The following is a 113,747-nucleotide window of genomic DNA, read 5'->3' as shown; positions in this document are numbered from 1 at the left end:
GGAACGAGCGTCCACCGATCGAGACGGGACCCGCGCCGGATGCCGCGCGCGGCACGCCGTCGGCGTAACCGATCGAGATGAGCGCGAGCGTCGACTCGCGCTCGGTGCGGTGAAGGTAGCCGTACGAGACGCCCTGGCCCGCGGGCACCCGGCGGACGGCGGCGACGGACGCGCGGAGGGTCATGGCGGGGCGGAGACCGAGGTCGGCCGACGACCGGTCCTCGAACGGTGACAGCCCGTAGATCGCGACCCCCAGGCGGACGCAGCCCAGCCGCGCTTCGGGCAGGCCGATGGCGGCGTGCGAGGCGGCGATGTGGCGCAGCCGCGGCCGGAGACCGGCGGACTCGGCGGCGGCCTGGGCGACGGTGAAGCGCGAGAGCGCCGTGCGGTCGTCGTCGGACGACGTGTTGGAGAGGTGGCTGAAGATGCCGAGCACCTGGATGACGCCCTGACGCTCGTATTCCGCCGCTTCGGCGAAGACTGCGCCGTAGTCGGCGGGGGCGATGCCGTTGCGGCCGAGGCCCGTCTCGACCTTGAGCTGCACGGTCACCGGACGATCGGTCGACCCGGCGCGCGCGGCGGCGCGGAGCTGCTCGAGACTCGAGACGCCGAGCTCGATGTGCGCGGCGGCGGCGGCGGCGAAATCGGTGCCCGGCGCGTGCAGCCACGCGAGCACGGGCGCGTCGATCCCGGCATCCCGCAACTGGAGAGCCTCGGGGATGTCGGCGACCGCGAGACGCGCCGCTCCCCCGGCCAGCGCCGCACGACCGGAGCGCTCCGCGCCGTGACCGTACCCGTCGGCCTTGACCACGGCGATGACCTCGGACTCGGTGAGCCCTGCAAGGTGGCGGACGTTGTGTTCGATCGCGCCGACGTCGATCACCGCTTCGCGGGCGACGCCCTCCGGCATCCGGTGAGGGACGGGCATCCTGGTCATGCGCCGGACTCCGCGATCACGTACGCCGTCGCGAGTCCCGCGTCGTGCGAGAGCGACAGGTGGACCGTGGCGATGCCGCGGCTCGCGACCGTGGCTGCGGTCTCGCCGGACAGGGCGAAGACGGGGCGGCCCGAAGGCTCGGAGGCCACCTCGATGTCGGTCCAGTGCACGCCCTCGGATCCGCCGAGCGCCTTGATGAGCGCCTCCTTCGCGGCATAGCGAGCCGCGAGCGAGTGGGGCTTGAGGGTCTGCTCGGATGCCGTGAACAGCCGCGTCATGAGCTTCGGCGTGCGCTCGATCGAGCGCTCGAACCGCGGGATGTCGACGAGGTCGACACCGATTCCGATGATCATCCCGCCTCCTGTCGCCGCGCGCTGCGGCATCAGATCAGGATATCGGGCGCGGCTCAGCCGACGGCGAGCCGCACGACGCGTTCGACGGCGTCGAGGCCGGGCGAGAGCTGCGCGTCCGAGCGGGCGTACGTCTCGCGGGAGCGGCCGTACGGGTCGACGACGTCGTCGTCGGTCGGGTCGACGGGCGGGAGGACGAGACCCCGCTGCCCGGCGAGGACGGCGAGCGCGCCGCGCAGCCGGTCGCGAGGGTCGTCGCCGGTTGCGCCGGCCCGGATCGCGTCGTCGGACGTCGCGGCGGCGAGGCGCTCGAACTCGCGGATCGTAAAGGCGGTCCGCAGCTTCGCCGGGGCGAGCTCGACGATCGCGCGGCGGTGGTCGCGATCCATCGCGAGGACGAGGTCGGGCTCGCGCAGCAGCGCCTCGGTGAGGTAGCGCGATCCGTGCCCCGCGATCTGCTCGGTGGGCACCCCGTGGGCGACGGCGAGCTCGACGGCCTCGCGCGGCATCCGATCGCCCTGTCGGGCGCGCACACCGGCGCTCGTCGCGGCGACGCCGAGATCCCCGAGGCGGTGCTGCAGGACGAGAGCGGCGAGCGGCGACCGGCAGATGTTGCCCGTGCAGACGGTGAGGATCTGGATCACGCGGAGCCCTTCGAGACGGATGCCGCGGCTCATCCCGCGCCCTCTGCGTGGCGGAACGGGGTCCCGCGACGGGACGCGGACGGGCACCCGATACGGTAGGCCCGTGCAGGATCAGCTTAGCGACGGCGACCCGTCCCCCCTCGCGGACGCCGAGGCGCCCGATCCCGCGCTCGAAGCGGACTCGGGTGGGAAGCCGCACCGCCGCCGCGGCCGGCGCCGCCGCACCGACTGGCGGCTGGGGGGAACGGCCGTCCGCACGTGGAACGGCGGGCTGCTGATCGTCGCGCTCGTCAGTCTCGGCGCCGCCATCTTCGCGGGATCGCTCGTCACCCTCCTGTGGCGCTCCCCGTGGGCGCCGCTGGCGTCGACCGCGATCCTCTGGGTCGGGATGGTCGCGCCGGTCGTGGTCGCGTTCCGCCGGGGACGTCCGGCCGGGCTGCTGCGGTTCCGACCGGCCGACCTCGTCTACGCGCTCACGCTCGGGCTCGCACTGCGCGTGCTCGACGGCTGGGTGACGGATGCCGCGTCGCAGCCGTTCCCCCGCGCGACGCTCACGCCGTACTGGCTGTGGACCGATGCGGTCCCGGCGGGGCTCGTCGGGCCCGTCGTGGAGGAGTTCTTCTTCCGCACCGTCATCCTCGTCGCGGTCTATTCGCTGCTGCGCCGCCCCGTCGGCCGCGCGTCAGCGGCGATCGCCGCGGTCCTGGTCTCGACGGCGAGCTTCATCCTCATCCACGTCGTCGACGGGTCGCTTCCGCTCAGCGAGTCCATCTCGGTGGGCGCGGTCGGCCTCGTGTGCGCGACTCTCGTCATCTTGACGGGACGCATCTGGGGTGCCGTGCTCGTGCACCTCGTCTACAACGTGACGATGCTGCTGCTGATCGCTGCCGGATCGGTCGTCGCGACCGGCCAGTGACGCCACCCGCCCGCGACCGGACCGCCTGTCAGGGGCGACCCATTCCGTAGTAGGTCCATCCGGCGGCGCGCCAGGCGGCCGGGTCGAAGGCGTTCCGACCATCCACGACGACGCGCCCTGCGGCGAGGCTCGCGGCGTGCTCGGGCGTGAGGTCACGGCGGTACTCATCCCACTCGGTGACGAGGACCACGGCGTCGGCTCCGGTGAGAGCCTCGTCGCGATCGGCGACGTAGGTGAGCTGCGGGTGCTGACGACGGGCGTTGTCGATCGCCTCGGGATCGGTGAGCGAGACGACCGCACCCAGGCCGTGCAGACGGACGGCGACGTCGAGACCCGGCGAATCACGGGTGTCGTCGGAGTAGGGCTTGAACGCGGCGCCGAGGACGGTGACCTTCTTGCCGTGGACGCTGCCGCCGAGGCCCTGAACGACGAGTTCGACGGCGCGCTCGCGGCGGCGCATGTTGATGTCGTCGACCTCGCGCAGGAACGCGACCGATTCACCGCGGCCGAGCTCTTCGGCACGAGCGGAGAACGCGCGGATGTCCTTGGGGAGGCATCCGCCGCCGAAACCGATGCCGGCGCCCAGGAAGCGGCGGCCGATGCGCACGTCGTGCCCGATGGCGTCGGCGAGCATCGTGACGTCGGCCCCGGCGACCTCGGCGATCTCGGCCATCGCGTTGATGAAGCTGATCTTCGTGGCGAGGAAGGCGTTCGCCGACACCTTGACGAGTTCGGCGGTCGCGTAGTCCGTCACGATGAAGGGCGTGCCCTTCGCGATCGACGGGTGATACACCTCGCGCAGGATGCCGGTCGCCCGCTCGCCGTCGGGCCCCGCCGGCACTCCGGCCACGAGGCGGTCCGGGTCGACCGTGTCCTGCACCGCGAACCCCTCGCGCAGGAACTCGGGGTTCCAGACGAGGGTCGCGCCGGCGGCGGTGATGCGAGGCGCGAGGGATGCCGCCGTGCCCACCGGTACGGTCGATTTCCCGGCGACGATGTCCCCCTCGGAGAGGTGGGGCAGGAGCGCGTCGACGGCTGCGTTCACGTAGGTGAGGTCAGCGGCGTACCCGCCCTTGACCTGCGGGGTGCCGACACCGACGAAGTGGACGGCAGCACCGGCGGCGGCGGCGAAGTCGGTCGTGAACGTCAGTCGCCCCGAGGCGATCCCGTCCGCGAGGATCTCGGACAGTCCGGGCTCGAAGAACGGCGCCTCGCCGGCAGCGAGAGTGGCGATCTTCCGCTCGTCGATGTCGATGCCGACGACCTCGTGGCCGATCGATGCCATGGCGGCCGCGTGCACGGCGCCCAGATAACCGCATCCGATGACAGACAGTCGCATGAAGAGTCCCCCTCGTCGAAGCGCCGGATGGAAGGCGCCTCGATCTGTGTACCAGATCGGTGTGTCCGACGCTTATCGCGCCTGTGTCGCTCAGACTCCCGGAACCATCGACGCCGCGCCGGAATCACCCTCGACGCGCCGGGGCGGGATGGATATCGTGGGCGGACAGCCGCGTCGCGACTTCCGAGTTCTGACATCACCTCACCCGAAGAGGACGTCACAGTGAGCACCTCCGCAGAAGGGCTTCCGGAGGGCGGATCCGTCCAGCCCTCTCCCGCACCCGCGCCCAGATACACCCCGGACGACCGGGTGGCACCCGAGGACGCGTCGCTGCTCTGGCCCGAAGCCCACCTCCTGGCCGAAGCACCACCCGGATATCGACCTCTCGAGATGCCCGCGCCCTGGGATCCCGAGACCAGGGAACCCGAGATCAGGGAACCGGAACCGGCCGCGCGGGCCTCGGCACCACCGCCGGCCCCCGAACCGTGGCCGTACGCGCCCTACGCCCCTACCGCGCAGCAACCGCCGGCCCCCGAACCGCCGGCGCCGCGCGCACCGGCCCCGGGCTACGTGATCTCGGCGCCCTACGAGGGCGCCCCGGCGGCCTCACCCGAGCGGACGGGACGTCCGGTCGCTCCTGGTCAGCCCCCGGTGCTGCGCAGCTTCCGCGACCTGCGCACCGGTCCGCTGGAGAGACGGGAGTTCTCGTCCATGAAGGACTTCGCCGTCGCCGCCGTCCTCGAAGCGGGCCATGCCGAGGCCGACGTGGCCCGGCTGTTCCGTTTCGCGCCGTGGCAGCTGCGCGCGTGGGTCGACGAGGCGCGCGGCGCGTCGTTCGGTCCCGGCAGAGGCCATGGTCCCGGCAGAGGCCAGGACCCGGCCTGACTCACTCGACGGTGACGGACTTCGCGAGGTTGCGGGGCTGATCCACGTCGAGACCCTTCGCCGTGGCGAGGCCCATCGCGAAGATGTGCAGCGGCACGACCGCCAGCAGCGGCTCGAACAGCGGACCCGCGAGCGGGATGCGCAGGACCTCGTCCGCGAACGGGAGGACGGCGGCATCCCCCTCTTCGGCGACGGCGATGACGCGGGCACCGCGGGCGCGGATCTCCTGGATGTTCGACACGACCTTCTTGTGCAGCTCACTCGAGGCGCGGGGCGACGGGACGATAACGAAGACCGCCTGGCCGGGCTCGATGAGCGCGATGGGGCCGTGCTTGAGCTCGCCGGCAGCGAAGCCCTCGGCGTGGATGTAGGCGAGTTCCTTGAGCTTGAGCGCACCTTCGAGGGCGATCGGGTAGCCGACGTGACGACCCAGGAACAGCACCGACTGGGTGTCGCCCATCCAGCGGGCGAACTGCTCGATGTGCTCCTGCTCGGTCTCGAGGACACGCGAGATGCCGGCGGGAATCGCCTCGAGCTGGGCGACCGCGTCACGGGAGACGTCCGCCGAGAGCGAGCCGCGCACGCGACCGATGTGGAGGGCCAGCAGGTACAGCGCCGTGATCTGGGCGACGAACGCCTTCGTCGAGGCGACGGCGACCTCGGGGCCGGCGTGGGTGTAGACGATCGCGTCGGACTCGCGCGGGATCGTCGCTCCCTGGGTGTTGCAGATCGACAGCGTCTTGGCGCCCTGCTCGCGGGCGTACTTGACGGCCATGAGCGTGTCCATCGTCTCGCCCGACTGCGAGATCGAGACGACGAGGGTGTCGGGGCCGATCACCGGGTCGCGGTAGCGGAACTCGTGGGCGAGCTCGACGTCGACGGGGACGCGCGTCCACTGCTCGAGCGCGTACTTGCCGACCATGCCCGCGTACGCGGCCGTGCCGCAGGCGATGACGATCACACGGTGGATGCCGGCGAACAGGTCGTCGAGCCCGTCGAGCTCGGGGATGACGACGGCGCCGTCGTGGAGGCGCCCGCGCAGCGTGTTGGCGACGGCCTCCGGCTCTTCCGAGACCTCCTTGGCCATGAAGGAGGACCAGCCGCCCTTCTCGGCGGCGGAGGCATCCCACACGACCTCGAACGGTTCGACCTCGACGGCGCCACCGGCGAAGTCGGTGACCTCGACGCCCTGGGGCGTGATCGCGACGATCTGGTCCTGACCGATGGCCAGCGCGTTGCGGGTGTGCTCGACGAAGGCGGCGACGTCGGAGCCGAGGAAGTTCTCGCCCTCGCCGAGCCCGATCACGAGCGGCGAGTTGCGGCGAGCGCCGACGACGAGGCCGGGCTGGTCCTGGTGCATCGCGAGCAGCGTGAACGCGCCCTCGAGGCGGGCGACGACGGCGCGGAAGGCGGCCACGAGGTCGTGGGATGCCGCGAACTCGCGCCCGAGCAGGACGGCGGCGACCTCGGTGTCGGTCTCGCTCACGAAGGTGTAGCCCTCCGCGAGGAGCTCGTCCTTCAGCTCGGCGAAGTTCTCGATGATGCCGTTGTGGATGACGGCGAGCTTGCCGTCGTCGGCGAGGTGCGGGTGCGCGTTGACGTCGGTCGGTCCACCGTGCGTGGCCCAGCGGGTGTGACCGATGCCGGTCGTCCCGTCCACCATCGGGTGGGCGCTGAGGTCGTCGCGCAGCACCTGGAGCTTGCCGGCGCGCTTGCGCATCTCGAGGTCGCCGTCCGCGTCGATCACGGCGATACCGGCGGAGTCGTAACCGCGGTACTCGAGGCGGGCAAGACCCGAGAGGAGGATGGCCTGACTGTCACGAGGCCCCACGTATCCGACGATTCCACACATGGGCTCCATGCTAGGCGCGGGCGACTGGGACTCCGCCGCGCGGCGCCGCACCGGGCGCGTCGCCGGGCGCAAGGACTTGGCGGGCGCGGCATCCTTTGGTACCCATGAGGCACCGTGTCCCCCGCACGGTCGTGCCCCCCAACACGATGGAGTCCCCCATGCCCGCATCCCCCCGCGTCCGACGACGGTCGGCGCTCGCCCTCACGGCCGCCCTCGCCCTCGGCTTCGCCGTCGTGCCCGCCGGGGCCGCCTCGGCGGCGGTGTCGACCTCGTGCACCGGGACAACCCAGGCCGCCGTGCAGAAGCGCATCCTCACCGACGTGAACGCCGCACGGAAGGCAGGCGGCAAGAAGGCGCTGACTCTGAGCTCCGCCATGTCGAAGGTGGCCGTCACCTGGTCGGGCAAGCAGGCCGCCGCCAACAGGATGAGCCACAACCCGAAGTACTCGTCGCAGATCCCGTCGGGCTGGACGAGGGCGGGCGAGAACGTCGCCTTCGGGTACGCGCCGTCGAAGGTCACGCCCGCGTGGATGAAATCCACCGGACACCGCGCGAACATCCTCGGGTCGTACAACCGCATCGGGATCGGCGTGGCGTGCTCGTCGAAGGGCCTCCCCTTCTACACGCAGGTCTTCGGGTATTACCCCTCCTGACTCGGCGGTGATGCGGCGTCCGCTCGCGCCGTAGACTCGTCGACCACCGCAGCGTCGCGTCCTGTCCCGTGAGGAGGACCGATGCCCGACGCCGTCCCGCCGCCGCAGATTCCGCCGAAGCCGCCGCTGCCGCCGAAGCACCGGCGGGCGTCGACCACCGCCCCGGTCCTCGTGCTGGCCGGGTACGTGCTGGTGCTGGCGGTCATCGCGTTCTGGCCGACGCCCGTCGACGCCGGCGTGGCTCCCGTGATCGACGCGCTGTCGCGCCGACTGCCGGCGATCACGCGCCCCCGGGTGGAGTTCGCGGCGAACGTGGCCCTGTTCGTCCCGTTCGGGGTGCTGCTGCCGCTGATCCTCCGCGGCGCGAAGGAACTCGTGCTGCCGATCGCCCTCGTGGCGACGGTGACGATCGAGTGCACGCAGGCGCTCGTCCTGCAGGCCCGGGTGCCGAGCGTGCTCGACATCGTCGCGAACGTGACCGGCGCCAGTGTCGGGATGCTGGGCCTCGCCGTGTGGCAGCGGGTCAGACGCCGCTGAGCCACCGGCCGGGCGCGGTCAGAGCTTGCGGAGCCGGACCGTCTCGACCGTGTGGTTCGCGCCCTTCTGGAGGACCAGCTTCGCGCGGTGCCGCGTGGGCTCGACGTTCTCGCGCAGGTTCGGCAGGTTGATGTCGTTCCAGAAACCGAGGGCGAGCGAGACGGCCTCGTCGTCGGAGATGTCGGCGAAGACCTTGAAGAACGAGTTCGGGTTCGAGAAGGCGGCTTCGCGGAGGGCGAGGAACCGCTCGACGTACCACTGCTCGATGTGCGTCACGTCGGCGTCGACGTAGATGGAGAAGTCGAACAGCTCGCTGACGGCGATGTCGTGCGGGTTCGGAGCCGACGCGAGCACGTTCAGGCCCTCGACGATGATCACGTCGGGGCGGCGGACCGTCACCTGCGCATCGGGGATGATGTCGTACCGCATGTGCGAGTAGTAGGGCGCCCGAACCTCGGGCTCGCCCGACTTCACGGCGACGAGGAACTCCACGAGCGCGCGGCGGTCATAGGACTCGGGGAAACCCTTGCGGTCCATGATCCCCCGCCGTTCGAGCTCGGCGTTGGGGTAGAGGAACCCGTCGGTCGTGACGAGTTCGACACGGGGCGTGCCGGGCCACCGGCTCATCAGTTCGCGCAGCAGACGGGCTGCCGTGGATTTCCCGACGGCCACGGATCCGGCCACGGCGACGATGAACGGTGTCGTCGCATCCTCCTCACCGACGAAGCCGGCGGTGTCGGCGCCGAGTCGCTTGGTGGCTGAGGCGTACAGGGACAGCAGCCGACTGAGGGGAAGGTAGACCTCCCGCACCTCGGTGATGTCGAGGCGGTCGCCGATGCCGCGCAGCTGCACGACCTCGGTCTCGGTGAGGGGCTGCTCCATGCCGGCGGCCATGCGCGCCCATTCGGCACGGGGGATCTCGCGGTACAGCGAGTCGATGGTCGTCGGCGTCTCATCGGGGGACATTGCCGCAACTCTAGTCCGCCCCGGCGGGTGCCCCCGCGTGCGGAGGCGGGCCAGCGTCGCGGGCGCGCGTACCGTACGCTGAGCATCGATGTCCACCCGCGGCCGTTCAGCCGCTCTCACCAGAGGTTTTCGATGCTGCGACGTGTCCTGGCGGTCCTTGCCGCAGTGGTGCTGACGGCATCCCTCACCGTGCCCGCGGCGCCCGCCGACGCGGCGACCGCCCAGTGGCTGCGCACGAGCGGCGCGAAGATCCAGGTCGCCGCCACGGGTGCGACCTTCACCGTCAAGGCGACGTCCTGGTTCGGCATGGAGACCGACACCTGCGCGCCGCACGGACTGTGGTCGATTTCGCTGAAGCAGGGCATGGCGCAGATCGCGGGGATGGGCTTCAACACGATCCGGCTGCCCTTCGCCAACGAGTGCCTCACCCGCAAGACGGCCAACTCGGTGAGCCAGGCACTGAATCCGACGCTCGCGACGGCCTCGCCGCTGAAGATCATGGATGCCGTCGTCGCGACGGCGCGTGCCTACGGCATCCGGGTCATCCTCGACCGTCACCGCCCGGGGACCGATGCGCAGTCCGAGCTCTGGTACACCCCGCAGTACTCCGAGAAGCGGTGGATCTCCGACTGGAAGATGCTCGCGCAGCGGTACCGGAACAACTCCACCGTGATCGGCGTCGACCTGCACAACGAGCCCCGGGGCGCGGCGTGCTGGGGGTGCGGTGACCGCTCGCGCGACTGGCAGGCGGCCGCCGTCCGTGCTGGCAACGCCGTGCTCGATGTGAACCCGCATCTGCTCGTCATCGTCGAGGGCGTCCAGAACGGTCCCGACGGCAGCGCCACGTGGTGGGGCGGGAACCTCCGCGGCGTCGCGAAGAAGCCGGTCACCCTGAAGGTGAAGAACCGGGTCGTGTACTCCCCTCACGAGTACCCCTCGTCGATCTCGGACCAGCCGTGGTTCCACAACGCCGACTACCCCGCCAACCTCCCCGGCGTGTGGGAGAGCAACTGGGGCTACATCGCGTCGAAGAAGATCGCCCCCGTCCTGATCGGGGAGTTCGGCACGAAACTGCAGACGTCGTCCGACAAGAAGTGGCTCGCGAAGCTCGTCGGCTACATCAAGGACCGCGGTCTCGGCTGGGCGTACTGGTCGTTCAACCCGAACAGCGGCGACACGGGCGGTCTGCTCAAGGACGACTGGGTCACCCGCGACAAGGACAAGCTCGCCGCGCTGAAGCCGATCCTGACGCCGAAGAAGGTCGCCTACCCGGCCGCTCCCGCACCGGCACCGGCGCCGCTGCCTCCGCAGCCGTCGCCGCAGCCGTCGCAGCCGGGGAACACCCCGCCGCCGACGGTCGGGCAGTCGTCGAGCGCCTCGTCCAACGGCGTCTCGGCGACGCTCACAGTGTCGAGCGCGTGGCCCGGCAAGTACCAGGTCGCCCTCGCCCTCACCGCGTCCTCGAGCGCGAAGGTGAAGGCCTGGACCGCCTCCTGGGCCTCCCCCGGCGCGACGGGAGCCGACAGCGCGTGGGGCATGGCCTGCCGCGTCACGAAGCCCGGCACCGCGAGTGCTCGAGTTGCCTGCTCGGGCACCGAGTGGGGCGTGGCGAACCTCTCGCAGGGCGCCCGGGTCGAGGTCGGGGCGATCCTGAACGCCTCGAAGCCGCCGGCCAAGCCCGTGCTGTCGCTCTCGGTCACCCGCTAGCGCCCGAGCGCGCGGCCGGACTGACGGTCAGGGCGTGACCATGCCGCCGTTGACGTTGAGGGTCTCGCCCGAGACGTAGCTCGATTCGGCCGACGCGAGGAACACGAACGCGGGAGCGATCTCGGCGGGCTGGCCGGCCCGCTTGTACTCGTTCTCCTCGTCGAACGCGCGCATCTGCTCGTCCGAGACGCCGTCGCTCACCTGCAGCGCCGACCAGACCGGGCCCGGCGCGACGACGTTGACGCGGATGCCGCGGGGCGCCAGCTGCTGCGCGAGACCCTTCGACAGGTTGTTGACCGCCGCCTTGGTCGCGGCGTAGTCGAGGCGGTCGGGTGCGGGCTTGTAGGCCTCGAGCGACGCCGTGCTGATGATGGATGCACCGGCGGGCATATGGACGAGGGCGGCCTTCACGATCCAGAAGAAGGCGAACACGTTCGTCTCGAACGTTTCGCTGAACTGCTCGTCGGAGAGGTCTTCGATGCGCTCGACGGCGACCTGCTTGCCGGCGTTGCTGACGAGGATGTCGATGCCGCCGAGGAACTCCGCCGCCTCGGCGACGAGTTCGCGGCACTGCGCGCGGTCGGTGAGGTCGGCCGCGATCGAGTGCCCGCGCACGCCGGCGTCGGCGATGATCTGCAGGACGTGGTCGGCGTCCTCCTGCTCGTCGGGGAGGTGGACGATGACGACGTCAGCACCTTCGCGGGCGAACGCGATCGCTGCCGCCGCTCCGATGCCCGAGTCGCCCCCGGTGACCAGTGCCTTGCGTCCCTGCAGACGTCCCGTGCCGCGGTAGGTGCTCTCGCCCAGGTCGGGGACCGGGGTCATCCGCGCCTGGATGCCGGGCTCGGGCTGGTGCTGCACCGGCGGCTCCACGCGTGCGTAGCGCGTGACGGGGTTGTCGAACGTGTACTGGTCGGTCATCCCGCCACGGTAGGTCGGGAGGCGGCATCCCTTCACCCCCTTGCGGGAGCAGCGTCGGCAGTGCAGTGCAGTGCCGGGGCAGTGGAGCGCGCGATCATCGCATCTCCTCGACCGGTGCGCAAGCAGTCGGTCCCGACGATCCGCGTTCCTAGGGTTGACGCGTGCCGAGCGCTGCGAACCCCCCTCACGAGTGCACCGTCTTCTTCCTTCCGGGACTGGGACTGGATGCCGCCTCTGCCGGCGCCATCGCGGCGGCAGCCGATCCGCGGCTGCGCGTCGTGGGGATCGACCTGCTCGACCGGGGGCGCGCGGCATCCGTCGACGACCTCGCCGACACGGCGCTCGAGCGGATCGCGGCCGAGGCCGACGGCGGCCCGTTCCTCGTGTGCGGGCACAGCCTCGGCGGCAAGGTCGCCGCCCGTGTCATGACGCGCGTTCTCGCCGGCACCGAGCCGGTGTTCGGGCTGATGGGCGCGGTCCTGCTGGCCCCCTCTCCCCCGACTCCCGAGCCGATGCCCGACGACAAGCGCGCCGACATGCTCGCGACCGCGCAGGGCGAGCACCTGTCGCGAGCGGATGCCGAGGCTTTCGTCGCCGCGAACGTCGCCGCCCCGCTCGCCGCCGATCTGCACGACGCGGCGATCGATGCCGTCGTGCGCCAGCCGGCATCCGCCTGGCGTGACTGGCTGACCGCGGGCAGCCTCGAGGACGCGACGCGCCTCGTGGGCGTGCTCGACCTGCCCGTCGTGGTGCTCGCGGGCGAGGACGACGAGGCGCTCGGCGCCGACGCGCAGCCCGATCTCGTGACCGATGTGTACCCGCGTGCCCGCGTCGAGCGGATGCCGGGTGTCGGCCATCTGCTGCCGTACGAGGCTCCGGAGCGGGTCGCGGCGGTGCTCGCCGAGACGTGGCAGGCGATCCGCGCCGCGGCTCCCGTGGTGCCGCCGGAGTGGGGACGCGTCATCGCGTCGTCGCGCGTCGACGTCGCGGTGCGACGGACGCTCGCGCAGCGGGCTCTCGTGGACGACCGCGACCGCGCCCCCCGCACACTGAACCGTGCGCAGGTCGAGACGTTGCGTGCGCTCGCGGCGCTCCTCGTGCCGCAGGGCGAGGGCGGGACGATCGACCTCGCCGTCCGCATCGACGACATGCTCGCCGAGGGCGGCACCGACGGCTGGCGCCCGGTGGGCTCCCCCGCCGACCCGGTCGCCTACGGCCTGGGGCTCGACGCGATCGCCGCCGTATGGCCGAGCGAGGTGACCGCGCAGCGGAGCCTGATCGTGCGGCTGATCACCGACGGCATCGACGCGGCGGGCCTCGGGACCGACGGCATCCGCTCGTGGTTCGAGGATGCGCGCAACGACCTGCTGCGCATGTGGCTGGCGCACCCCGCGTCGCTGGCGCGCATCGGGTTCGACGGCTTCGCGGTCGGTGGGACCGGCCCGCGTCCGGCGGGATGGGCGACCATCGCGACGGGCGAACGAGAGACATGGGAGCCGAGCGAGCTCGGCCAGACAGTGGTGGAGGATGCCGCGTGACCGGCGATCATCGCCGGGTGACAGATCACCCGGGCATGCAGAGGTTCGATCTGGACGAGGTCGTCGACGTCGTCGTGGTGGGGACGGGTGCCGGTGGCGCTCCCCTGCTCGCGCGTCTCGCCGAGGCGGGGATGCGGGTCGTGGCCCTCGAGGCCGGTCCGGACTTCTCGCCGAGCGAGTTCACGCCGGACGAGCTCGAGTCCACGAAGATCAACTGGATGTCCGAGCGCTTGAGCGGCGGCGACGACCCGACGGCGTTCGGACCCAACAACAGCGGGTTCGGCGTGGGCGGCAGCACGCTGCACTGGGGAGCGTTCACGCCGCGTCCCGACGCCCGCGACCTGCGCCTACGCACCGACACGGGTCAGGGACGCGACTGGCCGATCGATCACGCCGAGCTGATCCGCTACATCGAACGGGTCGAATCCGACATCGGTGTGAGTGGCCCTGCGCACTACCCTTGGGACCCGGCTCGCTCGTACGCGTACCCGCCCGTGCGGCGGAACGGCTCGTCCGACGTGATGATCCGCGGCTGCGAGGCGCTCGGCATCACCGCGACCGACGGCCCGGCGGCGATCCTCACCCGCGACCGCGACCAGCCGCACCATGGCCTCCGCTCAACGACGCTCGACAACGGTGACATCCACCAGGGCGACCGCTTCGGCGCGAAGGCGACGACGGCGAACACCTACCTGCCGGCTGCTGTGGCCGCCGGAGCCGAGGTGCGCGCCGACGCGTTCGTCCACGGCATCGAACGGGATGCCTCGGGCAAGGTCACGGCCGTTGTCTACCGCTCCGGCGGCACCGACCACCGGCAGCGGTGTGCGGCCCTCGTGCTCGCAGCGGGCGGCGTCGAGACGCCTCGCCTGCTGCTGCACACGGGCGTCGGCAACGCGAACGGCGTCGTGGGTCGCGGGTTCATGGCGCACGGCGGCGTACAGGTGTGGGGCAGGTTCGACGAGCCGATCCGCGGCTACCGCGGGTACCCGTCGTCGATCATCAGCGAGGACTTCGTGCGTCCCGAGAATGCCGAATTCGTCGGCGGCTACCTGCTGCAGAGCCTCGGCGTCATGCCGCTCAACTTCGGCACGCAGCTCGTCCGTGGGGCGGGTCTGTGGGGCGACGACCTCATGTCGGCCATGAGCGAGTACCCCTTCAGCGCGGGCATCGGCATGAACGGCGAGTGTCTGCCCGACGACCGCAACGCCCTGACCCTCAGCGATGAGCTCGCCGAGGACGGAATGCCGCGGGCCGAGGTCTCGTTCTCGCAGGGCGACAACGAGCGGGCCATCGACCGGCACGGCATCGACGTGATGGAGCGGATCCTGCGGGCGGCCGGCGCACGCAGCACGCGCGTCACCCAGCGGACAGCCCACACCCTGGGCGCCGCGCGCATGGGCGACGATCCCGAGGACAGCGTCGTGGACGCATCCGGTCGGTCCCACGAAGTCGACAACCTCTGGATCTGCGACAACTCGACGTTCCCGAGCGCGCTCACGGCGAACCCGGCGTTGACCCAGATGGCGCTCGCGCTGCGGACCGCCGACCTCATGCTCGCCGCCCGCTGACGCGGGGTCGGCGGGCGGTCAGCGGATCGGTTCGTCCATCCACACCATCCGCTCGACCGCACTGGTGCCCGTCCCCCATGCGACGACCTCGAGGGTGACCGACGATCCGCGGTGCGCGGCGGTGAGCTTCAGGGTCCGCCCGGTCGCGGTGTCGACGCGATCGCCGCCGACCCACCACCGGTACAGGAAGTGCGTCCCCTTCGGCCACGACGCCGTCGCCGCCCTCAAGGTTGACCCCACGCGCGGTGCGCCCGAGAGGACGAGCGTCCCGGAGTCGAGCCCGCGCGGCAGCGTGGCGTTGTGGCCGGGCATCGCGACGGCCTTCGTCACCGTGATCGTCCGGGCGGTCTCGGCGGTCGGCTTTCCGCCCCACCAGACGACCCGCGAGTCGGTGCCGTCCTCGTACGTGAACTTCACCGCGTACGTGCCGGCGGCCAACCCCGGCAGCGTGTAGGAGCCGGCCGTGTCGGTGCTCGCCTCGGCCACCCGCTCCCCGTCGCCGTCACCCTGTCGATAGGCCTCGACGTACGCGCCGGCGAGCGGTGTGCCCGACGCGGCGCGGAGCGTGCCCGTGATCTTCGCGCCCGGCACCAGGGCGACGTCGATGTCACGAATCTCGTTCGCTTTCGCGATCTTCAGCGTGGTGGGCTTCGCGCCGGGAGCTTTCGCCTTCCACCAGCGCTCGGCCAAGTCGGATCCGGGGGCGGGGCGGACGCGAAGCGTGTAAGTCGCGTCTTCGAGTCCCGTGACCGCGTATGAGCCGCCGGCATCCGTCTGGGCCCAAGCGATGATCTCCCCGCCGCGGGACACGGCGATCTCGGCATCGGCAACCGGTGCACCGCCGGGTCCCGTCACGACGCCCCTGATCGTGCCGCCGCGGGCGAGCCGGGCGTCGAGTCCACGCACCGTCTTGCCGTCCGCCACAGTCACGGTGGCCGCGGCGTCGATCGTCGTCGCGCCCTTCCACCACTGGCCGACCGCGTTGACACCGTAGGGTGCGAGGTACTGCACCCGGTAGGTACCCGCGGGCAGCGAGCGGATGGTCCACGTCCCGTTCCGCGATGTCGAGGCATCCGACCAGCGGCGCGTGTCGAGGTCGACGACGAAGACGACGGCCTCTGCCAGCGGCTTGCCGTCGGCATCGGTGACCCGACCCGAGAGTGCACCGCCTGCGGCGAGGGATGCATCGATCCCCTTCACGGTGGATTTCGTCCCGACCACGACCGCGGTCGCCGCGCTGCGATCGATCGCGTCGCGCCACCACTCGCCGACGAGGTTCACGTCATCCGCCGGGCGGAACTCGACGTCGTACGAGCCGGCGCGCAGACCGTCGATCCGATAGGTTCCGTCGGGCCTGGTCTCGACCTCGTTCTCGTTCGCCGGCTGGCTCGAGGGGCGCGAGGTGTAGACGACGCGCACCGAGCTGACTCCTGCACCCTTGGCGTCCGTGACCTTGCCGATGATCGTGCTGCCGGCATCCAGTGAGGCGTTGAAGGTGAGGGTGCGCGAGGCTGCCTTCACCTGGATCGGCGTCGACGCGGCCTCGGTCGCGGCGTTCTTCCACCACTCCGATACGAGGTTCTTGCCCTCGGGACGTTCGAAGAAGAGCGTGTAGGTGCCGGCGTCGAGCTGGGAGATCCGCCAAGCACCCTTCTTGTCGGTATGCGCCCACCGCCGGCTGTTGCCGACTCCGACGCTGACACTGACGTCGGCAACAGGGGTGCCCTGCGCATTCGTGACCGTACCTCCGACGGTCGCGCCGGTGACCAGACGCGCATCGATTCCGGTGATCTTCGCTCCGTAGGCGACCTCGAAGGTGGTCGCCTCGGCGTGACGCCAGGCGCCCTTCCACCACTGGGCGCCGAGTTCACTGTCGTTGTCCGGCGCGAACTCAACCGTGTACCGCCCACCGGGCAGTCCCACGAGGACGTACCGGCCGGCACGGTCGGTCGTGGTTTCGGTGGCCGACGACCACCCGCCGTCGACCCACTGGAGCGCGCGCACCGTCACCCCCGCGACCGCGCGATCGCCGGGACCGGTGACGGCGCCCGAGATCGTCCCGCCGAGACGCAGCTCGACGTCGAGGTCGGTGCGGGACTGACCGCTCGAGAGCTTCACCCCGCTCGCGTCCTCCCACTCCAGTGCGCCTCGCCAGTACTGCGGCACCAGGCCGCTGCCCTCGGGAGCCTGCATGTGCAGGGTGTAGGTGCCGGCGCGCAACCCGCCCACCCGCCAACGTCCGTCGCCGTCTGTCGTCGCCTGAGTGAGGAATTCGCGGTCCGTTCCGACGAAGACGTCCACGGTGGCGGATGCCACGGGGTCCCCGCTCTCATCGGTCACCGCACCGCCCAGCACGGCAGCGCGCGCCAGGGTGACGACGAGTCCGGTGACGCTCTTCTTCGTCCCGAGCGTGATCGTCTTCGCCGTGTATTCGGAGCCGCGGTCGTCCCACCATTCGGTCGCGTAGGTGCCCTTCTCGACCGAGGTCCGGAGCGTGTACGTGCCTGCCGCGAGGCCTCCGAACGAGAACGTTCCATTGGCCCGGGTCACGACCGAGGCGATCTCCTGGCGGACGGTGCCCTCTTCGGCGGATCGTTCCACGCTGTAGAGCGCGACGTTCGCTGCCACAGCCTTGCCGCCGTCGCCGCGGACGACGCCCTCGATCTTCGAGCCGAGGCTGAGCGTGGCGTCGAACTCGGTCCGCGCGCCGCTCTTCGCGATGTCGACGCGGGTCGCCGTCTCGGCGCTGGCGGCATCCTTCCACCACTCGCCCATCAGGTTGGTTCCGGTGGGCGGCTCGTAGTGGAGCGTGTACGTGCCGGCTCGGATGCCGACGAGCCGGTACCGACCGTCGGCCCCGGTGGTCGTCTCGGCCACCCATTCGGAGTCGTCGGCGCTGGTCTTCGACGCCGAGTAGAGCGCCACAGTGGCGCCGGCGAGGGCTTTGCCACCGCCGGTCACCGTGCCCGAGAGCGTTGCTCCCCAGGTGAGGACGAGGTTCAGGCCCTTCTTGGCAGCGCCGTCGGCCAGCGTGATGACTTTGGCGTCCTTCTCGCGGTGCCCTCCTCCCCACCACGTGACGGTCAGACCGGATGACGGGTCGGGCTCGACCGAGAACGTGTAGTCGCCGGCGCTGAGCCCGCTGGCGCGGAAGGTACCGTCGTCGGCGACCCACGGCGAGTCGACGTACTCCCACTGTCCGTTGACGCGCTGGTAGATCGTGATGGACGCCGAGACCGCAGCGCCCGTGCTGGTCGTGACGCGTCCTGCCAGCGAGGCACCGAGCGCCAGGGTGGTGCGCAGCCCGGTGATGGACTTTCCGGCGCTGACGGCGATCCGGGTCGCCGCCTTCTGCGAGGTCGCGTCGTTCCACCATTCCGATTGCAGGTCGGAGCCGAATGCGCTCTGCACGTACAGGGTGTACTTCCCCGCGCGGAGGCCGGTGAGCCGATAGGCGCCGTGGGAGTCGGTGGACGTCCCACCGACATCCTCCCAATCCGCCCACTCCGCGTTCCACATGAAGAGCTGGACGAACGCATCCGCGACGGCGACGTTGTCGGGACCGCGCACCGATCCGGCGATGCTGCTGCCGAGCGCGAGCCGCGCGTTCTTTCCGGTGACTTTCGCACCGGGCGCGACGGCGAACCAGACCGGCTCTCCCCACAGGCTCTCGGCGCCACCGAACCACTGACCGACGTGCTTGCCGGCCTCATCGGTGAAGCGCAGCGTGAACCGCCCGGCGGGCAGCTTCGCGAACGTGAAGGCACCGGCGGCATTCGTCGTGGTGTCGCCCGCGGGGCTCGATCCGTCGTCCCCGAAGTCCTGGTACAGCGTGACGGTGATCCCCTTGAGGGGGGCCTTCGCTGTGTCGGTGACCGTTCCCGAGATGGATGCCGTGCCCGAGGTCGCCAGCTTGTTCTCGGCGCGGAGGCTCGCCGCGCTCTTCTTCGCGTCGCCGGGACGGGCGCGGTCGTCGCGCCTCGGGTCAGCGGGGGCACCGGCATCCGTCGTCGGCGCGGCGTCATCAGCGGAGGCAACGACCGTGCCGGACGGGTCGACCACGACGGTGCGCTCGGCGGTGGCGGATGCCGCGGGCTCGGCCGCGATGGCAGCGGGAGCGGACGCAAGCCCGCCCACCAGGATCGCCCAGACGGCCAGGACGGCCGATCCGCGCGCGAAAAGACGGCGCCGACTGCGCATGCGTGTACTCCCCCTCGAGCACCCCAGCGCCCGACTTCCCCGGGACCCCGCCGTCGGGCTCCTCGCGCTCAGCATGACAGAAGCGGCAGACACCCGCCAACACCGCGTCATCCCGCCGATACACGCATCCACTACGGTGGGCCGCAGGTCCTCGTCAACGGCGCCGAACGGAAGGCCTGAGCGCCCTCGCGCTGTCGCCCTGGGGAGGAAACCGATGTCGGGTCGTTCGTCGCACCGCCGTTCACGTCAGCGCTCCGCCCCGAAACCTCCCGGGCTGCGGTGGTGGGCGTATGCCGCTCTCATCGTGGTCGCCCTGGGGGCGATCATCCTCGTCATCACCGCGCTGCTCGAGTACTGACGCCAGCCGGCGCGCGACACGTCAGCCGACGCGCGACGCGCGCGGGGCGCGACGCGCCCACCACGCGCGGCGGGGCAGCGCGATGATCGGCGCGGGGCTGGCCTCGCGCTCGGGGCGGAGCGGCACGGGCACTTCGAGGACGACGGCGTCGCCACGCTGGTAGATGCGCGCGCCGACACCGAGCACGCTGATGCCGCGCAGCTCGGGTCCGACGGCGGGCGTGCGGTCGAGCACCCCCGTCGACCACGTGCGGACGATGAGCGTGTCGCCGTCGACGTCGATCTCTACCCACACCTTCTTGGCGGTGGAGTGCTTGATCGCGTTGACGAAGCCTTCGTTGACGATGGTCGCGACGCGACGCGACAGCGCCGGGTCGTCGAGCGCGGCCGCGGCGGCGGGCGAGATCTCGCTCGAGACGTCGAGGACCGACCGCCAGGTCGCCACGAGCTCGAACAGGTCTTCGTGGGCGCTCTGGACCGAACCTTCGAGGGCGGCGGAGTCGACTTCGGCGACGAAGGCGAGGACGGAGTCGAAGGCGGCATCCGTCTCTCGACGGAACGATTGCACGACCTCGGGCGTCGCCTCGTCTTCGTCGGCGGCGGCGGCCAGCAGGACGCAGCGGCCCTGGATGCGGCCGTGGAGGACGTGCGCGGCGTTCCGCAGGGGCCGGCGAGCCGACGCGGTCTTGGCGGTGAGGGTGCGGGCGACCATCGCGAGCACCGCTTCGAGGCGGTGCGCGGTGTCGGCGGCTCGCGCGATCGCGTCGGTGCACGCGGCGAGCGCCAACGCAACGAGGGGCAGCGACGCGACAGGGACGAGCAGGGTGGGCTCGTTGGTGCCGATGAGCAGGCGCGCGACGACCGTCATGACGATCCCGGTCACGAACCAGACCGCGACGAGGATCCACCCGCGTCGGGCGCTCGTCCTCCCCCGGGCGAGCACCCGGACGGCGAGGTCGGCGCCCAGGGTCACGGGGATGCCGACGAGGATCGCCGCCAACGCGACCCAGGGTCCCGCGACGAGGTGCGTGTACGGGATCGCACCGAGCAGGAACACGAAGCCGGTGACGAAGTACGGCGCGGGTCGCAGCATCGTGAGGGCCGACCGCGGGGGCTGGACGGTCTCGTGGTCATCGTCGGTCGGGATGACTCGCAAATCGAGCCCGGCGCGCTCCTCGAACCGGTGGCTGGCCGTACGGACCTCGTCGGCGTAGTCGCGGACGGCCGTGAAGTCGATGTCGCCGGCGAGCATCTCGTCGCGACGATGGCGGAGGTCGGAGATGACGGGGCCGAGCAGTTCGCGATTCTCGGATTCGAACCGCGCGAGCCGGCGGCGGCCGGCGGTGAGCGCGGCGATGGCGGCCGTGACACGCCGGCGACTGCCGCGCGTCAGCTCGATCGATCGGACCGTCATCGCGATGATCGAGAGGCCGGCGAGCCAGACGGCGACGTTCGAGACGATCCGCGCCGTCATGCCGGTCAGGTCGAAGACGCCGCCGTACACGAGGACGTACACGCCCTCGTTGACGAAGGGCCGGGCGGCCGCGATGAGGACGACGGCGGTGAGGACGAGGATGCCGCGGTGCGTCGCGCGCGGCAGGTGGCGCTCGACGAGGGCCACCGGGATGAGCACGGCGGCGAGCAGCGCCCAGGCGATCCCCGCCACGACCACGACCCCGACGTACCCCGAGGGCGCCGAGATGTATTGGAACGGCGCCATCACGGTGAGGCAGACGATGAGGCTGATCCAGAGCGTGGGGCGCATGAAGAAGGCGCGACTGGTGACGGCATCCCACCACACGTGGACGCCGAGACCGACTCGTCGATGCACAGCGAGCTCGGGTACCCGCCCAGCCTTCATGCTTCTCTCCCCAGAGGGGCCTGACGGCCCGGCGACAGTCTAGCGGCGGGTCAGGCCTGGTGCGCTTGGATGTCGGGGGCGATCGGGGCGTGCGGCTGCGGGCGCTTCTTGGTGCGGGAGCGGACGAAGTCGCCGACTCGGCGCGAGAGCTTGTGACTGGGGATCTCGACGACCTTGAAGAAGACCCACGAGAGCGAGATCGATATGACGACGCTGACGAGGCCGGCGATGCGCAGGTTCTGGTCGCCGAACAGGTGGGCCATCGAAATGACGACGGGCTCGTGGACGAGGTAGAGGCTGAAGGAGATGAGCCCGAACCACTGCATGACGCGGCTTTCGAGGAAGCGTCGGAAGATCGGAACGACGATCGCGGCGATGACGGCGATGGTGGCTCCGATGGTCGTCACCGCGTCGAACGGCTTCACGAGGGGGCGGAGCGTCTCGAACGGGCGGATGAGCCACGGGAAGATGAGCAGGATCGGCGCGCTGAGCAGCAGGAGCGCCTGGGTGCCTCGGCTGGGCTGCCACTTCCGGATGGTGGGCAGCCACGTGGCGATGACGACGCCGATGAGGAACATGGGCAGGTAGACGAGGGCACGGTTGCCGAGGCTGCTCGAGACGGCGATCCCGATGACGGCCGCGACGGCGAGGATCCAGTTGTAGCGGGCGAACCGCACCCCGAGGAAGACGAAGACGGGCAGCAGGAACGAGAAGGCGATCTCCCACTGCAGCGACCACAGCGGGCTGACGAGGTCGCCGGTGCCGAACAGCAGGGTCGCGTCGCCCCACAGGGCTTCGGGGCTGACGGCTTTGTCGGTGATGCCCAGCCAGGCGCTCTCCATCGCGGTGGTGCGCGGGATGATCAGCACCCAGCCGAGGTAGAGGATGATCGCGCCCCACACCGGCAGGTAGAGGCGCAGCAGGCGCTGCGGGTAGTACCCGACCCACGAGAAGTCGCGGCCCTGCTTGAGCACGGGAAGGGTGAGCACGACGCCGCTGAGGACGAAGAAGATGACGACGGCGCCCTGGCCGTCCCACAGAGTGTGCAGGGGGGTGTACGACAGGAGCTCGGGAAGTCCGTTCGCCGCTCGTCCCTCGAGGTAGGGCTCGGCGAACAGCGGGAACGTCAGCATGATGTGGTGCACCAGCACGATGAGCGCGGCCAGACCGCGCAGACCGTCGAGCGATGTCAGCCGTTTCATGGGTCTCCTGGGGCGTCCGTCGACGGCCGTGCACGACGAGAAGAGCAGGCGTCGACGTCGGGGGAACGTCGAGTGAAGTGTACGTGAACGCCCTTCGCGCCCCCTGGTGACACGACGAACGCCCGGGTCCACGAGGGGCCCGGGCGTTCGGTGTGATGGCTTACTTGAACGCGTCCTTGACGTTCTCGCCGGCCTGCTTGAGGTTGGCAGAAGCCTGGTCCTTGTGGCCTTCGGCTTCGAGGTTCTCGTTGTCGGTCGCCTTGCCGGCGCCCTCCTTGCCCTTGCCGGTGAGGTCCTGGGCGGCGTTCTTGATCTTGTCGTCGAGTCCCATGATCTGGTCCTTCCGTCGATCGTTCCCGGGATCGGTGCGCCCCGGGTTCCCCGAGGCTACGTCTGGTGTGGTCGACAGGTGAGGGGGTGGTGCTTTCGCATGCGATGGGTTAGTCGCGTGGAGTTTCGGCACGATGCCTGGCTTGTCAACCGCCCGGGGTGCGCGCCCGGTGCCGACCTAGGGTGGCGGGGTGGGAGAAACAGTCGAGTCGCAGGAGATCACCGGGGCCGATCGCACCCGTCATCGCGAGAAGATCCGTCAAAACCTCGACGTGTTCGAACGGATGCTGAGTGAGTCGAAGTTCGAGGCGGATGACCCGATGACGGGTCTCGAGCTCGAACTGAACCTCGTCGACGAGGTCGGTGATCCGGCGATGCGCAACGAGCAGGTGCTGAACGCGATCCCGGACCCGGCGTTCGTGAGCGAGCTCGGCCGGTTCAACGTGGAGATCAACGTTCCGCCCGCTCGGTTGCGCAGCGGAGGCCTCACGACGTTCGAGAGCGGGATGCGGCAGCAGCTGAACGACGCCGAGGAGCGCGCGTCTGAGCAGGGCGCACATCTGATGATGATCGGCATCCTGCCGACCCTGGCGGATCGCCACCTGAGTCGCAGTGCGCTGAGCGCCGACCCGCGGTACAGCATGCTGAACGATCAGGTGCTCGACGCGCGTGGTGAGGACATCGTCATCTCGATCGCGGGGCAGGAGCAGCTGGACACGACGGCGGATTCGATCGTCCCCGAGGCGGCGTGCACGAGTACGCAGTTCCACGTGCAGACGGCGCCCGCGGAGTTCGCCGCGTATTGGAATGCGTCGCAGGCTATCGCCGGCGCGCAGCTCGCGCTGGCGGCGAACTCGCCGTACCTGCTCGGGCGGGAGTTGTGGCGCGAGACGCGCATCGCTCTGTTCGAGCAGGCGACGGACACCCGCAGCGAGGAGCTGAAGGCGCAGGGCGTGCGGCCGCGGGTGTGGTTCGGCGAGCGGTGGATCACGTCGGTGTTCGACCTCTTCGAAGAGAACGTGCGCTACTTTCCGGCGCTGCTGCCGATCATCGACGATGAGGATCCGCTCGAGGTGCTCGAGTCGGGCGGGGTGCCGTCGTTGGCTGAGCTGAAGCTGCATAACGGCACGGTGTACCGCTGGAACCGTCCCGTGTACGACGTCGCAGACGGCGTGCCGCACCTGCGCGTGGAGAACCGCATCCTCGCCGCCGGTCCAACGGTGGCCGACACCGTGGCGAACGCCGCCTTCTACTTCGGTCTCGTGCGTGCGCTGGCCGAGAGCGAGCGACCGGTGTGGTCGCAGATGTCGTTCGGTACCGCGCGGGAGAACTTCCAGTCGGCCGCGCGCCTGGGCATCGACGCTCGACTGTCGTGGCCGGGCGTCGGCCGGGTGCCGGCGACCGAGCTGGTGCGGGACACCCTGCTGCCCCTCGCACACGAGGGTCTCGCCGCGTGGGGTGTCTCTGATGAGGAACGCGAACGCTACCTCGGCATCATCGAGCAGCGGTGCGTGTCGAAGACGAACGGCGCGGAGTGGTTCGCCCGCAAGATGCACGCCCGCGAGGGCATGGACCGCTTCGACGCGCTGCGCGCCACCCTGCTCGAGTACCAGCAGGCGATGCACACGAACGAGCCGGTGCACACCTGGAACTAGCCGGGTACGGCGGGCTATACCCGTGCCCGGTCGGCGGCGAACGACGTCTTCGGGACCTGAGCCACCGCGGCACGCGCGCGGTCTCCCGCTGCGAGAGCGGCGGCAGCCACGAGGAACACGCTGACCACGCCCAAGGCGAGCGCAGGGCCCGCTGCAGGCTGACCTGCGAAGGTGATGTCCGTGAGGAACGCGTAGTAGATGATCAAGGCGATCGCCATTCCGATCGCCGACCCCACCCGCTGCGCGAATTGGATGAGCGACCCGGCGGCGCTCGATCGATGGTCGGGAGCGTAGAGAAGCGTCCGAGCCTGATTGGCGGGGGCCGACAGCCCCGCGCCGAACGCACTCAGGCACAGAAGCGCTGCGACGACACCCGGCAGCAGTTCAGGTCCGGCGACGGCGAAGGCCACACCGGTCGCGGCGACCGCGATGGCGCCGGCCGCTCCGCCGAGTACGACGACCTTGCCGTCCACCGGGTCGATTCGGCTGGCGAACCATGAGCCGAGCAGGCTCGCCGCGGCCGCGGGCAGCATCCACAACGCGGTGTCGAGCGGCGTCAGACGGCCGATCTGCTGCAGCCCGATGGTGACGATCAGTGTCCCCGCGGTCGCCGCCGCGTGCATGCACCCCGAGATCAGCACGCCGGCCGACAAGTGCGGAAGTCGGAAGAGGGTCGGGTCGATGAGCGCTTCTCGCCGTCGACGCACTGTCCGCCGCTCGTGGAAGACGAAGACCAGGATCAGCATCACTCCCCCGCCCGTGACGATCAGCATCCACGGGGCGAACGGGAGCGATTGGGAGGTCGCGCTGAGCGGGCCGATGACAAGCACGACGCCGACCGCGAGCAGCGCCGCCCCGACGCCGTCGAACCCGCGTCGGCGCTCGGCCGGTGGTTCGCGCACGACGATGGCTGCCGCAGGGATGAGGATCGCGCCCGCGATCACGGTGACGAAGAACAGGACCCGCCAGCCGATGCGGTCGCCGAACGCATCGAGGATGACGCCGGCGAGCACGGGCGCCGCCAGTGAGGTGAGGGAGGTGACGGCGGCGAGCGCAGCGAGGGGCTTGGCGCGTTCGCCGGCGGGGAAGATGCGCTGGATGAATCCGAGCACCTGCGGCATGAGCAAGCCAGCCCCGACTCCTTCGATGACGCGAGCGAGGACGAGTATCTCGACGGTGGGGGCGAGAGCGCACACGACGCTTGCCGCCGTGAACACGGTGAGTCCGACGAGGAAGACTGCTCGACGGGGAAGCACATCGCCGATGCGCCCGGCGGGCAGCAGAGTCGCGGCGTACGCGAGGGTGTAGCCCACGAGCATCAGCTGGACCGTCACGGGATCGCCGCCCATGTCGGCCTGGATCGCGGGGAGCGCGACACCCAACTTCGACACATCGAGGATCGTGAGGGCGGCTGCGCCGACCAGCACAACGAAGATCTTCCACTGCGAACGCGAGCGCCCCCCGGTCGTCGGACTGACCTTCGGACGTGCTCGACCCACGATGACCCTCTCGTCAGGAAATACTGTCGTAACCTCAAAAACTATATAACAGTATTGGACTACCGAAACACACTACGAGATTGGGTAACTCATGAGCGAACGCACGGCCCTGATCATGATCGATATGCAGAACATGTACCTGCAGCAGGAGCGCCGGAGCGCGCTGGGATGGCCGCCGATCTTCGAGTTCGACAGGGTCGTCGCCGAATGTGCCGCCCTGCTCGCCGCAGCCCGCGAGAAAGGGATGCCGGTGATCTACACCCGGCAGACCTCGCGCGCCGACGGGGCCGACACGACGCCGAGCATGCGCCGCCTGCTCATCGACGCGCCCGAGCCCTCGCCGATCGGAGCGGAGGCCGACTGGGGATCGGAGATCCTCGACGCCGTCGCGCCGCAACCCGGCGACATCGTGATCGAGAAGCACCGCTGGGATGCGTTCTTCAACACGGACCTCGACACGATCCTGCGCAACCTCGACGTGAACAGACTGGTCGTCGCCGGCCTGCAGACCAACGTCTGCATCGAGACGACCTCCCGGACGGGGATGATGAAGAACTTCGACGTCGCCGTCCCGGCGGATGCAGTGTCGACCGACGGCGAGGCCCTGCACGTCAACGCGCTCGACTCGATGCGCGTGCTCTACATCGAGGTCGCCCCGTGGCGCGAACTACTCGCCGACGACGCCGCGTGGGATCGCCGATTCACGACACCCGGTTATGGGCGCACGCCTGCCGATATGAGCACCATCCTGGCGTAGCGAACCGGTGCCGCACGCCCCGTTCGGCGATCAGCCCTGCTCGACAGCGACGGCGTGCGGCATCAGGTCGGCAACGGGCGTCGCCGGGTCGGCGAGAACAGCCCGCAACTCGTCGAGCCACTCCAGCGTGAGTGTCGTCTGACGCAGCCACAGCGTGTACAGCGCCCGACGGTTGCGCCAGACCGGACTGTCGTGATCGTCGCGCTCGAGCTCCCAGTTGTCGAGCAGGTGCGTGAGGCTGAATTGGCGCTGACGCTGGAAGGCCACCTCGCTGTCGAGCAGGTATGCGGCCTCGGTCGGTTCGAGGACCCACAGGTTCAGCAGACGCAGCGTCGCGTCATCTCGCACCCCGTGGTCGGGCTGCTCGTGGAGCAGCCAGCGTCGCAGCTCTTCATACCCGGCCTCACTGATGACGTAGCTCGTCCGTCCGCGCTCATTGCGCTCGCTGATAGCGATCAGGCCGCGGTCCTCCATCTTGGTGAGCTCGGAGTAGACCTGCGAGGGACTCGCGTGCCAGGCCCGGTCGTTCACGTCATTGAAGCTCGCGTTGAGGTCGTACCCGGTGCGGGGCTTACCTCGCGACAGGGCGGCGAGGATCGCGTGGCGCAGTGCCATGGGGAGTCCTTTCTCCGACGATCGACGTCTTCATTCCCGCCTGAATACAGCGATTTCGACCGGCGGGATGCCGCATTCGCGGCACGTGGCGAGAAGTGTCACCGTCTGGAAACAGTACCGAAACAGTACCTCAGTGCATAATTCCAATTATGGACTACAAAGCCATCACACAGAACCGGTTCTTCCGGTTGGTGAGCGGTCGCGCGGTCATGACGGTCGTCACGGCGCTGTTCATCGCGATCGTCGTGTTCTTCGCGATCCGAGCGATCCCCGGGGATCCCGCATTGACGATCCTCGGCACTGACAGCAGCCCGGCCGAGCGCGATCAGCTCCGTGAGGTGATGGGGCTCGACCAACCGATCTTCTCTCAGTTCACGCTCTGGCTGGGACAGATGCTCGGTGGCAACCTCGGCTATTCCTACAGCCAGGGGCGCCCCGTCACCGACATCATCGGCCCGGCGTTCGCGAACACGATGATGCTCGGAGGCCTCGCCAGCGTCATGGCGATCATCTTCGCCGTCGTCATGGGCAACCTGGCGACCACGCGATGGCGGCCGATTCGCAGAGCGACGGACGCCGCGGAGTCGTTCTTCTTGTCGGCGCCGCAGTACACGGTGGCCTTGGTCCTCCTGATCGTCTTCGCGGTGGTCCTGCCGGTCTTCCCTGCCGGAGGCGTGTCGACGCGGGGCGACGGGGGCACCCTCGACATCCTGGCGCACCTGTTCCTTCCGGCCCTCGCCCTCGCCCTCGCGCCCGGCGCTCAGATGGCGCGCTCCCTCAAGACCTCCATCGCGACGCTCCAGTCGACCGATCTTCTTCCCACACTCCGGGCCCGCGGCCTCTCGCCCTGGCGGCTGAGCGTGCACGCGCATCACAACGCCCTGCCCCCGATGATCACGGTCCTCGGCATCCAGGTGGGGACGATGCTCGGCGGCGCGCTGTTCGTGGAACAGATCTTCAGCATCCCCGGCCTCGGCGCGTTGATCGTGCAGTCGGTGACGCTGCGCGACTACACGCTCGTGCAGGCTGTGGCGCTCATCATCGCGATGGTGTTCGTGGTCGTGCTGCTCGTCGCCGATGTCGTCAACGCTCTGCTCGACCCCCGCATCCGAAAGGGACGCGCATGACCCTTCTCACCGGCGCTCCGCTGGTCCGACCGACCACGCCCACGGCGGCGCCACGGTTCCAGCGTCGCTCGCTCCTCCGGCGCATGCCGGCGCGATCCAAGGTCGCCGTCGCGATCATCGCCGTCATCGCCGCCACCGTGCTCGCCGCGCCCCTCCTGCCGCTCGCCGACCCCCTGACCGGCAATCTGTCGGACCGGCTTCTCCCCTTCTTGAGCGAAGGCCACCTGCTCGGCACCGACACGCAGGGTCGCGACATGCTGAGCCGGCTGATCTACGGCACCCGGACGTCGTTGATCGTCGGGGTCGTCCCGATCGTCATCGCGACGCTGATCGGGTTGGCGATCGGCACGGTCGCAGGATTTTCAGGGCGGGTGGTCAACACGCTGCTCATGCGCGCGGTCGACCTGTTGTTCGCCTTCCCGGGGGTGCTTCTCTCGCTCCTGCTGGCGATCTCGCTCGGCGTCGGGCTCGGCACGCTCGTGCTGGCCCTGACGTTGGTGTGGATTGCGCCAGTGGCTCGCATCGCCGAGACCGAGGTTTCCCGCATCCGCGAACTCGATTTCGTGACCGCGGCCCGCTCGAGCGGAGCGACGGCACCGGCGATTCTGATCAACCAGATCATCCCGGTGACGCTGCCCGCGGTGCTCGCCTACTCGACGTCGCTCGTCGGGGCGAACGTCGCGATCTCGGGCGGGCTCGGCTTCATCGGATTGGGCGTTCCCTCTCCGCAGCCCGAGCTGGGGTCGATCCTCTACGAGATGCAGGCGGCCGTCTACACCGACCCGAGCCTGGCGCTCGCCCCCGTGGTCATGATCCTTCTGCTGTCCATGCTGTTCCCCCTCGTCGGTGACGGCGTGCGGGACGCGATCTCAGGAAAGGGGCAGGAATCGTGAGCGATCTGCTCTCCGCCGCCCCCGCCGGGGGCCTCGACCCGGATGTGCCCCTCGTTCTCGATGCGACGGCGATCTCGGTCGCCTTCCCATCTCCCGGACGCGACACCCGCACGGTCATCGACAACCTGGGTCTGGGCCTCGAGCGCAGCCAGGTGACCGTTCTCCTCGGCGAATCGGGCAGCGGCAAGTCCGTGTTCGCCCGGTCGATCACCGGCCTGTCGGCGCCGACCGCGACCGTGACGGGCGAGTCGGTCTTCGACGGCATCGACCTCGTGCACGCGTCCCCGCGTGACCTGCGGCGGTTGCACGGCGACCGCATCGGGATGGTCCCGCAGGACCCGAACTCGTCGCTCGACCCGATGCGCCGCATCGGCGCGCAGATCGCCGAGACGCTCTTGCAGCATCGGCAGGTGCCGACGCGCCGCGCCGCCATGGCGCGGGCGGTCGAGCTTCTCGAGCAAGTGCAGATCCGCGAGCCGCAGCGGGTGCTGCGGTGCTACCCGCACGAGGTGTCGGGTGGGATGCGGCAGCGCATCGCCATCGCGATCGCGATCTGCTGCGGGCCCGAGCTCATCGTGGCCGACGAGCCCTCGAGCGCACTCGACGCGTCTGTGGGCCGCCACGTGGTGGGCTTGCTCGGCGAACTGCGCGAACGCCTGCACACGGCGATCCTGTTCATCACCCATGACATCGGCATCGCCGGGCTGATCGCGTCGCAGCCGCACGATCGCGTCGCCGTCATGCTCGGAGGTCGCATCGTCGAGCTCGGCTTCGCGCCCCAGGTGCTGCGGCAGCCGCGCCACGAATACACGCAAGCGCTGCTCGCGGCCGAGCCATCGGCATCCGTTGCGCGTGGAGCGCTGGCGGTGGTGCCCGATGAGGTGCGGATGCGTCGGGATTGGGGCCCGCTGCGCGAAGTTGTCCCCGGCCATGCGGTGGCTGCCGGAGAGGAGCAGGCCGCGTGAGCGCCATCCTCGAGGGCACCGGACTGTCCAAGCATTTCGGCGATTTCACCGCTGTCGACCGCGTCGACTTCCGCATCGAACCGGGTCGCACTCTCGGAGTGGTCGGCGAATCGGGCAGCGGTAAGTCGACGCTCGGGCGCATCGTCATGAGACTGATGAAGCCGGATGCCGGCACCGTCACCCTCGACGGTCATGACCTATTCGGGATGAGTCGGGCGAACCTTCGCCGCGCTCGGCGGTCCTTCCAGCTGGTGCCGCAGGATCCCCGCAACGCCCTGAACCCCGCGATGACGGTCGGCGAGAACCTCGCCTTCCAACTGCGCGCGCAGGGCGTCGCCCGACGCGAGTGGGCGTCGCGGTCGGCGGACCTGTTGGCGACTGTGGCACTGTCGTCGGATTACACCCACGCCTACCCGTACGAGCTGTCGGGCGGTCAGGCGCAGCGTGTGGCCATCGCGCGAGCCATCTCGAGCCGCCCGAAGTTGCTGATCTGCGACGAGGCGGTGTCGGCGCTCGACAAGTCGGTGCAGGCGCAGGTGCTGAACACGTTCGCCGACCTGCAGCGGGAGTTGGGCGTTGCGATGTTCTTCATCACGCACGACCTCGCGGTCGTCGAGCACATCGCCGACGATCTGCTCGTCTTGAACCGTGGTCGTGTCGTCGAGCGCGGTGAGACCCGAGCAGTGCTCGATGCTCCGACCGATCCGTACACACAAGAGCTTCTGGCAGCCCGCGCCGCAGTGCACGCCTGAGGAATGTCCCACCCCCGCACCCGAGAGTCATCTGAGGAGTTTCATGCATCATCCCACCGCACGATTCCGCCGCGCACTCGCGACGGTCAGCATCCTGGTCGCCGGCGGGCTCGCGCTCGCTGCGTGCGCCGGCGGCTCAGGATCGACATCCGATTCCGACGGAGAGCAGGAGCTCGTCATCGGGTCGCAGATGGCGTCGTTCCCGAGCCTCGACACCGGCGCGATCACGACCGCCGGCTATGAGGGGCAGCGACTCATCGGCAACCTCGTCTATGAGGGCCTCACGAAGCGCGATGTTTCGGACCCGAATGCACCGGCAGGCGTTGCGCCCGCGCTCGCGTCGTCCTGGGAGGTGTCCGACGACGGTCTGCAGTACACCTTCACGCTGCAGGACGGCGTCACCTTCCACGACGGCACCGACTGGAACGCGGATGCGTTGATCTACAACATCGATCGCTACATGAACGAGGACGACCCGAACTACGACCCCGTCCTCATCACGTATTACACGGTGCTGACGTTCGTCGACACCGTCGAGAAGGTCGATGACATGACGGTGGCGTTCACGCTGAAGGAGCCGTTCGCGTTCTTCCTCGCCGACCTGTACAACGTCTACTTCGCGAGCCCCGCGTCGCTCGACAAGTCGGGCGCTGCGGGCCAGGCCACCAACCCGGTCGGCACGGGACCTTTCGTCTTCGACTCGCTCGAGCAGAACCAGTCGATCTCGTTCGTTCGCAATGACGACTACTGGGGCGAGGTCGCGAAGCTCGATCGCCTCACGGTCGAGCTGATCCCCGACCCGTCCGCGCGAACGGCCGCGTTGCGGTCGGGACGCGTGGACTGGATCGAGGCGGCCCTGCCCGACGATCTGGCGAGCCTCGAGTCGGCGGGCTTTGTCGCGACCGGCAATGCGTTCGACTGGGAGTGGTCGTGGCAGTTGATGACGGGCGAGGAGCCCTTCGACGACATCCGCGTGCGTCAGGCCATGAATTACGCGATCGACCGCGAGACCATCGCCGAGGATCTGCTCCACGGCACCGCCGCCCCGGCTTACCAGATGTTCGCCGAGGCGAGCCTCTACTACACCGAAGACGACAACATGTACTCGTACGATCCCGACCGCGCGCGTGAGTTGCTCGCCGAGGCGGGGTACGCGGACGGTGTCGATGTGACCGTCGGCTACATCACGGCCGGGTCGGGTGCGATGCAGGCACGGTCGATGAACGAGGCTCTGCAAGCGCAGCTGGCCGAGGTCGGCATCGACGTCACTCTCGAGCCGGTCGACTTCTCGGGCATGTACGCGAAGCTCGGCGAGGGAAACACCGGATGGCAGGCGGCGAACCAGGCGTTCAGCCTCGAGCAGCCGTCGAGCTGGAACGGCTTCTGGTTCGGCTGCGACGGCAACTTCTTCGGCTACTGCAACGAAGAGGCGCAGGCAGCGTACGACAAGGCGCTGGTGACCGTGGATGACGACGAGCGTGCCGCGTTGCTGACCGAGGTCGGCCACCTCGTGACGGAGGATGCCGCGTGGATGTTCGTCGTCAACGACACCGCTCCCCGGGCCATGTCGGCTGACGTGCAGGGCTTCGAGCAGCCGAAGAGCTGGTGGATCGACTTCACGAAGGTCTCGATGGCTGACTGACGCACCGCAGCACGACAGCGGGCCCTGGGATATCCCAGGGCCCGCTGTGTTTCAGCCTCAGCCGCGGACGACGGACGCGAGCCGTTCCCCAACCCGCTGTGCATCGTATTCCGAAGCGGCTTCAACCATCACGCGCACGAGCGGCTCGGTCCCCGACGGGCGCAGCAGCACCCGACCCGAATCCCCGAGCTCCACCTCAGCGGCAGCAACGGCTTCGAGCACATCAGGGTCGGTCGAGCGCGAACGCTCGACGCCCTTCACGTTGATGAGCACCTGCGGGAAGACCGTCATGACCTTCGCGAGCTCTGACAGCGGCTTGCGCTGCCGGGCGACCTCCGCGGCGAGGTGCAGTCCCGTGAGCACTCCGTCACCCGTGGTGGCGTACTCGCTCATGATGACGTGGCCGCTCTGCTCGCCGCCGAGCGAGTAGCCACCCTCGTTCATGCGCTCGAGGACGTAGCGGTCGCCGACGGCAGTGGTCTCGAGGTGGATGCCGTTGGCCGCCATCGCACGGTGCAACCCGAGGTTGCTCATGACCGTCGCGACAAGGGTGTCGTTGTGCAGCAGTCCACGTTCTTTCATCGACACGGCGAGGATCGCCATGATCTGGTCGCCGTCGATGATGCGGCCGTCGGCGTCGACGGCGAGGCAGCGGTCGGCGTCGCCGTCGTGGGCGATGCCGAGGTCGGCGCCGGTGCGGAGCACTTCGGCGACGAGAACGTCGAGGTGGGTGGAGCCGAGGCCTTCGTTGATGTTGAGGCCGTTGGGGTCGGCGCCGATGACGGTGACCTTGGCTCCGGCGTCTCGGAAGGTCTCGGGCGAGACACCGGATGCGGCGCCGTGGGCGCAGTCGAGGACGACGTGCAGGCCGCGAAGGCTGGTGCGCAGCGACGCGAGCAAGTGCACGACGTAGCGGTCTTCGGCGTCCGCGAAACGGCTGATGCGGCCGACCGCTCCCCCGGTGGGGGCGAGCTTCGGGCCGGTCATCGCTTCTTCGATGCGCTGTTCGACGACGTCGGGCAGCTTGACGCCGCCGCGCGCGAAGATCTTGATGCCGTTGTCGGGCGCCGGGTTATGCGAGGCCGAGATCATGACGCCGAAGTCGGCGTCGATGTCGCCGACGAGGAAGGCGGCGGCCGGGGTCGGCAGAACGCCGGCGTCGAGCACGTCGACGCCGGATGAGGCGAGACCTGCGGCGACGGCGGCGCTCAGGAAGTGGCCGGAGACCCGGGGGTCGCGTGCGACGACAGCGGTGAGGCGCTTGCCGGCGGCTTTGCGTGCGTTCGCGATACGACCCTGGCCCAGGACGACAGCGGTCGCCTGGGCCAGGGTGAGCGCGAGATCGGCGGTGAGGGGGCCGTTTGCGAGGCCCCGCACACCGTCCGTCCCGAACAGTGCCATCGAAGGATTAACGCTTCGAGTACTGAGGAGCCTTACGCGCCTTCTTGAGACCAGCCTTCTTGCGCTCCTTGACGCGAGCGTCACGGGAGAGGAAGCCGGCCTTCTTGAGGGTCGGGCGGTTGTTCTCTTCGTCGATCTGGTTCAGCGACCGCGCGATGCCGAGGCGCAGGGCGCCGGCCTGGCCCGAGGGGCCACCACCCGAGATGCGGGCGATCACGTCGTAGCCACCGGCGAGGCCGAGGACCGTGAACGGGTCGTTGATCAGCTGCTGGTGCAGCTTGTTGGGGAAGTAGTCCTCGATCGTGCGGCCGTTCACCGTGATGGTGCCCGAGCCGGGGACCAGGCGCACGCGGGCGATGGCCTGCTTGCGGCGGCCGACGGCGGCACCGGGGACGGAGAGCACGGGACGAGCCGGGGCAGCCTCAGCGGCGGCCGGGGTCTCGGTCGAGTAGTTCTCGGGGGTCTGGTCGAGGGAGTCAGCGATCTTCGCCATCAGATAATCCTTGTTCTTCTCGGCGGCGCTTACTGGGCGACCTGGTCGAAGGTGTACGTGGTGGGCTGCTGTGCAGCGTGGGGGTGCTCAGCACCGCGGTAGACCTTCAGCTTCGTCAGCTGCTGACGACCCAGGCTGTTCTTGGGGAGCATGCCGCGGACGGCCTTCTCCACAGCGCGAACCGAGTTCTTCTCGAGGAGCTCGGCGTAGGTGACCGACTTGAGGCCGCCCGGGTAACCCGAGTGGCGGTAGGCCTTCTTCTGCTCGAGTTTCTGGCCGGTGAGCGCCACCTTGTCGGCGTTGATGATGATCACGAAGTCGCCGGTGTCGACGTGGTTCGCGAACGTGGGCTTGTGCTTGCCGCGCAGGAGCGTGGCAGCGTGCGAGGCGAGGCGGCCGAGGACGACGTCGGATGCGTCGATGACCACCCACTCGCGGGTGATCTCACCAGCCTTGGGCGTGTAAGTGCGCGTCACAGTAGTGCTGCTTTCATAGATTCGAACGGAGGAGTTCGTGAATCCCACTCCGGGGTGGTTCGCTCGGGATGCCGGTCGAACACGCCAGTGGAGGGCTCACGTTCGCGGTGCGAGGCCAGCAGGGCGCAGGCACCAAAGAACTACAGTACACGAGGTCGCCCTGAACACACAAAGGGGAACTGTTGGCTACCTCACCAATGTGACGTTCGGGAGCCCCGCGAGCGACTGCTCATAGACACCTGTCAGCTTGTGATAGCCGGCTTCCATGAGATAGACCCGCTTTCCCAGCACCGCGGCGGGCAGCGCGATGTGCAAGCGGTCGGAAACAACGACGTCCGCGGAGGAAATGGTGCGGAGGTAGTACGTGAAGGTCGAGTACTCGAGCGCGCTGACGTCCACGACAGACGTTCTCGCGAAAGACCCTTCGGGCAACTTGTGGCCCGCCGCCTTCAATCGCTCCATCAGCAGTGATCCCGCACGTTCGAGCTTCCGACGGAAGACCCGTCGGGCAATAGCCGATCGAGTCCCGTGAGGTAGCGCGAAGAAGGCGCTTCGTGCCAGGCGTTTGAGGAGGTGAGCGTCCCCGACCCGCCGAGCGCTGGAGTGCTTTGCGGTTCGAGACTCGCTGTCGGTACGTCCACCTATCAGCAGCCGTTTACCCGATGTGTCGTTTCGCGGCGAACGAGACTCGATGATTTCTCGAACGAAGCGATTACCGGACGCAACCACGTCATGGTCCAGCAGCAGACGAACGCCTAGGGCCTTGAGAGCGCCACCCCACGCCGACCCAACTTGTTCGAACGAATAGCGTTCCCGAAAGAACCAAAGGGTTGCCGCTGCCCGACCTTCGAAAATGAAAGCGGGGTTGATCGAGTCGAAGAGCGCGGATGAAGGGAAAATGATAAGCGGCAAATTCGGATAGTCCGCGATTCGCTCTCGAAGGATGGATGGGAATTGGTAGGTCTCCAGTAGCGCGCCGTTTGGGGGGACAATGATTAGTTCCGCCGAATCAGGAGCGACCCGAGTAATTCCTAATTCTGTAAGCATCCGATCAAATACGGCGTGCATTAGGAAGTCGCCATTGTTACCCAAAAGCTTCCCACTCCGGTCCGTCATTTCGATGACATAGGCCTTTGCGCCGCGCCAGCCGGAAACCTGATCGAACAACCTCTCGTATGACGGCCAAGCGGCCGCTTCATGCTTCTTCAAACCGCCCATTGGCTCTCCTCTATCCCGACGTTTCATTCGAGGCCGCCCCGGTATGCGGCTGCGACGGCGCGAGCAGAAAACTCGGCGTGGGCAAACTCGCTCGAGGCGCGGGACATTTCAGCCCATGCGCGCGGATCGGCTGCAATTTCCTGCAGACGCTCGACCATCTCGTCCAGCCCCGATATGACGACGCCTCCGCCACTGCGACGCACGATCTCACCCATCGCACCCACGTCCGTGACGACTGACGGCAAGCCGCTGTACATCGCTTCCGCCAGCGCACCCGGCAGACCTTCGGCTGCGGAGGGCAGAACAAACGCAGCCAACGACTGTGCATACACAGGCGCGGTATCCGGGATGTAACCGATCAGGGTAACGAAATCAGTGATACCCGCCGTCGCCGCCATGAACTTGCTCTCGTACTCGGAGTCACGAAAGGGACCCACGAAAATCGCGCGGGCGGGAATCCCCGCAAGGCGGAGCCGACGAACCGCCTCTAGGACCAGATGCGGTCTCTTAACGGGACCAAGTTTGCCGCAGAAGAGCAACGGAAAGTCCTCCGCCGGCGGCGCAGCTCTATCGACGCGGAAGTCGTCGCTGACCGGGTTCGCAATCCGGACCAGCTGTTGGTCCTTCGCGCCAAGCGCTAGAGCTTCCACCCAGATACCCTCCGAGAGTGCAAAAATACGATGGGCTCGTTTGATCACGTGATGTAGGAGAATCCGCTTCACGACGCTTGAGCGCTTTCCGGAGTCATGAAAGTCACCGGCCTCCAGGACCGGTAAAATCAGCAGACGGGTGGACCGCGATACGAGCAGGGCGGGGAGCAAGTTCATCCAGTAAGCGCCCTGCAGGTGAATGTGCGAATAGTGGCGCCGCGTAGTTAATACGAGCCAACTGGCTTTTAAAGCCCATATGATCTGCGTGACGATCCGAAGCTCATCGCTCCGAACCAACTCGATATTCTTACGCGCCCACCGAGCGTCGGCTTCGTCCGAGCTGCGAGCTCGATATGCGAGGTCAACAGGAATCCCGACCGTTCCCGCCAGTTCGCCGAAGAGGCGCTCCTGCAGGACGACCGGGCCTGAATACGCGCCCGCGGTCCCCCACGGCGATAGAACAAGAATCGCTCGAACCGGCATTTAACTTGGCCCAATCACGCTCAGAGCGCGCAGGGCAAGCGTCCTGAGGCGACTCTTAATCGATACTGAGGGCATGCGGTCAATGATGTGCGGCTGCTTCCCGCGAAACCAGCCGTAAACTTCGCGCCGACCCACGTTCATCCCCTTCGCCGACAGAAAGGCGGAGCCACTTTTCCCCCCGAAATGGTGAACATACTGCTCATGCTCGTAGAAGCCGGATGCCGCATACCCCGCGACGAGGATCGCGGCCTGCTGTTTCGTTACCGACCACCACCACTGGTGTCCCTCATCCAAGGGGAAGGCGCGATAGATGTGGGCGTCCATCAGAAGGCAGTATCCGTCCAGCCTAAGCGGATCTGTCGCGACACCGTAGGAGACGGCACCTTCCTTGTGGTGCGAGAGCAATCTCGTAAGCCAGTCCGAGGCTCGAACTTCAACGTCACTGTTGAGGAGCAAAAAGTGGGTTGCATCGTCCGACGCCATGCTGGCCGCGATGTTATTGCCACCCGCAAACAGCGTATTCACCTCGGAAAGCTGGAGCTTGTCGATCAGTCCCTCATCGCGAAGTCTCGTGACGAGATTCACCGTTTCCTGATCCGATGCATTATCCACGACGACGACCTCGAACTCGACGTTCTGCGTATTTTTGCGCAGGCTCCGAATCGTCAGTTCCACGTATTCGGGGGCATTATGCGTCAAAATCAGAATGCTCACGAAGGGCCTGCTAGATGGCATCGCGCTTCCTCTTTCTCCAGATGATTCGATTTGGCAATGCCCGCCGCGCGAGCATTGCGAGCCAGACAAGCGCCTGGGCCGCCGCAACGGTCAAAAGAATGTACGAATAGGGGACTGCGGAAAGTGCGCTCGACGACAGGAGTGCCGTTGAGATTGCGATTGAGAGGCTGAGGAGGGTCAAGGGCAACCAACCAGCAGATCGCAGGACCACCACCATCCGCACTACGCCAAACAGCAGTCGCCAACCCGTCAGCAGAAGCGCGAACGTAATCAAATCAACGTACGCAAGCGACAGCGCAATTAACGCGGACGCAAGGGTCTCCACGGCGTTGAAGAGTGTGCTTTGCCACCACTGTTTGTTCGACTGCTGAAATCCTTCGAGCACCGGTGCTATCAGCCTGATCGGCAGGCTCGCCAGCATCACGACAGCGACCGGCGCGGCCGCCCGCCAATCCGTCGGCACAAGTGGTCCAAAGAAAATCACCGCGGCACACAGAGTCGCTACTGCGAGAGTTACCGCGGCGCCCAGAATCTGCGAGAGAGTCACCGCCAACCTCACGCGCCCGCGGCCTGATTCCTCCCCGAAAGCCGAAAGCGCCACCCTCGCGAGTGGGACCGCAAGTAGGCCCGAGATGCCTAGCGAGAGCTGAAACGCCAAGTAATAGAGCCCGAGAGTTTCTTTGTCCGTGACGAACTGCGCCACGAAAAAACCGATCTGCAACGGGAGCGTCATGACCAAGGAGTTCACGGCCCAGGAGAAGCGCTCCCGCGCCGTAGCGGGTTCAGGCTCGATTGCATCCTCCGCGACGCGCCCCCGAAGACCTCTCAAGCAGAGAATCTGAATCAGGTAGTAGAGGAGTGTCGGGACAGCAAGGGCGAGAGCGCTCTCCAACCAAACCGCCAGACCTACACCCAGCAATAGCTTGATCACTGCCGCGACGAGCTGCGCGACCACCAACCTTGTATAGGCGCGAAGTTTGACACCGGCGGCGTAGTAAACGTCCGCCTCCCCTTGCAGGGGGATGCTCAGGGCGATGATCAGCGCAAGAACTCCGCCCTCTACGCCGGCCGCGAAGAGCACGACGATCCCCGCCGCGATTGCCGTGGCAGTCAGCGCCGCATTCTGGCGACGAGTGGATCGGACCAACCGGCTGAAAGAGTTCGATCGACCAGACAAATAGCCATTGACTTCACCGAAGTTCGCGACGCTGGTGAAGAACGTCAACGACGAAAGAGACGCTGCCCAGAGGCCGAATTCAGCAGGCAGCAGCCAGATGGCTAGAAGCAATTGGCTGGCGGCCGAAAGGCCACGCACGGCAGCGGTGCCAACCGAGAGCGACACCGCACCTCGCAGGACCCCACCGGCGGGTCGATGCTGACTCCCGTGGCTGCCGACCACGCTCATCAGGTCATCCTCCTCGAGGCCGACCGCATCGAAGGTCGACTTTCGGCGCCTGCCACCGCACCAATATTGCGATAACGCGAGTTCGCACCTCGGGTGTACTTTTGCGAGTCGCTAGCAGCAAGCGCAATAACGATTAGCCCGGCAAGGAAGATTCCAAACCCTCGGTTCTCCGTAGGGAAACCGTTCAGGACGGTGCAGAGAACCAGACCGATCGCGACGACTGAGTAGGTGGGTGCTTTGAGTTCCGGGATTGCTGAGTGCCTTCGTGCGCGAAGTGCGCCCGCGAAAACAAGGCCGACGGCCCAAACGATCGCGACTGAGCCAACAATGCCAAATTTGGCGAGGACCACTAGCGGTGTGTCGAGAGTGAAACCACCGTCGTCTGTCAGACCGGAACGTACCGAGGGGAAATTGACGCCCAGGCCCCTACCGAACCAAAGGTTCGACTGCCAGATCTGAAGTGTCCAGTCATACGCGTTCGACCTGTCAATTACCGAGCCGTCCTGTTGGATAGCTGACCACCCCGAGTCGAGAACTCGGTCAAAGAAGTTCAACCTGCGAGCAGCGATACCCCCGCCAAACGTCTCCGAGAAAGCTAGGACGGCTCCAAAGGCAAAGAGTGCGGCGAGTCCTGCAACGAACAGCCTTGCCAACCTCTGTGCGAGCCCGCGACGGCTGAAGGCAGCGGCGAGAAGGAGTCCAACGACTGCAAATATTGCAGGTTGGCGGCCACCGGTGCTAACAAGAATAGCGATCTGCAGCAACCCGAGCAGAAGCCAAGCGAGGCCCGTTGACCTGCTGTTGAAGTACATGGCCAGCGCCAGCGCGATGCCTGCGAACACGGGCATCGAAGAGGCCAAGCCGAGCTGAGAGAATCCGAGAACGTCGCCGCCTCGCCTGGAAAGCCATGTAGAGAGTGCTAGCGCAGCCGCCACGAGGGACGTCCCGGAGATTACGATTGCGGCGATCCGCCACGAAAGCTTTAGACCAGCCTCCACACCGACCAACAGGAGCGACGGCAGCGACAGATAACCGACCGCATCACGCAGCCACGAGTCAACGGATGCTGGCCCGAACGCGAATTGCACCAGCGTGAGGACCGGCACGGCCGTGAGGACGAGGGCCGCCACCAGGATTGGCTTCACTACCTCTCGGTCGAAGGGCTCTGCACTGGACCAGCGATAGCGGAGAGCCCAGAAGGACCAAGCACCCAGAATCAAGCACAACGCGACGAAGGCAAACTTGAGTTGACCACCCACAGCTGCGTTCTGGAACAAGAAGAGCGTTCCTCCGAGCACGACGCTCAATCGAACAAGCGCCGGCGGTATCCACCACGCCAAACTCAAGACGATGACGGCGGCGAGACTGATAACGATTTGACCGCTCACTACGCCAGCGACCGCGAGTGTCACTCCGACTACGACCACGGATGCCACAGCCCGCAGAGGTCTCGCCCGAGTTGACTCTCCGACCGGGCTAGCCACGAGCCTTCAACCTCGCCAACTGTTCGAGGTGTTCGGCTTGTTCAGCATCGGTGAACCGGTACCGGATGACCCGCGCGGGGTTGCCGGCGACAATAGCGAACGAGGGGACATTCTTCGTGACTACGCTCCCCGCTGCGACAACTGCGCCGTCTCCAACCGAGATGCCCCCGAGTATGACCGCAGACGCCCCGATCCAAACATCGCTTCCAACAACCACGCTGTCGAGCGCTTGTGGACCGCGGTCCCCAACCCATTCGCTAAGGGCGATAGGCACGCCCACCTGATCAATGCGATGGTCGAGCCGCCCTACCACTTGAACGCCACGCGCAATCAGCGTGAAGTCGCCAATCGAGCCATCTACCTCAATTAGTGAGCCCTTCCCGACGGAGACCTGGGCTCCGAGAGTCAAGCCGTGTGGGCTTCCTACGTAAGCCCCAAGGCCGAGACGCAACCCCGGACCGTGTGTCACGTTCGGACCGATTTGGCGGCTGTTGAGGATTCTGCGCGCCAACCGCTCAACGGGTTTTGGCAACCGACTGCGGTTGGCGGGGATTAACGACTCTTTCACGCGGGCCACCCCTCATCGTTCAAAAGCTGCTTATGCCCTCTTAGCGCGTCAATCAGGCCCGCGGCCATCTGCTCGGCGGAGTAAGCACCGCGCACTCGAGCCGCTAGTGTTTCGCGATCCTGCTTTGAAGCTGCTTCGATCTCCGTCGTGATCGCCTTTCCCAACGCGATCGCATTGTCGCTCTCGAAGAATCTGATCCCCCCAAACCTCACCAACTCAATCTCGGGTGCGTGAGGTTCATCCTTCGCGACGAGCACCGGCACCCCGAATCCGAGGGCTTGAGTGACGCTGAGACCGGCGTACCCAGGCGAGACCGCGACGGCAACTCGTTCGTACAGTGAGTGAAGGTCCCTCGGCGACGTTATCTCTCCGTGAAAGACCACGCGATCTGCAACACCCAACTCGGACGCCAGTCCTCTTAGGTGTCCTTCCTCCTCTCCAGCGCCCACAATTTCGACAATGACACCGGCAGAAGCGGCTGCGGGTACGGTGAGGGCGCGGATGAGGAGCTCGACCTTCTTCGAAGCGACCAATCGGCCAACGTAAAGTACCGATGGCGAGGCAGAGTCCATCAACGCGGGGGTCATCTGCTCTGCGAGGTATAGCGAATTTGGCGCGACCCACAACGGAACTCGCGGGTTCATGTCACGAGCCGGCACCACGCTGTCGTAGCCGTACAGAATGGTTCCATCGGCAAGTCCCCTCATCGACTCCCTCAGGCGACTCGTCGCGCTGTTCATCCCCCTTCTGGGACTTAGATGACCCCACAAGAGCGTCCTACGCCCGCGTACCTTGCGGACCAGCATCAGTAGCCAGCTAGTCAGGCTCCTCGGGTTCAAGTCCAAGATCGCTGCGTCTGCCCGCATGACCTCGCGCCAGCCACCCAGTTGCAGGAGAGCGCGGCCAAGGATCGAAATGTTCTTGACCGATTTGTAGTCGCGAGACGCGACACCTGTCCGCACGGAGGTGTCGAGTTGACTCGGACCTGCGTAGATCGCAAGGCCATCGCCAAGCTCCCGCCTCAGCACGTCGACGCAAGCTTGCCGATAAAACGGAAGCACGGCCAAGTACATCGCGTACTTCGGCGGGCTAACGCGTCTCTTCGCGGACGAGGACCTGCTCATACGAATCGATCACCCACCACAGAGCAATATGGGCCTGCAACGATCTTGCCGGGTGCGATCGCACCGGACACAACTGTCAGCGGTCGAGCGAGCGCGGACCGCCCGACCTCGGTTCCGCCCAAGACGATGCATCTGCTTGTGACCCAGGCCCCATCGTTGATGGCAATCGGCCGCGTCACGAGTGCCATGTCTTTGCGGTGCCGATGGCTGCCGGTCGTCAAGAAAGTCTCTTGCGAGATCACAACGTCATGCCCGATAAAGATGTGGTCCTGATTGTGGAACCACACCCCCTCACCGATCCACGAGCGGTCGCCGATGCTCAGCTTCCACGGGAACTTCACGCGAGTCCGAGGCCGGAAAACAACGCCCGCCCCGATCTGTGCGCCGAAGGCCCGCAGAACCCGCACCCGCAGCCCTGAGCTGATCTGCCAGGGGTTCGTGACCAACAACAGTTCGCACACGGCCCAGAGGTAGACGATCCATGCCGGCCGATCCCACGCCGCACGCTCACCAGGGGCCTTCGAGAGATCGATCACCGGGATGTCAGACATCGTCCACCTTCCGAAACCAGGCCGAAACCGACGCGCGGCTAGGGTCGAGAACATGTCGCGTCCCGCCCCCGCAGTCACTGTACTGGGAGTGAACTACCCTCCCGAGCCGACCGGCATCTCCCCCTACACCGGAGCCATGGCACGTGGTTTGTCGAGGCGGGGATACCGGACGCACGTGGTCACGACGCATCCTCATTATCCGGAGTGGCGTGTGTCGGCAGGTTACGGGCAGTGGTCACGGAGGGAACATCTCGACGGCGTCGACGCCCTTCGGGTCCGCCACTACGTGCCGTCGAAGCCGAGCGGCATCCGCCGGTTGCTCTCCGAGATCAGCTTCGGACTGCGTCTGCTCTTCGCACCTCTCGGCGGTCGCGACGCCGCCGTGCTTGTCTCGCCCGCCCTTTTCTCCTCAGCCCTCGCCGCGCTCCGCTTGCGGCTCTTCCTTAAGAAGACGCCGCTCGTCGTCTGGGTGCAGGACCTCTACTGGCTCGGCCTGCGCGAGACCGGCCAGGACGGCGGCCTCAGCAGCAAGGTCATCAAGGTGACCGAGAAATGGCTGCTCTCCACCGCCGACCGGGTCGTCGTCATCCACGACCGTTTCGCTGCCCGCGTCGCCGACGACTACGGCATCCCGCCTGAACGCATCCACGTGGTCCGCAACTGGACCCACCTCTCCCCCACCGCCCCCGTCGACCGCAGCGTCGCGCGCGCCGCGCGCGGCTGGGGCGACGAGGTCGTCGTGCTCCACGCCGGCAACATGGGCATCAAGCAGGGCCTCGGCAACGTCGTCGACGCCGCCCGGCTCGCCGAGGCGCAGGGCGCCCCCATCCGCTTCGTGCTCATGGGCGGCGGCGGCGAGCGCGACCGCCTCAAGGCCCTTGCCGAAGGCGTGTCGACCGTCCAGTTCCTCGACCCGCTTCCGGATGCCGAGTTCTCGGCCGCACTCGCCGCGGCCGACATCTTGCTCGTCAACGAGTACCCCGGCGTCAGCGAGATGGCCGTCCCCAGCAAGCTGACGTCCTACTTCTCCAGCGGCCGCCCCGTCATCGCCGCGACCGACAAGAACGGGATCACCGCCGACGAGATCCGCGCGGCGGGAGCCGGCGTCGTCGTCCCGGCGGCCAGCCCGCAGTCCCTTCTCGACGCGAGCCTCGAGCTCGGCCGCGACCACGAGCGCGCTGAGCAGCTCGGTCAGAGCGGCAAGCGTTACCGCGAGACGGTCCTCGACGAAACATTCGCGATCGAGTCGTTCGCTACTCTTCTCCAAACGCTCATCGATGGAGACCGTGCGCGGCCTCCGCGTTCGGCCGTATCGACGAGCTGACGGCTCGTCTAGCCCAGGGGGAATCACCGTGACCAAGCGCGCTCTCATCACCGGCATCACCGGCCAGGACGGCTCTTACCTCGCCGAACTGCTGCTGAAGAAGGGCTACGAGGTGCACGGACTCATCCGTCGCGCATCGACCTTCAACACGCACCGCATCAACCACCTGTACGTCGACCCGCACGATCCGACCGCCAAGCTCTTCCTGCACTACGGCGACCTCAGCGACGGCGCCCGCATGGTCACCCTCATGAGCGAGATCAACCCCGACGAGGTCTACAACCTCGCCGCCCAGTCGCACGTGCGCGTCTCGTTCGACGAACCCGAGCACACCGCCGACACCACCGGCACCGGCACGATCCGCCTGCTCGAAGCCGTCCGCCTCTCGGGCATCAAGACGCGGTTCTATCAGGCGTCCACCTCAGAGCTCTTCGGTGCCACTCCCCCGCCCCAGGGTGAGGACACCCCCTTCTACCCGCGGTCGCCATACGGCGTTGCGAAGCTCTACTCGTACTGGATCGTGAAGAACTACCGCGAGGCGTACGACATGTTCGCCGTCAACGGCATCCTCTTCAACCACGAGTCACCCCGCCGCGGCGAGACGTTCGTCACCCGCAAGATCACCCGCGCCGTCGCCCGCATCAAGGCCGGCGTGCAGAAGGACCTCTACCTCGGCAACCTCGAATCCATCCGCGACTGGGGCTACGCCGCCGAGTACGTCGAAGGCATGTGGCGGATGCTGCAGGCCGACGAGCCCGAGGACTTCGTCCTCGGCACCGGGGTCGGCTACACGATCAAGGACTTCCTCGAGACGTCGTTCGGCCACGTCGGGCTCGACTGGCAGGAGTTCGTGAAGTTCGACGAGCGCTACCTGCGACCCACCGAGGTCGACGCGCTCATCGGCGACCCGTCGAAGGCCGCCGACAAGCTCGGCTGGGTTCCCACCATCCATGGGAAGGAACTCGCGACCCTCATGGTTGACGCCGACGTGGAAGCGCTCGAAAAGGGTCCCGAATGGATCGACACCGTCACGCTCGCCTCGTGGGGCACCGCGTGACCGCCGCGCTCGACGGCGTCACCTACACACCCGGCGCGCTCGACCGGGACGCGACGTTCTACGTCGCCGGCCACCGGGGCCTCGTCGGGTCCGCGATCGTCCGCAAGCTCGAAGCCGAAGGTTTCACCCGCGTCGTCGGCAAGACCTCCGCCGAGCTCGACCTCAAAAACCGCGACGATGTGTTCGCCTACATGGCCGAGATCAAACCCCGTTACATCGTCCTCGCGGCGGCGAAGGTGGGCGGCATCCTCGCCAACAGCACCTACCCGGTCGACTTCCTCTCCGACAACATGCGGATCCAGACCAATGTGCTCGACGCGGCCCTCGCCCAGGATGTCGAACGCGTCGCCTTCCTCGGATCGTCCTGCATCTACCCGAAGTTCGCCGAGCAGCCCATCCGCGAGGACTCGCTGCTCACCGGGCACCTCGAGCCCACGAACGACGCGTACGCGATCGCGAAGATCGCCGGCATCCTCCACACCCAGGCCGTGCGCCGCCAGTACGGGCTGCCCTGGATCAGCGCCATGCCGACCAACCTCTACGGGCCGAACGACAACTTCTCGCCGAAGGGCTCGCACGTCCTGCCCGCCCTCATCCGCCGCTACGACGACGCCGCCAAGACGGGCGCCGACGCCGTGACCAACTGGGGCACCGGCACACCCCGCCGCGAATTCCTGCACTCCGACGACATGGCCGACGCCGTCCTGCACCTGATGGAGCACTACGACGGCCCCGACCAGGTCAACGTCGGCACCGGCAGCGACGTCACCATCCGCGAGATCGCCGAGACCATCGCCGACGTCACGGGCTTCAGCGGCGACACCGAGTGGGACACCACCAAGCCCGACGGAACCCCGCAGAAGCTCCTCGACGTCTCGAAGCTCGCCGACGCCGGCTGGACGGCGAAGATCAGCCTGCAAGAGGGTCTCGAGCGCACCGTCGCCTGGTACCGCGACCACTTCGACACGATCCGCGAGTAATTCGATGGCGTACCGCCACGTCGTGCTCTTCCGCATCCACGACCACGTCGAAGAGCACGACGTCGCCCGTGCGATCGACCGGCTGCGCACGCTCGCCGACCTGCCCGGCATTATCGATTGGCGGATCGCCCGGTCGCTCGACGAGCGCAAAGGCCGCATCGTCGTCGAAGAAGCGACGTTCGAGAGCGCCGAAGCCTTCGGCGCGTTCCGCGCGCATCCCCGACACCAGACCGTCGCGGCCGAGATGGCGGCGATCTCCGACTGGTGGATCGGCGACTACGACGCCTGACCAGGCGACCGGCGCACCCCGATCGCGGCACGATCCCCGCGTGTCATCTGCCCGACACAGCCCTGTGGCAGACTGAGCCGCATTGTTCGCACGTCCGCCGGGCGTAGGCACGAGAGGCACCATGGAGCTCAGCGACTACATCCGCGTCCTCCGCAAGAACTGGCTCATCATCGTCGTACTGACGCTGGTCGGTCTGGGCGCTGCAGCCGCCTATTCGCTCACGCGCACCCCGGTGTACGAGTCGTCGAGCAGCGTCGCCGTATCGACGCAGGCGGGCGGGTCGACCGCCGAAGTCGCCCAAGGTGCCAACTTCGCCCAGACGCGCATCAACACGTACGTCGGGCTCGTGACGACTCCGATCGTGCTCAACCCGGTGATCGCCGAGCTCGACCTGGGTGTCACCGCGCAGAGCCTTGCCCGACAGATCACCGCCTCGTCGGCGCTCAACACCACGATCATCACGATCACGGCATCCGACCCCGATCCGGTCGTCGCGGCGAACCTCGCCAATCAGGTCGCGGCGAGCCTGTCGACCGTGGTCCCCGAGATCGAGCCGCAGATCGAAGAGGGCGGCAGCCCGATCCGGCTCACCCGGGTCAGCGACGCGCAGCCGGCCCTCTCGCCGGCGAGCCCCAACGTGCCGCTCAACCTCGCGTTGGGTCTGCTCGTCGGCCTCGCCCTGGGCATCGGCATCGCGGTTCTGCGCACGGTGCTCGACAACAAGGTCCGTACCCCGCGGGATGCCGAGGCGATCACGTCCGCTCCCTCGCTCGGCGCGATCGCGTTCGACACGAAGGCGAAGGAACGCCCGCTCATTGTGCACGCCGACCCGCTCAGCCCGCGCGCCGAGTCGTTCCGCGCCCTGCGCACGAACCTGCAGTTCCTCGACATGGGCGGCCGCGCGAGTTTCGTCATCACGAGCTCGGTGCCGAGCGAGGGCAAGTCGACCACGACCATCAACCTCGCGATCGCCCTCGCCGACGCAGGCAAGAAGGTCGCACTGCTCGACACCGACCTTCGCAAGCCCAAGGTCGCCGAATACCTCGGCATCGAGGGCGGCGTCGGCCTCACCGACGTGCTCATCGGCCGCACCCGTGTCGGCGACGTCATGCTGCCGTGGGGCGGGCGCAGCCTGTTCGTCTTGCCCGCCGGCAAGATCCCACCCAACCCGAGTGAACTGCTCGGATCGAAGCAGATGTCGACTCTGCTCGACGTGCTCGAACGCGACTTCGACGTCGTCCTCTGCGACGCCCCGCCCCTGCTGCCCGTCACCGACGCGGCGATCCTCGCGCGCGGCACGAGTGGCGCCATCCTCGTCGCTTCGGCCGGCAAGGTCACCCGCCACCAGCTCGAAGGCGCCGTCGAAGCCCTGCACACGGTGGGTGCGAAGGTCGCCGGCTTCGTCATGTCGATGGTGCCCACCCGCGGACCCGACTCGTACTACAGCGGTTACGGATACGGATACGGGTACGGATACGGCGGTTACGGCTACACGCAGGAGCAGCCGAAGGCGGCCCGTGGCCGCAAGCGCAAGACGCCCGTCGCCGTCGTCCCCGACACGGCGCCCGCCTTCGGCGAGATCGGCGTCGACTCGCGTCGTGGCGCGCGGGATGCCGGCGACGCCGCCGCCCGCTGAGTCATGGCACGCCGCTCGCCCGTTCGACGCGGGCTGCCCTCGGTCGTCGTCGCGCTGCTCGTCGTCGCGCTGACGGTCGCGGTCGGCGCCCTCGTCGTGCTGGCCCTGCAGCGCGGCCAGGGCGACGGCGTCGACCCGGCGTCCCGTCCGGCACCCACTGTCGGTCTCACTCCCCCGGCGTCCTCGCCGTCGCCCTCGGAGAGCCCCGCCGCGATCGCACCGCCCGACGCCGACGAACGGTTCCTCGCCGTCGACGCCGACATGATGTGGCGTGCGACCGCGGGCCGGTGCGACGGCCCGGCACCCGTCGTCGAACGATCGGATGACGACGGTGACACGTGGGTCGACGTCACCCCGACCTACCGCGACATCACGCAGATCCGCGCCCTGACGCCGTTCGCCGAAACCCAGGCCGACCTCGTCGCCGACCTCGGCGACGACTGCGAGACCCAGGCTCTGCGCACGTTCACCGAAGGCACGTTCTGGTCGCCGTACGACGACCTGCTGCCGGCATCCGACTACATCACCGGCGACAGCCTGATCATCGACGGCACCACCGTCGACGCCCCGTGCGCGCAGCCGTGGGGCCTTCGCACCTCGAGTGGCACCGCGGCGTTCATCTGCGACGGCACGGCCTACGACGTGGCCGATGGCGAGACCACCGAGATCGGCACCGGCGTGGTCGCCGTCGATGTGCTCGACGGCGACATCGTCGGCGCCACCACGAGCCCCGACTGCGACGGCATCCAGGTCGCGACGCTCGCCCCCGAGAGTGCACCCATCGACTGCCTCACCACCGACGCCACCGGACCTGTCGCCCTGGCCCTCACGAGCGATACCGTGCGGGTGTGGGTGGGAGATCAGCTCCTCAGCACGACACGCTGATGGGAAGAGTACGACGCGTCTGGCGGACGCTGGGCGCGACGTTCGTCAGCGGTGAGTACTTCAGCCGCTGGTCGCTGATCCTCGCCCTCGCCGTCGGAGTCCTCCTGAGCGTGCCCAGCGTCGGCGACCCCTCGTTCCTCGGCTATCTCCGCGGCGTCGCCGTGGCGGCGCTCGGCTCGCCTCCGCTCATCGCGATCGGCTTCGCGGCGACCTGGGCCGAGCGGCGCCTCGAGCGGCCGGCGGCGAGGGCATGGGCGATCATCGGAGCGATCGTCCTGATCTCCGGCATCCGGCCCTTCGTCAACGACGGCATCAGCACCCTCGTCTTCGGCACCTCCACCGGCGGCAATTGGCCGAACCGCATCACCACCAACCTCGTCACGTGCGTCGCCCTGTTCACGGTGTGCGCAGTGACGATCACCTACCAGCGCCGGCTGCGGGCGACGACGACCCGCCTACAGCTCGCCGGCGCCCAGATGCGCGCCGCCATCGCCGAGGTGAATCGGCTGCGTACCGACGGCGACGCCGAGCGCGACCGTCTCGTCGCCGAGCTGCGCGCATCGCGCGACGATCTGCTGGGCCGTCCGGTGACCTACGACGCGGTCCGGGAGTACTCCGACCGGGTGCGGGCCGCGTCGCACGCGCTCGACGCCGTGCGCACCGCCCCCACACCCCGCTCCCCCGCGGACGTCAGCATCGGCGAGGCCCAGCGCGTCCCGCTCGTCGGACGACTCGGCAGGACCCCCCTGCTGACAGTGGGCCTCACGTACGTCGGCGCGACGCTCCCGTTCGGCCTCGCCCACGGCGGACCGTCGGTCGCCCTCACCGCGATCCTCGTGTGCGCGGCGCTCGACCTCGTCGCCTCGGCGATCATCCGATCCACCCGCCGGCTGCGTCCACGCCTGCGCGGCGCCGTCTTCGTCGCCACCTGGCTGGCCGTGGGCGTCGGCGTGATGGCGCTCTCGTTCGCCCTCATCCCGAGCGTCGGTTCACTCGGGCTCGTGCCTCTTGTCGCGGTCCCCCTCGTCGCCGTCATCATCAGCGTGTCCGTCGACGCGTACCGCCGCGCCCGCGCCGAGGAGGAGCGCGCCACGACCGTGCTGCTCGACTCGGCGCGCACCCTCGCCGCTGAGGTGGATGCCGCGCAGCTCCCCCTGCGCCGCGCCACCGACCTGCTGCACGGCCGCTTGCAGGGGCGGTGCGTGATCCTCGCCGCGCACGTCGACGAGAACCCCCCCGACGAGCAAATGCTCGCCACCTTCCGGGCGCAGACCGACGAGATCTTCGACCAGGTGAGCACCGCGGATGCCCCGGCCGCCGTCGACGCCGAGGACATCCACGACCTGGTACGCGCGTGGTCGGTCGTCATGGACGTCTCGCTCGCGATCCACGACGACGCCCGCGCGAGCCTCGACGACGCGATCGTCGGCGAGGCGATCACCAGCCTCGTCAACGAGGGACTCGTGAACGCGGTCAAGCACTCCGGCGCCCGGTGGGCCGAGGTCGCGATCGAGCGCGTCGACGATCAGCTCAGCGTGCGCGTCGGCAGCCCCGGCATCCTTCGCCTCACCGGCGCGCCCGGCGGAGAGCACGTGACGGGCATCGGCACGCGAGGGGCTCGGACCACCCTGCGGCAGAGAGGCGACCGGGTCGTCCTCGAAGGCGAGTTCGCCGTCCCGGTCGAGCAGGCCGGATGAGTCAGCCGGCCTGGAGCAGCGTGGCCACGCGCTCGCGCAGCTGACGCGGCGTGAACGGCTTCACGACATAGTCGTCGACACCGGCCGCCTGCGCCTGGGCGACATCCTGCGGAGAGGAACGCGCCGTCAGCATCATGATGCGCGTCGACGAGAACTCCGGGTCGGACCGCAGCGTCGAGCACACTTCGATGCCCGTCTTGATGGGCATCATCCAGTCGAGGATCACCATGTCGGGATGCTTCTCGTAGGCCAACGCGAGGCCGGCGCCGCCGTCGTGGGCCACCTCGACGTCGTGTCCGACGGAAGCGAGGACGTGGGTCAGGAGCGAGGCGACGTCCACGTCGTCTTCCACCACAAGGACTCGTGACACCGAGCACCCACCTTGTTTTCGCTAGTCGATCGAGACACCGACTGTTCCGTGAGACTATACGCGACACACACGCGCTGTACGGTGTACGCGTGACGACTCCGACCGCAGCGGGGAAGGCGCCTTCCCCGGCGTCGTCCCGGTCGCGGCGCTGGTGGTTCTGGATCGCCACCCCCGTCGTCATCATCGCGCTGGGCATGGTCGGACTGACCCTGCAGGCGCCGGGCCTCCCGATCGCCTGGTGGTGGCCCGCCGCGGGCGCCTCCGCGTGGTTCGCGCTCCGAGCCAAGCCCGGCGAGCGGCGGTGGGCCCTGCTCGCCACCTTCGTCGCCACCTCGGCGAGCAACGCCCTGGTCGGCAGGCCTTGGTCGGTGGCGTTGCTGTACGGGTTCTGCAACACGATCGAGATCGCCGTCCTCCTCTCGGTGCTCGGACGCCACGACGACGGCTTCCGCCTCACGACCCTCACGCGTGCGGTGCGGTTCGTCGCGGCATCCCTCGTCGGAGCGGCGGTGCTGGGGCTGACGATCGCGACGGCCGGCGTCCTGCTGGTCGGCTCGTCGTTCCTCCCCGTCGCCATCGTCGGCTTCGCCTCGCACAGCTCCGCAACGATGCTGATCGGCGCACTGGCGGTCGTCCCGCCCAGGGAAACCCGCACCCCGCAGGCCGGTGAGCTCGCCGTGCACGCCGCCGTGACCGTGCCCACGCTGCTCCTGACCTTCGGGCCCGGCGGAGCGACCAACCTGAGCTTCCTCGTGTTCGCCGTCCTCGCTGCGGGGTGCCTGCGCTTCCCCCTGCGCACCGCGATCCTGCAATCGCTCATCATCTCCATCGCCGCGCTGCTGCTCGCCCTCACCGCCGGCGGCTCGTTCGGCTTCGACCTCGCCGCGTCCCGAATCGCCCCGGTCGACCTCGTCATCTTCATGAGCACGGTGGGCGTGTTCACGCTGCTCGTCTCTGTCGCGCGCTACGAGAGCCGCATGAACGCGAAGCTCGCCCTCCGCGCCGCCGAAGACGTGGCCCAGGCCGAGCGCGCCCGCGTCGCCGCCCTCGCCGCACAGCTCGAACTGCAGCGCCAGCGCGAGGACTTCGCGACCACCACGAGCCACGAGCTGCGGACGCCTCTCACGAACATCGTCGGCTACTCCGACCTGCTGCTCGGCACCGACCTCGACGACCAGCAGCGCGGGTGGATCGCGAAGGTCCGCCGCGGCGCCGACCGCCTGACGACGCTCGTCGACGGCCTCATCGAGTCACGGGAGGCGAGCACCTCCGACGCGGTCGCCGTCGACCCCCTCATGGAGCGGGTGAGGGACGCCTTCGCGACGGATGCCGCCGCTCGACACGCATCCATCGTCACGGCGACCAGCGGCCTCGTCGCCCGCGCGGCCCCGATCGACGTCGAACGCGCGCTGACCTACCTCGTCTCGAACGCCGTCACCTTCGCCGAGAACGGCACCATCGCCATCTCCGCCTCCCGCATCGACGACGACGTGTGGATCACCGTCACCGACGACGGCCCCGGGATGTCGCCCACGACTCTGCAGCACGCCTTCGACCGGTTCTACCGCGGCCCCGAGGCCGAGGGCCGCGGGGCCGGCGGGCTGGGCCTCGGTCTCGGCAGTGCCCGCGACCTCGCCCGCCGCAACGGCGGCGACGTCACCCTCTCATCCGACGTGGGCCACGGCGTCTCGGCGGCGCTCCGCCTGCCGGCGCTGACGGACGGTGGCGCTGCATGACGGGTTGGACACACGAGCGTCACACGCTGCTGGTAGTTTCCGCGCAAGGGGAGTTTCACGTCTCGCGGGGAGTGGCGAAACGATGGCGATCACGGTGACATCGAAATCTACGGGCAGTGACGAGAAGGCGACGGGCGCGCGTCACGACGAACCCGTCAAACGCTGGCGCCGCACCTACGCTCGGCGGCTGTGGATCAGCGACCTGCTCGTGCTCATCTGGGTCGTCTACGGCACGCAGCTCGCCTGGTTCGGCCTCGGCGCAGCCGACCTCGCGATCCAAGCGGGGCGCGTCGCCGGCGAGGTCTCGTACTGGGGCTTCTCGACAGCCCTCATCCTCCTGTGGATGCTCACCCTCAGCCTCGCCGACACCCGCGACCACCGGGTCATCGGTGCCGGCTCGGCCGAGTACGCCCGCACCGCCCGTTCCAGCGTCACGCTCTTCGGCGTGATCGCGATCGTCGCGTTCCTCACCCAGACCGAGGTCGCCCGGGGCTTCCTGCTGATCAGCCTGCCCCTCGGCATCCTCATCCTGCTGTTCGAACGCTGGCTCTGGCGCCAGTGGCTCATCGCCCAGCGGCGCAGCGGCGCGTTCTCGGCTCGCGTGCTCCTCGTCGGGTCGCGGCGCTCGGTCATCGACATCGCCAACGAGTTGCTGCGGACGCCGAGCGCCGGCTACTACGTCGTCGGCGCCTGCGTGCCCGGCGGCGCCGTCGCCGACACGATCGAGGGCACCGACATCCCGATCATCGGATCGATCTCGGCGCTCGGCGACGCGATGGCGGCGACCTCTGCCGACACCGTCGTCATCACGAGCACCGACGAGCTGCCCGCCGACAAGGTGAAGGAGATCTCCTGGGGCCTCGAAGCGGGGCGCCAGCACCTCGTCATCGCGCCCGGCATCGCCGACATCGCCGGTCCCCGCATCAGCAGCAGGCCCGTCGCCGGCCTGCCCCTGCTCCACGTCGAGACGCCGCGCTTCAGCGGCGGCCAGCGCGTCCTGAAGCGCGTCATGGACGTCAGCGCCGCCTCGATCGGCGTCGCCGTCATCAGCCCGCTCCTCGCCTTCCTCGCCATCTCGATCCGGCTCTCGAGCCCGGGCCCCGTGCTGTTCCGACAGACGCGCGTCGGCCACGGCGGCCGCGAGTTCACGATGCTGAAGTTCCGCTCGATGGTGACCGACGCCGAAGACCGGCTCGCCGCACTGATGGAGCAGGACCGGGATGCCGGCAATGCGGTCCTCTTCAAGATGAAGCACGATCCGCGAGTCACCCCCATCGGGCGCATCATGCGGCGGCTCAGCCTCGATGAGCTTCCCCAGCTGTTCAACGTGATCGGCGGGTCGATGTCGCTCGTCGGGCCGCGCCCGCCCCTCCCCCGAGAGGTGGAGCTCTACGCCGACCACGTCCACCGCCGCTTCCTCGTGAAGCCCGGCATCACGGGCCTGTGGCAGGTCAGCGGCCGGTCGTCGCTGTCGTGGGAGGAATCGGTGCGCCTCGACCTGTCGTACGTCGAGAACTGGACCCTCGTCGGCGATTTCGTCATCCTCGTCAAGACGGCGCGTGCCGCGCTCGCTCCGGGAGACACCGCTTTCTGACGCGGGTGCGCGATCCGTGCCACACTGGCGGCGGAGCCCTTATGCCGATGATCGAAAGCCGCTGGGCCGACAGTCAACTGATCGGCACCCGTGTGCGTTCGGTGTGGCAGTGGCAGCTGATCTTCACCTTCAGCGTCGTGGCCATCACCGTCGCCGTGGGCGTCCTCGACGTCAGCCTCCTCGCGACCCCGGGGTACCTCTTCGGCATCCTCGTCGTCGTGATCGCCTCGATCACGACCCTCGTCACGCCGTGGGCGCGCACCTCGAAGCACTCCGCCTTCGTGCTGCCGCTCGTCGACATCGTCGCCATCGGGTTCCTGAGCCTCAGCCAGCCGAGCCTCGGCTACCTGTGGGTGTTCCCGATCGCGTGGATCGCGACGTACTACGGCACCATCGAGATCGTCGCCTCGCTGAGCGCGGTCGCGCTCATGAACCTCGCCGACCCGTCCCACTGGGACTTCTCGGCCGCTGTGCTCGTCGACCTGCTGATCATCCTGCTGGCGTTGGCGTTCCTCGCGATCACCATCTCGGTCGGCTCCCAGCGCACCCGCGCGTTCCGCGACCTCGCGCGCAATCAGGCCCGCCGTCTGTCCACCACGGTCCACCGCGTCCAGTCCGCCGAACAGCGCGTGAACGCGGTCTTCGACTCCATCTCCGTCGCCCTCGCACGGGTCGCCCCCGGGGGCGAGATCGTCTCGGCGAACGCCGCCTACCGGTCGCTCTACTCCCTCGACACGCAGGATCTACGGTTTCCCGTCGGCGGCGCCGTCGAGTACACCGGCTACCGTGGCCGCGCCCTGGCCCCCTCCGAGACCGCGATCGCCCGCGCCGGTCGCGGCGAGACCGTCTCGGGTGAGAGGCTGTGGCTCTTCGACCGCACCGGCACCTGGCGCGCCCTCGGGCTCTCGATCCGCCCCGCCGGCGCGAACTCCCTGGGAGAGGAGACCTTCGTCGTCGAGCTCGAAGACCTCACAGCGGTCGCCGACGCCCAGCGCGAGCGCCCCCACGTCACCCGGGTCGTCGCGCACGAGCTGCGCAACCCGCTGACCGCGATCCTCGGGCACGCCGACCTCCTCCTCGAAGGCGACCCGCTGACCCCCGCGCAGCGCGACCACGTCGACGTCATCGAGTCCGCGAGCGAGCGCATGCTCACCCTCATCCAGGGCCTGCTGACGCAGTCGACGGATGCCGACGACCCCCGCGCGCGCTTCGACGTCGCCCAGCTGGTCACCGCATCGATCGAGGCGTTCGAGCCGGCGGCATCCGCCTCCGCCCTGACGATCGATGCCGTCGTGGCGGGCCCGATCGAGGTCGACGGCGACGAGTTCCGCCTGCGGCAGGTCATCGACAACATCATCAGCAATGCGATCAAGTACAGCGACCGGGGAACGCTCCGCGTCGTGGCCGCCGTCGATGAGGACGGCTGGGGCGCCGTGACCGTCGCCGACGAGGGCATCGGCATGTCGCCCGACGACGTCGAGCGGGTGTTCACCCCGTACTTCCGCGCGCAGACCGTGCAGGAAGGCGGCGTGCCGGGCACCGGGCTCGGCATGGGCATCGCACGCGAGATCGTCGAAAGCCACGGGGGTAGCATCACGGTGGAGAGCGCTCTCGGACACGGGACGACCGTCACGGTCCGTCTGCCCGCCGCAGATCGCGAAGAGGCAGGCCGCGAAGAGGGGGACGAGCGATGACGCACATCGATGTGACGATCGTCCTCGTCGCGATCGCCACCACCTGCACGATCATGATGATCGGCCTCGGCTTCCTGCCTTTCCCCGGGCGCGCGGCATCCATCTGGTCGGCGGGCTTCGCCCTGGCGATGCTCAGCTGCTACCTGCTCGTCGCGGCCGACCAGATCGGTTCCGAGCCGCTGCGGGGAGCGGCGCACGGGCCGATCCTGTGCGCCGCCGCCTACACATGGGTCGGCCTGCGTGCGCGACGTGGGCGCGAGCCGATCATGCTGATTCCGACGATCGTCGTGTTCAGCGCCTTCACCATCGCCTTGGGACTCGCCGCGGAGACCCCCGTCTACGGTCCCCTCTTCCGCCTCGCCTTCTTCATGGCGGCCGTGACCGGAGGGTTGACCGCGTGGGAGCTGCTGAGGCTTCGTCAGGCCGAGAGGGAGATGGCACTGCCTCTGCTCGTCGTCTCGTTCGGCTTCGTGGGCCTGGCCGTCGTCGTCGCGGTCGACGGCGTGATGCGGCTCGCTCGGGGCGCGATCGGCCAGACCGAGTCCGATATGAGGGACCTCTACGACATCAACGAACTCGTCGCCCTGCTCTACTTCGTCTGCGCGCTCGTCACGCTGCTCTACCTCGTGCGCCGCGGCGCACCGAAACCCGAGCACCAGCAGACGGTCGACTTCTTCAGCATCGCGCGCGACCGCCTCTCGCGCGCGAAGAAGGCCGACGATCGTTGGTGGTCGCTGATCGATGTGCGCCTCGACGACCCGACCGAGCTCCTCGAGGCCTCGAGCGGCCGGGCCTTCCAGCGCATCTCCGCGCGCTTCGTGAGCGACATCCGCGACGTCATGCCGCCCGAGGCCGACGTCCATGTCGTGTCGCCGACGCAGGTCCTCGTCCTCCTGCCGCGCCCCGACACGGCCGTGCGGGGCTACTTGTCCCGACTGCTCGAGCAGATCGGCACGCTCACCGACCAGTCGTCCGTCCCCATCCGCCTTTCTGCGAGCATCGGGGTCGCAGCGGCACCGCTCGCCGACTACGACCTCGACAAGCTCTGCGCCGCGGCGGCCGACGCCGCCGCGCACGCGCAGGTCTCGGGCGGCGACAGGTGGGAGCGCGCGGTGTTCGCGCCCTGATCTCCGATCCCCGACACCTGTCCGTCGCGGCGTCACCGTAGGATCATGCCGATGCCCGAGACTTTCCTCCCTCCCGCCGCCCGCACCGCCGGCCGCGTCGTCGTCTGGGTCCTCGGGCTCGCGCTCCTGCTGCTCGTCTTCGCGATCGGCTGGCTCGGGGTGCGCGGCTACCTCGCCTACTGGCACCTCTCGGCCGCGCAGCAGAAGGCGCCCGCGATCGCCAAGGACATCGACAACCTGAGCGCCGCACGTGCCGCCCTCGACGACCTCGCCGAGGACACGTCGAACGCCCGGTCGCTGACGTCCGACCCCATCTGGCAAGGCGCCGAGGGAGTGCCGTGGATCGGGCCGCAGCTGGCCGCCGTCGCCGATGTCGCTGAGGCGGTGGACGACGTCGTGGACGGCACGGCCCGTCCGATCGCCTCGGTGGCCGGCGGCTTCGGCGTGACAGCATTCGTCCCCGTCGACGGACGCATCGACACAGCCGTCTTCTCGGCGCTCGCCGACCCCGCAGCGAAGGCGGCGAAGGTCGCGGCATCCGCTCGCGACGACGTCGCATCGATCGACCGCACTCCCCTCGTCACCCCCATCGCGGATGCCGTCGACAAGCTCGGCGGGCTGCTGTCGGAGGTCGCCTCGGGGACCGACGCCCTCGCGCGCGCCAGCGCCCTGCTGCCGTCGATGCTCGGCGCGGATGGCCCCCGCACCCACCTGCTGCTCGTGCAGAACAACTCCGAATGGCGGACGCTCGGCGGGATCGTCGGGTCGATGACCCCCATTGTCGCGAAGGACGGAGCGCTCGCCCTGGGCGAGCAGATCCAGGCCCGCGGCATCCCGTCCTACCCGGACTCCGTGCTCGATCTCGGCGACTACCGCACGATCTACAACGCCAAGCCCGGCCGCTTCCTGCAGAACATCACGCAGGTACCCGACTTCCGCCTGACGTCCCAGCTCGCGACGGAGTTCGCGAAACGCAACGGTGTGACGGCCGACGGCGTCATGTCCATCGACCCCGTGGCGCTGTCGTATCTGCTGAAGGCCACGGGACCGGTGACCCTCCCGACGGGCGACGTGCTCACGAGTGAGAACGCGGCGGGTTTCCTCCTCAACGAGGTGTACATCCGCTACCCGGATGCCGACCAGCAGGACCTGGTGTTCTCGGCCGCCGCCGGCGCCGTCTTCACCGCCCTCACGAAGGGCGACGTGAACCCCGGTGCCCTCATCACCGCGCTCGGCCGCGCGGGCTCCGAGCACCGCCTCTACCTGTGGAGCGCGAAGAAAGCGGACGAGGCCGTCCTCGCCGGCACGACGCTGGCTGGCGAGCCGGTGCAGAGCACCGCCGACACGGCGCGCCTGGGCGTCTACTTCAACGACGGCACGGGCTCGAAGATGGACTACTACGTGACACCCGACGTGCAGCTGAGCTGGTCGGGCTGCGGCACCGGCGCGACACCGCGGACGCTCTCGCTGCAGGTCACGCTGACCAACACCGTTCCCGCCGACGCGGCGACATCGCTGCCCGAGTACATCACCGGCAGCGGCGTCTACGGAGTCCCCGAGGGCATCGCCCGCGTCGTCGGCGAGGTCTACCTGCCCGCGGGCTTCGCGATCGGACCCTCCACCACCTCGACGGGCGCCGGCTTCGGCGGTGCCATGATCGACGGCCGCCAGGTGCTCTCATACACGTTCGACCTCAAGCCGGGCGAGACCGAGTCGGTGAGCATCGACGTCGTCGCCGACACCGACATCCGAAAGGCTGAGGCGTGGGTCACCCCGACGGCCGACGCGTCGCGGTCGCCGATCGTCGACGCGTCGTGCGACCCGACCGGGTCTGACCTCAGCCTCCGCTGAGCCGGGCGTTGCGCAAACGTCATCGGGCAGAAACCCCAGGTCGGAACGCCTCAGTTACACTCGGGTAAGTACCCGGCCCGAAAGCAGCACCCCATGCGCCGTTCCCCCCGCGCCCTTCTGACCGTCCTCTTCATCGTCACGATGGCTTTCGGCGCGCCCGCCGTCGCGAATGCGTCGACCATCTACCCGCCGGTCGACGCCTGTTCGTCGGATGCCGCCGGTGCCGGCGCGGGCGACACCATCACCTTCGAGTGCGACTCGACCACCTTCGGCGCGAACGAGACCGTCACCGTCACCGTGACCGGTGAGAACGGCGCCGCGGCGACCTTCGCACTCGTCCGCACCGCCGTCTCGACGGCGAGCGCGCAGTTCACCTCCGACGCGTCGGGGGCTCTGCCCGCGATCCGCATCACCCTGCCCTCCGATGCGCGCGGTGTCTACAACATCGCCGCCGTCTCAGCGACCTCCGCCGGCGGCACCTCGAGCGCCGTCATCGACACAAGCGACAGCAGCGACCCGCTCGTGCGCGCCGGGTTCAACGGCAACCAGCTCATGGGCCTGTGGATCGGAGCCGGCGCGCTCATCGCCGCCGGAGCCGTCGTGCTCATCGCGGCGGCCGTCCGCCGTCACCGCAACCGCACCGACGACTGAGTCAGGCGGCGTTCGGCTTCTTCGGCTGGATCGGCTTCGCCGTCACCAGAATCGGAAGGTGATCGCTCGCGCCCTGCGGGAGCGTCCGCACCTGCTCGATCTCGAAACCGCTCGAGGTCGCGAAGTCGTAGTACCCCTTGAAGAACTTGTAGCGCGTGTAGGTGCGCGCGTCGCTGAGGCTCAACTCGTAGCCGCTCTCACGGATCACCTGGCTCAGGTTCTCCTTGAACACGGGGTAGTTGAAATCCCCGACCATGAGGATCGGCGCGCCCTTGCCGAGCGTCGACAGCTCCTTCAGCGCCGCGCGGATCTGATGCCGGCGCAGCGAGTTCAGCGCCGTCAGCGGAGCCGCGTGGAACGACGAGACGATGAAGTCGGTGCCGGAATCGATGTCGTGCAGGTTGAGCCCCAGCATCCGCTCGTCCGCCGGCTTCAAGACGATGTCGTGCAGCGACTTCTTGAGCGAGAAGGTCTTGCTCGCACCCGCGCGGAAGCCGTTCTCGCGGTAGTAGATCGCCAAGCCCAGGCGGTTCGACCTCGTGGCGTCGGCGAGGACGAGACCGCCGATGCGCTCGGGCATGTCGGTCGTGTCCACCTCCTGCAGGCACAGCACGTCGACGTCGTAGCGGCCCACCAGCTCGGTGAGTTCGCCCGCGGCGGCGTGCTTGCGCAGGTTGTAAGAGACGACGGTGATCATCGATGTTCAGCCTATGACTAGAGTTCAAGAGTGGCTCCCAGGAAGCTGCGGATGCCGCCGGCCCGCGTACTCGTCCCCGTGGCGATCATCGTGGTCCTCGTCTTGGTTCTGGTGCTCATCGGAGTGATCGGAGGCGCGGTGACCCGAGGCATCCAGGCCCTCACCGCTCAACCTCCCCACCTGGGGACGACCGTCATCGCGCCGTCGCAGGCGAAAGCCGCCGCGGCCGCGCGCGACCTCGCCGGTGACGAGAAGGATGCCGCCGACTACCTGGCCGCGCAGCCCACCGCCTACTGGCTGACCCCCGAGCAGGACCCGATCGGCACCGCCGGCGGCACCGTGCTCGACCTCATCTCGCAGGCACGCGACCAGGGTCGCTCCGTCGCCCTGGTGGTCTACGGCCTGCCCGGCCGCGACTGCGGCAACCACTCCGCCGGCGGACTGTCGGAACAGGACTACCCGGTGTGGCTGCGGGAGATCGGCGCGGCCCTCGACACGGCTCCCGAGGTGCAGAAGATCGTCGTGCTCGAACCCGACAGCATCGCCCTGGCTGAGGAGTGCGGCAACATCGCCGAACGCGCCCGCCAGCTGAGCACCGCTGTCGACGAGATCACCTCGGCGGGCACCTGGATCTACATCGACGGCGGGCACAGCAACTGGCTTCCGCCGCAGGAGATGGCCGACCTGATCCGCCAGACCGGTGTGATCGACCGGGTGCGCGGGTTCGCGACGAACGTGTCGAACTATCAGGCATCCGCTGACGAATTCGCCTACGCCGGATCGCTGTCGGCCCTCCTCGGCGGCGCGCACGCGATCGTCGACACCTCGCGCAACGGCGAGGCGACGTCGAACGGCGAATGGTGCAACCCGCCGGGCCAGCGGGTCGGCGAACCGGGCGGCACGTTCCACGACGGCGTGGTCGATACGAACCTCTGGATCAAGCCGGCCGGTGAGAGCGACGGCGAGTGCAACGGCGGGCCCGCCGCCGGCGTGTACTGGCCGCAGGCGGGCGTCGAGCTGACCGACGGCGTGCGGTGAGTCCCGAACGCGGGTCCGCGCCCTGTGTAGCATGAGGACCGACTTTCACACCGGGACGGGGGGCAGAGAACGATGAGCGATTCGATGTCTATGCATAAGACAGCGGTCATCGTCGAGGACGACCCCGACATCCGCCACCTCATCGTGGAGGTCCTCGAAGCCGCCGGTTTCTCGACCGTCTCGGTCGGCAACGGCATCGACGGCGTGCGCGCCGTGCTGTCGTACCAGCCGCTCATCACGACGCTCGACGTGAACATGCCCGGCATCGACGGGTTCGAGGCGGCCCGCCGCATCCGTGCGCAGAGCGACACCTACATCATCATGATCACCGGCCTCGAAGAAGAGGCCGACGTCGTCCTCGGTCTCGGCGCCGGCGCCGACGAGTACGTCGTGAAGCCCTTCCGCCCGCGCGAGCTGCGCGCCCGCGTCGAGTCGCTGCTGCGACGTCCCCGCGCGACCGGCTCGTCGGCTGCCGCCGCTCCCCGACAGGATGCCGCCGGCCCCTCCTTCCCCGGAGCACGCCCCGCCGCGCAGCCGCAGTTCGACGCCGCCCCGACCTCGCCCGTCTTCGACGAGCGCATCATGACGCCCGTCTACACCGACCCGCAGCAGCCCCAGCCGGGTGCCGCCGTCGTCGTCCCGCAGACGAACGGCCCCCAGTACGGTGCGCCCCCGTACGGCGCCCCGCAGCAGGGGATGCCGCCCCAGGGCATGCCGCCGCAGGGCGGTCACCCGGGCACCGCGGTGGCCCCGGCATCCGCCACCCCTCCTGTGGGAGGGCCGGGGTGGACCGTGCACCGCGACCTGGCCGTGCACGCCGAGCATCGCATGGTCCTCGTCGCCGGCCGGGAGCTCACCCTCACGCGCACCGAGTTCGACCTGCTGTCGACACTCATGGAATCCAAGCGTCGCGTCCGCAGCAAGGCCGACCTGACCCTCGTTCTGCGCGGGGAGTCCTACGTCACGAGCTACTTCGTCGGCGAGGCCGACAAGCGCGCGATCGAGGCGCACATGACGAACCTGCGCCGCAAGCTCGGCGACAACCCGAACAACCCCCGCTACATCGAGACCGTCCGCGGGGTCGGCTACCGCCTCACCTCCGAAACCGTCGCCAGCGCCTAACCCGGGCGCCGCTCGCGCGGCTGCGTGGCGCGGGTGGTGCGGCCCGGCGTGTACGGATGCAATAGATCCGGCACGACACCCGGCATCCTCAGGCCCATCCCCGGCGTGTCGCCGCAGATCCCTTGCATCCGTGAACACCCCGGCGCGAGCGTCTGGGCCCGGCGCCGGGTCACCACCCGCCGGGCGGGCGGATGCCGCGAGCGCGACGGCTCCGCGCCAACCCCTGCGCGCTGTTCACGGATGCAATGGATGCCGGGCGACACCCGGCATCCCCACCTCAGACACCGGCGTGCTGCGGCGAAACCATTGCATCCGCGCACACCCGCAGGCGAGGGGTCAGACCTTGAAGCCCTGGTGACGCTGGAACAGCTTGATCGCCATTGTGAGGGTCTGCAGGACGGTGACGACACCGACGATCGGCCAGCCGACCCACAGGATCGCCGACTGCGTCACCGGGTCGAGCAGGTTCCAGATGACGGCGATCGCGATCGCGACGATGCCGAAGATGATGAACGGCGTCCAGTGGCCGAAGCTCACGCCGCCCTTCTCGGCTCGCGCCTGCAGGGCCCAGTTGTCGACCTTCTTCTTCGAGAGGAAGCGGGTCCACGATCGGATGAAGTGGCTGATGCGGATCCACATGAAGATCTCGGCCGGGAACAGCAGCACCGCGAACGCGATGTCGCGTCCGTTCGCCTTCTGCATCGACCGGGCCATGCGGAAGTTCAGCCCTGCGGCCACGAGGGGCGGGAGCAGCCACCACGGCGAGAAGACGAAGGCGTTGATCGACAGCGACGCGATGAGCAGCGTGATGAACGCGACGCGCACGAAGAAGTTCGTCAGCATCGAGAACTGCTCGAACCACCGCAGGCGCAGGTTCGGGTGGAAGGGCTGACCCTTCGTGTCACCGCGCTGGCCGGGCCACATGAGCTCGATCGCACCGTAGGTCCACTTGACCTGCTGGGCGTCGTAGCCCTTGAGCGTGGTCATGCCACCGACATCCGCCCGGGCGAACGGGCTGATCTTGGTGAGGTAGCCAGCCGACTTGATCTGCAGCGAGAGCAGCGAGTCCTCGACCTCGGAGTCCTTGACCCACGGGGAGTTCTGGTGGTTCTCCTTCATGATGTCGCGGAGCGCGGTGGTCGAGAAGATCGAGAACTGTCCGCCGAGCACGGCCATGTTGCGACCGCGCAGCAGGTTCTGCATGTTGAACGCGGCGAACTGCGTGCGCTGACCGGCGATCAGCCACTTGGCGATGAATCCCTTGATCGGCCGGTCGTCGATCGTGTAGATCGCGGAGATCCCGCCGATGCGGGAGTCGGCCACGGCCTCGTTCTCTAGGTACTCGACGGCGCGGCGGTCGGCGGTCGTGTCGCCGTCGACACCGAGCAGGTAGTCGTAGCCCTCGACGAGCGCGTAGCCGTAGTTGAGCGCGCCGACCTTCTTGTCGGGGTTCTTGCCGATGTCGTGGACGAACACTTCGGTGAACTGCAGCCCGAGCTCGGTCTCGACCTCGTGCGGTCCCGAGAACTCGGACGCGATCTTCACTGTGTCGTCCGAGGTGTTGTTGACGACGATGTGGATGACGTCGGGCACGCGGCTCTGCTCGAGGAGGGAGCGGATGACGTCGGCGATCGACTCGGCCTCGTTGTAGGCCGGGACGATGCATCCGATCGTCGAGCGGTGGACCGAGGAGTTCTCGAGCACGGAGGAGAAGTCGTCGGCGAACTCGTCGACGGGGACGATCTCGCCCGGACCGCTCGGAGCACCCCCGAAGCCGGCGTGCTCGGGAGCCGCCTGCCACGAACCCTGCGACGCGGCATCCTGCCATGCTCCCGCAGGCTGCTGCCACTGCTGCTCAGCCGGCTGCGGCCACTGCTGAGCCGGCTGCCACTGCTGCGCGGCCGGCTGGTGCGGCGCTGCGGGCTGCTGCTGCCCCTGCGCGGCGGGCCACGCCTGCTGCTGCCACGGGGACCCCTCCGGAGCGTTCTGACCGGGCCACGCGCCGACAGGCGGCTGCGCGGGCTGCCAGCCCTGAGGGCCGGGGATGTACGGACTGGTCACGTCGGTTCCTCGAACTGGATTCACGGAGTGGTGGGACCGCCGGTGCCGCCGGTCGAAGTCCAACCGTCGGTACCCGTGGTTCCCTGAGTGGTGTCGTTCGACGACGTTCCGTCGGACGATCCCCCCGTGGATCCGTCGGTTCCTGTCTCACGAGGATAGATCGCAATGGGGATGACCGGGTAGACCGTCTGCTGCGCGAACGACTTGTCGTCGTTGGCGGTGCCCTCGACCCAGATGTCGAGCGCGAACTGCAGCGTGATCCCGTAGGTGTCCTGCGGCAGCTGGTTGATTGTCGTCTGGGGGACGAGCAGACCGCCCTGGTAGCTGTTGATGAGCAGGCCGCGCGCGGAGCGGAGCGTGTCGGTCGGCACGAGCGTGCGAGGGTCCGCACTGAACTGGAACGGCGAGCTCACCTGATTGGACGTCTGCGCCGTCTGCGAGCTGATCGTGACGTTCGACAGGAAGACGCGACGCTTCTGCTTGAGGACGGCCTTCTCATCGACCCGGGTGTCCTTGACGTTGACGGCGAAGCCGAACGTCTTCGGGTTGTCGGGATGCCACTCCTGGGTGCGCTTGGAATCGACGGCCCAGAAGTCGAGGACGATCTGCAGGCCGTCCGCGACCTCGTACGTCATCTGCACCGAGCCGTCGTAGCTGAACTGCGAGTCGAACGGCATGTCGGTCGTTCCGACCGCGGGCGTCGCGTTCGGTGCGGGCGTCGCCGCCGCATCACCGCTGGAACCCGAGACGGAGTTGAACGCCTCGACGATCTGAGCGCAGCCCGAGAGCGAGGCCGCTACCGCAGCAGCCAGCACGACGACGGCCAGCCGGCGGCGGGCGTGGGGACGGATGGGCATGCGCGAACCTCGTTCGAGTGAAGGGATGGAGGGCACCGGCGGCGGGGTTCGGGTCACCGCCGCCAGTGCCACGTCTTCACCGTACGGGCGCGGCGGCCCGCGGACTGCGGACTTCGCGAAGCCTCGCGGCGGCCTTTACCTGATCTTGAGGTTCTTGAGGTTGCGGCGCCGGGCGGGCCCCGGCGTCCGCCGACTCAGCCGTCGGTTCCGGATGCCGCCTGCGCTGCGATCGCGACCGTCACCGTGTCGGTGGCCGTCTGCTTGGCGTACTCGTCGGACTTCGGCTTGGTCTGCACGAGGAAGTCGAACGTGAACTGCAGGGTCACGTAGGTCGCACTCTCGGGGACCTGACCGACGTTGAACGTTTGCGAATAGCTGTAGGGCTTGAGCACCAGGTAGCCATTCTTGACGGTCGCCTCGTCGGTCTGCGGGTCGAGCGCCGGGAACGTCTCCGTGGCGTTGGCCGGGACGGCGAGCATGGTCGCCTTCTGCAGGTAGACCTTCTGGCCGTCGTTCGGCGTGATGGTCGTCACGAGAGACAGACTGACCGGCTTGACGGCGTTCGGCGTCCACCGGTCCATCCGCAACTCGGACCAGTAGTTGACGGCTGCCTTCACGGCGCCGGCCGTGAGGTCGCGTTGCGTCGAGCCGCTCGAGAGGTCGTTCTCGACGGGCGGTGCGACGACGACGGGAGCGGAGGATGACGGCGCGGGTGCGGACGCGGAGGGGGACGGGCTCTGCAGGGCCCAGGGCGACGGTCCGCAGCCGGACAGGGCGACAGCGGCACCGACGATCGCGGTGGCTGCGGCCAGACGCATGGTTCTCATCCGCATCATGACCCCTCCCCGCGGTCCCGTCAGTCTATGCGTGCATCGGCGGATCGGCCGCCGCGGGGCGTGTGACGAAGTGAGGCAGTGTTTACCAGACCGAAACCCTCTTACCTTGCCGATTCTGAGCGGTTCCTGGATACTGGCTATGTCCAACCAACGAGGGGCGGCCGGTTGGATTTTTTCTTGCCGTCCGAGCCTCGAACTCTCGACGACCGAAAGCAGTCACCATGAAGAACAAGATCAGCAAGGCATCGGCGGCTCTCGCCATCGCCGTCGCGGCGGTCTTCGCGGCACCGGCCGTCGCGAACGCCTACACTCCCGACCCCGTGGTCGTCTCCGCTCCCGGCGCTCTGGTTCCGGGCACTCCTGGCACGGTGTCGTTCACGGACTTCGCCGCCAATGAGGGTGTGACGTTCACGCTCCGGGGCGAAAACGCCTCCGGCGGCTCACTCGCTTTCGTCGCCTTCGTCGTGGACTCGACGTCCGTCACGAAGACGGCCGATGCCGAAGGCAACGCCTCGGTCGAGGTCACCCTCCCCGACAACGCGACCGGCTCCTACGAACTGACCGCAACCGGTCAGGAAAGTGGAACCGTGGCGTCGACGACCATCTCCGTCGCGGCGACCGGTAGCGGTGCAGGTGGCGAAGGCGGCGGCGGCGTCCTCCAGAACACCGGCTTCGACGGTGACGCTCTCCTCGGCCTCTGGGTCGGCGGCGGCGTGCTCGTCCTCGCCGGCGCGAGCATCGCGGTCGCCACGTCGGTGCGCCGCGCTCGTCGGGCATAAGGCTCTCGCGAACCAACGCAAAAGGAACTCCCCCCGGGTCACGGCCCGAGGGGAGTTCCTTTTTTGCCCGAGAGGCGACGATCACGCGTCAGGCGATCCGAGCTCCCGACGCGCCCGCGTCTGCTCGGCCCGCGCAGCGAGCAGATCGTGCGACGGATACCCGACCTCCGTCAGGGTCAGCCCGCGCGCGGCGAGCACCTTGACCTCGTTCGTGCGCTCGAGTTCGTCGCGGATCTCCGCGACCCGGCCGATCTCGATCCGCCCCTCGCCGACGGCGACGCAGGCCCCCACGAGCGCGCGCACCATGCTGTGGCAGAACGCGTCAGCTTTCACCGAGGCGATCAGTATGCCCGATGCGTCGCGGTGCCACCCGTACTCGAGGAGCGTCCGGATCGTCGTGGCCTCCTCGCGCGGCTTGCAGTAGGCGGCGAAGTCGTGGAGTCCGCGGAGGCTGCGGGCGGCGGCATCCATCGCGTCGACGTCGAGCTCGGCCGCGACCCACGTCGTGCGGCCCCGCTCGAGCGGATCGTAGCCCGTGACGCGGTCGGCGACGCGGTAGGCGTATCGGCGCCAGACGGCGGAGAACCGCGCGTCGAACCCCTCGGGAGCGACGTCGACGCGATGGACCGCGACGTCGGGGTACGGCCCCAGCACGCCGTTGATGCGGCCTGCCAGGGCGGCCGGCTCGGGACGTCGTCCCGACAGCAGCCGTCGCTCCTGCCCCGCGGTGAGGTCGAGATGGGCGACCTGCGCCGACGCGTGCACCCCGGCATCCGTTCGTCCTGCGACGACCAGGCGGGGATCGCCGCCGAGGATGCGCGCGATCGCGGCCTCGAGGGTGCCCTGCACGGTGCGGAGGTTCGGCTGGCGCGCCCAACCCCGGAAGTCGGTGCCGTCGTAGGCGAGGTCGATCCGCAGGCGCACGCTGCCAGCCTATCCGCGGCCGTCAGAGCGCCGCGTCGACCTCGGCCCGCGTGGGCGGGTTCGCGCCCTCGCGCGACACCGTGATGCCCGCCGTGAGGGCAGCGCGGCGGAGCGCCAGGTCGAGTGCCGCGGGGTCTCCGGCCAGCAGGTCCGGGTCGTCGACGAGGCTCGTGATGAGGCTCGCCATGAACGCGTCCCCGGCCCCGATCGTGTCGGCCACCTCGACCGCCATCGGAGGGACCTCCGACGACCCCGACGGACCGAGGGCGAGGGCCCCCTCCCCGCCGCGGGTCATCACGACGACGCCCGGGCCGAGAGCCGCGATCGTCTCCAGCACCCGGTCGGCGGGCATGCCGGGGTAGAGCGCCTCGGCATCCTCGTCGCTGAGCTTCACCAGGCTCGCGGCCGCGAACGCGCGCTCGGCGATCGGCCGCGGGTCGTCGCCCACGAGCGCGGGGCGGACGTTCGGGTCGACCGTCACGATCTTGCCGTCACGTCGCGCGGCCTCGAGGGTCGCGAGCGCGACCTCTCCCCCGGGCTGGAGGAACAGCGCGATCGACCCCGCATGGACGACGGATGCCGCCTCTGCCGCCGCCTCAGCCGCCTCGGCATCGAGGGCCCAGACGATGTCGAACTCGTACTCCGCCGACCCGTCGGGGCGCAACCGCGCCTTCGCGGTGGAGGTCGGGGCATCCGTCCACGACGCATCTTCGATCGCCGCGCCCGACGCCGTCACCTGCGCGGCGATGCGGCGGCCGCGGTCGTCGCGCCCGAGGCGCGTCAGGAGGCTCGCGGGCACGCCCTGTCGCGCGATGCCGACGGCGACGTTGGCGGGGCTGCCGCCGACGAACTCGACGTCGCCGCCGTCGCGCTCGACGATGTCGATCAGGGCCTCGCCGATGACGAGGACGGAGGTCGCGTGGGTCATGCCCTCACTTTCGCACGTCCCCCGCCGCCGCGCGTCACCGGACGACGGCGGTCACCGTCGGAAGGTGCGAGAGCAGCTCCTGGCTGATCGAACCGAGCAGGAAGCGAGCGAGAGCGCCCCGACCGTGAGTGCCGACGACGACCATGCGCGCATCCGCCGCGATACCGGCGAGCACGTGGGACGGGTGTCCCCGCTCCACCCGGCGGATGATGCGCAGGTCCGGGTAGCGCGCCGAGAGCCCCGCGAGCGACAACGCCAGGACCTCCTCGGTCGTGGACTGCATGTTCGCGAGGTAGAGGTCGGGGTAGACCTCCATCGCGTTCCGCGGTGTGTGCACCGGAGTCCAGACGCTGACCGTGATGAGGGGTTCGCCGAGACGGTCGGCCTCGGATGCCGCGAACTCGATCGCGTGCTCCGAGACGTCCGACCCGTCGACGCCGACCACCACGCCCATCCCCTCGCCGAGGTCCCGGTCGGGGATCACGACGACGGGGCACGCCGCGCCGGCTGCGATCCGGATGCCGTGGACCCCGCGCGCCGGGCCGGTGCCGGGGCCGCGGTAGTCGCTGCCGATCACGAGCATCGCCGCTCCCGACGACGCCTCGACGAGCTTCGTGACGGGGTTTCCCGACTCCACCCGCGTGGACACCGGGACACCGGCATCCGTCACGCGCCGCGCCTCTGCATCGAGCAGCTGCTGCGTCGCGGTCTGCGCCGCCCCGAGGACCTCTGCCTCGCCGATGGCGCCGATGGCTCCGCCGACGACCGCGAGGAGCTCGATGGACTGCCGTCGTCGCGCCGCCCGTTCGATCGCCCAGTCCACTGCCCGACGCGACACCGCCGCGCCCGTGACTCCGACGATGATGTTCCCCGCCATGATGGCCGTCCCTTCTTGGGAACGAGGCGCCAGCCGGATCGCGGTGACGTCTGCGGCGCTCGTCCGTGTCTCGGTGCTGCCAACCTATCCGCGAAGGCGCCGCGCCGGAAGAGACTCTCGGTCCTCAGCATGGCTCTTTAGACTGGATGCCGCCCTTCGCCGTCCGGCCCGTGATCGCCCTCCCCCGATGTCTGCCCCCGACATGAACCGACCCCCTTCCGCGCGCCTGTCAGGACTCGACGGACTCCGCGCCGTCGCCGTCCTGCTCGTCGTCGTCTACCACCTCTTCCCCGCGCTCCCGGCGGGGTTCCTCGGCGTCGACGTCTTCTTCGTGATCTCCGGATTCCTCATCACCACCCTCCTCGTCCGCGAGCACGAGGAGCACGGCCGGCTCCGCCTGTGGGACTTCTGGCGCCGCCGGGCTCGGCGCCTGCTCCCCGCGATCGGGGTCATGGTCCTCGTCTGCGCCTCCCTCGCCTGGATGGTCGGCGGCGACGTCCTCGTCGGGCTCGGCGCGCAGCTCGCGGGTGCGGCGACCTTCGCCTACAACTGGGTCGCGGTGGCTGCCGGGTCCTCCTACTTCGGCGGCGGATTCGATGCCTCCACCCCCGAACTGCTTCGGAACCTCTGGTCCCTCGCCGTGGAGGAGCAGTTCTACCTGCTTTGGCCGCTCGTCCTGCCGTTCGTCCTGCTGCTGCGGCGGGGCCGGGTCGCGATCGCGGTCGCTCTGGCCGCGGCATCCGCTCTGACAGCCGTCGCCCTCGCGAGCAGCGACGCCACGCGCGTCTACTACGGCACCGACACGCACGCCTTCGGGCTGCTCCTCGGCGTGACCCTCGCCTTCTTGCGCCCCTCCGAGCGCTCCCGCGGCGTCCCCGGCGTCGTGGGCGGGGCGGCAGTCGTCGGCGTCATCGGGCTCGCCTTCGTGACGCCCGGAAGGGGCGCGGAGACGTTCCCGGGGCTTCTCGTCGCGGCATCCGTTCTGACGGCAGTGGCCATCGCGGCCGCGGTGCGTCCCGCCTCGACGCTGGGGCGACTGCTCGACACCCCGCCGCTGCGGTGGATCGGGGAGCGCTCGTTCGGGATCTATCTGTGGCACTGGCCGCTCGTCGTCCTCCTCACCGTCGCGACGACCCGTACCTCCCCCGACGTCGCGGTGCCGGTCGAGGTCGCACTCCTTACCCTCGCCCTGACGGTGCTCGTAGCCGAGGTGTCGTACCGCTTCGTCGAGCAGCCCGTCCGGCGCCTCGGCTTCCGCGCCGCGCTGCGGTCGCTGACCCGAGCGTTCCGCGGCGGACCGATCCGGCGCCTCGCCGCGACCACCGCCGTCGCCGCGGGCCTGCTCGTGGTGGCGGGGACGACCGCCGCCGTCGCCGACGCTCCGCCCATGGCCTCGAGCGAGGCGGTCGTGCAGGACGGTCAGGCGGCGCTCGACGCGGACTCCGCGGGCGCGCAGCACGCGACCCTCCCCGGCGCCGCGATCCCGACCGACGATCCGATGCTCCGCCCCGAATGCCCCTCGGCGCACCTCGCCGACGACGACGGATTCTGCGTCGCCCCCGACGGCCGCCCCGCTCCCCCGGCGCCCGCCCGCGTCGCCGGAACCCGCGTCACCGCCGTCGGCGACTCCGTCATGCTCGCCTCCGCCAGAGGACTGCTCGACCGGATGCCGGGTGTCGCCATCGACGCCAAGGTCTCACGGTCGATGAGCGCCGGCGTCGCCATCGTCGACCGTCTCGCCGCCCGTGGCGAGTTGCGCGACTTCGTCGTCGTGGGACTCGGCACCAACGGGCCGGTCGACCCCGATGACCTGGCACGGCTGAAGAAGGATGTCGGCGCCGACCGCACGCTCGTCCTCGTCACCGCGCATGCGCCGCGGGACTGGATCCCCGGCGTCAACGACGAGCTGCGGGACTTCGCCGCCCGGACGCCGGGTGTCGCCGTCGCCGACTGGTCGAGCGCGATCAGCGACCATGAAGACCTGCTGGCGGGCGACGGCATCCACCCCGGCGCCACCGGAGGTGCGCGCTACGCCGCCGCGGTCGCCTCCACCATCGACGGTGTCGAGAACGGCCGCACAAAACTGCAGTACCGGCTCGAGCTCGCCCAGTGGGCCGTCGGCGACACCTTCCACCGCGCGCGCTGACCGCACCCGCGCCGACGCCGCAGCCCCGGCATCCGCTCGCCCGGTGACGACACGTGCACGGCGCAGGGGTACGAGAAAGGGCCCGCCCCGAAACGGGGGCGGGCCCTCGGATTCCCTCCGAAGAGGGAGCCTTACTTGGCCTCGTCGGCCTTCTCGTCCTCGGACGCGACGGCGTCCTCGGCGGTGGCTTCGGCAGCAGCGCCCTCCTCGGGCGACTCGGCACCGGCAGCGGCGTCCTCAGCGGGCGTCTCGACCTCGGTCTCCTCGACCGCGGGCTCCTCGGCAGCAGCCGGAGCGGTAGCGGCCGGAGCAGCCTTCTTGGTGGACTTCGCCTTCGGGGTGACGGGCTCGAGGACGAGCTCGATCACGGCCATGGGGGCGTTGTCACCCTTGCGGTTACCGACCTTCGTGATGCGGGTGTAGCCACCCTCACGCTCGGCGACCAGCGGGGCGATCTCGGCGAACAGCTCGTGCACGACGCTCTTGTCGCCGATGACCGAGAGGACGCGGCGGCGGGCGTGCAGGTCGCCGCGCTTGGCGAACGTCACCAGGCGCTCGGCGAACGGACGCAGGCGCTTGGCCTTGGTCTCGGTCGTGGTGATCGACTTGTGCGTGAACAGCGAAGCGGCGAGGTTCGCCAGCATCAGACGCTCGTGTGCGGGGCCGCCTCCGAGGCGGGCACCCTTCGTGGGCTTGGGCATGTCAATTACTCCTGGGAATGAAAGTCAGTCAAAAGGACCCGGCGAACCGAGATCCGATCAGACGGTCTCGTCGTCGTAGCCGCCGTAGAAGTGCGAGCCGTCGAACCCGGGGACCGAGTCCTTCAGCGACAGACCGAGCGAGACAAGCTTGTCCTTGACCTCGTCGACCGACTTCTGACCGAAGTTGCGGATGTTCATGAGCTGCGTCTCCGAGAGGGCGACGAGCTCGGACACCGTGTTAATGCCTTCGCGCTTGAGGCAGTTGTACGACCGGACCGACAGGTCGAGGTCCTCGATCGGCATCGAGAGCTCGTTGGTCAGGACCTCGGCGACCGGCGCGGGGCCGATCTCGATGCCCTCGGCCTCGACGTTCAGCTCGCGGGCGAGACCGAACAGCTCGACCAGCGTGCGACCGGCCGATGCGACGGCGTCGCGGGGGCTGATCGACGACTTGGTCTCGACGTCCAGGACGAGCTTGTCGAAGTCGGTGCGCTCACCGGCACGGGTGGCGTCGACGCGGTAGCTGACCTTGAGGACGGGCGAGTAGATCGAGTCGATCGGGATCTGACCGGCCTCGGCGTACTCGTTGCGGTTCTGCGTGGCCGAGACGTAGCCGCGGCCACGCTCGATCGTCAGCTCGAGCTCGAACTTCGCCGAGTCGTTGAGCGTCGCGATGACCAGGTCGGGGTTGTGGACCTCGACACCCGCCGGAGCGGAGATGTCTGCAGCCGTGACCTCGCCGGCACCCGTCTTGCGCAGGTACGCCGTGATGGGCTCGTCGCGCTCGCTCGACACCACGAGCTGCTTGATGTTCAGGATGATCTCGGTGACATCTTCCTTCACACCGGGGACCGTGCTGAACTCGTGCAGCACGCCGTCGATGCGGATGCTGGTGACCGCGGCACCGGGGATCGACGACAGCAGGCTGCGACGCAGCGCGTTGCCGATCGTGTAGCCGAAGCCGGGCTCCAGGGGCTCGATGACGAATCGGCTACGGAAGTCGCCGACCTTCTCCTCGGTCAGAGTGGGACGCTGTGCAATGAGCACTATGTGTTCCTTTCAATCACGTGACCGCTATATGACACGTGCAATTGGTGAAGTGTTGAGTTGTGTCCGGGATGCCGGGGCGCGACTCGCGTCGCCACCCCCGGCATCCGTCGAGGATCAGACGCGGCGGCGCTTCGGGGGACGGCAGCCGTTGTGGGCCTGGGGCGTGACGTCCTGGATCGAACCGACCTCGAGGCCGGCAGCGGTCAGCGAACGGATCGCGGTCTCGCGGCCCGAGCCGGGACCCTTGACGAAGACGTCGACCTTCTTGACGCCGTGCTCCTGCGCCTGACGCGCAGCGGACTCGGCGGCCATGCCGGCGGCGTACGGGGTCGACTTGCGCGAACCCTTGAAGCCGACGCCACCCGAGGAGGCCCAGCTGATGACCGCACCCGAGGGGTCGGTGATCGAAACGATCGTGTTGTTGAACGTCGACTTGATGTGGGCCTGGCCCAACGCGATGTTCTTCTTCTCCTTGCGGCGCGGCTTGCGCGCTGCGGACTTGGCCTGTGCCATGTGAGTGTTCTCCTAAACCTGTGGCGGCGGCGCTTTAGCGCGCCTTCTTCTTGCCGGCGACGGTGCGCTTGGGACCCTTGCGGGTACGCGCGTTGGTCTTCGTGCGCTGGCCGCGCACAGGCAGGCCGCGACGGTGGCGGATGCCCTCGTACGAGCCGATCTCGACCTTGCGGCGGATGTCAGCGGCGACCTCACGGCGGAGGTCACCTTCCACCTTGTAGGTGCCTTCGATGTGGTCGCGGAGAGCGACCAGCTGCTCGTCACTGAGGTCCTTGACGCGGATCGACTCGTCGATACCGGTCGAGGTGAGGATCTCGACGGAGCGGGTACGGCCGATGCCGTAGATGTAGGTGAGGGCGATCACCACGCGCTTGTCGCGCGGGATGTCAACGCCGGCAAGACGTGCCATGCGATGTCTCCTAGGAGTCGGTGGAGGTGTGGAGCAGGATCGGTGCCCGGGCCTCCGACCCGAGGTGTCCCCCGCTGAGCGGGTTCTGATCCTGCCGAGATGTATTCAGTTGTGAGCCTGCGGGCCGCGTAAGACGCGGCATCCCATCAGCCCTGGCGCTGCTTGTGACGCGGGTTCGACTTGCAGATGACCATGACGCGGCCGTGGCGGCGGATGACCTTGCAGTGGTCGCAGATGGGCTTGACGGAGGGGTTGACCTTCATGATGTTCCTGATTCGCTGTCTTCGCCGACGCTCTGACGAGCGCGGCGTTACTTCTCGACCGGTCTAGCGGTAGCGGTAGACGATGCGGCCGCGGGTCAGGTCGTAGGGCGACAGCTCCACGACCACGCGGTCTTCGGGGATGATGCGGATGTAGTTCTGCCGCATCTTGCCGGAGATCGTGGCCAGGACCTTGTGACCGTTGCTGAGCTCGACGCGGAACATCGCGTTCGGCAAAGCCTCGGAGATCACGCCCTCGATCTCGATGACACCGTCTTTCTTGGCCATACGCTCGCTTACAGTTGGCAGACCGGTCGGTCTGCGGTGAGTGGGGATTGTGGTGACACGCCGAAACAGGCGCAACGCACCAAAGATTTAGTGTACGTGATATCGGACCACCCCGCCACTCGGGCGCGTCACGCGCCGGGGGCTACCGGTCAGCGCGACGTGAGGTTGGCGACGATGTCCTTCTGAGCGTCGTAGGTGACCGGCACGATCTGGTCGTTGACCAGAAGCGTCGGCGTGCCGGTGGCGCCTTCGGGGAGCTCCTGCGACTGCGCGAAGCTCTTGTACTCGTGGTCCTTGATCGCCTTCTCGAGCTTCGCCGTCATCTCCACGCCGGAGTCCTTGGCGAGCGAGATCAGCTCGTCGTCGGTCAGGCCAGGGGTCTGCTCCTTGGGCTGGTTGTCGTACAGAGCCCGGAAGAACGCGTAGGCGTTGCCCGGGTCGGCCTCGGCGACGGCGTACATGGCGGATGCCGCACGGCTCGAGTACTCGGTGCCCTGCGAGAGACGGTCGAGGATCGTGACCGGGTGGACCTCGAGGGTGATGCTGCCGTCATCGACCAGGCCCGAGATGGTCTTGCCCTCTGCCTCTTCGAACTGACCGCAGTAAGGGCACATGAAGTCGACGTACGTCGACACCTTGTCGGGCCCCTTGCCGAAGGTGATCGCGCCGGTCTCCCGGTTGATGCCGCTGGCCGCGGGCACCGGACCCGGGTCGGTCGCGCGGGAGTTCAACACGGCGACGACGGCGACGAGGCCCACGAGGACGACCACCACCCCCACGCTGATCCAGATCGCGAACCAGTTGGTCTTGCGCGTGGCGGTGGCCATGAGCGTGTCCTCTCAGGAGATGGGGGTCGGGATGACACCGAAAGCGGCGAGACCCGCGGCACCGCCGTCGGGTGCGGTCAGCACCCAGATGCCTCCATCGTGCACCGCGACGCTATGTTCCCAATGGGAGCCGTCCTCACCGTCGACGGTGCTGACGGTCCAGTCGTCGTCCTCGACCAGGGTCGCCTCGTCTCCGCCGACGATCATCGGCTCGATGGCGACGCACAGACCGGGCCGCACCTCGGGCCCGAGGTCTTCGACGCGGTAGTTGAAGACCGTCGGCCCCTCGTGCATCTTGCGGCCGATCCCGTGCCCGACGTAGTCGCGAAGGATGCCGTAGCCCTCCCCCGACGACTCGACGTAGGTCTGCACGGCGTCGCCGATCTCACCGACGCGTGACGCCGAGGCCAGCGCGGCGATGCCGGCCCACAGCGACCCCTCGGTCACATCGGACAGTCGCTGCCGACGCGCGACGAGTTCGGGCCGCTCCGGATCCGGGACGACGATCGTGATGGCCGAGTCGCCGTTCCACCCCTCGAACTGCGCACCGCAGTCGATCGAGACGATGTCGCCCGGCTGCAGGACACGGTCGCCGGGGATGCCGTGAACGACCTCCTGGTTGACCGAGATGCAGGTCGTGTGGCGGTAGCCGCGCACGAGCTGGAAGTTCGACTCCGCACCGCGAGCGACGATCGTCGCCTCTGCGATCGCGTCGAGCTCGGCCGTCGTGACACCGGCTCGGACCGCCGGACGCACCGCATCCAGCGCAGCGGCCGTGATGAGGCCGGGGGTGACCATCGCGCGCAGCTGCGCGGGAGTCTTGTAGATGGAGCGGCGGAACACCATCAGGCGGTGATGCCGCGCGCTGCGAGGGCCGCCGCGATGCGCTCGGTGATCTCGTCGAGCGAGCCCACACCGTCGATCTCGTCGACGATGCCGCGCTCGCGGTAGACGTCGAGGATGGGTGCCGTCTCGGACTCGTAGATCGAGAGCCGCTTGGCGATCGACTCCTCGTTGTCGTCGGACCGGCCCTGCTCGGCCGCGCGACGCGAGAGCCGCGCGATCGACTCGTCCCGGGGAACCGAGAGCTCGATGACCGCGGTGAGCGGCTGACCGCGCCCGTCGAGGAACGCATCCAGGTCGCCGACCTGGCCGAGGTTCCGCGGGTACCCGTCGAGGAGGAAGCCCTCTGCGGCATCCTCCTGCTCCAGCCGGTCGCGGACGATCTCGCTCGTCAGGTCATCCGGAACCAGGTCGCCGGCGTCGATCAGCGCTTTGACCTTCAGCCCTAGCTCGGTGCCGTCCTTGACGTTCGCGCGGAAGACGTCTCCGGTGGAGACGGTCGGGATGCCGAGCAGATCGGCGATCCGGGCCCCCTGCGTCCCCTTGCCCGAACCTTGCGGGCCGATGATCAGGAGGCGGGCGGGGGTCTGCGTCATCGGAGGAGTCCTTCGTAGTGGCGCTGCTGGAGCTGGGCGTCGATCTGCTTCACGGTTTCGAGACCGACGCCGACGATGATCAGGATCGAGGCGCCGCCGAACGGGAAGTTCTGGTTGGCGCCGACCGTGGCGAGGGCGAGAAGGGGAAGCAGGGCGATGAGGCCCAGGTAGATGGAACCCGGCAGGGTGATGCGGGTCAGGACGTAGTCGAGGTACTCGGCCGTGGGACGACCCGCACGGATGCCGGGGATGAACCCGCCGTACTTCTTCATGTTGTCGGCGACCTCGACGGGGTTGAACGTGATCGCGACGTAGAAGTAGGTGAACCCGATGATGAGGAGGAAGTACACCGCCATGTACAGCGGGTGGTCACCGTTGACGAAGTTCGCCTGGATCCAGGAGACCCACCCGGGGACGCTGCCGTCCGCCGTCGGGTTGGCGTTGAACTGCGCGATCAGCGCCGGGATGTACAGCAGCGAGGAGGCGAAGATGACGGGCACGACGCCGGCCATGTTCACCTTGATCGGGATGTAGGTGTTGCTGCCGCCGAGCGTCCGGCGACCGACCATGCGCTTCGCGTACTGCACCGGGATGCGTCGCTGCGACTGCTCGACGAAGACGACGAGCGCGACGGTGGCGATGCCGACGGCCAGCACGAGGAGGAAGATCTCGAAGCTGCGCGCGACGGCGATGCTCCACAGCGCGGACGGGAACGTCGCCGCGATCGAGGTGAAGATGAGGAGGGACATGCCGTTGCCGATGCCGCGCTCGGTGACGAGCTCGGCCATCCACATGATGAGGCCGGTCCCCGCGGTGAGGGTGGCGATCATGAGGAGCTGAGCCCACCAGGCCTCGTCGGTGAGGAGCTGCTGGCACTCGGCGACACCGGAGATGCCGAAGAGCTGGCCCGAACGGGCCACGGTGACGAGGGTGGTCGACTGGAGGAGCGCCAGCGCGATCGTCAGGTACCGGGTGTACTGGGTCAGCTTGGCCTGACCGGCCTGGCCTTCCTTGTACAGCGTCTCGAAGTGAGGGATGACGACGCGCAGGAGCTGAACGATGATCGTCGCCGTGATGTACGGCATGACGCCGAGCGCGAAGATCGACAGCTGCAGCAGGGCGCCGCCGGAGAAGAGGTTGACCAGCGACAGGAGGCCCTGGGTGGAGCCCGACTGGTCGAGACAGGTCTTCACGTTCGGGAAGTCGACGAACGGAGCCGGGATGTGCGCGCCGAATCGGTAGATGGCGATGATGCCGAGCGTGAAACCGATCTTCCGACGCAGATCCGGGGTGCGGAAGACCCGCGCGATGGCGCTGAACAAGGGGATTTCCTCCAGTGGGATGCCGGGCCCGCCCAGACGGGCCGCACTCCAACATACGGCAACAGGGGCCGGAGGTTACCCTCCGGCCCCTGGCACGTGATTACTTGATCGAACCGCCAGCGGCGACGATCTTCTGCTCGGCCGATCCCGAGACCTTGTCGACGGAGACCGTCAGCGCAACCGAGATGTCGCCGGTGCCGAGCACCTTGACCTTCTCGTTCTTGCGGACGGCGCCCTTGGCGACCAGATCCGTGATGGTGACGTCGCCACCATTGGGGTAGAGCTCCGCGAGCTTGTCGAGGTTGACCACCTGGTACTCGACGCGGAACGGGTTCTTGAACCCGCGCAGCTTCGGCGTACGCATGTGGAGGGGCATCTGCCCACCCTCGAAGCCCACCTTGACCTGGTAACGAGCCTTCGTACCCTTGGTACCGCGGCCCGACGTCTTACCCTTGGAGCCCTCACCGCGACCGACACGGGTCTTCGCGACGTTGGATCCGGGGACCGGACGCAGGTGGTGGACCTTCAGCACGCCGGGGCGTGCCACATCCTTCTTCGGGGCAGCCTTGTCGGCGGCGGGCTTGGCCGCAGCCTTCCGGGTTGCCGGCTTCTTGGCCTTGGGCTCGACGGTCTCGACCGTCTCGTCCTTCTTCTCAGCCATCAGTCGATCTCCTCAACCTTCACGAGGTGCGCGACGGTCTTGATGTAACCGCGCGTCTGCGCGTCATCGGGACGAACGACGAAGTCGTTGATCCGCTTAAGACCGAGCGAACGCAGCGTGTCACGCTGGTTCTGCTTTTCGCTCACCTTGGACTTGACCTGGGTCACCTTCAGACGAGCAGCCATCATGCACCCACCTTTGCAGCCTTGGCGGCGTCGGCCTCGGCACGAACAAGACGCGCGGGCGCGACCTGGTCGAAGTCGAGACCACGACGAGCGGCGACGGCGCGCGGCTCTTCGAGCTGCTTCAGCGCCGCAACGGTCGCGTGCACGATGTTGATCGTGTTCGACGAACCGAGCGACTTCGACAGCACATCGTGGATGCCGGCGCACTCGAGGACGGCGCGGACCGGACCACCGGCGATAACACCGGTACCGGCAGCAGCCGGACGGAGCAGCACGACACCGGCAGCAGCCTCACCCTGGACGGGGTGGGGGATGCTGGAGCCGACGCGCGGGACCCGGAAGAAGTTGCGCTTGGCCTCTTCGACACCCTTGGAGATGGCGAGGGGGACTTCGCGCGCCTTGCCGTAGCCGACACCGACGAGACCGTTGCCGTCGCCCACGACGACGAGTGCGGTGAAGCTGAAGCGACGACCACCCTTGACGACCTTGGACACACGGTTGATCGTGACGACGCGCTCGAGGAACTGGTTGTCGCCCCGGTCGCGCGAGTTGCGGTCGCGGGTCTGGCTGCGCTCGCGGCCACCGCGGCGCGGCTCGCGCTCACGCTCGGCGGGAGCCTCGGCCGTAGCCGTAGCCGCAGCCGCAGCGGGCTGCTCGGTCGCGGTCACTTCGTTCTCCTTGTTCTCGGTCACAGCTTCAGACCTCCTTCGCGAGCGCCATCGGCGATCGCAGCGACGCGGCCCGCATAGCGGTTGCCGCCGCGGTCGAACACGACCGTCTCGATGCCGGCAGCCTTGGCACGCTCAGCAACGAGTTCGCCGACCTTGCGGGCCTTGGCGGTCTTGTCACCGTCGAACGTGCGCAGGTCCGACTCGAGGGTCGAGGCGGACGCCAGCGTGGTGCCCTTGCTGTCGTCGACGAGCTGAACGAAGACGTGGCGGGCGGAGCGGGTCACGACGAGGCGCGGACGCACCTCGGAGCCCACGATCTTCTTGCGAAGACGGAGGTGACGACGCGAACGTGCGTCGGACTTCGACTTAAGAGCCATGGTTACTTACCACTCTTTCCGGCCTTGCGGCGAACGACCTCGCCCGCGTACCGCACACCCTTGCCCTTGTACGGCTCGGGCTTGCGGATCTTGCGGATGTTGGCAGCTGCCTCGCCGACGGCCTGCTTCGAGATACCGGCGACGGTCACCTTGTTGTTGCCCTCGACGGTGAGCGTGATGCCCGCGGGAGCCTCGACCAGGACGGGGTGCGAGAAGCCGAGAGCGAACTCGACCGCCGTGCCCTTCTGAGCGACGCGGTAACCCGTGCCGACGACCTCGAGGCCCTTGGTGTAGCCCTGGGTCACGCCGATGATGTTGTTGTTGATGAGGGTACGGGTCAGCCCGTGGAGAGCACGGGACTCGCGCTCGTCATCGGGGCGGGAGACCAGAACCTGGTTCTCCTCGACCTTGACCTCGATGGGCTGTGCAACGGTGAGGCTGAGCTCACCCTTGGGGCCCTTGACGGCGACGTCCTGGCCGGAGACCGAAACGGTCACGCCGGCGGGGATGTCGATGGGAAGACGTCCAATACGCGACATGTCAGATCACCACACGTAGGCGAGGACTTCCCCGCCGACGCCCTTCTGCTCGGCCTGGCGGTCCGTGAGGAGGCCAGAGGAGGTGGACAGGATCGCGACACCGAGGCCACCGAGGACCTTGGGAAGCTCGTTCGACTTCGCGTAGACGCGGAGGCCGGGCTTCGAGACGCGCTTGATTCCGGCGATCGACCGCTCGCGGTTCGGGCCGTACTTGAGGGTGAGGGTGAGGGTCTGGCCGACACGAGCGTCGGAGACCTCCCAGCCGGAGATGTAGCCCTCCTGCTGGAGGATCTCGGCGATGTGCGTCTTGAGCTTCGAGCTCGGCAGCGCGACGGAGTCGTGGTGCGCGGAGTTCGCGTTGCGCAGACGGGTCAGCATGTCTGCGACCGGGTCTGTCATCGTCATGAGTATGTTCCTTTAGTCATGAGGTTTCGACTGCCGTTACACGACAGCCGACCTTCTATGAATGAGCAATATTCAGTTGTGCAGTCGTTCGGCCCCGGAGCACGCCCCGAGGCCGAACGATCGATCTTATCGGATCACGCCTGAGCGTCGGCCGACTTGAACGGGAAGCCGAGGTGCTTCAGCAGCGCCCGACCCTCGTCATCCGTCTTGGCCGTCGTCACGATCGTGATGTCGAAACCGCGGACGCGGTCGATCTTGTCCTGGTTGATCTCGTGGAACACGGACTGCTCCTGGAGACCGAAGGTGTAGTTGCCGTTGCCGTCGAACTGGGCAGCCGAGAGTCCACGGAAGTCGCGGATGCGGGGCAGCGCCAGGTTGACGAGGCGGTCGACGAACTCCCACGCGCGGTCACCGCGAAGGGTGACGTGGGCACCGATGGCCTGGCCCTCACGCAGCTTGAACTGCGCGATGGACTTGCGGGCCTTGGTGACGACCGGCTTCTGGCCGGTGATCTTGGTGAGGTCGTCGACCGCACCATCGATCACCTTGCTGTCGCGCGCAGCCTCACCGACACCGGTGTTGACGACGACCTTGACGAGACCGGGGATCTGCATGACGTTCGCGTAGCCGAACTCCTCCTGCAGAGCCTTCTTGATCTCGCTCTGGTACTTCTGCTTCAGGCGGGGCTGGATCTTGCCAGCCGCCGCGGCAGTTGCGTTGCTCATGTTCAGAGGTCCTTGCCGCTCTTCTTGGCGTAACGGACGCGGACGGTGCGCTTGACGCCGTCCTTGGTCCGCTCCTCGACGCGGTGACCGACACGGGTCGGCTTCTTGGTCGACGGGTCGACCAGCGCCACGTTGGAGATGTGGATCGGGGCTTCCATCGTCTCGATGCCGCCCGTCTTGGTGCCGCGCTGCGACTGACCGACACGGGAGTGCTTCGTGACGTAGTTCACGCCCTGCACGACGACGCGGTTCTGCTCGACGAGGACCTCGAGGACCTCGCCCTGCTTGCCGCGGTCGCCGCCCTTGTCCTGCTTGCGGCCGCTGATGACCTGAACCAGGTCACCCTTCTTGATGTGCGCCATGATCAGATGACCTCCGGTGCCAGCGAGACGATCTTCATGAACTTCTTGTCGCGAAGCTCACGACCGACCGGGCCGAAGATGCGGGTGCCGCGGGGCTCCCCGTCGTTCTTCAGGATGACGGCGGCGTTCTCGTCGAACTTGATGTACGAACCGTCGGGCCGACGGGTCGACTTGACGGTGCGGACGACGACAGCCTTGACCACGTCGCCCTTCTTGACGTTGCCGCCCGGGATCGCGTCCTTGACGGTCGCCACGATGACATCGCCCACGCCGGCGTAGCGGCGGTTGGAACCACCGAGAACGCGGATCGTGAGGATTTCCTTGGCGCCGGTGTTGTCAGCGACCTTGAGGCGGGACTCGTTCTGGATCATGGGTTACTTCGCCTTCTCGAGAATCTCGACCAGGCGCCAGCGCTTCGTGGCGCTGAGCGGACGGGTCTCGTTGATGAGGACGAGGTCACCGATGCCCGCGGAGTTCTGCTCGTCGTGAGCCTTCACCTTGGACGTGCGGCGGATGACCTTGCCGTAGAGGGGGTGCTTCACGCGGTCCTCGACCTCGACGACGATCGTCTTGTCCATCTTGTCGCTGACGACGTAGCCACGGCGGGCCTTGCGGTACCCACGGGCGTTGACGTCGCGGACGTCGTGCTCGGACGACTCGTGACCAGCGGCCACGGTCGCCTCGGCGGCATCCTTCTTAGCCATCACTCGGCCTCTTCCTTCGCGGCCTCAGCGGACTCGTCCGCCTTCTTGGCCTTGCTCTTCTTCGCCTTGGTGGCCGTCTCGACCGGGGCGGGGGTGGCACGGATGCCGAGCTCCCGCTCGCGGATGACGGTGTAGAGCCGCGCGATGTCGCGCTTGACCGCACGGATGCGGCCGTGGCTCTCGAGCTGGCCGGTGGCCGACTGGAAGCGCAGGTTGAACAGCTCTTCCTTGGCCTTGCGCAGCTCCTCCACGAGGCGCTGGTCTTCGAATGTGTCCAGCTCGCTCGGGGCGAGCGTCTTGGTGCCGACAGCCATTACGCGTCGCCCTCCTCGCGCTTGATGATGCGTGCCTTGAGCGGCAGCTTGTGGATAGCACGGGTCAGGGCCTCACGAGCGAGTTCCTCGTTGACGCCCGCGACCTCGAAGAGGACGCGACCCGGCTTGACGTTGGCGACCCACCACTCGGGCGAACCCTTACCGGAACCCATGCGGGTTTCGGCCGGCTTCTTCGTGAGCGGACGGTCGGGGTAGATGTTGATCCACACCTTTCCACCACGCTTGATGTGACGCGTCATGGCGATACGAGCGGACTCGATCTGACGGTTCGTCACGTAAGCGGGGGTCAGCGCCTGGATGCCGTACTCACCGAAGCTGACCGTGGTGCCGCCGGTGGCGGCGCCGTCGCGCTTCGGGTGGTGCTGCTTGCGGTACTTGACCTTGCGGGGAATAAGCATCAGGCTGACGCTCCTTCTGCGACGGGGGCCTCGTTGCGCGGGCCACGGCGGCGGTCGCCGCCACGGTCATCACGACGGGACTTCGGTGCGTTGGCCTGCTCGCGAGCGAGCTCCTTGTTGGTGAGGTCGCCCTTGTAGATCCAGACCTTCACGCCGATGCGGCCGAAAGTGGTCTTGGCCTCGTAGAAGCCGTAGTCGATGTTCGCGCGGAGCGTGTGCAGGGGCACACGGCCTTCGCGGTAGAACTCCGACCGGCTCATCTCAGCGCCGCCGAGACGGCCGGAGACCTGGATGCGGACACCCTTGGCACCGGCACGCTGCGCGCCCTGCAGACCCTTGCGCATCGCGCGGCGGAACGCCACACGAGCGGAGAGCTGCTCGGCGATGCCCTGGGCGACCAGCTGAGCGTCGGCCTCGGGGTTCTTGACCTCGAGGATGTTCAGCTGGATCTGCTTGCCCGTGAGCTTCTCGAGGTCGGCGCGGATGCGCTCGGCCTCGGCGCCGCGGCGGCCGATCACGATGCCCGGACGGGCGGTGTGGATGTCGACGCGGACGCGGTCACGCGTGCGCTCGATCTCGATGTTGCTCACGCCGGCACGGTCGAGCGACGTCGTCAGGAGACGACGGATCTTGACGTCCTCGGCCACGTAGTCGGCGTAACGCTGCCCGGGCTTGGTGGAGTCCGAGAACCAGCGCGACACGTGGTCGGTGGTGATGCCGAGGCGGAAGCCGTACGGGTTGACCTTCTGTCCCATTACTTGCTCGCCTTCTTGGTGTCAGCCGCAGCGGTGTCAGCGACCTCGGGGGTCGAGAGCACCACGGTGATGTGGCTGGTGCGCTTCTTGATCTGGAACGCGCGACCCTGGGCGCGGGGCTGGAAACGCTTCAGCGTCGTGCCCTCGTCCACGTAGGCGTTCTTCACGTACAGATCCTGATCGTCCAGGAACTCGTTGTCCTTGTCGGCCTTCACACGAGCATTCGCGACCGCGGCGGCCACGAGCTTGTAGATGGGCTCGCTGGCACCCTGGGGAGCGAACTTCAGGATGGCGAGAGCCTCCTGAGCCTGCTTGCCCTTGATGAGCGCGACGACACGACGAGCCTTCTGAGGGGTCACGCGGATGTGCTTCACGCGTGCGATGGATTCCACCATTACTACTCCTCCTCTTCCTCTCTCTGAGAGCGCCACCGCCTTAGCGGCGACGACCCTTCTTGTCGTCCTTCTCGTGGCCGCGGAAGGTGCGGGTGGGCGCGAACTCGCCCAGCTTGTGACCGACCATGGTCTCGGACACGAACACGGGGATGTGCTTGCGTCCGTCGTGCACGGCGATGGTGTGTCCCAGCATGGCGGGGATGATCATCGAACGGCGCGACCAGGTCTTGATGACGTTCTTGGTACCGGCTTCGTTCTGCGAGACGACCTTGCGAAGCAGGTGCTCGTCGACGAAGGGGCCCTTCTTAAGGCTGCGAGGCATCTTCCTCTACTCCTACTTCCGCTTCTTGCCGGCGTTGCGACGGCGAACGATCAACTTGTCGCTTTCCTTGTTGGGGTGCCGGGTACGACCCTCGGCCTGGCCCCAAGGAGTGACGGGGTGACGTCCACCGGAGGTCTTACCCTCACCACCACCGTGCGGGTGGTCGACCGGGTTCATGGCGACACCACGCACGGTCGGGCGGATGCCCTTCCAGCGGTTACGGCCGGCCTTACCCCAGTTGATGTTGGACTGCTCGGCGTTGCCGACCTCACCGATGGTGGCGCGGCAACGTGCGTCGACGTTGCGGATCTCACCCGAGGGCAGACGAAGCTGCGCGTAGGGGCCGTCCTTCGCCACGAGGCGGACGGACGCACCAGCCGAGCGCGCCATCTTCGCGCCGCCGCCGGGGCGGAGCTCGATCGCGTGGATCACGGTACCGGTGGGGATGTTGCGCAGCGGCAGGTTGTTGCCGGGCTTGATGTCGGCGCCAGCACCCGACTCGACGATGTCACCCTGCGACAGCTTGTTCGGGGCGAGGATGTAACGCTTCTCACCGTCGAAGTAGTGCAGCAGCGCGATGCGTGCGGTGCGGTTGGGGTCGTACTCGATGTGAGCGACCTTGGCGTTGACGCCGTCCTTGTCGTTACGACGGAAGTCGATGACGCGGTACTGGCGCTTGTGGCCACCACCGATGTGACGGGTCGTGATGCGGCCCTGGTTGTTGCGACCACCGGTCTTCGCCAGCGGGCGAAGGAGCGACTTCTCGGGCGTCGACCGCGTGATCTCAGCGAAGTCGGCGACCGACGAACCGCGACGACCGGGGGTCGTGGGCTTGTACTTGCGAATAGCCATGTCTCTAGTCCTCTATCCCAGCTGTCAGCCGACGGCCGTGAAGATGTCGATGGTGCCCGACTTCAGGCTCACGATGGCGCGCTTGGTGTCCTTGCGCTTACCGGTGCCGAAGCGGGTGCGGCGGGCCTTGCCCGGGCGGTTGAGCGTGTTCACCGACGCGACCTTGACACCGAAGATCTTCTCGATGGCGAGCTTGATCTCGGTCTTGGTGGCGCGGGGGTCCACGAGGAACGTGTACTTGCCCTCGTCGATGAGCCCGTAGCTCTTCTCGGAGACGACCGGCTTCAGGATGATGTCGCGCGGGTCCTTGTTGACGGCGGTCATGCCGAGACCTCCTCGGTGGCGCCGGCCTTCGCAGCGACGAACGCGTCGTAGGCGGCCTTGGTGAAGACGATGTCGTCGGAGACGAGCACGTCGTAGGCGTTGAGCTGGTCGAACGTCAGCACGTGGACGTACGCGAGGTTGCGGACGCTCTTGACGGTCAGCTCGTCATCACGGGTGATGACGACCATGACGTTCTTGGTCGGCGCGAGCTGGCCGAGGACCGCGACAGCGGCCTTCGTCGAGGGAGCGCCTTCGATGCCGAACGAGTCGACAACGTGCAGACGACCACCGCGTGCCCGGTCGCTGAGCGCACCCAGGAGGGCGGCGGCGACCATCTTCTTGGGGGTGCGCTGCGAGTAGTTGCGCGGCTTCGGTCCGTGGACGATGCCACCACCGGTCATGTGCGGCGCGCGGATCGAGCCCTGACGGGCGTTACCGGTGCCCTTCTGCTTGAAGGGCTTGCGGCCGGCGCCCGAGACCTCACCGCGACGCTTGGTCGAGTGGGTGCCCTGGCGAGCCGCCGCGAGCTGCGCGACGACGACCTGGTGGATGAGGGGGATGTTCGTCTTGACGTCGAACAGTGCGGCGGGCAGCTCCACGGAGCCGGCCTTCTTGCCGTCTGCCTTCACGACGTCGAGCGCGAGAGTCGAGTCAGCCATGATCAGGCACCCTTCACTGCGTTGCGGACGTAGACGATGCGGCCACGAGCACCGGGGACGGCGCCCTTGACGAGCAGCAGACCCTTCTCGGCGTCGACGGCGTGCACCGTGAGGTTGAGGACGGTCACGCGCTCGCCACCCATACGGCCGGCCATGCGCATGCCCTTGAAGACGCGGCTCGGGGTCGACGATGCGCCGATCGAGCCGGGCTTGCGGTGGTTGCGGTGCGCACCGTGCGAAGCCGAGACGCCCTTGAAGTTGTGACGCTTCATGACACCGGCGAAGCCCTTGCCCTTGCTGGTGCCGACGACGTCGACCAGCTGGCCGGCCTCGAAGGTGGCGTCGACGGTGAGCTCCTGACCGAGTGAGTAGTCAGCGGCATCCGCCGTGCGCACCTCGGTGAGGTGGCGGCGCGGGGTCACACCAGCGGCGTCGAAGTGAGCCGTCTGGGGCTTGTTGACCTTGCGGGGGTCGATCTGGCCGTAAGCGATCTGAACGGCGTTGTAGCCGTCGCGCTCGGGCGTGCGCACCTGGGTCACCACGTTGGGGGCGACTTCGATGACGGTGACGGGAACGACCTTGCCGTTCTCGTCCCAGACCTGGGTCATGCCGAGCTTGGTGCCCAGCAGGCCCTTGGAAACCTTGGAGTTGATGTCAGCCATGATGATCGACCTCAGAGCTTGATCTCGATGTTGACGTCGGCCGGGAGGTCGAGACGCATCAGCGAGTCGACGGCCTTGGGCGTCGGGTCGATGATGTCGATGAGGCGCTTGTGGGTGCGCATCTCGAAGTGCTCGCGGCTGTCCTTGTACTTGTGCGGCGAACGGATCACGGCGATCACGTTCTTCTCGGTCGGAAGGGGCACGGGGCCCACGACCGTCGCGCCCGCACGGGTCACGGTGTCGACGATTTTGCGTGCCGACGAGTCGATGACCTCGTGGTCATACGACTTCAGGCGAATGCGGATCTTCTGTCCCGCCATTGTCTGCTCACTCTCTTTCTCGCGTCGTACCTCGGGGGCATTGGACGCACGGGGCGCTTACGCGCCGGGCACTTCTCCCCGCCCGGAGGCGAGGTGATCGGCACCGCTGTTCTGATGTCAGTCCGCAGGGCTACCTGCGGCATCCCGTCCCCGCGCACGCATGCGTGCAGATCCGTTTCCGGAATGGGGTGTGGGGATGTGATGTTCTGCTGCCCGCGGCCTAGGCTTCACGCCTATGCACTGCCCTGGCAGTGATCCCGCGCAGAGCGCAGGAATGTGGAACCTGTACAGTCTACGTGCCGTCCGGGCGTGTCGCAAACCCGGGCGTGTCGCGCACCGGGGCACGCTCCCCCGTCGGCCTCAGTGCGCCGTCCGGCCCGGCACGATGACAGCCGTCAGCGTGCGCACCAGGATCTGCAGGTCCTGCATGAACGACCAGTTCTCGACGTAGTAGAGGTCGAGGCGCAGCGCATCCTCCCACGACAGGGTGGACCGTCCACTGACCTGCCAAAGACCGCTCATCCCCGGCTTCACACGCAGTCGGCGGTGGGCGGCGTCGTCGTACAGCGCGACCTCGGCGGCACGCTGCGGGCGGGGCCCGACGAGACTCATCGTGCCGACGAGGACGTTGAACAGCTGCGGGAGCTCGTCCAGCGAGTGCTTGCGGATGACGCGGCCGACCTTCGTGATGCGCGGGTCGTCGGCCACCTTGAACAGAGGACTGTCGTTCGTCCCCTGCATGTCCAGCAGACTTGCGAGCTGGTCGTCGGCGTCCGCGACCATCGAGCGGAACTTCAGCATCCCGAACTCGTCGCCGCCCAGGCCGATCCGCGACTGGCGGTAGAGCACGCGTCCCGGCGTCTCCATCCGGATCGCCACGGCGGTGACGAGCATGACCGGGGAGAAGACGACGATGAGGGCCACGGAGCCGAACAGGTCGAACGTCCGCTTGGCGAATCGACGGACGCCTTCGAGGCGGGGGAACTCGACGTGCACGAGGGGCAGACCCGCCGCAGGGCGGGAATGGATGCGGGGACCCGCCACATCGGTCAGCGCCGGAGCGACGACGAGGTTGCCGTTGCGGTCCGCGACATCCCATCCGAGTTGACGCATCATCTCGGGGTGGACCTCGTCCGCCTCGGCGACGATGATCGTGTCGGCATCGGTGGCATCCATCGCCTGCATCGCGTGGGCGAATCCGCCGACGACCGGCACGTCGCCGATGGACTGCCGACCCCGCGCATTCGTCACGACACCCACGATGTCGAAGCCGGAGGTGTCCGCCCGCCGGATCGCGCGGATGATCATCGCCGCCTTCGCCGGTTCTCCCAGGACGAGCGCGCGGTAGACGTACTTCGACCGTCGCTGCTGACGTCGCAGCCAGATGCGCCACAGCCATCGCGAGAAGATGAGCGCCACAAGGCCGACGGGCATGGCGACGAGGAAGAGCCCGCGGGAGACCTCGATGCGCAGGAAGAACGCGACCGACACGAAGATCGCGAACACGGCGATCGTCGCGTTCACCAACCGGCGGTATTCCTGTTCGCCCGCACCGACGATGTTGCGATCCCGCGTCTCGAAGACGCTCAACGCCACGAGCCAGACGATCCCGATCAGACCGAGGGCGACGTCGTACGGGACCTGCGGACCACTGGGCCACGTCACGTCCCGCTGCGTATCGGGGAGGACCAGGAACCGGAACGCCAACAGCACGGCGACGATGACGACGAGATCGCTGTAGGCGATGCGACCGCTGAACCGCGCCGGCCAATCACGCGCGGAGCGACGCGCGGGCACGACCAGCGACGGCTTGCTCGGGCGCCGGCCGAGGCGCCGCCCGATGCGCGTGCCCTGCCGTTCCGCGGCCCGCCTCAGCACGAGCACCCTTCGCCCGACCGACCGGTGCGGTGACCCCACGCCGGAGTGCGAGCGGTCTGCATCACGGAGGTCAGCCTTCCTGTCGACGGCGCGGACGACGTCCACTCCTCCGGCAGGCCTCGCATCTTCGACGACGGACGGGTGCCGGTCTCCGAGGATGTTATCAAACAGCTGGAAATACCCGCTCAGCCGCTCAATGACAAGTGTCGGTGACCGTCGTCTTGGTCTCGTGGATCATCGGGGTGGTCCACAGCTCGAGGGGTCCGAAATCGCCCTTCCCCGTGAAGGTCGCGGTCACGGTGAAGGTCCCGCCGGGGGTCAATCGGGCCTGGAAGGGCTCGACGACCCGGCCGAGGTCGACGTTCCCCTGCCGGAAGGCGGAGGCACCACCGGTGGTCTCGGTGGAGGCGAGCTCCATTCCCGGAGGCGCGTACATGTAGACCTGCGTGCCGAAGTACTTCGCGCCCTGAGCGCGACTCTGCACGTACGTCGGAAGATCCTCGGCTGCACCCTGAGTGATGTCGAGCGAGACCTTGGCGGTGGTCGTGAGGGTCGTGACCCCATCGGCGCAGGAGAGCGTCGATTCGACAGCCGTCTTCGTGTAATAGTCGATCTTCGACGCGGAGACGTTGCGGAAGAAGACGCCGTTCACCGTCTGCGCGGTGTTCTCCTTCGGCAGGATGCCGGACAGGCGTCCCGATTCGCCGATGATCTTCTGCGTCTCGGCATCGCTGCTCCACGCGAGGATGCTGCCGCGGTTGATGCTCTCGGTCATGGCCCAGGCCATGTCCTTGATGTTGAAGTCGCCACTGGCGATCTTGCTGAAAACGGAGCCCGCCACACCGGCGAAGAAGGCGTCCGACTTGAGGTCGGGATCGTCGTACGGGTTCCACCACTTGTAGACGTCGCTCAGGAGGGTCTTCACGGCGTTGTTGTGATCGATGGTGATCCCGTCGACCTCGATGGGGCCGGTCGCGAGGAGGATGCGCTGCAGGGCGACGGGGTCCACCGAGATGACGCCGTCGATCCGCGTGTCGTCGATGTCGCGGTTCCAGAACGCCTTGACCATGGCGGCCGCCCCGGGCCAGTCGGGCTGCGACGGCGCGAGGTTGATGTAGCTGCCGTAGCGGCTGCCGTAGAGCGTCTTCGCGGACTCGGGCAGGTCGATGTCGACGAACGACCCCTCGACGAAGGAGGCGCTGCTGGCCTGGTTGGCGATCGCGAGGTCACCGGCATCGGCGGTGATGAGCGTCTGCGAGGCGGAGCTTCCTCCCAGAGGCAGGGCTTCCGCGTTGTTCTGGAACACCAGCAGGTAGTTCTGCTTCTCGTCCGAGCCGAGGAGTCGGGGCAAGAGATCGAACAGCGGCCCGGCGGCATCCGCCACCTCTGCGACCTGCTCGACGCCGGCCTTCACCGGACCGACGAGACTGCCCGAAGCGGCGACACCCGTCAGCTCGCCGCGGAGCTTGTCGAGCTTCGGCGCTGCGGCCTCGATGAGCGGCAGCGCACGGGCGAGGATCTTGCCCTTGCCGTCATCCTGCATGGCGAAGACCGGGCGACCGACGCCGTTCGCGAAGACGTCGAGCGTCTCGGACGCCAGCCGCACGCCGCGGAGATTGTCGCCGGCGAAGGGGAGGAACTCCGCCATGCGCCAGACCGGGTCGGCTGCAGCGCCCGCCGCATCCGCCGCGCCCGAGGAGAGCCGCGGAATGGCCTCGGAGACCTGCCCGCCGTTCTGAATGGACGCGACCGCCGCCTGCGCGGACTCGAGGCCGTTCTTCGCGATGACGACCTTCACGGCCAACCACGCGGAGAGCCCCAGGACGACGATCACGAGGCCGAGGACCACGCGGCCCACGATTCGGCGACGCGAGGCCTTGGGCTTGGCTTCGGTGGAGGCATCGGTCGACGGCGACGCGTCTCCCGCAGCTCGGGCGGCCGCTTCGCGGGCGCCGCGACGGGTCTCAGGAGGCATGGGTCACAGTCTATTCGGCGGGAGCCTGGGAGACCGTCGGCGTCGGCGTCGGCGTCGGAGTCGCGTTGGCGGGCGCCGCGCTCGTCTGGACGAACTGGGGGCGCGGGCTCACGGGGATCGTCACGACGCCGTCGACGGGCGCGACCGACCGGGTGGCCCCGTTCATGTTCGTCACCGCCACCGGGACGTCGCTCTTGAGCGTCATCGTGCCCTTGCCGGCGGGCGACCAGACGATGCGCACCGCGTTCGCCTCGTCGCCGAAACGGTGCGACTGGATGCCCTTGCCCACCGACTCGGATGCCGCGAACGCACGCCCCTGGAGCTGCGAGATCATCAGGGCCTGGGCGTAGCCGACCGGCTTGGGCTGGAGGGCCGCGACGCCCTTGCTCTTCTGGTAGTACATGCCGAAGTTGCCCTCGTGCTTGCCGGGATCCGGATCATCGTTGATGAGGTCGTACCAGAAGAACTTCTCGGCTCCGCCGGCGAGGGCGGTCGTCGCGGTCCGGACCAGGTAGTCCGCCTGAGCGGACACCGTGCGGCCGCCCGTCTTCGACGAGCTTCCGAGTTCGGTGATCCAGATCGGTCGGGTCGTCTTGCCGTTCGCCGTCATGCTGCTGTTCGCCTCGTCGATGATGCCGGCGAGCGATTCGGGCTTGCTCGAGACCTCGTACGGGTGGAAGCTCACGGCGTCGGAGTACCTCAGTCCGCCCGCGCGCCACAGCCCGTCGAACCAGTCCGACTCGTACCGCGCCGTCGCCCCCGCGATGATCGGGAGCTTCGGGTCGACCTTGCGGACCTGGTCATGCACGGACTTCAGCAGCGGCACGTAGCAGCGCGGCGAGGTGCCGCAGGAGGACTTGTTGAAGCGGGCGTGATTGAACTCGTTGTAGACCTCGAGCCCGACCAGGTCGAAGCGGTCGGCGATCGCAGCCGCGTACTTGCCGTAGGCGGCGATGGCGTTGCCCGACACCGGAACCTGCCCGTTGCCGTAGAGCCAGTTGCCGTAGTTGACGATGCCGAGCACCTTGATGTCGTGCGCGTGGAGGCGGGCGAAGCCGTCGACGTAGTGGTCCGCGAAGTCGTATCTCCCCTTCGTTGTCTCGTTGTCGCGCCAGAGGACGTCGTTGCGCGCCATCCCGATCCCGAGGGATGCCGCGAGGTCGGCGGCGCCGGCGTAGATCCCGTTCTCGACGTGCAGGCCCACCCCGAACCGGTCGTCCTTCGCGATCTCGACCCCGTCGAAATCGACGACGCCGAGAAGCGTCGACACCGACGTGCCGCCCGCTTCGACCGAGACGTCGTAGTACCCCTGAGGCAGGCCGGTCAGGTCGACACTGCTGATGGGGCTCGAGAGATCGGCCTTACCGGACGCGGCGACCTTGCCGGCGGCATCCAAAGCCTTCCAGGAAGCGGCGCCCTCGGGCAGCCGGACGGCCAGCACGGGTCGGCTCGCCGGCAGGATGAGGGAGCGGTTGAGGATGCGGTCGTCTGTCTTGACGTCCTCGAACGAGCCGTTGGCGACGGCGTTCGATCCGCCGGTCACCGCAGTGAGCGAGACGGCGTCGAGCCCGAGGCCGCGCACCGGGCCGGTGACGACGAGGCCCACCGCCACGGTGTCGGCGCCTGCGGGAACGCGGACGTCCGCGGTCACCTCGGACCATGCGGCACTGATGTCGGGGAGGGGGATCTCGGTGTCGCCGACGACGATCTTCGCGTCGACCGGCTCGGGGAACGCCGTGGCAGAGCGGACCTGCGCCGTGAAGGTGTACTGCGCACCCGCATCGACCTTCGCGACGGACTGGAGGACCGTCGTCTGCTTGTCGACCACGGGAGCGTCGACGTACGCGGCGACGGACCCGGCCGCGGCATCGCCGACCTGCGGCAGCACCCGGGCGACCGTGGTCGTCCCTGCCTGATCCCACCCGACCAGATCACCGTACGACGGCGCGGACTGCGGCTCCGGTGCCGGCTGCGGCTCGGGAGTCGGTGTCGGGGTGGGCGTCTGCTGCGCCTCGGCCGTCGGCCGCGTCGTGGGCGCCACGCCGTTCGAGGCGAAGGAGTTGGAGACGATGATCGCCGTCGTGAGCCCACCGGCGAGCACGACAGCACCGCCCGCGAAAAGTTGCCACTTCTTGATCCGCACCTGTCGCAGCCTCTCGATACGTCTACAGTCGGCCCCCATCCTCACAGATGTCCCTGGCCTCACCGAATCGGCGGATCGCTGCGCTCGGCCCGGCGGAGGGGGCGCGGCATCCGTCGACTAGGCTCGGGGCGTTCGCCGACCGAGATGAGGGACCGTGCCGCGCGTCGTGTATTGGAACCCTCGCCGGAAGCTCGGATCCGGTCGGGTGACGGCACGGATCCACGTGGGTCCGCGTGTCAACAATTTCGGCGACCTGCTCGGCCCGGAGATCGTGGCCCGCATCGCACGATCGCGAGGACTCGAGGAGCGGCCGGAGCTGCGCCGCATCCTCGCCGTGGGCTCGATCCTGCACCTCGCCCGCCCCGGCGACGTCGTCTGGGGAAGCGGGGCGAACGTCAAGGAGCCCGCCCCGATCCCGAGGGACCTCGACGTCCGCGCGGTGCGCGGCCCGCTGACCGCGGCCCGCCTGCGTGAGGGAGGGAACCGCTCGAGCGAGGTGTTCGGCGACCCGGCTCTCCTCCTCCCCCACCTGTGGACGGACGACGAGCTCGGCATCGTGCGCGGCTCCGGCGGCACCGTCCTCGTCCCCAATCTGCACGACCGGCACCGCTTCCCCCCGACGGCGTTGTCGCCGAGGGGACCGGCGCTCGAGAAGGTCCGGCAGATCGCATCGGCGGAGTCGGTGATCGCGAGCTCGCTCCACGGGATCGTCGTCGCGGAGGCGTTCGGCGTCCCCGCCGTCCTCGTCGCCGCGAGCACCGAGCCGGCTTTCAAGTACGAGGACTACTACGCGGGGACGGGCCGAGCGCTTCCCGTCGCGGCATCCGACTGGCGCGCCGCTCTCGACACACCTCCTGCCCCTCCACTCCGCGGGTGGGATGCCGCGGCGTTGCTCGAGGCGTTCCCTGATGACCTCTGGAGCACATCGGCGGCACAGACGCCGTGAATCAGCCCATGCGCATCCTCTTCGTCAGCCACACCGACAGCCACGGGATCTTCCGCGTCGGCAGCCACCACCTCGCCGCGGAACTCGCCCGCCTCGGCCACGACGTCGTCCACCTCTCGACGCCGATCTCGATGGTCCATCGCGTGCTCGGTCGCGTCCCTCGCAGTCGCGCGCGCGCAACGCCCTCGGATGAAGTGGATGCCTCGGGGGTGCGACACATCGTGCCGCGTACCGCGCTCCCCGCGGGCATCGGCACCTTTTCCGTCGCCACCGAACTACGACGGCGCCGGCTCGACCGGTTCGACCTCGTCCTCGTGGACCAACCGCTGATGTGGCACCAGTCCGTGCGAGAGCTCGCCGACATCGTCGTCTACCGCCCGACCGACGAGTACCCGCGCGGGATGAAGGCCGGTCTGCAGCGTGACGCCCTCCACCACGTGGACGGTGTCATCGCGACGTCGGTCGAGGTGCTGCGGGGCCTCGGCGACGTGCGCGTGCCCGCGATCGTCGTGCCCAACGGTGTCGACACGGCGCGGTTCACCGAGACGAACGGCATCCGCGCCGAGACGTGCGTCTACGCCGGCGCCCTCGACCGGCGATTCGACTGGGGGCAGGTGGCACGCTGGGCCGGTGCGCACCGTGACGTGCGGTTCGAGCTGATCGGGCCGCTCACCGGCGAGCCCCCGACGCTCCCCGACAACGTCGCCGTCCTCGGCGCTCTCCCCTACGACGAGCTCCCCGCGCGCTTCGCGGCGGCCCGCGTGGGCCTGTTGCCCCTGTCGGATGACCCCGGCAACGCCGGTCGCAGCCCCATGAAGCTGTACGAGTACCTCGCGAGCGGGCTGAACGTGGTCTCGCGTCGCACTCCGGTCATCGCCTCCGATCCCCCGAACGGGGTCTACACCTACGCCGACGAGGCGGAGGCCCAGAGCGCACTGCAGGCGGCTCTGGAGAGGCGCGAGCCGAACGGATCCGGCGCGCAACTCGCCCAGTCCCATTCGTGGACGGCGAAGGTGGCCGCCATCCTCGCATTCGTCGGCGGCCTGTGATCAGGCCCGGCGCCTGAGCGATGCGGCAGCGCGGTCGTATGCATCGGCCAGCAGCGAGCCGAGGCGCGGCCAGTCGCGTTCCGACATGTCGGGGCCGGCGGCGTCCCTCGGTCGATCGCGGAGGTCCTCGACTGCGCGCTGGAGGGTCTCGGCGGTGAGCGGTCCCCGGTAGAGGCCGACCCACTCGTCGCCGAACTCCTCCTCCAGGAGCCGGGTCGAAGGGGACTCGGGGAGGATGACAGGGCGATGCAGCGACAGGGCGAGCAGCGCCGAGCCGGAGTTCTCGATCGCGCGGTACGGCAGGACGACGATCTCCGCGGCACCGACGGCATCCGCCAGTTCGGTCTCGTCGACGAACCGCAGGTCGATATCCATCCGCTCATCGCGGCGCGAAGCCGCGCGCACCCGCTCGGTCAGCGGCCCGTCGTGACTCTCCCCGACGATGTGCAGGCGGTAATCGAGCTCGTGGGGCACGGCGGCGAAGGCGCTGATCAGTTCATCGACGCCCTTGTAGGGCTTCAGCATCCCGAAGTGGACGAGATTCCCTCGCCGCGGCTCCGGCGTCGGAGAGGCGAACCGATCCCGATAGTGCCCGTGCGGGATGACCACCGTCCTGCCGGGATCCGGCGTCGGCGTCACGTCGTTGAGCGTCACCCACAGCGTCGTCCGAGCCTCGAGCAGGCCGAGGATCCATCGCTCACCGCGGTCCCCCTCTTCGTGCGGCCGCGCGTTGTGCACCGTCCGCACGACGGCGATCCGACGCATCCGGAGGCGCAGGATGAACAGGAGGAACAGGGCGCGCTTGAGGAGACGCACAGCCGTTCGCGGATGCCGGAGGGAGTTCTCGGGCCAATGCACGTGGACCACGTCAGCATCCGAGGTGAGCACGTCCGCCCACCGGAAGTACCGGGTCTCGATCCGCTCGTCCGGCAATGAGGAGACGAGCAGCGACGTGTAGGGGTTCTCGACGGGGCGAGCGGACCGGTTCGGGTCGGCGAGCAGCTGCGTGACGCGAAGGCGACGACCCGGACGGTCAGCCATCGCCCGGGAGCTCTTGATCCGCGAGCTCGCGCTCGAGGGCGTCAGCGACCGCTTCGGCCTGCCGGCTCAGTCCGAACTCGAGCGCCGCCGAGATCTCGTCCAGCTTGGTGTCGGCGATCCTCTCGCCGACGAGGCGGAGCGACCACGGCACGCGGCCGAGGTCGAGAGGAACCTTGTGGAGCTCCCAGTCCCCCTCTGCACCCGAACCCAGCAGGTGGTCACGGAGCTCCATGTCCATACGCTTGATCCGCCGGCTCTCGTCCTCACAGGCGAGGGCGCTCGGGATGCCGTAACTCTGGCAGACGACGAGGACGCCGAGGCTCGTCGTCACGACGCCGCGATAGGTCGCGAGTCGGTCGACAAGGCCGACGACCTGTTCCGGCGCGGAACCGGTGATGGAGATCTCATCCATGTTCTCGGCGAGCACGTAGGGGACGCCGACGTCCGAGTGGTTGCGCACGAAGGCCAGCCGCCCGTTGTTGCCCCCGAGCGTGAGCGGGTGCACGCGCCGGAGGAGAAGGCGGGGGTCGCCGAAGCTGTCGGTGACGCTGCCGCCGTTGCGGCGGACGACGCGATGAGTGAGCGGTCCGCGGAGGGAGATGAACTCGGCCGTCGGCTCGACGGTGGCCTCGAGTTTGGACACACCGGTTCCGACGAGAATCGAGCGGGACTGCGCGTGGGACGCGAGCGACCCGCCCATCATGAGATGGGGCGGGACCTCCTGCGCGCCCGTCGCGGCAGCGAATCGCACCGCCCGCCCTGTCGATGCTCCCAGGAGATAGGGGTTCAACCACTCGTCGAACGAACCCGGGAACGGCTTGGACCACCAGAACAGTGGAACCGGATCGTCGGCTACCGCCTCGGCGGAGGACGCGGTCGCATAGGCCAGGAAGGCCTCGGCGCCTCGCATCGCGTTACGCTCCGGCACGGTCACATCGCCGTTCGACCAGAGCTGCGACGCGGCCCGGTGGAAGCGGGCGCTCTCGCCCCGCTGCGCCTCGAGGAGGATCCGGCCGACCAGAGCCGATCGACGCCGGCTCTCCGCTTTCTCGTCCTTGACGGGAGCGGCGACGGCATCCGGGTCGGCGTCGGTATCGCTGTCGAAATCGCCGTCGGCCGCCGGATCCGGGGCGCTCCCGTTTCGGGCGAGATACCGCTCGACGTCCCGCTGGTGGCGCAGCGAGTCACGCGCGAAGCGCATGAACGTCGGAGACAGCGCCGCGATGCGGCCGAAGTAGATGCGCAGGGCCATGGCGAGCACGATCGCCGTGGCGACATCGAGCCCGCCGGAGAAGATCCGCAGGACGACGAGCGCGAGGGCAATCCCACTTCCGGCGGATGCCGCGATCGCGGCGAACTCGCCGGAGTAGATGCGCTCCCGGATGGGCGCCTCGACGCGCTTCACCGGCGCATCCATCAACTCGAGCTGAACCCGAAGCTGACGCCGGTACAGCAGGGACAGGGGGATGATCACGACGACCGTCAGGACGGCGCTCACGCCTCCGATGACGAGATCGAAGTAGAAGAGCACGCCCAGCACCGCGACGATCTGCATGAGGTCGGCGATGATCGACGAGACGCCGAAGGCCCTCGCCCACTGCCAGTTCGCGGCGCCTGCTCCGGTTCGGTCCTGCAGGTCGGCGAAGGCGGCGCGGAAGATGCGCACACGCCAGAACTTCGTGCCGTGCTGGAGTCCTCGTGTCACCGCGAACCCCGCGAGGAAGAGCGACAGGAGGAGCACCACCGTGCCGAGCTTCCCGGCAAGGGATTGCGAAGCCTCGACCAGCAGGTTCGAGAACACCTGCAGGACGAGGAGCTCCCCGACCGGCAGGATCGCCATCAGGACGAGGAGCGCGATGATCATGCGCCGCTCCCGCCAGCGCGGGAACTGCTGGGCGAACGCCGCGAAGATGTCCCGGAACATTCAGGCGACGATATCTCGCCAGTCGGCGACGGCGTTCTTGATGGCTGCCTCGACCTCGTCGAGTTTCTCCTCGGCGACGTACTCGGAGTCGAGCATCGACCGAAGGTCGACGTTGCGCAGGTCGAGGATCAGCTGCTGGGGCTCCCAGAGCCGCTCGAGACCCGCGCCGAGCGAGTAGTCGCGGTACTTCATCCCGTCTCCGGCGACGGTGCTCGCCGCACCTTCGAACCCGATCAACGCTACCGGGATGCCGTAGCTGTGGCACGCGATCGCGACGTGCATCGCGCTCGTGACGATGCCGTCGTACTGGTGCAGCTTCTCGATGAACGTCCGCAGACTCTCGGGGCTGGACTGGAGCACGCTGATCTCATCGAGGCCGGCGGGCCGGCGCACCGGGAGCGTCGCGTGGGTGAAGTGACGGACGAGTGCCAGCCGGCCGTTCGTCTCGGGGCGCTCCATGGGCAGGACGCGACGCAGGAGCACTCCGGGATCGCCGAAGGTGGTGACGGCGGGACCGCCGCGGGCGGTGAGGATGTCGGCGGTCAGCGGACCACGGAGCGAGTGGTACCGCGCCCCGGGGTGGAGCTCCGCATCGCCCGCAGACGCACCGGAACCCACCACGACGGAGTGTTCGTTCGCAAACTTCGCGATCGAACCGAGGCCGACGAGATGCGGTTTGCGCGCGTTGCCCGTCGCCGGCACGAACTCCACCGGAGTGTTCGCGACGCTCGCCACGATGAGCGGGCTCAACCAGTCCCCGAAGTTGCCGGGGAAGGGACGGGGCCACCAGACGAGGGGCACCGCCGCGGTCGTGTCGGCCGAGTCAGCGGCCGGGGACCCGAAGGTGGCGTACGACGCGAACGCCTTCGCCGCATCGACGGTGGCGGCTTCCGCAGCGGAGAGGATGCCACCGGCGTGCAGCCGACGTTCGATCGCGTCCAAACGCTCGAGGTCGCCCCGCTGACCGACGGCCACGGCCTGCGCAAGAAGGCGGGAACGGTGGTTGTCGGCCTTGGGAGGCGTGATCGGACGGATGCGGTGGATGAGCGGATGCTGCTTGACCCAGTCGCGCACGAGAGGCGCACGCTGCGGCGCGACCCGCGTCACGACGGCGTCGACCTGTTTGAGCGCCCGGTAGGCGGCGACCTTGACGCGCACCTTCCAGGCGATCGCGCCGGCCTCGCGGGACGTCGGAGCCGCCTTGGCTCCGGGAGCGGTGTGCTGCACGACCAGGTTCCGGAACTGCGGAACGTTGCCGCTCGACCCGAACGCGTAGAAGGCGGTGACGTCGCCGTTACCGCGTCCCAGGACGCCGCCGGCGGGGATCACCTGGAAGCTGAGCGAGTCCGCATTCGCGCGCCAGGACTCCTCGAAGAAGTAGTCATCCGTGGCCTTGAGCGTCGACAGGCGCTCGAAGTCGGCGGCATCCGAGACGAACTTGCGGGCCGCCGGGGTCGTGTTCACGCCGATGAAGCTCGGCGCCCAGAAACGAGTGGCGGCTTTGTAGCCGATCTCCATCGGGCGGGAGAAACCGTGCTGGAAGCCGATGATGTCGGCCGTGAAGTTGCGGACGTACGCGGGAAGGTCGAGGATCTCGCAGTCGACATCCGTCCAGAACACGCGCGCGTCCGGGTTCTCACGGCACACGGTGTCGAGGAAGGCGACCTTCTGGCGGCAGATGTCAGCCCAGTCCTGGCCGGGCTCCTTGTGCACCTCACGCAAGACGTGCGCGATGCCCAGATCGTCGAGGTTCTCCTCGAGCTTCTTGGCCCATCCGCGGTAGTACTCGTCATCGGTGAAGAACGAACAGACGATGACATCAGGGGGAAGAGACAAAGCGAGACCTGTCTGACGCGCGCGCGCCGGTATGCGGTGTGAGGCACGAGAATCCTACCCGGCGACATCCGACCGCATGCCCTGCGCCACCGGGAAGCGCAAGTGCCTGCGGTCGTTCCGACCCGTGCCGTAACATCCCGACCATGAGCGAGCCAACCGGTCCGCGGGTCGGGATCATCAGCTACTGCGACCGCTTGAGGACGAACGCGCACGTCAATCACGAGCTCTACGCGCGCGCCCACGGGTACACCTACATCTTCGACATCGCTCCGGTGGCCGAACCCGCTCAGCACAAGAACTTCTTCTTGAAGCTCGCCAAGATCAAGAAGTTCCTGCCGCTGTTCGACTGGCTCTTCTGGATCGACGACGACGCGTTCTTCACCGGCCGCAAGACGACCCTGACGAGCTTCATCGACGCGCATCCGGATGCGACGATCATCTTCTGCGCGAGCCCGAAGGACACCGACCTCTGGACCTGGATGAGTTCGGGCACGATGCTGATCCGCAACACCGAGCTGGGCCGGAAGCTCATCGACGCCACCATCGCGACCGATCTGGCCAAGGCGCGCGAGTGGTGGGACGACTCGGTCTACGGGTACTGGACGGGTGGAGATCAGGATGCGCTCGTCTACCAGATGATGACGAACCCGGATTTCGCGGTCGAGGGCTTCTACGCCCAACTCGACTACACCGCCTTCAACTGCCGGCCGCGCCACTTCGTCGCGGGCGGCTTCGAGCATTTCGTCCTGCACTTCACCGGCAAGGACAAAGGCCGCCAGTCACTCGACTTCGCCGAGAAGTGGGGAATGAGCGAGGCGCTCACTTACAAGAAGGAGATGGCGAATCTGCGGGGCCTCTACCCCGCGGACATCCCGCCGCGCGAGTGAGGCGCCCCGAGGGACGCCCCACCCGCGGCGCAGTCACGCGCGTCGCGTGAGCGACGACACCCGCACCGCCTTGATGACGCCGTAGCGCGGCTTCTTGCCGAGCGGCGCCGCGGGGATCATCTTCCGGAGCAGCCCGGTCGGGTCGCGGCGGGCCAGCTTGTCGACGAGGGTGATGTTCGTCGTCGCCGGCGAGGGGGTCACACCGAAGTCCAGCTGCAGGAGGGGGTTCGTCGAGCGAGCGGTCACCTGGAAGGTGACCTCGACGGGGTCGCGTCCTCCCGGGCGCCACCGCACGACCTGCGCGGGGCCGTCGTTCGCCTGGACGCGCAGGCTCTGCGAGTTGGCGAACAGCGTGGGGTCGCCGGGGGCGAAGGTGATCGTGACGTCGAACACGTCGCCCGGAGCTCCCTCGAGCTCGCCGCTGAGTGCGGCGCGGGGCTCCGTCATCCAGACGCCCTGCTGATCGCGGATGCCGAAACCCGCCAGCTGGAAGTTGCGGGCGAAGTGGTGGAGTCCCCACTGCGTGAACGGGAACCGCTGGCCAGGACGGATCATGTCCGAGGTCAGGCGGTCGACCGCGTCGTGGGGGAACGTCGCGAGGTAGGCCTCGATGTCGAACGTCGGAAGCGGCATGGGGTCTGCCCGCATCGCGTCGTCGATCGACTCGAACCGCTTCACGTCCGTACGACCGGTGCCGTAGTAGTAGTCGTAGTACTTGAGCTCGTCCTCGCCGCCAACCGGGGCCAACCAGTAGGCGGGGATCCCCATCGCCTCGGCGAAGATGATGCCGTGCAGCGAACTCGCGATCACGCGGTCCGCACCCTTCATCGCTCGCATCATGCCGAGCGGAGTCGTGTCGACCGAGATGAAGGCATCGAGGTGCTCGTAGTGCTTCCGGCGCAGGACCAGGTCATCGCGGTAGTGCGGCACGATCCGGAGCCCCGGACGGTCGGGCGTCTGAGCGAGTTCCGAGGCGAAGAGGGTCGGGAAGAGCACGCCCGGGTCGAAGGTGTGCGTGACGCGCTCCGTCGAGACACCCGCCTCGGCCAGATATTCCAGTGAGTACGGTCCGCGCACCGCGCGCACGTCGAGGTCGATCCCGACCGGCAGCGGATCGGAGCCACCCTTCACGCCCGACCCCCAGACGACATCGCCGTCCGTCGCGCGCTGCAGGACGGAGCCGATCGCGAGCAGCCGAGGTGCCCCGGGAGCGGGCTCGCGCAGCTCGACGCCCGAAACCCGCTTCGCCGCCCAGCGCGAGGCGAGGTCGCCGAAGTTGCCCGTCTTGAAACGACGGCCGGCGGGGAACGGGTCGAAGAGCTTGTTCTTCGCGTCGTACCAGAACACCGGCAGGCTCGGTGACGAGCCGGAACTGACGTCCTCGGTAGGAAGCGAGGTCAGGCGGGCACGGGCATCCGCGGTGGTGAAGATGCTGCGCACCTGCGTACCGAGGGCGGACGTGATCGCGTCCCCGGGGACGATTGCGACAGCGCACTCCTCGTCGTTGAGACCGTAGGCGACCACCCAGTCGTCGCCGCGCTGGACCATGCCGCGCGGATAGACGACCTCGTGCACGTCGGGGTTGAGCTTCTCGTGCTTGAAGTTGGCGCCGCGGGGGTTCGGGAGGTCGAAGGGCACCTCGTCGATCCGGGTGATCCGGAAGGGGGCCGTCGCCTCGAACTCGAGCAGCACGCCCCGGTAGACACGGCCGTCGGCCGTCTTGAAGCTCGTGTGCGCGAGGGTGAGGAAGCTGTCGCCGCGGCGGACGGGCTGTGCCCCGCCACGGATGATGCCGAAGATGCGCTCGTAGTCCGTCGTGAAGTTGCTGCGGTGGGCCGTCGTCGCGACGATGCGGGTGTCGGAGCTGTCCAGGTCGACGCGGAGAACGCGGTGCGGCCGGTAGGAGTAGCTCGCGTAGACCTCGCCGTCCGCCTCGAAGAGGGTCCAGTTCTTCTCGATCGGGCGTCGGTCGAGGGTCGTCAGCTCCCGGGCGGGCGACGCCGGGTGCTGACCGTCGGACGTCATCTCGAGAAGGAACTGGTGGTTGCTCGGACGAGCACCCCCGTCGTTCCAGAGGAGGTAGAGGCGGCCGCGCAGCCACAGGTACACGGGGTCCGCGTGCCACGTCTTCGCGCGCTCGGGAAGCCCCTCGTCAGCGAATGCGATCTCGTCCGACAGAGGACGGACGCTGCCCGGCACCAACGCCAGATCGGCGTCGAGGCGGGCGGTGGCGATGCGCCGATGGTCGGAGTCGACCTGGACGACGCGATAGGCGATGACGTAGCCGCCATCGACCTCTGCGATCGTCGGGTTGAACGCTCGAGCCTCGCCCCCGTCGCGCCACTCCTCAGGAGTCAATTCGGACGCGTCGTACTCAATCAATCGCATAGATCCCCACTTTATCCATATCGCATCCTCGCCCCCGGGTGGCGACGAGCCGAACACGTCGTTCGGCGCATGTCTGCGGCAGGCTCGCGCCCACTCGCCCTTGGCGGGGCATCGCCCCCGCCGACGCGCGCACCCCTCATCGATCGGGAGGACGTCCACACGCCACGGCGCCGCCGACATCCCCGAATCAGATCGTGTCCGACCGAGCACGTTCGCTGCGGTGGCCGGGCTGCGTTACGGCGGCCGGAGCCACACGCCACCGGTGCCGCCCAGTCACTCTATACGTTCGCCCCGGAGCGCGAATTCACCCGGCACCCGCTCACCCGCCCGCACGCGCGAGCGTCGCGGAGACGATCCCCGCCGTGCGATCCCAGTCGTACGTGCCGGGCGGCGGGTCGACGGCGCGAGGGGATGCGGCGGCATCCGTCATCGCGGCGGCCCACTCGTGCGCATCGTGCGCGTCGGTCATCGCCGGGCCGCGCCCGTCCACGATCTCGGCGACGGCGCGGCATCCGGCCCAATGGATGACCGGCGTCCCGCTCGCCACGGATTCGAGGGCGGGCAGTCCGAACCCCTCGAGCAACGACGGCATGACGGTCGCGGCGGCGCCCCGGTAGAGCTCGGCGAGCCGCGCGTCGTCGACACCGCTCACCACGTCGACCCGGGCCTCGACTCCATGTCGCTCGGCGGCCTGCCGCACCTGGTCCGACTCGCCGGCCGGCACGACCGCGCGAAGACGGATGCCGCTGGTCACCGCGAGGGCGCGCAGCACGACATCGAGGTTCTTGTGCACCCGGACGTTCCCGACGAACAGGACGTACGGGTCGGATGCGACCTCGCGCGGCCCGTCGGGGGTGAAGGCGGCCGAGCACCCGTTGCCGGCGTTGACGACGTCGACGGCGTCGTCGCGCAGCCACCGCCGGATCGCCTCGGCCGAGGTCTCGGACACCGTGAGGACGATGCCGGCTCGCCGGACCACACGCCGCACGGGGCCGCCGTAGTAGGCGAGGAACTTCGCGCGGCCGGGCCAGGGGCTCTCGAGCTGGATGAGGTCGTGGATCGTCAGCACCTGCCGCGGCGCGCGGACCAGCGCCCCGTACCCGGGCGAATAGACCACGGATCCCGCGGCGAGATCCGGCAGGGCACGGAACGCGTCGAACGGGCTGTAGGGCGTGCCGTCCAGTCCCAGGCCGCGCCAGTCGCGATCGAGACGACCGAGCACCTCGCGGGCGTAGCGCCCGATCCCGTGCGCACCGCGGTACCGGTCGTCGACGAGGAGCCCGCTCACGCCGTCTCCTCCGCGACCCAGTCGGCGATGCGCGCCTCGAACACGGGACGATCGAACTCGTATGCGCGCCTCACACACGCCTCGCGGCTCGACGCCACCGCGCGCTCGACCGCGGCGCGCAGGTCCTCGCCCGCCCACTCGTGGACGAGCGCGCCGGTGACCCCGTCGATGACGCTCTCGGCGACTCCCCCGAGGGCGTTCCCCACGACGGGCGTGCCCGCCGCCATCGCCTCGACCGGCATGATGCCGAAATCCTCCACGGCGGGGAAGACGAGCGCGAGCGCGCCCCGGTACAGCGCGGCCAGCAGGATGGACGACGGGTCTCGAACGATCGTGACGGGATGCCCGCGCTCCGCCGCGTACGCGCGCAGCCTCTCCTCGTCCGCTCCCCCACCCGCCAGCACCACGGGGAGGCCCGACGCGACCCCGGCGTCGATGACGAGCTCGAGGCGTTTGTACGGGACGAACCTCGAGACCCCGAGCAGATAGTCGCGCGGAAGGCCGGCCACGGCGGCATCCGTCTCGTCCGTCGGTTGCGCGTCGGCGAACCGTGCCACGTCTATCGGCGGGTGGATGACGGTGGCGTCGCGACCCCAGGCACGCGCGACCCTGTCGGCGATGAAGGCACTGTTGGCGGCGATGGCGACGGGCTCGGCTGCGCGGCGCCGGTCGAGCGGCTTCAGCAGGGCGGATGCGGCGCGAGCGGCGACGCCGCCGCCACGGCCGTCGAGCTCGGGCGTCCAGATGTACCGCGCCGGGGTGTGGGTGTAGACGAGCTTCGGCGCCTCGCGCGCGGCCCCGCGGAATCGCGCGTGATGAGCGAAGAGGTGACTGCTGCAGAGAACCCAGTCGGCCTCCCGCTCCGGCAGCGCCCGCCAAGCCAGCGGCATGAGCGGCAGGGCGGCCGCCTTGTGCCCGCGGAGGGGGGTCCGGGCCAGAGCGGTCTCGTGGACGCCCGAGAATCGTCCCTCGCTCTCGTTCCAGAGGCACCACCGCTCGGCGTCGGGGAACACCCCGCCGAGCACGTCGAACACGTTCTCAGAGCCCCCGTGCCGAGACAGCCACTCGTGGACGAGGATGCCGCTCACGACGCGTCCCGCTTCACCTGCGTCATCCGATCCTCACCATCCGACGTTCATTCTGTCAGACGGCGGACCGCCGGTCGGGGACGCGGAAGGGGACGGATGCGAGCTGCATCCGTCCCCTTCGCGCGATCGTCACTCGTTGCCGATGCGCCGATCCACGTTGTCGCGGACCTCGTCGACCTTGGCGTCGACGGAGTCGGGAGCCACCTTCTTCACGAACTCGGCCGCCGCGTCGAGCACCTTGTCGCTCACGTCCTCGGCCTGGTCGGACTTCAGGTTCTTCTCGATCTCGTCCTTGTGCTGCTCGAGGAACTGCTTCCCCTTGCCCACGATGTCGTCGATTCCCATGCTCTCCCTCATCTCCATCGATGCCCGCGCGGGTGTCGCGGCGCGGTCAGTCTAGGTCGCCGAGGATTCGGGCGGCACCCCTTGCGGCAACGACGAAGGGGCCGGGCCCGAAGGCCCGACCCCTTGTCGGTGAGTCCGAAAGGACTTACTTGATGATCTTGGTCACCGTGCCGGCGCCGACGGTGCGGCCACCCTCACGGATCGCGAAGCCGAGTCCATCTTCCATGGCGATGGGCTGGATGAGCTCCACCGTCATGTCCGTGGTGTCACCGGGCATGACCATCTCGGTGCCCTCGGGCAGCGAGATGACGCCGGTGACGTCCGTGGTGCGGAAGTAGAACTGCGGGCGGTAGTTCGTGTAGAAGGGGTTGTGACGGCCACCCTCCTCCTTCGAGAGGATGTAGGCAGTGCCCTCGAAGTTGGTGTGCGGCGTAACCGAACCCGGCTTCACGACGACCTGGCCACGCTCGACGTCGTCACGCTTGAGACCACGGAGGAGCAGACCACAGTTCTCGCCGGCCCAGGCCTCGTCGAGCTGCTTGTGGAACATCTCGATACCCGTGACCGTGGTCTTCTGCGTCGGGCGGATGCCGACGATCTCGACCTCGGAGTTGATGGCGAGGGTGCCACGCTCGGCGCGACCGGTGACGACCGTTCCACGACCGGTGATCGTGAAGACGTCCTCGATCGGCATGAGGAACGGCTTGTCCTTGTCACGCACGGGGTCGGGGATGTTCTCGTCCGCGGCCTCCATGAGGTCGAGGATCGACTGGACCCACTTCTCGTCGCCCTCGAGCGCCTTGAGGCCCGAGACGCGGACGACCGGAGCGTCCTCGGCGAAGCCCTGCGAGGCGAGCAACTCGGAGACCTCGAGCTCGACGAGCTCCAGGATCTCCTCGTCGTCGACCATGTCGGCCTTGTTCAGCGCGACCATCAGGTACGGCACGCCGACCTGCTTGGCGAGCAGGACGTGCTCACGCGTCTGAGCCATCGGGCCGTCGGTGGCGGCGACCACGAGGATCGCGCCGTCCATCTGGGCAGCACCGGTGATCATGTTCTTGATGTAGTCAGCGTGACCCGGGGCGTCGACGTGCGCGTAGTGACGCTTCGGGGTCTCGTACTCGACGTGCGAGATGTTGATCGTGATACCACGCTGGCGCTCTTCGGGAGCGGAGTCGATCGACGCGAAGTCACGCTGCACGTTGGTGGCCGACGGGAACTTGTCGGCGAGCACCTTCGAGATGGCAGCGGTGAGCGTGGTCTTGCCGTGGTCGACGTGACCGATCGTTCCGATGTTGACGTGCGGCTTGGTCCGCTCGAACTTGGCCTTGGCCACTGGGTCCTCCTCAGGACTGTCGTGTAGTCATCCGGGCGCTGGATTGCGACCGGGTTTCTACGGGGATGTTGTCAGTGTAGTTGACGTGACGATATTCAGTTTGGGCGGATGCCGGGGGCCGGGCCCCCGGCATCCGAAGAGCGGGTGTTACTCGCCCTTGGTCTTCTGGACGATCTCGTCGGCCACCGCGCGCGGGACCTCGGAGTAGCTGTCGAACTCCATCGCGTAGACCGCACGACCCGAGGTCTTCGAGCGCAGGTCGCCGATGTAGCCGAACATCTCCGACAGGGGGACGAGGGCGCGGACGATCTTGATGCCCGCACCGTCCTCCATGGACTGGATCTGGCCACGACGCGAGTTCAGGTCGCCGATGACGTCGCCCATGTACTCCTCGGGAGTACGGACCTCGACCGCCATGAGCGGCTCGAGGAGAACGGGGTTCGCCTTGCGGACGGCCTCCTTGAAGCCCATCGAACCGGCGATCTTGAACGCCATCTCGGACGAGTCGACGTCGTGCGACGCGCCATCGGTCAGGATCGCCTTGACACCCACCATGGGGAAGCCGGCGAGCACGCCGACCTGCATGGCGTCCTGGAAGCCCTGGTTGGTGGGCTCGATGTACTCACGCGGGATGCGGCCACCGGTGACCTTGTTCTCGAACTCGTAGATCTTGTCCGGGGTGACCTCGAGGGGCTCGAGGGCGAACTGGATCTTCGCGAACTGACCCGAACCACCGGTCTGCTTCTTGTGCGTGTAGTCGTGACGCTCGACGGTCTTCTTGATCGTCTCGCGGTACGCGACCTGCGGCTTGCCGACGTTCGCCTCGACGCGGAACTCGCGCTTCATGCGGTCGACGAGGATGTCGAGGTGCAGCTCGCCCATGCCCTTGATGACGGTCTGACCGGTCTCGGGGTTGAGCTCGGTGCGGAACGTCGGGTCCTCTTCGGCGAGCTTCTGGATCGCGATGCCCAGCTTCTCCTGGTCGGCCTTGGTCTTCGGCTCGATGGCGACCTCGATGACGGGCTCGGGGAACGTCATCGACTCGAGGACGACCGGCTCGTTCGGGTCGGCCAGGGTGTCACCGGTGGTGGTGTCCTTCAGGCCGATGACGGCGTAGATGTTGCCGGCGGTGACCGCGTCGACCGGGTTCTCCTTGTTGGCGTGCATCTGGAAGATCTTCCCGATGCGCTCCTTCTTGCCCTTGGTCGAGTTGATGACCTGCGCACCCGAGTCGAGCTGACCCGAGTAGACGCGGATGTAGGTCAGGCGGCCGAAGAACGGGTGCACGGCGACCTTGAAGGCCAGCGCGGCGAACGGGTCGTTGGCGTCGGGGTGACGCTCGATGACCTTCTCCTCGTCCTTCGGGTCGTGCGCCTCGATGGCGGGCACGTCGAGGGGCGACGGGAGGTAGTCGACGACCGCGTCGAGCATCGGCTGGACGCCGCGGTTCTTGAACGCGGAGCCGCAGAGCACGGGGTAGAGCTCGCCGGCGACGGTCATCTTGCGGATGGCGCCCTTGATCTCGGCCAGGCTCAGCTCTTCGCCGCCGAAGAACTTCTCGAGCAGCTCGTCGTCGGACTCGGCGACGGTCTCGAGGAGCTTCTGACGGTACTCGTCAGCGCGGTCCTTGAGGTCGGCGGGGATCTCCTGGACCTCGTACTTGGCGCCCATGGTGACGTCACCCTTGGAGTCACCGGGCCACACCAGTGCGCGCATCTCGACGAGGTCGATGACGCCGACGAAGTCGTTCTCGGCACCGATCGGGAGCTGCAGCACGAGCGGCTTGGCACCGAGGCGCTTGATGATGGTGTCGACGGTGAAGTAGAAGTCCGCGCCGAGCTTGTCCATCTTGTTGACGAAGCAGATGCGGGGGACGTCGTACTTGTCGGCCTGACGCCACACGGTCTCGGACTGGGGCTCGACGCCCTCCTTGCCGTCGAAGACGGCGACGGCACCGTCGAGGACGCGGAGCGAGCGCTCCACCTCGACCGTGAAGTCGACGTGACCGGGGGTGTCGATGATGTTGATCTGGTTCTTGTTCCAGAAGCAGGTCACGGCGGCAGACGTGATCGTGATGCCGCGCTCCTTCTCCTGCTCCATCCAGTCGGTGGTCGAGGCGCCGTCGTGGGTCTCGCCCAGCTTGTGGTTGACACCCGTGTAGAAGAGGATGCGCTCGGTCGTCGTCGTCTTGCCGGCATCGATGTGCGCCATGATGCCGATGTTGCGGACCTTGTTGAGGTCGGTGAGCACTTCTTGTGCCACGGGGTGTCCTTACGTGTAGTGACGGATGTCGCGAGGTGACCGGCCGGGGGTTGCCCGGCCGGTCACCGAGGTGCTGATTACCAGCGGTAGTGCGCGAAGGCGCGGTTCGACTCGGCCATCTTGTGGGTGTCCTCGCGGCGCTTCACCGCGGCACCGAGGCCGTTCGAGGCATCCAGGATCTCGTTCTGGAGGCGCTCGGTCATGGTCTTCTCACGGCGACCCTTCGCGTACGAGACGAGCCAGCGCAGCGCGAGCGTGTTCGCACGGTGCGGCTTGACCTCGACGGGAACCTGGTAGGTCGAGCCACCGACACGGCGGCTCTTGACCTCGAGGGTGGGGCGGACGTTGTCGAGCGCCTTCTTAAGCGTCGCGACGGCGTCCTGGCCGTTCTTCGCCTCGACGCCCTTGAGGGCGTTGTAGACGATGGCCTCGGCGATGGACTTCTTGCCATCGACGAGGATCTTGTTCACCAGCTGGGTGACGATCGGAGCACCGTAGACCGGGTCGTTGACGACGACGCGGCGGGGTGCGGGTCCCTTGCGAGGCATCTAACTCAACCCTTCTTGGCGCCGTAGCGGCTGCGAGCCTGCTTACGGTTCTTGACGGCCTGGGTGTCCAGGGCGCCGCGGACGATCTTGTAACGCACACCGGGGAGGTCCTTGACACGACCACCACGGACCAGCACGAGCGAGTGCTCCTGCAGGTTGTGGCCCTCACCGGGGATGTAGGCGGTGACCTCGGTCCCGTTGCGGAGCTTCACACGGGCGACCTTGCGCATCGCCGAGTTCGGCTTCTTGGGCGTGGTCGTGTACACGCGGGTGCAGACACCCGCCTGCTGCGGGTTCGCCTTCAGGGCGGGCGCCTTGGTCTTGGTGACCTTCGGCGAGCGACCCTTGCGAACCAACTGCTGAATGGTTGGCACGTTCTCTCCTTGTCGATCTGCGCTCGGCTCTCGCCTCGCACAGGTGCTGCACGGTGACAGCGTTCGTGGTTTCACCACAGATCCATCAGCGCGCCGCGAGTGCGACGTGCGGGGTGATGGATATGCCGTGGGGGTGACCTGTTCGCAGGCCCTGTCCCTGGATGCGTTCGCCTCGCCTGCTCCGAACCTAGGCACGTCGCAGGGCGCGCGTATGCGCACACCCGGTCAATGATACGCGGGATCGCGAACCCGGGTCAAACGAGGCCGGTGTTCACCGCGAGTGCTCAGGTGACGGTACTCGAGCCTCAGGAACCGGCATCCACCCGCTGCAGCCGGATCGATGCGTCACCGAGCAGGAAGCGATCGGCGACCTCGGCGTCGACGCCCGGTTCGACCTCGACGTCCGCCCCGAGATTCGGCAGCAGGATGCCGTTCGTCGAGCCCAGATCGACGATGCGCCACGTGTCGCCACGACGTTCCAGACGCGCGTGGGTCTTCGACACCGTGCGCGTCGGATCGGCGATCGCCACGAGCTGCGCCCGAGGATGCGCGGGGTCGGCGACGGGGTTGCGCCCGAGGACGACGACGTCTCCCGACAGCGGCACGGTCGCCCCGTCCGGGAGCACGAGCTCCCACCGGGCGTGGCCACGCCGGACGACGACCGTGCGTTCGAGCTCGTCGTCCATCGGAGCGACATCGGCCTCGTCGCGCACGCGCTCCTGGGCCGACACCGACGACGTCGCCGCGACGGGCGCGCCCGCCGCCGGCGAGCCCGCCACGGCGGACACCTCGTCGGTCAGTTCCGGGAACACATCGCTCTCATCGCGGTCCGCTCCGGCTGCGGCCGGGCGCACCCAGGCGACGGGTGCCTCGTCGCGTCCCGGAACCGCGGAGATGATCCCCGGGTCGGCGGTGGGATCGACGGCCCCGCCGCGGGCTGCGTTCGGCGGGAAAGGCGCAGGAGACACCGCGGACACCTCGTCCACGTCCTCCCGCCACGGCGACTCGGAACGGAAGGTCGGATTCGGCGACGTGGGGTCGGGCTGCTCGAGAGGCGCTTGGTCGGAGGCGGGCTGCTCGGCCGCGGGCGCATCGTGCGCCACCGGCGTCCACGGCTCCGGGGCGACGGATGCCGGAGGCTGCGGTGTCGTCCCGGCGCGCGGGACGGCCGGGGCGGGCTCGGCGGGTGCGGGGAACGCCGGCGGCGGGAGCGGGGCGCCGAACTCCGAGGAGAACGAGTCGAGCGGCGGATACAGCGGGGAGGGGGCAGGCGACGGTGACGCGGGTCGCAGGTGGGCGGGACGAGCACCGCGCCACTCCGCCGGTCCGAACCCGACGATCGTGACCCATACGGGGAACAGCAGCGCACCGACCACCGTCATCCCGGTGCCGTAGCCGAAACCGGGGTTCAGGCGGTGGATCGTCACAACGATCAGCACCCACACCGCGACGGTCCCGGGGCCGGGGACGAGCACGAGGAGGGCGAGCCAGGGCGAGAACCCGCCCCAGCGGAGGAGGACGGCGACGTTCAGCACCGGCACCCAGGCGTGCCACGACTCCTCGCCCA

At 68.3% G+C, this 113,747-nt stretch carries 112 protein-coding genes (2 of these 112 running past the window's edge); 35 read left to right on the top strand and 77 right to left on the bottom strand.

Translation table 11 applies throughout. The annotated features are described in order from the left end of the window. The 3 genes in view from alr to BLR68_RS08420 are tightly spaced (at most 53 nt apart) and all read right to left on the bottom strand, a layout consistent with a single transcriptional unit that may run on beyond the window. On the bottom strand, window positions 1-910 hold the 5' portion of the coding sequence (gene alr, locus BLR68_RS08430) for an alanine racemase (RefSeq protein ID WP_018187266.1). The gene continues 206 nt to the left of window position 1, outside the view; 910 of the gene's 1,116 nt are visible here — the first part of the coding sequence; it begins with the start codon at window positions 908-910; its stop codon lies beyond the left edge, outside the window. Window positions 911-933: 23 nt separating this feature from the next. After that, window positions 934-1,290: a holo-ACP synthase gene (locus BLR68_RS08425; RefSeq protein WP_018187267.1), complete on the bottom strand. Its 357-nt coding sequence runs from the start codon at window positions 1,288-1,290 to the stop codon at window positions 934-936. A gap of 53 nt (window positions 1,291-1,343) precedes the next feature. Continuing rightward, on the bottom strand, window positions 1,344-1,964 hold the full coding sequence (locus BLR68_RS08420; RefSeq protein ID WP_018187268.1) for an arsenate reductase/protein-tyrosine-phosphatase family protein: 621 nt from the start codon (window positions 1,962-1,964) through the stop codon (window positions 1,344-1,346). 70 nt (window positions 1,965-2,034) lie between these two features. Between BLR68_RS08420 and BLR68_RS08415 the strand changes: the two genes are divergently transcribed. Beyond that, window positions 2,035-2,847: a CPBP family intramembrane glutamic endopeptidase gene (locus BLR68_RS08415; protein WP_018187269.1), complete on the top strand. Its 813-nt coding sequence runs from the start codon at window positions 2,035-2,037 to the stop codon at window positions 2,845-2,847. Window positions 2,848-2,875: 28 nt separating this feature from the next. Here the strand turns inward: BLR68_RS08415 and BLR68_RS08410 are convergent, their stop codons facing one another. Then, window positions 2,876-4,186 carry a UDP-glucose dehydrogenase family protein gene (locus tag BLR68_RS08410; RefSeq protein WP_018187270.1) on the bottom strand — a complete coding sequence of 437 codons (1,311 nt, stop codon included), beginning with the start codon at window positions 4,184-4,186 and terminating at the stop codon, window positions 2,876-2,878. A 222-nt stretch (window positions 4,187-4,408) separates the two neighbouring features. Here BLR68_RS08410 and BLR68_RS18175 point away from each other — a divergent pair, with 222 nt between their 5' ends. After that, window positions 4,409-5,071: a hypothetical protein gene (locus BLR68_RS18175; RefSeq protein ID WP_256335349.1), complete on the top strand. Its 663-nt coding sequence runs from the start codon at window positions 4,409-4,411 to the stop codon at window positions 5,069-5,071. A gap of 1 nt (window position 5,072) precedes the next feature. Here BLR68_RS18175 and glmS read toward each other — a convergent pair whose 3' ends face one another. After that, window positions 5,073-6,923 carry a glutamine--fructose-6-phosphate transaminase (isomerizing) gene (gene glmS / locus BLR68_RS08400; protein ID WP_026302898.1) on the bottom strand — a complete coding sequence of 617 codons (1,851 nt, stop codon included), beginning with the start codon at window positions 6,921-6,923 and terminating at the stop codon, window positions 5,073-5,075. Between the two features lie 158 nt (window positions 6,924-7,081). Here glmS and BLR68_RS08395 point away from each other — a divergent pair, with 158 nt between their 5' ends. Continuing rightward, window positions 7,082-7,576: a CAP domain-containing protein gene (locus BLR68_RS08395; protein WP_018187273.1), complete on the top strand. Its 495-nt coding sequence runs from the start codon at window positions 7,082-7,084 to the stop codon at window positions 7,574-7,576. 81 nt (window positions 7,577-7,657) lie between these two features. Continuing rightward, window positions 7,658-8,113, top strand: coding sequence for a VanZ family protein (locus BLR68_RS08390; RefSeq protein ID WP_018187274.1), 456 nt, complete (start codon window positions 7,658-7,660; stop codon window positions 8,111-8,113). 18 nt (window positions 8,114-8,131) lie between these two features. Here BLR68_RS08390 and coaA read toward each other — a convergent pair whose 3' ends face one another. Continuing rightward, a complete protein-coding gene (gene coaA / locus BLR68_RS08385) occupies window positions 8,132-9,079 on the bottom strand; it encodes a type I pantothenate kinase (RefSeq protein ID WP_018187275.1) in 948 nt (315 codons plus the stop codon). Window positions 9,080-9,211: 132 nt separating this feature from the next. Between coaA and BLR68_RS08380 the strand changes: the two genes are divergently transcribed. Next, complete coding sequence (locus tag BLR68_RS08380; protein WP_026302899.1) at window positions 9,212-10,786, top strand: cellulase family glycosylhydrolase; 1,575 nt, start codon at window positions 9,212-9,214, stop codon at window positions 10,784-10,786. A 27-nt stretch (window positions 10,787-10,813) separates the two neighbouring features. On the opposite strand, the gene BLR68_RS08375 is transcribed toward BLR68_RS08380, so the two are convergent. Beyond that, a complete protein-coding gene (locus BLR68_RS08375; protein ID WP_018187277.1) occupies window positions 10,814-11,707 on the bottom strand; it encodes an SDR family oxidoreductase in 894 nt (297 codons plus the stop codon). A gap of 161 nt (window positions 11,708-11,868) precedes the next feature. Between BLR68_RS08375 and BLR68_RS08370 the strand changes: the two genes are divergently transcribed. Together BLR68_RS08370 and BLR68_RS08365 are read left to right on the top strand one after the other, a co-directional pair. Further along, window positions 11,869-13,245, top strand: coding sequence for an alpha/beta fold hydrolase (locus BLR68_RS08370; RefSeq protein WP_018187278.1), 1,377 nt, complete (start codon window positions 11,869-11,871; stop codon window positions 13,243-13,245). A 17-nt stretch (window positions 13,246-13,262) separates the two neighbouring features. Beyond that, a complete protein-coding gene (locus tag BLR68_RS08365) occupies window positions 13,263-14,813 on the top strand; it encodes a GMC family oxidoreductase (protein WP_256335348.1) in 1,551 nt (516 codons plus the stop codon). An 18-nt stretch (window positions 14,814-14,831) separates the two neighbouring features. On the opposite strand, the gene BLR68_RS08360 is transcribed toward BLR68_RS08365, so the two are convergent. Beyond that, window positions 14,832-19,013 (bottom strand): MSCRAMM family protein, encoded by a 4,182-nt coding sequence (locus BLR68_RS08360; RefSeq protein ID WP_018187280.1) that lies wholly within the window; start codon window positions 19,011-19,013, stop codon window positions 14,832-14,834. A gap of 214 nt (window positions 19,014-19,227) precedes the next feature. Between BLR68_RS08360 and BLR68_RS17970 the strand changes: the two genes are divergently transcribed. Next, window positions 19,228-19,371, top strand: a complete 144-nt coding sequence (locus BLR68_RS17970) for a hypothetical protein (RefSeq protein WP_018187281.1) — start codon at window positions 19,228-19,230, stop codon at window positions 19,369-19,371. A gap of 21 nt (window positions 19,372-19,392) precedes the next feature. Here BLR68_RS17970 and BLR68_RS08355 read toward each other — a convergent pair whose 3' ends face one another. The 3 genes from BLR68_RS08355 to BLR68_RS08345 form a co-directional block, all read right to left on the bottom strand. Beyond that, window positions 19,393-21,201, bottom strand: coding sequence for a hypothetical protein (locus BLR68_RS08355; RefSeq protein ID WP_018187282.1), 1,809 nt, complete (start codon window positions 21,199-21,201; stop codon window positions 19,393-19,395). An 80-nt stretch (window positions 21,202-21,281) separates the two neighbouring features. Continuing rightward, complete coding sequence (locus tag BLR68_RS08350; protein ID WP_018187283.1) at window positions 21,282-22,433, bottom strand: acyltransferase family protein; 1,152 nt, start codon at window positions 22,431-22,433, stop codon at window positions 21,282-21,284. A 160-nt stretch (window positions 22,434-22,593) separates the two neighbouring features. Continuing rightward, window positions 22,594-22,764 carry a CsbD family protein gene (locus BLR68_RS08345; RefSeq protein WP_018187284.1) on the bottom strand — a complete coding sequence of 57 codons (171 nt, stop codon included), beginning with the start codon at window positions 22,762-22,764 and terminating at the stop codon, window positions 22,594-22,596. Between the two features lie 190 nt (window positions 22,765-22,954). Here BLR68_RS08345 and BLR68_RS08340 point away from each other — a divergent pair, with 190 nt between their 5' ends. Beyond that, window positions 22,955-24,418, top strand: coding sequence for a glutamate-cysteine ligase family protein (locus BLR68_RS08340; protein WP_018187285.1), 1,464 nt, complete (start codon window positions 22,955-22,957; stop codon window positions 24,416-24,418). A 14-nt stretch (window positions 24,419-24,432) separates the two neighbouring features. On the opposite strand, the gene BLR68_RS08335 is transcribed toward BLR68_RS08340, so the two are convergent. Next, the gene (locus BLR68_RS08335) at window positions 24,433-25,917 is read right to left on the bottom strand and encodes an MFS transporter (RefSeq protein ID WP_018187286.1); all 1,485 of its coding nucleotides are present in this window, start codon (window positions 25,915-25,917) and stop codon (window positions 24,433-24,435) included. A 91-nt stretch (window positions 25,918-26,008) separates the two neighbouring features. Between BLR68_RS08335 and BLR68_RS08330 the strand changes: the two genes are divergently transcribed. Further along, window positions 26,009-26,674: a cysteine hydrolase family protein gene (locus BLR68_RS08330; protein ID WP_018187287.1), complete on the top strand. Its 666-nt coding sequence runs from the start codon at window positions 26,009-26,011 to the stop codon at window positions 26,672-26,674. Between the two features lie 30 nt (window positions 26,675-26,704). On the opposite strand, the gene BLR68_RS08325 is transcribed toward BLR68_RS08330, so the two are convergent. After that, a complete protein-coding gene (locus tag BLR68_RS08325) occupies window positions 26,705-27,289 on the bottom strand; it encodes a PadR family transcriptional regulator (protein ID WP_018187288.1) in 585 nt (194 codons plus the stop codon). A gap of 149 nt (window positions 27,290-27,438) precedes the next feature. Between BLR68_RS08325 and BLR68_RS08320 the strand changes: the two genes are divergently transcribed. The 5 genes from BLR68_RS08320 to BLR68_RS08300 are packed head-to-tail and all read left to right on the top strand — an operon-like array spanning window position 27,439 to window position 32,668. Next, a complete protein-coding gene (locus tag BLR68_RS08320) occupies window positions 27,439-28,416 on the top strand; it encodes an ABC transporter permease (RefSeq protein ID WP_018187289.1) in 978 nt (325 codons plus the stop codon). Next, window positions 28,413-29,309: an ABC transporter permease gene (locus BLR68_RS08315; RefSeq protein WP_018187290.1), complete on the top strand. Its 897-nt coding sequence runs from the start codon at window positions 28,413-28,415 to the stop codon at window positions 29,307-29,309. Before BLR68_RS08320 ends, BLR68_RS08315 begins: the two co-directional genes overlap by 4 nt. Continuing rightward, the gene (locus tag BLR68_RS08310) at window positions 29,306-30,274 is read left to right on the top strand and encodes an ABC transporter ATP-binding protein (protein ID WP_018187291.1); all 969 of its coding nucleotides are present in this window, start codon (window positions 29,306-29,308) and stop codon (window positions 30,272-30,274) included. Before BLR68_RS08315 ends, BLR68_RS08310 begins: the two co-directional genes overlap by 4 nt. Continuing rightward, window positions 30,271-31,026 (top strand): ABC transporter ATP-binding protein, encoded by a 756-nt coding sequence (locus BLR68_RS08305; RefSeq protein ID WP_018187292.1) that lies wholly within the window; start codon window positions 30,271-30,273, stop codon window positions 31,024-31,026. The genes BLR68_RS08310 and BLR68_RS08305 overlap by 4 nt, the downstream gene beginning before the upstream one ends. Before the next feature lie 43 nt (window positions 31,027-31,069). Further along, the gene (locus BLR68_RS08300) at window positions 31,070-32,668 is read left to right on the top strand and encodes an ABC transporter substrate-binding protein (protein ID WP_018187293.1); all 1,599 of its coding nucleotides are present in this window, start codon (window positions 31,070-31,072) and stop codon (window positions 32,666-32,668) included. 57 nt (window positions 32,669-32,725) lie between these two features. Here the strand turns inward: BLR68_RS08300 and glmM are convergent, their stop codons facing one another. The 11 genes from glmM to BLR68_RS08250 form a co-directional block, all read right to left on the bottom strand. Then, window positions 32,726-34,069 carry a phosphoglucosamine mutase gene (gene glmM / locus BLR68_RS08295; protein WP_018187294.1) on the bottom strand — a complete coding sequence of 448 codons (1,344 nt, stop codon included), beginning with the start codon at window positions 34,067-34,069 and terminating at the stop codon, window positions 32,726-32,728. Window positions 34,070-34,076: 7 nt separating this feature from the next. Further along, entirely contained in the window at window positions 34,077-34,562 is a 486-nt protein-coding gene (rpsI, locus tag BLR68_RS08290) for a 30S ribosomal protein S9 (protein ID WP_018187295.1), read from the bottom strand. A gap of 29 nt (window positions 34,563-34,591) precedes the next feature. Beyond that, window positions 34,592-35,038 carry a 50S ribosomal protein L13 gene (rplM, locus tag BLR68_RS08285; RefSeq protein ID WP_018187296.1) on the bottom strand — a complete coding sequence of 149 codons (447 nt, stop codon included), beginning with the start codon at window positions 35,036-35,038 and terminating at the stop codon, window positions 34,592-34,594. 186 nt (window positions 35,039-35,224) lie between these two features. Then, on the bottom strand, window positions 35,225-36,256 hold the full coding sequence (locus BLR68_RS17715) for a hypothetical protein (RefSeq protein ID WP_143015737.1): 1,032 nt from the start codon (window positions 36,254-36,256) through the stop codon (window positions 35,225-35,227). Between the two features lie 23 nt (window positions 36,257-36,279). Then, entirely contained in the window at window positions 36,280-37,389 is a 1,110-nt protein-coding gene (locus BLR68_RS08275; protein WP_026302902.1) for a glycosyltransferase family 4 protein, read from the bottom strand. After that, window positions 37,390-38,103, bottom strand: coding sequence for a glycosyltransferase family 2 protein (locus BLR68_RS08270; RefSeq protein WP_018187299.1), 714 nt, complete (start codon window positions 38,101-38,103; stop codon window positions 37,390-37,392). Between the two features lie 10 nt (window positions 38,104-38,113). Next, the gene (locus BLR68_RS08265) at window positions 38,114-39,529 is read right to left on the bottom strand and encodes an oligosaccharide flippase family protein (protein ID WP_018187300.1); all 1,416 of its coding nucleotides are present in this window, start codon (window positions 39,527-39,529) and stop codon (window positions 38,114-38,116) included. Then, window positions 39,529-40,941, bottom strand: a complete 1,413-nt coding sequence (locus BLR68_RS17710; protein ID WP_176770676.1) for an O-antigen ligase family protein — start codon at window positions 40,939-40,941, stop codon at window positions 39,529-39,531. Before BLR68_RS17710 ends, BLR68_RS08265 begins: the two co-directional genes overlap by 1 nt. A gap of 64 nt (window positions 40,942-41,005) precedes the next feature. Further along, on the bottom strand, window positions 41,006-41,230 hold the full coding sequence (locus BLR68_RS18170) for a DapH/DapD/GlmU-related protein (protein ID WP_256335354.1): 225 nt from the start codon (window positions 41,228-41,230) through the stop codon (window positions 41,006-41,008). Window positions 41,231-41,577: 347 nt separating this feature from the next. Then, the gene (locus BLR68_RS08255; RefSeq protein ID WP_176770675.1) at window positions 41,578-42,321 is read right to left on the bottom strand and encodes a glycosyltransferase; all 744 of its coding nucleotides are present in this window, start codon (window positions 42,319-42,321) and stop codon (window positions 41,578-41,580) included. Window positions 42,322-42,701: 380 nt separating this feature from the next. Next, window positions 42,702-43,256, bottom strand: coding sequence for an LbetaH domain-containing protein (locus BLR68_RS08250; protein ID WP_018187302.1), 555 nt, complete (start codon window positions 43,254-43,256; stop codon window positions 42,702-42,704). Window positions 43,257-43,308: 52 nt separating this feature from the next. Here BLR68_RS08250 and BLR68_RS08245 point away from each other — a divergent pair, with 52 nt between their 5' ends. From BLR68_RS08245 to BLR68_RS08215, 7 genes are all read left to right on the top strand, one after another. Further along, a complete protein-coding gene (locus BLR68_RS08245) occupies window positions 43,309-44,580 on the top strand; it encodes a glycosyltransferase (protein ID WP_040570576.1) in 1,272 nt (423 codons plus the stop codon). 28 nt (window positions 44,581-44,608) lie between these two features. Then, window positions 44,609-45,637 (top strand): GDP-mannose 4,6-dehydratase, encoded by a 1,029-nt coding sequence (gene gmd / locus BLR68_RS08240; protein ID WP_018187304.1) that lies wholly within the window; start codon window positions 44,609-44,611, stop codon window positions 45,635-45,637. Next, a complete protein-coding gene (locus BLR68_RS08235; RefSeq protein ID WP_018187305.1) occupies window positions 45,622-46,617 on the top strand; it encodes a GDP-L-fucose synthase family protein in 996 nt (331 codons plus the stop codon). The genes gmd and BLR68_RS08235 overlap by 16 nt, the downstream gene beginning before the upstream one ends. Window positions 46,618-46,621: 4 nt before the next feature. Next, entirely contained in the window at window positions 46,622-46,906 is a 285-nt protein-coding gene (locus BLR68_RS08230) for a Dabb family protein (protein WP_018187306.1), read from the top strand. Between the two features lie 121 nt (window positions 46,907-47,027). Beyond that, window positions 47,028-48,542 (top strand): tyrosine-protein kinase domain-containing protein, encoded by a 1,515-nt coding sequence (locus tag BLR68_RS08225; protein WP_018187307.1) that lies wholly within the window; start codon window positions 47,028-47,030, stop codon window positions 48,540-48,542. Window positions 48,543-48,545: 3 nt separating this feature from the next. Next, on the top strand, window positions 48,546-49,427 hold the full coding sequence (locus BLR68_RS08220) for a hypothetical protein (RefSeq protein ID WP_018187308.1): 882 nt from the start codon (window positions 48,546-48,548) through the stop codon (window positions 49,425-49,427). Next, window positions 49,427-51,124 (top strand): sensor histidine kinase, encoded by a 1,698-nt coding sequence (locus BLR68_RS08215; protein ID WP_018187309.1) that lies wholly within the window; start codon window positions 49,427-49,429, stop codon window positions 51,122-51,124. The genes BLR68_RS08220 and BLR68_RS08215 overlap by 1 nt, the downstream gene beginning before the upstream one ends. A gap of 1 nt (window position 51,125) precedes the next feature. On the opposite strand, the gene BLR68_RS08210 is transcribed toward BLR68_RS08215, so the two are convergent. Next, a complete protein-coding gene (locus BLR68_RS08210; protein WP_256335353.1) occupies window positions 51,126-51,464 on the bottom strand; it encodes a response regulator transcription factor in 339 nt (112 codons plus the stop codon). A gap of 119 nt (window positions 51,465-51,583) precedes the next feature. Between BLR68_RS08210 and BLR68_RS08205 the strand changes: the two genes are divergently transcribed. From BLR68_RS08205 to BLR68_RS08180, 6 genes are all read left to right on the top strand, one after another. Beyond that, complete coding sequence (locus tag BLR68_RS08205) at window positions 51,584-53,230, top strand: sensor histidine kinase (protein ID WP_026302907.1); 1,647 nt, start codon at window positions 51,584-51,586, stop codon at window positions 53,228-53,230. A gap of 82 nt (window positions 53,231-53,312) precedes the next feature. Continuing rightward, window positions 53,313-54,824 (top strand): sugar transferase, encoded by a 1,512-nt coding sequence (locus BLR68_RS08200; RefSeq protein ID WP_018187311.1) that lies wholly within the window; start codon window positions 53,313-53,315, stop codon window positions 54,822-54,824. Window positions 54,825-54,871: 47 nt separating this feature from the next. Further along, window positions 54,872-56,518 carry a sensor histidine kinase gene (locus BLR68_RS08195; protein WP_256335347.1) on the top strand — a complete coding sequence of 549 codons (1,647 nt, stop codon included), beginning with the start codon at window positions 54,872-54,874 and terminating at the stop codon, window positions 56,516-56,518. Beyond that, entirely contained in the window at window positions 56,515-57,645 is a 1,131-nt protein-coding gene (locus tag BLR68_RS08190; protein ID WP_018187313.1) for a hypothetical protein, read from the top strand. The genes BLR68_RS08195 and BLR68_RS08190 overlap by 4 nt, the downstream gene beginning before the upstream one ends. 51 nt (window positions 57,646-57,696) lie before the next feature. After that, a complete protein-coding gene (locus BLR68_RS08185; protein ID WP_018187314.1) occupies window positions 57,697-59,496 on the top strand; it encodes a DUF4012 domain-containing protein in 1,800 nt (599 codons plus the stop codon). A gap of 93 nt (window positions 59,497-59,589) precedes the next feature. Continuing rightward, entirely contained in the window at window positions 59,590-60,147 is a 558-nt protein-coding gene (locus BLR68_RS08180) for a hypothetical protein (protein ID WP_018187315.1), read from the top strand. Between the two features lies 1 nt (window position 60,148). Here BLR68_RS08180 and BLR68_RS08175 read toward each other — a convergent pair whose 3' ends face one another. After that, entirely contained in the window at window positions 60,149-60,844 is a 696-nt protein-coding gene (locus tag BLR68_RS08175) for an endonuclease/exonuclease/phosphatase family protein (protein ID WP_018187316.1), read from the bottom strand. 30 nt (window positions 60,845-60,874) lie between these two features. Between BLR68_RS08175 and BLR68_RS08170 the strand changes: the two genes are divergently transcribed. Then, window positions 60,875-61,882 (top strand): glycoside hydrolase family 6 protein, encoded by a 1,008-nt coding sequence (locus tag BLR68_RS08170; protein ID WP_256335346.1) that lies wholly within the window; start codon window positions 60,875-60,877, stop codon window positions 61,880-61,882. 90 nt (window positions 61,883-61,972) lie between these two features. Then, the gene (locus BLR68_RS08165) at window positions 61,973-63,004 is read left to right on the top strand and encodes a response regulator transcription factor (RefSeq protein ID WP_018187318.1); all 1,032 of its coding nucleotides are present in this window, start codon (window positions 61,973-61,975) and stop codon (window positions 63,002-63,004) included. A 336-nt stretch (window positions 63,005-63,340) separates the two neighbouring features. On the opposite strand, the gene BLR68_RS08160 is transcribed toward BLR68_RS08165, so the two are convergent. The 3 genes from BLR68_RS08160 to BLR68_RS08150 all read right to left on the bottom strand — a co-directional run bounded on the left by BLR68_RS08160 (window position 63,341) and on the right by BLR68_RS08150 (window position 66,749). Beyond that, complete coding sequence (locus tag BLR68_RS08160; protein ID WP_018187319.1) at window positions 63,341-65,065, bottom strand: glycosyltransferase family 2 protein; 1,725 nt, start codon at window positions 65,063-65,065, stop codon at window positions 63,341-63,343. Window positions 65,066-65,085: 20 nt separating this feature from the next. Beyond that, window positions 65,086-65,922, bottom strand: a complete 837-nt coding sequence (locus BLR68_RS08155) for a hypothetical protein (protein ID WP_018187320.1) — start codon at window positions 65,920-65,922, stop codon at window positions 65,086-65,088. A gap of 194 nt (window positions 65,923-66,116) precedes the next feature. Further along, the gene (locus BLR68_RS08150; RefSeq protein ID WP_256335345.1) at window positions 66,117-66,749 is read right to left on the bottom strand and encodes a hypothetical protein; all 633 of its coding nucleotides are present in this window, start codon (window positions 66,747-66,749) and stop codon (window positions 66,117-66,119) included. 230 nt (window positions 66,750-66,979) lie between these two features. Between BLR68_RS08150 and BLR68_RS08145 the strand changes: the two genes are divergently transcribed. Continuing rightward, window positions 66,980-67,537 carry a hypothetical protein gene (locus BLR68_RS08145; protein WP_018187322.1) on the top strand — a complete coding sequence of 186 codons (558 nt, stop codon included), beginning with the start codon at window positions 66,980-66,982 and terminating at the stop codon, window positions 67,535-67,537. Window positions 67,538-67,618: 81 nt separating this feature from the next. Here the strand turns inward: BLR68_RS08145 and truA are convergent, their stop codons facing one another. Genes truA through BLR68_RS08130 form a run of 3 tightly spaced genes read right to left on the bottom strand, consistent with a single transcriptional unit; the run spans window position 67,619 to window position 70,266 of the window. Then, a complete protein-coding gene (truA, locus tag BLR68_RS08140; RefSeq protein ID WP_018187323.1) occupies window positions 67,619-68,461 on the bottom strand; it encodes a tRNA pseudouridine(38-40) synthase TruA in 843 nt (280 codons plus the stop codon). Between the two features lie 22 nt (window positions 68,462-68,483). Beyond that, the gene (locus BLR68_RS08135) at window positions 68,484-69,389 is read right to left on the bottom strand and encodes a carbohydrate kinase family protein (RefSeq protein WP_018187324.1); all 906 of its coding nucleotides are present in this window, start codon (window positions 69,387-69,389) and stop codon (window positions 68,484-68,486) included. Window positions 69,390-69,423: 34 nt separating this feature from the next. Next, window positions 69,424-70,266: a universal stress protein gene (locus tag BLR68_RS08130; RefSeq protein WP_018187325.1), complete on the bottom strand. Its 843-nt coding sequence runs from the start codon at window positions 70,264-70,266 to the stop codon at window positions 69,424-69,426. A gap of 202 nt (window positions 70,267-70,468) precedes the next feature. Here BLR68_RS08130 and BLR68_RS08125 point away from each other — a divergent pair, with 202 nt between their 5' ends. Next, window positions 70,469-72,412 (top strand): acyltransferase family protein, encoded by a 1,944-nt coding sequence (locus tag BLR68_RS08125; RefSeq protein ID WP_018187326.1) that lies wholly within the window; start codon window positions 70,469-70,471, stop codon window positions 72,410-72,412. Between the two features lie 131 nt (window positions 72,413-72,543). On the opposite strand, the gene rplQ is transcribed toward BLR68_RS08125, so the two are convergent. From rplQ to BLR68_RS07960, 33 genes are all read right to left on the bottom strand, one after another. After that, on the bottom strand, window positions 72,544-73,113 hold the full coding sequence (gene rplQ / locus BLR68_RS08120) for a 50S ribosomal protein L17 (RefSeq protein WP_018187327.1): 570 nt from the start codon (window positions 73,111-73,113) through the stop codon (window positions 72,544-72,546). Window positions 73,114-73,170: 57 nt separating this feature from the next. Further along, window positions 73,171-74,160 carry a DNA-directed RNA polymerase subunit alpha gene (locus BLR68_RS08115; protein WP_018187328.1) on the bottom strand — a complete coding sequence of 330 codons (990 nt, stop codon included), beginning with the start codon at window positions 74,158-74,160 and terminating at the stop codon, window positions 73,171-73,173. Between the two features lie 117 nt (window positions 74,161-74,277). Further along, window positions 74,278-74,676, bottom strand: a complete 399-nt coding sequence (gene rpsK / locus BLR68_RS08110) for a 30S ribosomal protein S11 (protein WP_018171470.1) — start codon at window positions 74,674-74,676, stop codon at window positions 74,278-74,280. A gap of 34 nt (window positions 74,677-74,710) precedes the next feature. Further along, a complete protein-coding gene (gene rpsM, locus BLR68_RS08105; RefSeq protein ID WP_018187329.1) occupies window positions 74,711-75,085 on the bottom strand; it encodes a 30S ribosomal protein S13 in 375 nt (124 codons plus the stop codon). Between the two features lie 146 nt (window positions 75,086-75,231). After that, the gene (gene rpmJ / locus BLR68_RS08100) at window positions 75,232-75,348 is read right to left on the bottom strand and encodes a 50S ribosomal protein L36 (RefSeq protein WP_005050492.1); all 117 of its coding nucleotides are present in this window, start codon (window positions 75,346-75,348) and stop codon (window positions 75,232-75,234) included. A gap of 63 nt (window positions 75,349-75,411) precedes the next feature. After that, window positions 75,412-75,633, bottom strand: a complete 222-nt coding sequence (infA, locus tag BLR68_RS08095; protein ID WP_017201569.1) for a translation initiation factor IF-1 — start codon at window positions 75,631-75,633, stop codon at window positions 75,412-75,414. 149 nt (window positions 75,634-75,782) lie between these two features. Further along, window positions 75,783-76,460, bottom strand: a complete 678-nt coding sequence (locus BLR68_RS08090) for a DsbA family protein (RefSeq protein ID WP_018187330.1) — start codon at window positions 76,458-76,460, stop codon at window positions 75,783-75,785. Between the two features lie 12 nt (window positions 76,461-76,472). Then, complete coding sequence (gene map, locus BLR68_RS08085) at window positions 76,473-77,306, bottom strand: type I methionyl aminopeptidase (protein ID WP_018187331.1); 834 nt, start codon at window positions 77,304-77,306, stop codon at window positions 76,473-76,475. Continuing rightward, complete coding sequence (locus BLR68_RS08080; RefSeq protein WP_018187332.1) at window positions 77,306-77,899, bottom strand: adenylate kinase; 594 nt, start codon at window positions 77,897-77,899, stop codon at window positions 77,306-77,308. The genes map and BLR68_RS08080 overlap by 1 nt, the downstream gene beginning before the upstream one ends. Next, window positions 77,896-79,221, bottom strand: coding sequence for a preprotein translocase subunit SecY (secY, locus tag BLR68_RS08075; RefSeq protein WP_018187333.1), 1,326 nt, complete (start codon window positions 79,219-79,221; stop codon window positions 77,896-77,898). Before secY ends, BLR68_RS08080 begins: the two co-directional genes overlap by 4 nt. A gap of 100 nt (window positions 79,222-79,321) precedes the next feature. Next, complete coding sequence (rplO, locus tag BLR68_RS08070; RefSeq protein ID WP_018187334.1) at window positions 79,322-79,882, bottom strand: 50S ribosomal protein L15; 561 nt, start codon at window positions 79,880-79,882, stop codon at window positions 79,322-79,324. Further along, window positions 79,882-80,067: a 50S ribosomal protein L30 gene (gene rpmD / locus BLR68_RS08065; RefSeq protein ID WP_018187335.1), complete on the bottom strand. Its 186-nt coding sequence runs from the start codon at window positions 80,065-80,067 to the stop codon at window positions 79,882-79,884. The genes rplO and rpmD overlap by 1 nt, the downstream gene beginning before the upstream one ends. Next, a complete protein-coding gene (gene rpsE / locus BLR68_RS08060; RefSeq protein WP_018187336.1) occupies window positions 80,067-80,759 on the bottom strand; it encodes a 30S ribosomal protein S5 in 693 nt (230 codons plus the stop codon). The genes rpmD and rpsE overlap by 1 nt, the downstream gene beginning before the upstream one ends. Beyond that, entirely contained in the window at window positions 80,756-81,115 is a 360-nt protein-coding gene (gene rplR / locus BLR68_RS08055; protein WP_018187337.1) for a 50S ribosomal protein L18, read from the bottom strand. Before rplR ends, rpsE begins: the two co-directional genes overlap by 4 nt. A gap of 2 nt (window positions 81,116-81,117) precedes the next feature. Beyond that, window positions 81,118-81,654, bottom strand: a complete 537-nt coding sequence (gene rplF / locus BLR68_RS08050) for a 50S ribosomal protein L6 (RefSeq protein ID WP_018187338.1) — start codon at window positions 81,652-81,654, stop codon at window positions 81,118-81,120. 6 nt (window positions 81,655-81,660) lie between these two features. Further along, the gene (rpsH, locus tag BLR68_RS08045) at window positions 81,661-82,059 is read right to left on the bottom strand and encodes a 30S ribosomal protein S8 (protein WP_018187339.1); all 399 of its coding nucleotides are present in this window, start codon (window positions 82,057-82,059) and stop codon (window positions 81,661-81,663) included. A 134-nt stretch (window positions 82,060-82,193) separates the two neighbouring features. Then, window positions 82,194-82,784 carry a 50S ribosomal protein L5 gene (gene rplE, locus BLR68_RS08040; RefSeq protein WP_018187340.1) on the bottom strand — a complete coding sequence of 197 codons (591 nt, stop codon included), beginning with the start codon at window positions 82,782-82,784 and terminating at the stop codon, window positions 82,194-82,196. A gap of 2 nt (window positions 82,785-82,786) precedes the next feature. Next, window positions 82,787-83,146 (bottom strand): 50S ribosomal protein L24, encoded by a 360-nt coding sequence (rplX, locus tag BLR68_RS08035; RefSeq protein WP_018187341.1) that lies wholly within the window; start codon window positions 83,144-83,146, stop codon window positions 82,787-82,789. Between the two features lie 2 nt (window positions 83,147-83,148). Beyond that, window positions 83,149-83,517 carry a 50S ribosomal protein L14 gene (gene rplN / locus BLR68_RS08030; RefSeq protein WP_018187342.1) on the bottom strand — a complete coding sequence of 123 codons (369 nt, stop codon included), beginning with the start codon at window positions 83,515-83,517 and terminating at the stop codon, window positions 83,149-83,151. Window positions 83,518-83,520: 3 nt separating this feature from the next. Beyond that, entirely contained in the window at window positions 83,521-83,850 is a 330-nt protein-coding gene (gene rpsQ / locus BLR68_RS08025; protein ID WP_018187343.1) for a 30S ribosomal protein S17, read from the bottom strand. Beyond that, the gene (gene rpmC / locus BLR68_RS08020) at window positions 83,850-84,164 is read right to left on the bottom strand and encodes a 50S ribosomal protein L29 (protein ID WP_018187344.1); all 315 of its coding nucleotides are present in this window, start codon (window positions 84,162-84,164) and stop codon (window positions 83,850-83,852) included. The genes rpsQ and rpmC overlap by 1 nt, the downstream gene beginning before the upstream one ends. Next, complete coding sequence (gene rplP, locus BLR68_RS08015) at window positions 84,164-84,583, bottom strand: 50S ribosomal protein L16 (protein ID WP_018187345.1); 420 nt, start codon at window positions 84,581-84,583, stop codon at window positions 84,164-84,166. Before rplP ends, rpmC begins: the two co-directional genes overlap by 1 nt. After that, the gene (rpsC, locus tag BLR68_RS08010) at window positions 84,583-85,338 is read right to left on the bottom strand and encodes a 30S ribosomal protein S3 (RefSeq protein ID WP_018187346.1); all 756 of its coding nucleotides are present in this window, start codon (window positions 85,336-85,338) and stop codon (window positions 84,583-84,585) included. The genes rplP and rpsC overlap by 1 nt, the downstream gene beginning before the upstream one ends. After that, window positions 85,338-85,733 (bottom strand): 50S ribosomal protein L22, encoded by a 396-nt coding sequence (gene rplV / locus BLR68_RS08005; protein ID WP_018187347.1) that lies wholly within the window; start codon window positions 85,731-85,733, stop codon window positions 85,338-85,340. Before rplV ends, rpsC begins: the two co-directional genes overlap by 1 nt. A gap of 40 nt (window positions 85,734-85,773) precedes the next feature. Beyond that, complete coding sequence (rpsS, locus tag BLR68_RS08000; protein ID WP_018187348.1) at window positions 85,774-86,055, bottom strand: 30S ribosomal protein S19; 282 nt, start codon at window positions 86,053-86,055, stop codon at window positions 85,774-85,776. A 12-nt stretch (window positions 86,056-86,067) separates the two neighbouring features. Next, a complete protein-coding gene (rplB, locus tag BLR68_RS07995; RefSeq protein WP_018187349.1) occupies window positions 86,068-86,907 on the bottom strand; it encodes a 50S ribosomal protein L2 in 840 nt (279 codons plus the stop codon). A 24-nt stretch (window positions 86,908-86,931) separates the two neighbouring features. Beyond that, the gene (gene rplW / locus BLR68_RS07990; RefSeq protein ID WP_018187350.1) at window positions 86,932-87,231 is read right to left on the bottom strand and encodes a 50S ribosomal protein L23; all 300 of its coding nucleotides are present in this window, start codon (window positions 87,229-87,231) and stop codon (window positions 86,932-86,934) included. Further along, window positions 87,228-87,890 carry a 50S ribosomal protein L4 gene (rplD, locus tag BLR68_RS07985; protein WP_018187351.1) on the bottom strand — a complete coding sequence of 221 codons (663 nt, stop codon included), beginning with the start codon at window positions 87,888-87,890 and terminating at the stop codon, window positions 87,228-87,230. The genes rplW and rplD overlap by 4 nt, the downstream gene beginning before the upstream one ends. A 2-nt stretch (window positions 87,891-87,892) precedes the next feature. Then, window positions 87,893-88,552, bottom strand: a complete 660-nt coding sequence (gene rplC / locus BLR68_RS07980; protein WP_018187352.1) for a 50S ribosomal protein L3 — start codon at window positions 88,550-88,552, stop codon at window positions 87,893-87,895. Window positions 88,553-88,563: 11 nt separating this feature from the next. Continuing rightward, complete coding sequence (rpsJ, locus tag BLR68_RS07975; protein WP_018171443.1) at window positions 88,564-88,872, bottom strand: 30S ribosomal protein S10; 309 nt, start codon at window positions 88,870-88,872, stop codon at window positions 88,564-88,566. A 360-nt stretch (window positions 88,873-89,232) separates the two neighbouring features. Then, window positions 89,233-90,750 (bottom strand): sugar transferase, encoded by a 1,518-nt coding sequence (locus BLR68_RS07970; protein WP_256335344.1) that lies wholly within the window; start codon window positions 90,748-90,750, stop codon window positions 89,233-89,235. Between the two features lie 193 nt (window positions 90,751-90,943). Beyond that, window positions 90,944-92,725, bottom strand: a complete 1,782-nt coding sequence (locus BLR68_RS07965) for a DUF4012 domain-containing protein (RefSeq protein WP_018187354.1) — start codon at window positions 92,723-92,725, stop codon at window positions 90,944-90,946. Between the two features lie 10 nt (window positions 92,726-92,735). Next, a complete protein-coding gene (locus BLR68_RS07960) occupies window positions 92,736-94,868 on the bottom strand; it encodes a cellulase family glycosylhydrolase (RefSeq protein ID WP_018187355.1) in 2,133 nt (710 codons plus the stop codon). Between the two features lie 205 nt (window positions 94,869-95,073). Here BLR68_RS07960 and BLR68_RS07955 point away from each other — a divergent pair, with 205 nt between their 5' ends. Continuing rightward, the gene (locus tag BLR68_RS07955) at window positions 95,074-95,814 is read left to right on the top strand and encodes a polysaccharide pyruvyl transferase family protein (protein ID WP_231370973.1); all 741 of its coding nucleotides are present in this window, start codon (window positions 95,074-95,076) and stop codon (window positions 95,812-95,814) included. A gap of 8 nt (window positions 95,815-95,822) precedes the next feature. Beyond that, on the top strand, window positions 95,823-96,863 hold the full coding sequence (locus tag BLR68_RS07950; RefSeq protein WP_018187357.1) for a glycosyltransferase family protein: 1,041 nt from the start codon (window positions 95,823-95,825) through the stop codon (window positions 96,861-96,863). Here the strand turns inward: BLR68_RS07950 and BLR68_RS07945 are convergent, their stop codons facing one another. The 3 genes from BLR68_RS07945 to BLR68_RS07935 are packed head-to-tail and all read right to left on the bottom strand — an operon-like array spanning window position 96,864 to window position 101,664. Continuing rightward, window positions 96,864-97,904: a glycosyltransferase gene (locus BLR68_RS07945; protein ID WP_018187358.1), complete on the bottom strand. Its 1,041-nt coding sequence runs from the start codon at window positions 97,902-97,904 to the stop codon at window positions 96,864-96,866. It lies immediately after the preceding gene. After that, window positions 97,897-99,828 (bottom strand): hypothetical protein, encoded by a 1,932-nt coding sequence (locus BLR68_RS07940; protein WP_018187359.1) that lies wholly within the window; start codon window positions 99,826-99,828, stop codon window positions 97,897-97,899. The genes BLR68_RS07945 and BLR68_RS07940 overlap by 8 nt, the downstream gene beginning before the upstream one ends. Next, a complete protein-coding gene (locus BLR68_RS07935) occupies window positions 99,829-101,664 on the bottom strand; it encodes a glycosyltransferase family protein (RefSeq protein ID WP_018187360.1) in 1,836 nt (611 codons plus the stop codon). 143 nt (window positions 101,665-101,807) lie between these two features. On the opposite strand from BLR68_RS07935, the gene BLR68_RS07930 reads away from it, so the two are divergent. Next, entirely contained in the window at window positions 101,808-102,551 is a 744-nt protein-coding gene (locus BLR68_RS07930; RefSeq protein WP_018187361.1) for a glycosyltransferase family protein, read from the top strand. Window positions 102,552-102,584: 33 nt separating this feature from the next. On the opposite strand, the gene BLR68_RS07925 is transcribed toward BLR68_RS07930, so the two are convergent. From BLR68_RS07925 to BLR68_RS07885, 9 genes are all read right to left on the bottom strand, one after another. Next, window positions 102,585-104,939 (bottom strand): polysaccharide pyruvyl transferase family protein, encoded by a 2,355-nt coding sequence (locus BLR68_RS07925; protein ID WP_018187362.1) that lies wholly within the window; start codon window positions 104,937-104,939, stop codon window positions 102,585-102,587. Between the two features lie 319 nt (window positions 104,940-105,258). After that, a complete protein-coding gene (locus tag BLR68_RS07920; protein ID WP_018187363.1) occupies window positions 105,259-106,227 on the bottom strand; it encodes a glycosyltransferase in 969 nt (322 codons plus the stop codon). Then, window positions 106,224-107,315: a glycosyltransferase gene (locus BLR68_RS07915; protein ID WP_018187364.1), complete on the bottom strand. Its 1,092-nt coding sequence runs from the start codon at window positions 107,313-107,315 to the stop codon at window positions 106,224-106,226. Before BLR68_RS07915 ends, BLR68_RS07920 begins: the two co-directional genes overlap by 4 nt. 129 nt (window positions 107,316-107,444) lie before the next feature. Continuing rightward, the gene (locus BLR68_RS07910; protein WP_018187365.1) at window positions 107,445-107,660 is read right to left on the bottom strand and encodes an Rv0909 family putative TA system antitoxin; all 216 of its coding nucleotides are present in this window, start codon (window positions 107,658-107,660) and stop codon (window positions 107,445-107,447) included. 145 nt (window positions 107,661-107,805) lie between these two features. Further along, window positions 107,806-108,996, bottom strand: coding sequence for an elongation factor Tu (tuf, locus tag BLR68_RS07905; RefSeq protein ID WP_018187366.1), 1,191 nt, complete (start codon window positions 108,994-108,996; stop codon window positions 107,806-107,808). A 147-nt stretch (window positions 108,997-109,143) separates the two neighbouring features. Beyond that, a complete protein-coding gene (gene fusA / locus BLR68_RS07900) occupies window positions 109,144-111,258 on the bottom strand; it encodes an elongation factor G (protein ID WP_026302910.1) in 2,115 nt (704 codons plus the stop codon). 77 nt (window positions 111,259-111,335) lie between these two features. Further along, on the bottom strand, window positions 111,336-111,806 hold the full coding sequence (gene rpsG / locus BLR68_RS07895) for a 30S ribosomal protein S7 (protein ID WP_018187368.1): 471 nt from the start codon (window positions 111,804-111,806) through the stop codon (window positions 111,336-111,338). Between the two features lie 5 nt (window positions 111,807-111,811). Further along, the gene (gene rpsL / locus BLR68_RS07890) at window positions 111,812-112,180 is read right to left on the bottom strand and encodes a 30S ribosomal protein S12 (protein WP_018187369.1); all 369 of its coding nucleotides are present in this window, start codon (window positions 112,178-112,180) and stop codon (window positions 111,812-111,814) included. Between the two features lie 305 nt (window positions 112,181-112,485). Beyond that, window positions 112,486-113,747: the 3' portion of a DUF5684 domain-containing protein gene (locus tag BLR68_RS07885; protein WP_051082814.1), read on the bottom strand. Its footprint extends 115 nt past the window's final position; 1,262 of the gene's 1,377 nt are visible here — the last part of the coding sequence; its start codon lies beyond the right edge, outside the window; it ends in the stop codon at window positions 112,486-112,488.

Source organism: Microbacterium sp. 77mftsu3.1, from assembly GCF_900100525.1.
Taxonomy (GTDB): Bacteria; Actinomycetota; Actinomycetes; order Actinomycetales; family Microbacteriaceae; genus Microbacterium; species Microbacterium aquilitoris.
The sequence above is the reverse complement of the archived record's forward strand: the minus strand, read 5'-3'. Positions and strand labels throughout refer to the sequence as shown.

Bases quoted from the DNA above. Each gene is read 5' to 3' on its own strand.
- BLR68_RS08410 (WP_018187270.1), bottom strand. From the start codon at position 4,186: ATGCGACTGTCTGTCATCGGATGCGGTTATCTGGGCGCCGTGCACGCG.
- BLR68_RS08080 (WP_018187332.1), bottom strand. From the start codon at position 77,899: ATGACGCAGACCCCCGCCCGCCTCCTGATCATCGGCCCGCAAGGTTCG.
- BLR68_RS07950 (WP_018187357.1), top strand. From the start codon at position 95,823: ATGCGCATCCTCTTCGTCAGCCACACCGACAGCCACGGGATCTTCCGC.
- BLR68_RS08315 (WP_018187290.1), top strand. From the start codon at position 28,413: ATGACCCTTCTCACCGGCGCTCCGCTGGTCCGACCGACCACGCCCACG.
- BLR68_RS08180 (WP_018187315.1), top strand. From the start codon at position 59,590: ATGCGCCGTTCCCCCCGCGCCCTTCTGACCGTCCTCTTCATCGTCACG.
- rplB (WP_018187349.1), bottom strand. From the start codon at position 86,907: ATGGCTATTCGCAAGTACAAGCCCACGACCCCCGGTCGTCGCGGTTCG.
- rpsI (WP_018187295.1), bottom strand. From the start codon at position 34,562: ATGGCGAAGATCGCTGACTCCCTCGACCAGACCCCCGAGAACTACTCG.
- BLR68_RS08195 (WP_256335347.1), top strand. From the start codon at position 54,872: ATGATCGAAAGCCGCTGGGCCGACAGTCAACTGATCGGCACCCGTGTG.
- BLR68_RS08225 (WP_018187307.1), top strand. From the start codon at position 47,028: ATGGAGCTCAGCGACTACATCCGCGTCCTCCGCAAGAACTGGCTCATC.
- rpsK (WP_018171470.1), bottom strand. From the start codon at position 74,676: ATGGCACAGGCCAAGTCCGCAGCGCGCAAGCCGCGCCGCAAGGAGAAG.
- BLR68_RS07925 (WP_018187362.1), bottom strand. From the start codon at position 104,939: ATGCGATTGATTGAGTACGACGCGTCCGAATTGACTCCTGAGGAGTGG.
- rpsQ (WP_018187343.1), bottom strand. From the start codon at position 83,850: ATGGCTAAGAAGGATGCCGCCGAGGCGACCGTGGCCGCTGGTCACGAG.
- rpmJ (WP_005050492.1), bottom strand. From the start codon at position 75,348: ATGAAGGTCAACCCCTCCGTCAAGCCCATCTGCGACCACTGCAAGGTC.
- glmS (WP_026302898.1), bottom strand. From the start codon at position 6,923: ATGTGTGGAATCGTCGGATACGTGGGGCCTCGTGACAGTCAGGCCATC.
- rpsJ (WP_018171443.1), bottom strand. From the start codon at position 88,872: ATGGCGGGACAGAAGATCCGCATTCGCCTGAAGTCGTATGACCACGAG.
- BLR68_RS08090 (WP_018187330.1), bottom strand. From the start codon at position 76,460: ATGGCCACCGCCACGCGCAAGACCAACTGGTTCGCGATCTGGATCAGC.
- rplN (WP_018187342.1), bottom strand. From the start codon at position 83,517: ATGATCCAGAACGAGTCCCGCCTCAAGGTCGCTGACAACACCGGCGCC.
- rplE (WP_018187340.1), bottom strand. From the start codon at position 82,784: ATGAGCAACGCAACTGCCGCGGCGGCTGGCAAGATCCAGCCCCGCCTG.
- BLR68_RS08265 (WP_018187300.1), bottom strand. From the start codon at position 39,529: ATGAGCGTGGTCGGCAGCCACGGGAGTCAGCATCGACCCGCCGGTGGG.
- rplV (WP_018187347.1), bottom strand. From the start codon at position 85,733: ATGGTGGAATCCATCGCACGCGTGAAGCACATCCGCGTGACCCCTCAG.
- BLR68_RS08155 (WP_018187320.1), bottom strand. From the start codon at position 65,922: ATGCCCATCCGTCCCCACGCCCGCCGCCGGCTGGCCGTCGTCGTGCTG.
- BLR68_RS08360 (WP_018187280.1), bottom strand. From the start codon at position 19,013: ATGCGCAGTCGGCGCCGTCTTTTCGCGCGCGGATCGGCCGTCCTGGCC.
- rpsG (WP_018187368.1), bottom strand. From the start codon at position 111,806: ATGCCTCGCAAGGGACCCGCACCCCGCCGCGTCGTCGTCAACGACCCG.
- rpmD (WP_018187335.1), bottom strand. From the start codon at position 80,067: ATGGCTGCTCGTCTGAAGGTGACCCAGGTCAAGTCCAAGGTGAGCGAA.
- rplR (WP_018187337.1), bottom strand. From the start codon at position 81,115: ATGGCTCTTAAGTCGAAGTCCGACGCACGTTCGCGTCGTCACCTCCGT.
- BLR68_RS08375 (WP_018187277.1), bottom strand. From the start codon at position 11,707: ATGACCGACCAGTACACGTTCGACAACCCCGTCACGCGCTACGCACGC.
- BLR68_RS08125 (WP_018187326.1), top strand. From the start codon at position 70,469: ATGAACCGACCCCCTTCCGCGCGCCTGTCAGGACTCGACGGACTCCGC.
- rplC (WP_018187352.1), bottom strand. From the start codon at position 88,552: ATGGCTGACATCAACTCCAAGGTTTCCAAGGGCCTGCTGGGCACCAAG.
- BLR68_RS08220 (WP_018187308.1), top strand. From the start codon at position 48,546: ATGGCACGCCGCTCGCCCGTTCGACGCGGGCTGCCCTCGGTCGTCGTC.
- BLR68_RS08330 (WP_018187287.1), top strand. From the start codon at position 26,009: ATGAGCGAACGCACGGCCCTGATCATGATCGATATGCAGAACATGTAC.
- rplP (WP_018187345.1), bottom strand. From the start codon at position 84,583: ATGCTTATTCCCCGCAAGGTCAAGTACCGCAAGCAGCACCACCCGAAG.
- BLR68_RS08380 (WP_026302899.1), top strand. From the start codon at position 9,212: ATGCTGCGACGTGTCCTGGCGGTCCTTGCCGCAGTGGTGCTGACGGCA.
- rplQ (WP_018187327.1), bottom strand. From the start codon at position 73,113: ATGCCCAAGCCCACGAAGGGTGCCCGCCTCGGAGGCGGCCCCGCACAC.
- rplO (WP_018187334.1), bottom strand. From the start codon at position 79,882: ATGGCTGAGAAGAAGGACGAGACGGTCGAGACCGTCGAGCCCAAGGCC.
- BLR68_RS17970 (WP_018187281.1), top strand. From the start codon at position 19,228: ATGTCGGGTCGTTCGTCGCACCGCCGTTCACGTCAGCGCTCCGCCCCG.
- BLR68_RS08420 (WP_018187268.1), bottom strand. From the start codon at position 1,964: ATGAGCCGCGGCATCCGTCTCGAAGGGCTCCGCGTGATCCAGATCCTC.
- BLR68_RS07910 (WP_018187365.1), bottom strand. From the start codon at position 107,660: ATGGGAATCGACGACATCGTGGGCAAGGGGAAGCAGTTCCTCGAGCAG.
- BLR68_RS08390 (WP_018187274.1), top strand. From the start codon at position 7,658: ATGCCCGACGCCGTCCCGCCGCCGCAGATTCCGCCGAAGCCGCCGCTG.
- BLR68_RS08150 (WP_256335345.1), bottom strand. From the start codon at position 66,749: ATGAGAACCATGCGTCTGGCCGCAGCCACCGCGATCGTCGGTGCCGCT.
- BLR68_RS08175 (WP_018187316.1), bottom strand. From the start codon at position 60,844: ATGATCACCGTCGTCTCTTACAACCTGCGCAAGCACGCCGCCGCGGGC.
- BLR68_RS08135 (WP_018187324.1), bottom strand. From the start codon at position 69,389: ATGACCCACGCGACCTCCGTCCTCGTCATCGGCGAGGCCCTGATCGAC.
- BLR68_RS08425 (WP_018187267.1), bottom strand. From the start codon at position 1,290: ATGATCATCGGAATCGGTGTCGACCTCGTCGACATCCCGCGGTTCGAG.
- BLR68_RS08320 (WP_018187289.1), top strand. From the start codon at position 27,439: ATGGACTACAAAGCCATCACACAGAACCGGTTCTTCCGGTTGGTGAGC.
- BLR68_RS08350 (WP_018187283.1), bottom strand. From the start codon at position 22,433: ATGAAACGGCTGACATCGCTCGACGGTCTGCGCGGTCTGGCCGCGCTC.
- BLR68_RS08190 (WP_018187313.1), top strand. From the start codon at position 56,515: ATGACGCACATCGATGTGACGATCGTCCTCGTCGCGATCGCCACCACC.
- rpsM (WP_018187329.1), bottom strand. From the start codon at position 75,085: ATGGCACGTCTTGCCGGCGTTGACATCCCGCGCGACAAGCGCGTGGTG.
- rplD (WP_018187351.1), bottom strand. From the start codon at position 87,890: ATGGCTGACTCGACTCTCGCGCTCGACGTCGTGAAGGCAGACGGCAAG.
- BLR68_RS08255 (WP_176770675.1), bottom strand. From the start codon at position 42,321: ATGAACAGCGCGACGAGTCGCCTGAGGGAGTCGATGAGGGGACTTGCC.
- infA (WP_017201569.1), bottom strand. From the start codon at position 75,633: ATGGCCAAGAAAGACGGTGTCATCGAGATCGAGGGCGTGATCTCCGAG.
- BLR68_RS08165 (WP_018187318.1), top strand. From the start codon at position 61,973: ATGCATAAGACAGCGGTCATCGTCGAGGACGACCCCGACATCCGCCAC.
- rplX (WP_018187341.1), bottom strand. From the start codon at position 83,146: ATGGCGCACATCAAGAAGGGTGACCTGGTTCAGGTCATCAGCGGCCGC.
- BLR68_RS08345 (WP_018187284.1), bottom strand. From the start codon at position 22,764: ATGGGACTCGACGACAAGATCAAGAACGCCGCCCAGGACCTCACCGGC.
- BLR68_RS07945 (WP_018187358.1), bottom strand. From the start codon at position 97,904: ATGGCTGACCGTCCGGGTCGTCGCCTTCGCGTCACGCAGCTGCTCGCC.
- BLR68_RS08325 (WP_018187288.1), bottom strand. From the start codon at position 27,289: ATGGCACTGCGCCACGCGATCCTCGCCGCCCTGTCGCGAGGTAAGCCC.
- BLR68_RS08250 (WP_018187302.1), bottom strand. From the start codon at position 43,256: ATGTCTGACATCCCGGTGATCGATCTCTCGAAGGCCCCTGGTGAGCGT.
- BLR68_RS07940 (WP_018187359.1), bottom strand. From the start codon at position 99,828: ATGTTCCGGGACATCTTCGCGGCGTTCGCCCAGCAGTTCCCGCGCTGG.
- BLR68_RS08230 (WP_018187306.1), top strand. From the start codon at position 46,622: ATGGCGTACCGCCACGTCGTGCTCTTCCGCATCCACGACCACGTCGAA.
- BLR68_RS08145 (WP_018187322.1), top strand. From the start codon at position 66,980: ATGAAGAACAAGATCAGCAAGGCATCGGCGGCTCTCGCCATCGCCGTC.
- rplF (WP_018187338.1), bottom strand. From the start codon at position 81,654: ATGTCGCGTATTGGACGTCTTCCCATCGACATCCCCGCCGGCGTGACC.
- glmM (WP_018187294.1), bottom strand. From the start codon at position 34,069: ATGGCACTGTTCGGGACGGACGGTGTGCGGGGCCTCGCAAACGGCCCC.
- coaA (WP_018187275.1), bottom strand. From the start codon at position 9,079: ATGTCCCCCGATGAGACGCCGACGACCATCGACTCGCTGTACCGCGAG.
- BLR68_RS08395 (WP_018187273.1), top strand. From the start codon at position 7,082: ATGCCCGCATCCCCCCGCGTCCGACGACGGTCGGCGCTCGCCCTCACG.
- rpsH (WP_018187339.1), bottom strand. From the start codon at position 82,059: ATGACGATGACAGACCCGGTCGCAGACATGCTGACCCGTCTGCGCAAC.
- rpsS (WP_018187348.1), bottom strand. From the start codon at position 86,055: ATGCCTCGCAGCCTTAAGAAGGGCCCCTTCGTCGACGAGCACCTGCTT.
- BLR68_RS08300 (WP_018187293.1), top strand. From the start codon at position 31,070: ATGCATCATCCCACCGCACGATTCCGCCGCGCACTCGCGACGGTCAGC.
- BLR68_RS08245 (WP_040570576.1), top strand. From the start codon at position 43,309: ATGTCGCGTCCCGCCCCCGCAGTCACTGTACTGGGAGTGAACTACCCT.
- rpmC (WP_018187344.1), bottom strand. From the start codon at position 84,164: ATGGCTGTCGGCACCAAGACGCTCGCCCCGAGCGAGCTGGACACATTC.
- BLR68_RS17715 (WP_143015737.1), bottom strand. From the start codon at position 36,256: ATGGGCGGTTTGAAGAAGCATGAAGCGGCCGCTTGGCCGTCATACGAG.
- BLR68_RS08200 (WP_018187311.1), top strand. From the start codon at position 53,313: ATGGCGATCACGGTGACATCGAAATCTACGGGCAGTGACGAGAAGGCG.
- BLR68_RS08275 (WP_026302902.1), bottom strand. From the start codon at position 37,389: ATGCCGGTTCGAGCGATTCTTGTTCTATCGCCGTGGGGGACCGCGGGC.
- map (WP_018187331.1), bottom strand. From the start codon at position 77,306: ATGGTGTTCCGCCGCTCCATCTACAAGACTCCCGCGCAGCTGCGCGCG.
- rpsC (WP_018187346.1), bottom strand. From the start codon at position 85,338: ATGGGACAGAAGGTCAACCCGTACGGCTTCCGCCTCGGCATCACCACC.
- BLR68_RS07965 (WP_018187354.1), bottom strand. From the start codon at position 92,725: ATGCCTCCTGAGACCCGTCGCGGCGCCCGCGAAGCGGCCGCCCGAGCT.
- BLR68_RS08130 (WP_018187325.1), bottom strand. From the start codon at position 70,266: ATGGCGGGGAACATCATCGTCGGAGTCACGGGCGCGGCGGTGTCGCGT.
- rplW (WP_018187350.1), bottom strand. From the start codon at position 87,231: ATGACCGCCGTCAACAAGGACCCGCGCGACATCATCCTGAAGCCGGTC.
- BLR68_RS08215 (WP_018187309.1), top strand. From the start codon at position 49,427: ATGGGAAGAGTACGACGCGTCTGGCGGACGCTGGGCGCGACGTTCGTC.
- BLR68_RS08185 (WP_018187314.1), top strand. From the start codon at position 57,697: ATGCCCGAGACTTTCCTCCCTCCCGCCGCCCGCACCGCCGGCCGCGTC.
- BLR68_RS07930 (WP_018187361.1), top strand. From the start codon at position 101,808: ATGAGCGAGCCAACCGGTCCGCGGGTCGGGATCATCAGCTACTGCGAC.